This is a genomic window from Streptomyces sp. NBC_01717 (genome assembly GCF_036248255.1).
GTDB lineage: Bacteria > Actinomycetota > Actinomycetes > Streptomycetales > Streptomycetaceae > Streptomyces.
Window position 1 is genome coordinate 9,139,854 of record NZ_CP109178.1, and the last position, 111,710, is coordinate 9,251,563.

Below are 111,710 nucleotides of genomic sequence, written 5' to 3' on the forward strand. Positions count from 1 at the left end.
GGCTGCGCGAAGCCGCGGTCAGACTGAAGACGTTCGCGGACGAGCAACGTCTCGCCGTGCCCGCCCTGGCCCCCCGGATCGCGCTCAGACTCACCGAGGCACCGGTCGGCGGACCGAGCCGACTCGCCGGTGAGGGCACCATCGATCAGATCATGGATGACCTCGACCAGCTGCGGCTGCTGGACGCCGAGGCCGTCGTCCTCGACCCGTACGACGGCGACCCCCGCGAGACCTGCCACCCACAGGCGGTTTGGCAAGCACTCGACACAGTGGCCGCACACCTGTACCCACACCGCACCGGAACGGAGCCGTCATGACCACACCGGACGACCACGCCCTCCTCAGGCGGGCCATCGCGCTCGCGGCCCAGGCACGCGCGGCGGGCAACCCACCGTTCGGCTCGCTGCTGTCGGCACCGGACGGAACGGTTCTGGCGGAGGAGCACAACACGACCCTCACCGACCAGGACATCACCGCGCACCCGGAACTGAAGCTGGCGAGGTGGGCCGCAAGAGAGCTGGACACGGCCACGGCGGCGGAAACCACGATGTACACCAGCTGCCAGCCGTGCGAGATGTGCGAGGCGGTCATCCAACGGGCGGGGCTGCGGCGGGTGGTGTTCGCCCTGTCCAACGAACAGCTCCTGGACATCAGGCCGGGCAGCAGCCGGCCGCCCGTGCCGCGAAACGGCCCCGCGCTGCTCGACGAGGTGCGGGCCGTGGTCGAGGGGTACTACCGATGACCGTCCGGCATCGCGGCCGTCTCCCGGCTCCTCCTCCTGGTCGAGCTGATTGCCGGCTCCCGCAGGAGGAGGTTCGGGTGCCCGGCCGGGTCATGCCCGTGCTCGACGATCTCGGTGTCCCCGCCGTCCTGGACGTGTCGCGCAGCGTGGAGTGGGGCGCGGATGTGGCGGCTGGCCCCGGGTTCGAGGCGTTTGTTCGTCTCGGCCGTGATCCGGGGTCGGACCTCGTGCGCGAAATCGGTCACCGGCAGCAGGTGACAGCATGACGTCGGGCGACCTGCGACGCCTGGTGGTGCTGCGGCATGCCAAATCGGCCTGGCCCGACGGCGTGCCCGACCACGAGCGGCCTCTCGCCCCGCGCGGCCGTCGTGATGCTCCGGCGGCCGGCCGCTGGCTGCGTGAGGCCGGCTGCGTTCCAGACTTCGTCGTGTGCTCCACCGCCGGCCGTACCCGTCAGACGTGGGATCTCGTCTCGAACGAGGTCGACGCCACCACGCCGGTGACCCACGACGCACGCCTCTACCGGGCGAGCGCCGGGGAGTTGCTCGGTGTCGTACGGGACATCCCGGCGCGTGTACGGACGCTGATGCTGGTCGGACACAACCCCGGCGTGCAGGACCTGGTCCTGATGCTCGCCGGTGAGGCGGACGGCTGCACCCTGGAGCAGACGCGTGCGAAGTTCCCGACGTCCGCGATCGCCGTGCTGTGCCTGCCCGGCCCATGGTCGGACCTGGAGCCGGGGGCTGCCCGGCTGACCGAGATGGTCGTGCCCCGCGGCGCGAAGCCATGACGGGGTGGCGGCGGCCCAGCGGTGCGTATGAGGCTCGCCTTGACCCTCTGAACGGGCCGCTGGTCACTCGAATGGCGGCGAGCGGACGGCGACTGGCATGGCCCGGACGCCGCGAGGAAGCGGCCGGTGCGCGCCGACGCTGTTATCCGTCACGGGCGACCTGGCCTGGATCATGGTCGTTGCTCTCTGGTGGGGGCCGGTTCCGCCGTGTAACGTCGTTGTCAGATGTCGTGGTTCGCAGTTCCTGCCCGCGCCCTGGCGTGGGCGTTTTGCTGTGCAGTGCGGGACCAGGACGATCACCTCCGGGTTCGCGCGGTGCGGATCCGATATCGACTGAGAGGCACGAGCATGGCCAGCGGAACCGTCAAGTGGTTCAACTCCGAAAAGGGTTTCGGCTTCATCTCCCAGGACGGCGGCGGACCGGACGTCTTCGCGCACTACTCCAACATCAACGCAAACGGCTTCCGTGAGCTCCAGGAAGGCCAGGCCGTGACCTTCGACGTCACCCAGGGCCAGAAGGGCCCGCAGGCCGAGAACATCACGGTCGCCTGACCGGCGACTGGGCATCACACGGCTCCCGGAGCGCAGGCTCCGGGAGCCGTCTGCATCCCGTCGGGAGGCGTGGCGGGGTGCCCCGGTCGCCTGCACGCCCGCCGCAGCCGAACAGGGCTGCTGTGCGTTCTTCGACTTCACCCTGCATCTGACCCCCGAGGCCCTCCAGCTGAACGTGTGCGCGCCCGAGAGCGCCGCCGAGATGCTGGCCGGCCTGTTCGGAGTACCCGCATGACTGCCCGCGGTCTGCGTGGCCGGGATCTGATCAGCCGGTCGTGGCGGCGAAGGGGCCGCCATCGCCGAACGCGAGCCGCGCGAAGTTCTCGCCGATGCGTCGGTGTCCTGGGGCGTCAGGATGGACCTCGTCGGGCAGTGGCAGTTCGGCGTAGTCCTTCTCGCCGTAGAGATCACGGCCGTCGAGGTAGTGCAGGTTCGGGTCGTCGGCCGACCGCCGTTCGACGATCCGGGCGAGTTCGTCGCGGATGACGGTGAGTGTCAGGCGTCCGGCGGCGCGTTCGGCGGGATCGCCCGTGGCCTTGAACCGCAGGGTCCCGCCGTCGAAGTCGGGCGCGAGGGGGCCGGGGGTGTCCTCCTGGACCGGGCACAGGATGGGGGACACGACCAGCAGCGGCGTGGTCGGATGTCCCTCGCGGATGGTGTCGAGGAAGCCGTGGACTGCGGGGGTGAAGGCGCGCAGGCGCATCGCGTCGGTGTTGACGAGATTGATGCCGATCTTGAGGCTGATCAGGTCCGCGGGGGTGTCCCGCATCGCACGGGCGGTGAACGGGTCGAGCAGCGCGCTGCCGCCGAACCCCAGGTTGACCAGCTCCACTGAGCCCTGGGCCGAGGCCAGGGCCGGCCAGATGGCGGTCGGGTGGGCGGCGTTCGAGCCGTGGCTGATGGAACTGCCGTGGTGCAACCACACCCTGCGCCCGTTGTCCGGTGCCGGCTCGAGCGGCGCATCGGTGCGCAGGGCGATCAGCTCGGTGATCTCCGTGTGCGGAAGCCAGATCTCGACGTCCTTGTCACGCGCCGGCAGATCGGTGAACCGGGCGGTGCCGGCAGGCCCCTGACGCAGTTCGGCGGACTGGGTGACCATGTCGGTGATCGTGTGGACGTTCCCGCCGGTCACGGTGGCCTGGGCGGCGAGTCGGCCGTCGACCAGCAGGTCGTATACGCCGTCCGCCGGGGCCGGGAAACCTCGGTAGACCCGCTTGGTGGGCAGCGTGTCGAGTTCGATGGTGGTGGCCCGGGTGCGGAATGCCAGCCGCACGCCGGAGGGCTGGGCCTCGGCCAGGGCCAGTTGGTTGTCAGGGATCTGTCGGCGAGCCCGAGCGGGCAGGCGATGCGGCAGCAGGCCGTGCGCGGTCCGTTCCACGTCAAGGAAACCGCGCAGCATGTCCGCGGTGACAGGTGTGGTGATCCAGTCGTGCTCAGTGTTCATTGCCCCAGCCTGTTGATCAAGATTTTTCGGATTGTTGAGATGCGCCGGTGCGCGGTGCGGCAGGCCCCGTCCGGCGGTGCGGTCTCTTGCTGGTCAGGGTGTGGTCCAGTTGCGCAGCAGGGCGTCCAGGTGGTCCAGGATCCAGGTCCAGGTCTCCTGCGAGTCGACGGCGGTGTGGCTGAAGCCTCCGGCCATCTCCAGGCTGACGTAGCCGTGGAAGACGCTGCCCAGCATCCGGACCGCGTGCGTCTGGTCCGGCTCCGTGAGGTCGTAGCCGCGCAGGATCGCCCGCGTCATCTGTGCGTGCCGAACGCCGGCGCTGGCGGCCGCCGTCTCGGGGTCGAGCCTTAGACGGGCGGCGGCGTAGCGGCCGGGGTGTTCCCGGGCGTAGTCGCGGTAGGCATCCGCGAAGGCGGTCAGGGCGTCCTTGCCGGCCCGCCCGGCCAGGGCGGCGGCGACTCGGTCGGCGAGTTCCTCCAGCGCGAACAGGGCGATCCTGGTCTTGAGGTCCTCGGAGTTCTTCAGGTGCGAGTACAGACTCGCGACCTTGACGTCGAACCGCCGGGCGAGTGCCGAGACGGTCACCTGGTCGAAGCCGACCTCGTCGGCCAGTTCCGCCCCCGCCCGGGTCAGACGCTCCGTGGTCAACCCTGCTCGAACCATAACCTTCCTCCCATTCGGCGACAACCATTATGTATTTGCCTAACACCTTTAGGCAAATTAGCATGCCGCGCATGAATCCGCTGACTGAGCAAGAGATCCGTGCCGCGTTCGTGAACTGCACCAAGGGCGAGGCGAAGCGCCCGTCCGTCCCCCGCGACCTGGCCGTGCGGCCCTGGGGCGACCTGGACTTTTTCGGCTGGCGGGATCCCCAGGCCCCCGACCGTGCCTATCTCGCCGCCGAGCCGGACTGCCGACCGGTGGCGCTCGCCCTGCGCTGCCCCAGTGCCGTCTCGTGGCAGATGCGGCGCAGCATGTGCTCGATGTGCGTGACCACCCACACCGGGGGCGTCTCGCTGATGGTTGCCGCGAAGGCGGGCAGGGCCGGCCGGCAGGGCAATTCCGTGGGCGCCTACATATGCAGCGATCTCGCCTGCTCGCTCTACGTGCGGGGCAAGAAGGACGCGGGCGTCGGTGCGCGGCTCCATGAGTCGCTCACCCTGGAGGAGAAGATTCAGCGGACCGTCGTGAACCTCGCCAGGTTCATCGCCAAGGTCACCGCATGAACCATCCCGACACGCCCGTCACGCCAGGCCCGTGCACCACGACCCCTTGCGCTGCAGACGCGACCACGCGGTGACACCGCTCGCCGGTGCGTTTCGGTTCGATGGCCGTGCCGGCCGTCATGGCCGACGGGCGGCGCACGAACGGGTGGCGAAGGGTGGGGTGGGCTCGGCCCGGCGGCAATTGTGAGGCGGGGGCAGGTCGCCTTGCGGCATCGCATGGCGTCATGTGGCGTCGGATGGCGCCATCCGGTGCCATCCAGTGCCGTCGAGCGCCATTCCGTGCTCCCAAAAGTGCGTGAACGCGCATGGCGCCACAATCGCCCAGGTAGGCGCCATGATGTTTTCGCAGGTCAGAGCTATCACGTCAGTCGCCGACCCGGCGATGTCGCCTCATGGCTTGTGCGTGGAGCCATAATGGTGCCATGATGGCGTCATGGACCTCACTCCGTATGTCGACAACCTCCGCCGTGAACTCGCGGTGGCCGCCGAAGCCGGCGGCGACGAAGCCCGCGAGCTGGCGGAGAGGCTCACTGCTCCCCTGGAGTCGGCGACCCGGCTGACCATGCTCAATGTGCTCTCCGCCGCGATGGACGAGATCACCCGCGAACTCGCCCCCGGCTCGGTCGACGTACGGCTGCGCGGGCTCGACCCCGACTTCGTGGTGACACTGCCGCCCACCGACGGCGGCGCCCCGGCGGAGCCGGCCGTGCCCGTCGAACCGCTCAAGACCCCGGCCCCGGCCGACGGCGACGAGGGTGGCACCGCTCGCGTCAATCTGCGTCTGCCGGTCCACCTCAAGGTCCGTGCCGAGGAGGCCGCGAGCCGCGAGGGCCTGTCGGTCAACGCGTGGCTGGTGCGCATCGTTTCGGCCGCGGTCGACGGCGGCGCCCGGCCACGTACGACGGAGAAGACCCAGACCGTCGGACAGAGCTTCACGGGCTGGGTGCGCTAGCCGCGCCTGCGCCTGCACCGCTTCACCCATACCACGTCCCACCAGCGGGGACGTCCCAAAGGCCCAAGAGGACGGGACAGCCATGCCTTCTTTCGACACTCCCGAACCGATCTCGGTCACCGCGCACGTGGAGGCCGGTTCCATCCAGTTCACCGCGGGCGACCGCCTCGACACCGTCGTCGAGGTGCGGCCCCGCGACCCCAAGCGGGACCAGGACGTGCGGGCGGCCGACCAGACCGAGGTCACGTGCGCGGGCGGTGTGCTGACCATCAGGACGCCCAAGTCCAATCTGTTCGGCCGCACCGGCACCGTCGACGTGACGGTCGAACTGCCCACGGGCTCGCGCATCGACATGACCGGCGCCTGGGTCCAGGTGCTCGGAGAGGGCCGGCTCGGCGAGGTCCGCGTGAAGACCTCGTCCGGCGACGTCCGCCTCGACACGACCGGCCCGCTGCAGCTGGCCGCGTCGCACGGCTCGATCACCGTGGACCGGGTCGAGGGCATGGCCGAGATCAGCACCAGTTCCGGCAGCCTGCGCATCGGCGTCGTCGACGGCCCCGCGGTCCTGAAGAACTCGCACGGCACCACGACCGTGGGCGCCGCAACCGGGGAGCTGCGGGTGAGCGGCGCCAACGGCGACATCGAGATCCGGAGCGCCGAGGACTCGGTCACCGCCACCACCGCCCACGGCACCCTGCGCGTGGGCGACGTGGCCCGCGGCACCGTCCAGTTGGAGACCTCCTACGGCGCCATCGAGGTCGGTGTCCGCGAGGGCACGGCCGCCTGGCTCGACGTCAGGTCGGGCTCCGGCCAGGTGCGCAACACGCTCACCGCGTCCGAGGCCCCGGAGAAAACCGAGGACACCGTCAAGGTCCGTGCCCGCACCCGGCACGGCAACATCGACGTCCGCCGCGCCAAGGCCTGAGCTCCTCCGTACTCAGCATCACCTTCAAGTCACCAATTTCCCTTGCTAGCTCAGCCTTCGAACGGGAGGGTTCCATGCCTTCTTCTGTCATGCCCACGTCCAGGCCGGATCACGGTGACCCGTCGCCGGTCGCCGTGTCCGCCGTCGGTCTGCGTAAGTCGTACGGCGACAAGACCGTGCTCGACGGCATCGATCTGCGTATCCCGGCCGGGTCCGTGTTCGCGCTGCTCGGGCCCAACGGCGCCGGCAAGACCACCGTCGTGAAGATCCTCTCGACTCTGATCAGCGCAGACGCCGGCTCCGGCGAGATCCACGTCGGCGGCCACGACCTCGCCGCCGACCCGCAGGCGGTCCGCGCCGCGATCGGCGTCACCGGACAGTTCTCCGCTGTCGACGGGCTGATCACCGGCGAGGAGAACATGCTCCTGATGGCGGACCTGCACCACCTGTCCAAGAGCGAGGGGCGGCGCGTCGCCGCCGAACTCCTCGAGCGCTTCGACCTGGTGGAGGCGGCGAAGAAGCCCGCCTCCACCTACTCCGGCGGCATGAAGCGCCGCCTGGACATCGCGATGACGCTGGTCGGCAACCCGCGGATCATTTTCCTCGACGAGCCGACCACCGGCCTCGACCCGCGCAGCCGCCACAACATGTGGGGGATCATCCGTGAGCTGGTCTCCGACGGCGTCACGGTCTTCCTCACCACCCAGTACCTGGAGGAGGCCGACGAGCTCGCCGATCGCATCGCGGTCCTCAACAACGGCAGGATCGCCGCCGAGGGGAGCGCCGAGGAGCTGAAGCGGATCGTCCCCGGCGGGCACGTGCGACTCCGGTTCACCGACCCGACCGCGTACCAGTCCGCCGCCGCCGCGCTGCGCGAGGCCACCGGGGACGACGAGGCGCTCGCGCTGCAGATCCCCAGCGGCGGCAGCCAGCGCGAACTGCGCTCCATCCTCGACTGGCTGGACGCGGCCGGTATCGAGGCGGACGAGCTGACCGTGCACACCCCCGACCTCGACGACGTGTTCTTCGCCCTGACCGGCGGCACCGACCCACAGCCCGGCCAGTCCAGCCTGCCCAGCCAGCCCAAGGAGGCTGTCCGATGAGCTCCCTGTCCCTCACCGTGCGCGACTCGTCCACGATGCTGCGCCGCAATCTGCTGCACGCGCGGCGCTACCCGTCTCTCACCCTGAACCTGCTGCTGACGCCGATCGTCCTGCTGCTGCTGTTCGTCTACGTCTTCGGCGATGTGATGAGCGCAGGCATCGGTGGTGGCGGCGCCGACCGCTCGGAGTACATCGCCTACCTCGTGCCGGGCATCCTGCTGATGACCATTGGCGGCACCCTGGTCGGGACCGCGGTGTCCGTCTCCAACGACATGACCGAGGGCATCATCGCCCGCTTCCGCACCATGGCGATCCACCGCGGTTCCGTCCTCATCGGCCATGTCATCGGCAGCGTGCTGCAGGCGGTCATCAGCGTGGTTCTTGTCGGTGCCGTCGGTGTGGCCATCGGCTTCAGGTCCACGGATGCCACGCCCCTGGAGTGGCTCGCGGCGTTCGGCCTGCTCGCGCTGTTCGCCCTGGCGTTCACTTGGATCGCGGTCGGGATGGGCATGGTCAGCCCGAGCGCCGAGGCGGCCAGCAACAACGCGCTGCCGCTGGTCTTCCTGCCGCTCATCTCCAGCGCCTTCGTCCCGGTCGACGCGATGCCGGGGTGGTTCCAGCCGATCGCCGAGTACCAGCCGTTCACCCCGGCCATCGAGACCCTGCGCGGGCTGCTGCTCGGCACCGAGATCGGCAACAACGGGTGGATCACCATCGTCTGGTGCCTGGGGCTGGCCGTCCTCGGCTACTTCTGGTGCAAGTCGCTGTTCAACCGCGACCCGAAGTAGCGGGAGAAGGGCCGGTCAGCAGCTTGCCGGCTGCGGCCCGCAGTTCGTCCCACTCCAAGGGCGGCGTACTCCGACACCGCGTCGGCGTACGCCGCCCCGTCCGCGTCATCGACCGTCTGCCGGGCCCGCGCCGCCACGGTGCTGTCATCGCCCAGCGCCTGATGCGCGAGTTCTGAGGGGGCGCCCGAGGTGATCACGATTCCCCAGGCCGCCGTTGGTTCGTTCAAGATCCAGCGGAGTTCCCGTTGCCGAGGGACCAAGCCTCGATGTCGCGGTAGTGGATCGGTCCGCGGCTACGGCCGACGTTGCTGCCGACCAGGTGCAGACGTTCGGCAGGCCATCGCCGTCCGGTGAATCCGGCGAACCCTTCGGCGATTTCTCCTGCCGAGGATCGATCTCCTCGGCGGGCGCGGGCCAACGTCAGATGGGGGCGCAGAGGCCGATCCTCGACGGCGACCCCGCAGTCCTTGATGGCGGTACGCACATCGGCGGCGAGCATGTGCAGCTCATCGAGGTCCCCGTCGATTCCGCTCCACAGCACCCGGTCGTCGAAGGTTCCGCTGCCGCGTAGTGCCAAACAGAGTGGTTGGTGGTCCGCTGCGAGGTCGGCGAGAGGCGGCCGCAGGAGCGGGACCGTCTCGGCCGGTAGCTCCCCGAGGAACGCCAGGGTGATGTGCCAGTCTTCAATGCGGTTCCACCGCATGTGCGGGTGTGTGTCATAGGCGGGGCGCAGCTCCCGGGCCAGTTCTTCTTTCGCGTGGTCGGGCGGGGCGAGGGCGATGAACACGCGAACGGTCGCGCGCTGAGTCTGATCGTTCACACCGGACTTCGTACCGCACCCGGTAGCGGAATGCGATGGCGGGTACCGCAGGAGAGGCGCTCGCGATGCCGGGGAAGCCACTTCTGGCGGGTGGCGACAGGGCCGCGCCGCCGGAACCACAGACCAAGGAAGGGGGACGTGGCAGCTGGGAGGTGCCCCCGCGCGCACGCTCGCTGCGTCAGCCGACAGCTCACGTAGGACCTCGCGCGTCGGACGCGGGCGCTGCTACCCGTCTGACCCACACCGTCGCGTCGCGACCGACCTGACTTGAGAGTTGGGGCTTCGCCCGCATCAGACACGGGGCAGGGTCAGGAACTACCGACGCCGCGGAGAGCGACGCCCGGGCCACCTGCGCGCTCGGGTTGACCACCAGCCGAACCCCAACGATTGCCAACGCGTGAAATCTCCGGCTGTGGCGTTGCCGTCGAGGCGCCGGGCATGAAAGATCAAGAAGCCGCTGAGCTGGGTTTCCTGCTGGCCTTTCGCCCTGCGGTCTACGACGTGCGGCCGATCAAGAACCTGACGGAGCAGTGAATGACCTCGACCAGTTCGAACTTTCCCGGGCGTCCGACTCGCCGGACAGTGCTCGCTGCCGGAGCCGCGGTTGCCGGTATCGCAGCCTTCGGTACTGCCCCGGCTCGTGCCGACGCCGCTCACCGTGCGCGCGGCGCCTCGCGTGACGGGAGCGGCGTCGGCGCGTCGCTCTACTCGATCGTCGAGGGCTACAGCCGGTGGCCGATCCACCGGACCGGGACTCGGGAGGAGTCGGCTGCCCTCACGTGGCTCGAGCGCGAGTTGCGGGATCGGGGTGCGGTCACCGGCCTGTGGGGCTACAACTATCCGCACTACCAGTGGAAGGCCGAGGTCCGGGTCGGGAAGGTTCGCGTGCCGACCGTTCCGCTGTACTACGAAGGCGTCGGCCGGGTGAATGGCCGCGCGGAGTTCGTGCGGCCTGTGACGACCAGCAAGGACGGAAGCGACCCGGCGGTGCTCGCAGCGGTGGCCGAGGCCGCCCGGTCCGGAGCCGCGGTGGCGTTGCTGCCCACGACCAGTACGACCGCCGGTGGCTACCCGTCGTACGACGGGCTGGTCGGCTACAACAGCGACCCCGATGTCGAGAAGACCGGCGTCCCGACGCTGCTCGTCCCTGGACGTGTCGCGGACCGAATCCAGGAGTACGGCGCCGACGTCGACTTCACGGCGCGGACCATTCCCGCACGTTCGTTCTGCCTGACGGGTTGGTTCGGCACCCGGAAGCCGATATCCGACCCCATCGTCGTCACCACCCCCCTGAGCGGATGGTTCACCTGCGCAGCCGAGCGCGGGACCGGCATCGCGCTGGCGTTGGCACTGGCCGCCGAGCTTTCACGCGAACACCCGGTGTTCTTCCTCGGCAACACGGGCCACGAGCTGAACAACTACGGTGTCCGGGCCTATCTGGCCGACGAGTTCGATCTCGAGCCACGCGCGGTGTTCCACCTGGGTTCCGCGCTCGCCGCAGCCGCCGTCGGGCCCGACGGGCGCTTTGCATTGGTGCCCCGGGGCGCGGCAAGCAATCCGGGTTTCGACGCGGTTCCCGGGCTCGCCGCCGACCTCGCCGCCGCGAGGTTCAACCAGGCGGCCAAGTTCCCCGGTGAAGGCGCGGTGTGGAACACGGTCCTGGGGCCGTCGGCCCCGCTGCTGTCCCTGGCAGGGAACTTCCGCGAGTTCCACACCCCTGACGACCTGCCCCGGGTGACGACCTCTCCCGAGATGCTGGAGCAGGCCTACAACGCGGTGCGGGCCGCAGCGCGCGACCTGATCTCCGCCACCTGACTTCTCCCTGGGTGCCCCGGCCTGCAGCCTGACTTCAGACCCCCACCGAGATCGCTTCTCGGTGGGGCGTGCAGGGCGCCGACTTCTCGCAACACCGGAGCTCTGCCGGTTAGGAAGTGGGGGGCGGCCGGCCCGTGATGTCGACGTTTTCCTCCGCCGGGCGGGAGCCGACACAAGGCTGGTCGCGCCGCGCGGGAGCAGCGCCTCGGGTAGATCGTCCGTCGCGTCCGGCGTCCGCGACCGCTTCGGTCGCGGCCTGGACCTACTGGGCCAGGACAATCAAGACATGCGCCGATTCGTCTGGACAGGCCGACTCGGGGCGCCTACAGTCACCGCATTCGAACGGCTGAGACCGGTCGAGACCATTCGTGAGACTTCTGCCCGGTGACGGAGTCGGCGTGGGGTGCGTGTCCCCGCTCCACGCCAGCACTGGACGGTTCCAGGTGACGACCACGGGTCGGTGAATTCCGGACACCGACGACCCCATGTGGTCCGCCCCGCCGGGCAGCGAAAGGGCCCCGCCGTGTCGTCGGCGACCTACCGCACCCTGCTGCGCACTCCCGGCGCCGCAGCCTTCTTTCTGACGGCCGCCGTCGGCCGCGTCGGCATCGCGATGACCAGCCTCGGAATCGTCTGGCTGGTGCACGGTCAGACCGACTCCTATGCCGATGCCGGTCTGGTGACCGGCGGCTTCGCCGTCGCCGAGGCTCTGGCCGGGCCCCAACTCGCCCGGTTGATCGATCGCTTCGGCCAGACCCGGGTACTGCCACCCGCGCTACTCGCCCACGCCGCCTCGGTGGCCACACTGCTGACGCTGGTCGCGGACGGAAGCCCGAGCTGGCTGATGACAGCGGGCGGGGTGCTGGTCGGCGCGACCATCCCGCAGCTCAGCGCACTGTCCGCGGCCCGCTGGTCGGCGCTGCTGCGCGGCGACCGGGCGGCGGGGCTGCCCACAGCGTTCGCGCTGGAGTCGCTCAGCAACGCGCTGGGCTACCTGGCCGGCCCGGCCCTGGTCAGTACTATCGGAGCGGGCGGGTATCCGGCGCTCGGCACGGTACTTGCCGCCGTGCTGGTAGTGGTTGGCGGACTGGCCTTCGCCGCGCAGCATCGCACCGCACCACCGGTGTCCCCCTTCGCCGAACGCACTCGAGCACGCGGCTCACTGCTGCGGCCCGGATTTGCGGTGCTGGTCGGCCATAACCTCGCTATCGGCGTGTACTTCGGCGCCATGCAGGTATCGGTGACAGCCTTCGCGGTGGAACACGGCGCGCCCGACGCAGCCGCTCCGCTCTTCGCTGTGTCCAGCAGCAGCGGCCTGCTCGCCGGCTGGCTGTACGGGCTACGCCGGTGGCGCGCCGAGCCGCAGGTGCAGCTGGCGGCGGGCACGGCCGGGCTGGCTATCGGCAGCCTGTTGCTGTTCGCGGCCGGCTCACCGCTCGGGCTCGGGTTCGTGATGGTGTTGACCGGCGCGGCAGTCCCTCCCATCTTGGTGCTCTTCTCGTTGCTGGCTAAATCTGCCGTCCACCGGGCCGTCCTGACCCAGGCGTTCACCTGGCTGAACTCCGCCGGCGCGGCGGGCGCGGCCGGTGCGGCGGCAGCCTCCGGCTGGGCAGTTGACACATTCGGTGCGCCTGGCGGCTTCGTTGCCGCCACAACGGCCGCCGCCACGATGGCAGTACTGGCCGCAGCCGGTATCCGCGCACGGTACGGGCTGAAGCAGCAACTCGCCCGCCAAGAGCCGACCAGCCCGCAAGGGCAGCCGCGTGATGAGAACACCATGCCCGGGTCACGGCCGCCCACCTGATTGCCCCGACGAAGGCGACGACGCATGACCACCTGGGCCTCCAGCACCTCCTGGGCCCCGCGGTGGGTGGCAGACCATCCGGCACCCGCCTGGTGTGGAAGGCTCGCACGGCAGACGGCGTGATTCCAAAGCCGCCCACCTTGCGCGCACGCGACAGATCATGCACGTTCGCGGCGGCCGAAAATCGATTGGTCGCCCCGCATGGTGTGCCTTCCGTACGGAAGACATCCATTTCCGTGTCGGGAGTGATCGGTCGATCGGATGGTCTGTCTACGCGTTGCATAACTCGCTCTATTTGGAGCGCACTTGAGGAATTCTGACGTTGCTCCGGACGAAGGCCGGCTCCGCATCCGAGGCAACGGGCAAGGAGCGGAGTAACGATTCTCTGCCGCACCGAAATTGCAAGTGCATCTCTCTGCACTCCTCGACCTTGCAGATTCGTTCGAGATTAGCGAACGAGAGCGAGACGGAAATCAGCAATTCTCATGATCCCGTCATGAGGGGGTTGTGCCCAGGCTGGCACAGATGGGTCAATAGACACAGCTGAGCTGCACGGTAGGCCCACTCCCACGACTGGGCCGGCGACGGCGCGGCACGTTCGAACGGCCAGGCTCCGCCGACGGCGGTGTCATTCCCCCTCCCCAACCTACTCCTTGGTGCCCCGCGTCCAGGGGCAAGCATGTGAATCCGGTCGACAGCCGTCGACCCCACGGAATACGAGCTCATGCAGGGAGCACCCGGTTTCCCCTGTGTACCGCCAATTTCAATGCGGTGCACGCGTTGCTGACGAGCAACGACACATGGCTCGCCGGGCAGAGCAACACCTCGTCCAAACCATTGGTTTGCCCTCTAGGAGGTCACCATGCCCATTTCTCCGAACCAGGGATCCACGGGCGGCGGCACAACCGTCACCATCACCGGGGTCAACCTTGCTGGTGCTTCTTCCGTGAGGTTCGGAAGCAAGCCGGCCACAATCACCGCCAACACCCCGACTTCCGTGACCGTGACCTCCCCCTCGGGCAGCGGTACGGTCCCCGTCACGGTGACCACGGCCGCAGGCGCGAGCAACCCGCTCAACTTCTATTACATCGGCGCGCCGTTCAAGGCCTCGCTGAGTGCTGCTTCGGGGCCCTCGGCCGGCGGTAACACCGTCACCATCAGCGGCACCGGTCTCGCAACCGCATCGTCCGTCGCCTTCGGGGGCAACAACGCAACCCCGACCGTCACCTCCGACAGCCTGCTGAGCGTCACCGTTCCTGCCGGCAGCAGCGGCTCGGTCGGCGTGAGCGTCACCACCACGGGCGGTGCGAACAACGGGTTCTCCTACACCTACGTAGATCCACCCACGATCACCTCGCTGGCACCGACGTCAGGTTCGACCTCCGGAGGCACCGCGGTCACGATCACCGGAACCGACCTGTCCACCACCGAGTCGGTCACCTTCGACGGCGTGACCGCGCCGTTCGGGGTGATCAACAGCACCACGGTGTCAGCGGTCACACCGCCCGGCAGCGCGGGCGCGGTCGATGTCGTCGTCAGCACAACCGGCGGAAGCGCCACCGCAGCCGCCGGTTTCACCTACGTGGCGGGCGCCGGAATCTGACCGACGCTCTCTTCCCGGCACACGCCGGACGAGCAGGCGGCCCGGGCACCCGGAAGGCGCCCGGGCCGCCACCGTTCCACCAATGGCCGTATCCGTTCACCGTTGCGAAGAGGCACCATGACGACACCTGGTCTGACGAGCCTGTCTCCCAATCAAGGACCGACCGCGGGCGGCACCACGGTGACACTCACCGGGACCGACCTCGGCGACGTGACAGCTGTCCGCTTCGGCACCACAGCAACCGCGTTCACGATCGTGTCCGCCACGCAGATCACCGCCACCGCCCCTCCCGGATCCGAGGGAACCGTCCAGGTCACCGCCATCAGCCCAGGCGGCATCAGCGGAGGGCTGTCCTACTTCTACATCGCACTGCCGACCCTGACGGGCGTGTCTCCCGGTCAAGGACCCATGGCGGGCGGCACCACGGTGACACTCACCGGAACCAACTTCAGCCAAGCGACAACCGTCCGCTTCGGAACTGCAACGGCTTCGTTCTCGGCCCCGTCCGCCACGCAGATCAGCTCCACCGCCCCCTCGGCCCCTGCCGGAACCCCGGGACCGGCCCAGGTCACCGTCACCGGCCCCGGCGGAACCAGCGAAGGGCTGCCCTACTACTACGTCGCGCTGCCGACCCTGACAGCCGTGTCTCCCGGTCAAGGACCCACCACGGGCGGCACCACGGTGACACTCACCGGAACCAACCTGCTCAACGCCACCACCGTCCGTTTCGGTGCCACACCAGCTGCGTTCTCGGTCGTGTCTGCCACACAGATCAGTGCCACCGCCCCTCCCGGATCCACGGGGCTCAGCCAGATCACGGTCATCACCCCAGGCGGCACCGGGGGAGGGGTGGCCTTCCAATACGTCGCGCTACCCACCCTGACGGGGCTGTCTCCCAACCAAGGACCCACCACGGGCGGCACCACGGTGACACTCACCGGAACCAACCTCGGCGACGTGACAGCTGTCCGCTTCGGCACCACAGCAACCGCGTTCACGATCGTGTCCGCCACGCAGATCACCGCCACCGCCCCCACCGGATCGGCTGGAGCCGTCCAGGTCACCGTCACCAGCCCAGGCGGCACCAGCGCGGGACTGACCTACACCCGGACCGCGCTCCCCGGCATCTGAGCGGCCGCAGGCGCCTGCTGAGTCCCGGGTCAAGACCCCGACGGGACGGTTGAAGGACGGCGTCAGAGCAGCGGTGGCCGCGTGGCCTCCCGGCTGCGTCCCCTCCCATACGGGCACACCGCGCTCCAGGAGCAGACGACGGACGAGGCTCTCGTGCTGGTGAGTGGACATCGCGCTCAGCAGCCCGAGAGCCTCGTCGGTCAGGCACTACCGACCACCACCTGCTCGCTGGCGAACGTGAGGAAGCTCGGCCGGTACGAGCGGCATCACCTTACGGTGCGCAAGCCGCGTGGACGGTCACGAAGAGACTTGGGTGCCGGCCTCGGGCATACCGATGTGGTCGAACACCAGAACTTCGGGGACGGCGCGGTTCCGGATTACGTATGCGGCGACACGGATTCTGGGTCGGGTCATCCCGGCATTGTCAGTCATCTGTGCCTTTCATGCTAGCCGGGGCCGTATCGGCTCCAGGTTCCGCCTGCTTCGGTGACCAGCCGTGCGGCTGTCTTGTCGTGGTAACCGAGCGCCTTCGCGATGACGGGGGCCGTGGCTTGGAGGACAAGTTGGCGGATCGCGGAGGTCCTGCCGCGCTGCGGCGGGACGCCGATCTTCCGCAAGTGGACTTGGAGGCTGACCGGGTTCATCGGCTGTCCGGGCTGACGGCCGGGGAAGAGCCACCGTGGGTTCCTGCTGCTGGCACAGGGCAGGTATTGGCGGGACTGCATGTGGGCCCTCAACAGGTCGGCGACCGGCTCCGGCAGTGGGGGCGGCGGGTCTCCCAACTGGACGGTGACGGTGACCTCGTCGATGGTGAGGCGGACGTTGCGGCTGACCGGTTGCGTATAGAGGAGAACGAGCGCAGTGGCGACCCGGGCCCGCAGGGCCAAGGAGTTGTCATTGAGGACCTGGCGGAGCATCGCGTGCCGGCGGTGCTGGTGCAGCGGTTCCGATTCCTGAGTGATGGCCGCGGGCGGCAGCGTGAGGCGGGGCGTCCGGCCGGTCTTCATGCACCACCGCAGGAATGACTGGGCCGGAGGGCGGGTGGCCAGATGCTCGGTGTGCCAGGCATCGATATCGGCCTGCCGGCACTGCCCGATGGCACGTCCTCGTCTGGCGAGCGATGCGAGGAAGGCGCCAGCCTGGGTGGCTTCCTGCTTGGTGTGGTTGGTCTGGGAGCGTCCCAGCGGTCCCTTCTCCGCCTTGGTCCGCAACTACGACGCCTCGGAGTCCTGTGTCCAGGCCAGACAGTCGTGACTGGGTGTGCCGGGCTCGGCGGTCAGCGTGATGAGCTGCTGGTCGGGGTCGGCGGTGCTGGTGAGGAAGGACCAGTCGAGGGTGAGCTCGCCGGCGATCGGATGGTTCAAGGTCTTCTCACCCGGGCCCGGGACGGCGACGTCAATGCTGGCTGGTCGAAAGGCTCGCCACCATCAACGACCGGTCAGGTGAGTGCAGAGTCGGTGAGCTCCGGACGGAGGGGCGGCCGATGTGGCAGTGCGCTCGGGGTGGCGGTGCGCAGCCCGTCGAGGGCCAGTTCGAGGTAGCGGCGCCAGGCTTGCGGCTGCGTAGCGAGCAAGGGCGCTGCTGTCTGGTGGATGCCGCCGAGCAGCAACACGATGTCCGTTCCGGTGATGTCGCCGCGGATGGCGCCTTGGTCGCGTGCGCGAGCGGTGAGTGCCTCCACGGCGACGCAGAGTTCTGCGATTGCATCCCGCACCTCGGAGTGCTGCAGTGACGGGCGCCCGATCACTTCGCAGAAGGCGCGGTCGGCGGCCAGTGCCTCGACGCCGTTGGTCATGAACTCCCGTAGCGCCGCGGGCGCGTCGTCGGCGTCGAGAAGTCGGCCCGCCGAGCCGGCGAGCCGGTCCAGCAGCCGGAGCATGATCGCTGCCAATAGGTCTTCCTTGGTGGGGAAGTGCCGGAACACGGTGCCCTTTGCGAGGCCTGCGCGCTGGGCGATCTCGCCCATCGACGCTTCCAGGCCGTGTTCGGCGAAGGCTGCGGCCGCGGCGTCCAGCAGGAGGCGTCGATTGCGCACCATGTCCGCCCGCTGGCCGGGAGTGGTTGTCGCATCAGTCATCGGTGCCTCCCTCCGCTGTGTACCGTATCACAACATGACCGATGGGTCAGATTAGCTGTTACGCTCAAGGTGACCCAGCGGTCATCTTTTCTTTCATCGGCGCCTGCTGCCTGGCAAACCTGGCGGCCCGGGCTCCGAACCACCAACTCCCCGGGAGGGAAAACGTGAGCACCACCCTGGAAGGAAAAGTCGTCCTCGTCACCGGCGCGTCCTCGGGCATCGGTCGGGCCACCGCACTCGCCCTGTCGAAGTCGGGAGCCCGGGTCGCAGTCGGAGCTCGGCGGGCCGATCGACTGAAGGCCCTGACAGAGGACGCCTCCGGCGAGATGCTCCTGCTCGAGCTGGATGTCACCGACCGCCGGTCGGTGAATGATGCGATCGCGGCAACCGTTGAGCACTTCGGAGCCCTCGACGTCCTCGTGAACAATGCGGGCGTCATGCTCAGCAGTCCGATCCTCGGCGCGGACACCTCCGAGTGGACTCGTATGGTCGAGACCAACCTGCTCGGATCGATGTACATGGTCCACGCGGCTCTGCCTCACCTGCTTGAGGCCAAGGGCTCGGTGGTGCAGGTCTCCTCGACCTCGGGACGGGCGGCATCAGCCACGAGCGGCGTGTACGCGGCTACGAAGTTCGGCATCAACGCCTTCTCCGAAGCGCTGCGGCAGGAGGTCACCGCGCAGGGCGTGCGCGTCGTCGTCATCGAGCCTGGATTCGTCGCCACCGAGCTCACCAGCCACATCACGGACCCGGCCATCCAGGCCGCGGCCAAGAGCATGGCCGAGTCGATGCGAACCCTCCAGCCCGAGGACATCGCCGCCGCAGTCGTCTACGCGGTCACCCAGCCCGAACATGTCGCCGTCAACGAGATCCTGATCCGACCGACTGACCAGACCCGATGAACCCGGGGCGATCCCGCAGCCGGACCGTTTCGTGGCAGGGCTGCGGGCCGCTCCGCCGGTGACCTCGGATGCCCCCGTCCGGCCTTGGAGGCCGCGCGCCGTTCCCGTTCGCGATTGCCGCACCCCCTGACCACCCGTCGGGCACAGGCCGGTTGCGTGCTGGTCGGGACCTCGACAAACCGGGCTGCGTCGATCGGGTGTGTGGTCATGCGATGTGCGTCTGAATTGGGCGGTGTTGTGGCTGTTACCGATGGGTGTGCTGCCGGACGGGTGGCTCACGGGGCGGTGTGGCAAGGCGTGTGGGGGAGATGAAAGTGGCTTGCTGTCGGCTGTGGGGCGGGTGCGTGCATCCGGCAGCCGGTGTCAGGGGCACGCCCGGGCGCGGTGCCTGATCCATGCAACCGCGCGTTACGGAAATGTCCGCATTAAGTAACACGAACTGGTGTCGCTGTCGGCGGTGGGGGAGTTGTCGCAGGGTGTGGGTTCTCGGCCTGAGGGGCCGGGACCCGCACCGCGCAGCATGGCCCTTGACCGGGTCCTGGGCGCCTTCACCTGAGGGGACGTCAATGTCTGCTTCTCGTACCGTCCGCCGTATTGCCGCTACCGCTCTGGCGGCCGGTTCCGTCGTCGCCGTGGTGGCGATGCCTGCTTCCGCCGACAGCGACAACGGTCACGGGCACGGCCGCCACCAGTCGTACTCCACCGTTGTCCTCGGCGACATCCAGTACGACAGTCCCGGCCGTGACGACTGGTCGAACCAGTCCCTGAACAGGGAGTGGGTCGAGGTCACCAACACCGGCCGCCGCGCGGTCAATCTCCGCGGATGGTCGCTCACGGACCGGAGCGGCAACCTGTACCGGTTCGACGACCTGCGCCTGGCAGGCCGGGCCACGGTCCGTGTCCACACCGGGCGCGGCAATGACACCCGCCGGGACGTCTACCAGGACAGCCGGGACTACATCTGGAGCAACTACGCCGACAAGGCCACCCTGCGCGACGACCACGGCCGCACCGTGGACACCCACTCCTGGGGCTACCGCCGCTGACCCGACCCCACCACTGATGCTTCTGGCCCGGCGTGCCACCGCTCACACAGGGCGGTGGCACGCTGTATGTCGCGGCGCCCCTGCTGGGGGTGGCCTCCGGCTGACACTGCGTGTGGTGCGGGTGCCGGCATCAGCATGGGACACGGCTGCCTTCTCGTCCCCGGCGCCCTGGCGGTGAGCCGGGATGCGCGCCGTTCGTACGGACTGCTGACCGATGGCCTGAACAACCCCGAGGACCTCGACCTCTCCGACCGCGCCACCGCTCCGGCCGGCACGGCGTCACCCCGGCGAACATGCGCACCCGGCCATGCTGGTGAGGAACGCGATCGGCTCGCAGGGCGAGGGGGCTGCTGTTGAACAACCGGTCGCCCTGTGCGCCATCGCAGCCACCTGTGGCGGGAGGGGGTCGTCCTGGGCGTCTACGTCGTCTCCGTCCTTGGTGGGTCAGTCGGGCAGGGGTACACGGATGACTGGGTCGAAGGGGCGCTTGTTGAATCCGGAGCGCACATTGCGACAGTTGGGCGCCTTGCACATGAAGAACCCCTCGACATTCTTCCGGCTTGTGCGCTCCTTGAGCCAGGACTTCTCCAGGGATGTGAGGGGACGATGTGGTTCGTCGGAGTCGCAGGTGTAGCAAAACTTCGTGATGCTTGGCACGACACCTCCTGAGACGGGCGGGCTGGCCAGTGAGGAGCATATGGGGGCATGTTGGGCGACGGACAGCGTACAACCGGCCGTCTCCGCCGAGCAGGGGTCTGGCGGTATCGCGTCGTCGTGGAAGGCGCCTCCGTCACGCCGGAGTCGTTTCGCGCCGGTACGCGGACGGGCGTGACCCGTTGGCCCCGGTTGCGACACATACCTGGCCCGACACCTACTCATGCGGATCTGAGTAGTTGCCCTCAGGCGCGAGGTGGTTGTGGTCCTTTACTGTCCGGATCATGAGTTCGGTTCGGGATCTCACCAGTGCTTTCGCTTCAGCCTGCCGGCCGCAGGTGGCTGCCGCGCGTAGGAGGACTGGTGCGTGCTCGCTGCTCCTGGGCGCCGCTGCCGTGGCCATGTTCGGCTGCCCCTGGCTGCCGTCCGTTTTCCCGAACTGGATCCGGTACTTCCCCGTCTACCTGATCGTGCCCGTGGGTATCTGCGCGGTCGTCTCCGGCGTCGGCGCCCTGCGCGACATGAGGGGGCAGGAGGTGGCTGACCGCCGCCGCGCGCGGGCCGGGATCCTTCTCGGTTTGGTCGCTATCACCGTGCCGGTCGCTGTCGGCGTCTGGGCCTGCTGGGTGCTCAGCAACAGCTACGGATGACCAAGCGGAACAACGCTTCTCCCCGAAGTCCTGGTCCGAGTAGCCAGGCTCGGGGCGGGCTGCTCGCTGCGATGGCTGTGCATCGTCCGGTCTCGCTGGTCGCCCGCGGTCCTGGACTCGTGGGACCCGGACCGGTTCGTGGCGCCACGTACGTCCGACGTGTGTGTCGAGCTCGTTTACGACCACGCACGATGCGCTCATCCGGGCCGTTTTGGTCAATGCAGCCAATGCGCTGCGGCTCCAGGCAGGGCTGTCCGAGGGCGCACCGTTGGTTGTGTGTCGGCGATCTGAACGTGGTTCAGGTGGTGCTGTCCGGGGTTGTTTCGGGTTTCGTGTGGAGGATTTCGCGGGCTTGTTCTGCGGCGCGGGCGATGCTTTCGGAGACGAAGTCGAGGAAGCGGGCGATGTTCTCGAGGCGGGTGGCGGCGGGGGTGCCGGGGCCGAGGATGGCGACGCCCTGCCGTGAGGTTTCGACGAGTTGGGCGGTGGACCGGGCGCTGGCCATCATGGACTGGTACCAGACGTCGTCGTCGACGACGTAGCGGTCGCGGCGGCGTTCGTCGCGTTCCCGGCGGACGAGGCCCTGGCTCTCGAGGAAGGCGATCGCTTTGGAGACCGACGCCGGGCTGACCTGGAGGCGCTGGACGAGTTCGGCTGCGGTGAGGCTGCCGGTGTCGGTGAGGGTGAGGCAGGCCATCACCCGGGACATCATCGTGGGCGCGCCCGTAGCCATGATGACGTTGGTGAACACCTCTTCGTACTCGCGCACCGCTTCGGCGTCGCGTCCGTGGGGCTGCGGGGGTGCTTCCGCTTCCCGGGGCGCGGCCCGCCTGCGTCGGTGGGCGCGGCGTTCGGTGGCGCGGTGGGCCAGTTCGGCGCGGTAGGTGGTGGGGCCGCCGTTGCGCATCACCTCCCGCGTGATTGTCGAGGTCGGGCGGTCCAGGCGTCTGGCGATCTCCGCGTAGGCGAGGCCGTCGGCCAGTCCCAGCGCGATCTGCTGGCGTTCGGGCTGGGTGAGTCTGCCTCCCGGCATCACGGTCTCCTTCGTCGGGCTGCGATGTCTCCACTATAGCGTTCACCTTCAATTCATTGCAATGAGTCGTCGAATGTCGTTGCGTTAATCGGATGATTGTTGCAACGACTCTCGTCTTTCACCTGCACTGTTGGTGATTGTGCGCAACGAGCGGATTGGGGAATGCTAAAACGCAACGTAGCTTTTCCGTCATCGGAAACACAGAAGCGAAGGAGAGCACGATGTAGAAGCCGGACACCCCCGCCCCCGTCTCGGCCGTCCAGGACATCCCCGCGGGACGTATCCGGTAAAGGCCGGTGACGCCCTTCTCGAGCCCGGGGGCGACGTGATCCACTACCAGTGCGCCAACAACCTTCCGGACGCGCAGTCGCGGCCGGTGGTGACCATGTTCGCGCCGCCGGGTGCCCCGGTTCTGACCGTGGTCAGCAGCCCCTGTCGGGTGTCCGAACGTCCTGCCGGCGCTGAGACACGGTCCGATTCGGTGCACAGCTCACCCCGGTGTAACTGCGCCGCGCGGCGGGTCGTTGGTGGTGTACCGCGTGGTGCACAACCGTCCCCGCGGACACGCGATGACGGACCTGAGCGCAGCTCGCTGCATGCATGACTTCAGGCCCGGAAAGGCTTGCAGGGACGCCGTGTTGCTCCACACCGAAGTGGGTGCGGAGTAGTGCCCCCCATTCACCATTTTGGGCCGTTCGATATCCGCCTCCCGGTCGTACGCGTCCGGCCGGACCGTATACGTCCGGCCGGACCGTACGCCGTCGCTCAGCCGAACTGGCCAACCTGATAGCTGCCGGCCGGCTGCTGGTTGATGATGTTGATGCGGTTGTAGCTGTTGATGATGGCGATGAGAGACATCAGCGCGACGAGCTGGTCCTCATCGAAGTGCTTGGCGGCGTTCGCCCAGGCCTCGTCGGTCACCCCACCGGCCGCGTCAGCGATCCGGGTGCCCTGCTCGGTCAGTTCCAGCGCGGCGCGCTCGGCCTCGGTGAAGACCGTTGCCTCACGCCAGGCGGCGATCAGGTTGAGCCGCACCGAGGTCTCCCCGGCGTGCGTTGCCTCCTTGGTGTGCATGTCGGTGCAGAAGCCGCAGCCGTTGACCTGGCTGGCCCGGATCTCCACCAGATGCTGAACGGTGTCCGGCAGCGCCGAGTCCGCCAGCACTTTGCTGGCCGAGACGAGGTGCTTCAACACCTTGGCCGCGAGGGGACTGGCGTAGTAGTTGAGACGCGATTCCATGGGATCTCCTAACCCAGTTGCAGATACACAACGGTGACCGGGCAGCCCGGCAAAGTGTGACGCCAAGGGCTGTGTGATGTGGGTCTCCGTGGCCATGCCATCGCCGTACCTCCAAGTGAGGTCCCCTGCTGTGCGGCAGATGCTGATGGCCCGGTCGGTACGTGTTGAAGGTCGGCAGTGGACTCGGCGTCCCGCGACGAATCGACCACGCATTGGGACGCGCGGCAAAGATGCTCGGCTGCATGCCGTACGAGGACGGCCGGGACGACAACGCCCCGGCGGGGCCTCACCCGACCCCGACCTCTGCTACAGGCGCACCCTCACACGCACGGGCCTTCGGCATGCCGGGGGCCAGGTCCTCCTCGGCCCAGACGACCTTGCCGCCCGATACCGAGCGGGCGCCCCATCTGCGGGACAGCTGACCGACCAGGAAGAGGCCGCGGCCGTTCTCGTCGGTGGTGCGTGCGCGACGCAGCTGCGGGGAGCCGACGTCGGTGTCGAACACTTCGCAGGTCAGGACTTGATGCTGGATCAGACGCAGACCGATCAGGCCGGAGCCGTGGCGGACAGCGTTGGTGACCAGTTCGCTGATGATCAGCTTCGTGGTGTCCTCGAGACCGTCCAGGCCCCAGTCGGCCAGCTGACAGGATGCCAGGTATCGGGCGTCGCGGACTGCGGTCTCGTCACTCGGCAGCGTCCAGGAAGCGACCTTGGCCGGGCTGATCGAGCGGGTGCGGACGAGGAGCAAGGTGACGTCGTCGCACGGTGCCTGCCCCGGGATGGTCTCCGTCGCGCGGGTGCAGAGGTCCTCCAGGGACCGATCCGGTTGTGCCAGGGCGGCGCCCAGGCGATCCATTCCCACGTCGATGTCGTGCTCGCGGGACTCGATCAGGCCGTCGGTGTACAGAGCGATGAGACTTCCCTCGGGCAGTTCCACCTCCACGGCCTCGAAGGGGACCCCCAGTCCGGTGCCGAGCGGGGTTCCGGTGGGAAGATCAGGGAAGGTGATTCGGCCCTGCGGGTCGACGATCGCGGGCGGCGGGTGCCCGGCCCGCGCCATGGTGCACTTCCGGGTGACCGGGTCGTAGACGGCGTACAGACAGGTGGCGCCGACCACCGTGCGGGTCTGGTCCGGGGCGTCGGCGTCTTCCTCGGCCAGTCGCTGGACCGTGTCATCGAGGTGGGCCAGCAGTTCGTCAGGGGGCAGCTCCATGTCGGCGAGCGTGTGAACGGCGGTGCGGAGCCTGCCCATGGTCGCGGCGGCGTTGATGCCGTGTCCGACCACATCGCCGACGACGAGAGCCACCCGGGCGCCGGACAGCGGGATCACATCGAACCAGTCGCCTCCGACGCCGTGGTCCATGTCGGCGGGCAGGTAGCGTGAGGCAGCCTCGACGGCCGCGCCGCCCTTCAAACGGTGAGGGAGCAGGTTGCGTTGCAGCGCGAGGGCCGCGGTGTGTTCGCGCGCGTACTGGCGAGCGTTGTCAATCGACATCGCAGCGCGAGAGACGAGTTCTTCGGCGAGGAGCAGATCGAACTCCTGGAACGGCACCGGGTCCTCGGTGCGTACGAACAACGCCACGCCCAGCAGGGCGCGCCGCGCCCGGATGGGTACGATCATCAGGGAGTGCATGCTGTTCTCACGGATCTTCTGCGCTCGTGCCGGGTCCTCGTCGATCCACGTGCCCGGAGCGGTGTCCAGGACCGCCTCCAGGTGGGACTTCCCGCTGCGCAGGACGCCGGTGACGGGTGAGGTGGGCGTCACGGGGACCGACTCACCCCGCATCCACGCGGATTCCGGGACCCCTTGGTGGATCGAGGCCAGACCGGCACGTCGGAACGCGGGGAGGCGCCCGTCCATCGGGCCGATGCGGACCGGGGGCCCCTCGCCGAACGGGACCGACTGCTCCAGGTCGACGATGGCGTAGTCGGCGAGCAGGGGCACGGCCAGGTCGGCCAGTTCCTGGCTGGTCTGCATCACGTCCAGGGTGCTGCCGAGGCGCGTACTGGCCTCGCTGAGGATGGCGAGGCGCTCGAGCGCCTGCCGGCTCTCGGTGACATCGACGTTGATGGTGCACACCCCCAGTGCTTGGCCGTCGGCGTCCTGAAGGCAGAAGAACGAAGCCGCCATGGTGTGCTCCTGGCGTGGATTCGTAGACGGCCACGTCCGGTACTGGTGGACCTTGGTGGTGCCGCTGTGGAGTACCTGCCGCATCACTGCCTCGACTGCTTCGGCCTTGACATCGGGTCGCGCATCGGTGAATCGGCGTCCGAGCCGTCGGTCACTGGAAATGCCGTCGTGGCGCTCCATCGTGTCGTTCACCCAGGTGCAGCGCAGCTGCGAGTCACGAACGACGATGCCGATCGGTGCGCGGGTGAGCAGCGCCTCCCGCACCGATCCGTCCACTGCCTCCCTGGAGGGCGTGCCGATGTCGGTCACGGAGATGAGCCACCGGACTGTTCCGTCCTGCCCCCGCAACATCGAGATCCGCAGGTTGATGTTGAGCATGTGGCCGTCTCGGTGGCGCACCGCAGTCGTGCCCGACCAGCCATTTTGAGCACGGCACTGCTCGATGAACGCCGATATCGTCGGCGCTTCCTCGGAAAATGGCAGAACGAGTGCCGTCGAGCGGCCCACCGCGTCCCTGGCGGAGTACCCGACGAGCCGCTCGGCGGCCTGCGTCCATGCGACCACCGTCCCCTGCCCGTCGAACATCGCGACTGCCGACTCCGAGGTCTCATACGTGTTCAGTCGATCACTGAGTGTTACGTTGCCGTAGCTGATCATCGCAGTGTTGCCCTCAGGTAGGTGGGGAGAGGCGGCATGGAGGTGCAGGAAACCGGTGCGCGGACGACTGTGTCGACCGGGACCGACGGGGCGGAATGAAGGCATCAATCCGGCCCGATTTGTACCTTTTGAGTAATGGACCGGACAGTGCTCTGATTTGTGACAGGGCCGCAGCCGTGACTGATGTCAACTCGGTCATCAAGGCCGCCGTCGGGCTGCGAGGAACTGGACATGCCCGCCGTGCCGCTGTGGCCGGACGGCCACGGAGCATGGGTTGGTGAAGATCAGCAGAAACTGCTCAGCCCGCTGGCAAGGCGGTTCGGCTCTGCCGTCAGCTGAGCGCAGAGGCGGCCGAAAAGGGGGGTCTTGACCGGCAACTCGGCCGCAGCGCCACTGGGCCCCGGTTGCACAGGAGGGCTGGGATGGGCGTCCGCTGCAACGACTGGTGCGGCCCTCTGGTGAACCACCCCGTGGCTCGGGGCGACCGACGGCTGCCGGATCGCACTTCCAGCCGTACTCGGCGACTGCGTTCGGGTCATCGGCCAGCGCTGGTCATGGGCGATGACCTTCGAGACGTGCAGCGCAGACTCGAGCTGGGAGGCGAATCGGACGGCCTCGGCACGACCGAGCGGCGGCTTATTGCTGCCGGGCGAGCCACGGTAGGCGGTGCGTAGGTTGCGCCGGTCGGAGGTGGCGCGGGCGAAGGTGGCCTGGGCGACCGCGGTGGAGGAACTTCCTCACGCGATGTGCACCCGGCACAACCATCCTTGCCGCTCGGGGGTCACATCAAGTGGGAGTAAACCGCTCTCGGAGAAACAAGGGGGAAATATGGGAAGCATGCGTAATGTCGCGGCTGTCGGGGCGTTATCCACACTGATGGTGGGCGCCACGGCCGTGTTCGGCACGACCGCCTCTGCCGCGCCCAACGTCACACCGCAGCGCGTCTGCGGCGCCGCCTACAAGACCGTGAACTCGGTGCCTGTCGGCTCGCTGGGTACCGTCTATCTGACGTACAACTCGTCGAACGGCAAGAACTGCGTCGCGACCATCCGTGCCAACCCGGGCACGGCCAAGGACATGTCCACGTACATCTACGTCCCCGACACCGACGAGTGGGCGGGGGACTCCGGGATGTACACGTCGTACGCGGGGCCGGGCTACGTCTACGGCAAGGCGCACTGTGTGAGTTGGGGCGGCAACATCGCCAACGTGTACGTGTCGGTGGAAAACTCCAACTGCGCAGCGCTCAGGGAACACCGGGTAACCGAGATCCGCTGATCCGGCTCATCACCCGGCCGCAAGGTCCCGCGCCGCCGCTACCCGGATTCCGACCGCCGTACCGCTGACGGTTGCCGGGAAGGTGTCCATGAGCCGCAGGCGGGGCGGGATCTTGTAGTGGGCCGGCTCTCCCACGGCAGAGGGGACGATGTCGGCCAGGGGAGGGGCCACCGCACTCGGCCTTTGCCGGGCGCGGGCCCGGAGACGATGACCGAACAACCTCTCCAGGAACATCCCGTGCACCCATTCTGACCTTACGTACCAATAGCAACAGGCGGCCCGAGCAGACGGCTGACACCCGCGCCCTCACTCTGGGCACACCCGGTTCGTGACGCACCGTCCCGATACCCGGCCGCGGACAGTCCTCAAGCCCGGAAGTCCGACTTGCGCTCGGGTGAGGCGTCGGCGAGAGCCTTCGTCACGCCGTCGACGTCGGCGCGGAGCCCGTAGACCGGGCTGCCGGGCTGCTGGCGCCAGGAGTCATCGATGCCACCGGCATCGACGGTGTCGAAGCCGAGTTCGTCGATCAGGGCGCGGACCTTTGCCTTGGAGGTCTCGTCGTCCGAGGCGACGGGCAGCGCGATCCGCTCGCGGTGCCCGGCCGGCCGCGGCATGGCGAGGATGTCCTGGGCGAAGGTGCCGTTGAACGCCTTGACGACCGGATGGCCGAGGTTCTGCTCGGTCCAGCGGCTCTCGGTCAGGCCGTCGTCCTCGATCGCGGCGATCCGTCCGTCGCGCTCCTTGGGGTAGTAGTTGCCGGTGTCGATGACGGCGAATCCCTCGGCCGCGCCGTCGAAGAGGTCGGAGGGCAGGCCGGGGACCCTCCTGAGAGGGATGGTCACCACGACGATTTCCGCGCCGCGGGCGGCTTCGGCGGCAATGACCGGGGTGGCACCGGTTTCCTCGGCCAGGGCAGCCAAGGTCTCGGGGCCGCGGGAGTTGGCCACGGACACGTCGTGCCCGAGGGTGGTGAGGCGGCGGGTGAGATTGCCGCCGATATTGCCTGCTCCGATGATGCCGATCTTCATGAGCTGTCCTTCGAGAGTGGTCCGGTATCCGGTGTCGGCATCCAGCGTCGGTCAGACGGGGCTGCTGAGCGCGTCGAACTCGCCGTCGGTGAGGGTGATGAATGCGGACACCGGTGTGCGCCGAGGGCCGGCTGCGTAAGGCGTGTCCCAGAGCCTGTTCGGCCGATCATGCGATTACTTCATATTCCGTGCTCCGCGGACCGGGCCGGGGCAGGCCCTACAAGAAGCCGGACAGCGCCGCGGCCGACAAGGCGTACGGCAACAGCTCGTGCCGCCGCTACTCGCGGGACCGGGGCATCCGCCACACCATCCCGGAGAAGACCGACAGCCGGACCGCCCGGCTGCGCAAAAGGTCACGCGGTGGACGGCCGCCCGGCAGTGTGACGGCAGCGGTGTGGATGCCGGACAGTTGCTCCCCGCGCCCGCGGGCATGGTCCCAACATCATGTGGAGCCAGCCCAGTTGGGTGCCCTGCTCCCCGCACCCGCCGGGATGGTCCCCCTCGCTACGCGCGGGAAACCCCCAGAACCGCTGCTCCCAGCTCTCCTCGCGGCTGATCTCTGGTCGGTGAACGGGAAAAATGTTATGAATTTGTGGGTGTTGCATGAGGAGATACTTGCGGATCGGCTTCGTGAAGCGGGGTACGCCGCAAAAGAGGTGAAAGAGGCCGTCGGTGGAGTTGTCGCCATCGCGGGTCTGGTGACGCTTCAGGACGGCACCGAGTTATTTGCAAAGACCCTGCTCGGGCCGGATCGGGACATATTCCCGGTTGAATCCACCGGTCTGTCCGAACTCCACAATCTCGGCGGGGTGAACACACCGGATGTGTTGTGTGCCTCTCCGCGTCTGCTCGTACTCGAGAAGATGCAGCCGCGCCGGGACGACGAGCACTTCTGGGAACAACTCGCCTCCATGCTCGCCACCCTGCACATGTCCACCGTCTCCGACCGGTTCGGCTGGCACCGCGACGGCTGGCTGGGCCGACTGCGTCAGGACAACACCTGGGAGACGGACGGCCACACCTTTTTCGGGGAACGGCGCATCCTGCGCTGGCTCCCGGAACCGCTGGTCGAGGCCGCATTCAACCGCGAGGAGCGTCAAGCCCTGGAACGGCTGTGCGCGGCCCTGCCCGAGCTGGTTCCGCCCCAGCCCCCGTGCCTGACCCACGGCGATCTGTGGCAGGAGAATGTCGTCGCCACCAGCGACGGTGCCCCCGTGCTCATCGACCCCGCCGTGTCGTACAACTGGCCCGAAGCCGACCTCAGCATGCTGTGGTGCTCACCGCGAGCGGCCGCCTCGGAGCGTTTCTTCGCCGCGTATCAGGAGATCGCCCCTCTGCAGGACGGCTGGGAGGAACGGATGCCCCTCCTCCATCTCCGGGAACTCCTCAGCGTCATCGCCCATGACGACGACGACTGGGGCGCCGTCGAGGCCGTGCGGAAGATCATTGCGCCGTTCCGGCGGAGCTGCGTCTCCTGACGAGTCGTGTCGTATGCACGAAACCGGCGGCTGAGCGTGGGTCCCACCTCCTCCCCGCGGAGAGCGGACAGCTGGCCCTGCGCCCTGACTCAACCACGTACGCCACGCCGCGGATGTGCCGACTCTGCCACGCGGTTCTGCCCGGCGGTCTACGCGGGGACAAGGACGGTAAGCCATTCCGCTTCACGTGGCCGGTACCCGTAACGATTCCTCAGCCCCGACACGATTGCCGGGACGTGGCCGGCTCCGTAGACGATGGCCACCCGGATCGGCTCGTCGCCGCGCTCCGCGTGGATCTCGCCGAGCGCGTCGAGCAACCGCTGGTCGCGCCGATCGCTCATCGCGTGCTCCACAGGGTCGTCGGCCATCATCTCCGCCCGCAGCGTCGACGGCAGGTCCTCGACCACCAGGTCTTCATCGAGGAAGGCGCGCGGACCGCGCAGCGCGAACACCAGGCCCATCACGGGAGCCGCGACCATGAGCAGCAAGTACGTCCACCGCGGCAGTGTCTTCAGGTCCGCGATCGCCTCCGCCGCGGTCACATCCGGATTGATAACCTGCACGCCCTCGGGAAGCAGCAGCTCTTCGCGCTGCTCCTGCAGGCCGTTGCGCCGTCGGCGTGGGGCGAACCGGTAAGCAAGCGTGAGGGCACTCACTCCGACCGACTTCCCTCGGATTCCCTCGACGACTATGAGGTCGCATTCCCTGAGCCTGATGCGGACCTGGGAGTAGAACGTCGGTGAAGCCACATGCACCATCGGGAAGATCACGAATTCAAGTGGCGTCCCCGTCCGCCTCATGGTGATCACAGCAGATCGGACGGCATACCCGGTCACCTCGATGATCTGCATGATCCCCCCCGCGAACCTCGCCCGGTTTCCCTTCCACCCGTACCAGGACACGAGCCCGCCCAGAGCCGTGGTTCCCTCACGACGCAAGCTGCCGCCGGACTGCCCAGACACCGCCGCGACACCACCCGGCCGCTTCGGCGGCCAGGAACGTCTCCCTCGTCGTCCCGATCCGGCGGTGCGCAACGAGACTTGAGACAGGTTTTACGCGACGCACGCAACTGCGGCCCGCCCCGTGGCCGTCTGACAGTGAGTCGGGTCCGTCAGGGCTGTGGAGCGAGAGAGCGGGGCAGGTCGTGGGACGGCGCAAGGGTGGCATAGGGATCGCACTCGTCACGAGTGTGATGCTGGTGGGCGCGAGTGCCTGCGGCGGGGGCGGCAGTCATAAGGCGAGCGGGGACGACGCAAAGGCGTCGGACAAGCCGAGCGCGAGTGTCTCGCCGTCACCGACGAAGCCCGCGGGGCCGCCGATGCTGCTGGAGACGATCACGCCACAGACGGGAACCACGGTCGGTGTGGGTATGCCGATCTCGGTGATCTTCACGAACCCGGTGGCGGCCAAGGCGCGGGCCACGGTGGAGAAGCACATGAAGGTGAGCGCATCGCAGCCGGTGTCCGGGGCCTGGCACTGGTTCGGCGACAAGCGCGCCGACTGGCGACCGAAGACGTACTGGCCCTCCGGTACGACGGTGAAGATCGACGCCGACATGAAGGGCGTCAGCAACGGCAACGGACGTTACGGCGTGCACGGCTACACGCACACCTTCAAGATCGGTGACGACGTGCGCGCGGATGTCTCGGTGACCGGCCACACCATGAAGGTGACCCGGAACGGCAAGGTGGTGCGCACCCTGTCGATCAATGCGGGCAGCGCCCAGTATCCGACGTGGAACGGCACGATGGCCGTCATCGACAAGCAGGAGAAGGTCCACATGACCTCCTGCAGCGTCGGCATCAGCTGCGACAAGGGCAGCCCCAACTACTACGACCTGACGTTGCCCTGGGACGTCCACCTCACCCAGTCCGGCACATACGTGCACTACTCGACCGGCGACCCGAATCCGGGCAGCGGCAGCGCCCGCGGCTCGCACGGCTGCGTCCACCTGTCCCTGTCGGACGCCAAGTGGTTCTACGGCCAGGTGAAGCAGGGCGACCCGGTCACCATCACCGGCTCGCCCCGTGCCAAGGCGCCGGCCGACAACGGCTACGCCGACTTCAACCTGGGATGGGACCAGTGGCTTGCGGGCAGCGCCTCCGGGGAAGTGACGTCCGCGACGCTGTGACACGCTGCGGTGGCGGCGCCGGTCAGCACCCGATGATGTTGACCGCGAGGCCACCCTCGGGCCAGGCGTGCCCCCGGCCTGTGGCCCGCGCGGCCGACCAGGTGCGGGCTATCCGGGCGAGGCGCCGGGCCCGTACGGCATGGTGCCCAGGGCCGCGGCGTCCCGCGGCGGATGCTGATGCCTCCCCTGCAGGAGAGGCCCGTGAGTGATCCCAGCCCCCGAGTGACCCCGAGGCCGGCATCCGTCGCAGCAGGCGATGACGTTCCCGCTCCCGGGGTCGTCGGCATCGGACTCGCCGCGGTGCTGACGTTCGCGCTCGCCCAGGGCTCGTGGCAGTGGTTCGCCACGTTCATCGGGGTGACGCTCCTTGCAGTGATGATCGCCTTCCAGCGACGGGCGGAGTGGACGTCGGACATTCGCTCGGCGTACATGCGCGGCCTGGTCGCGTACGCCCTGGTCGTCGGCCTGTGTGTGGCGATCGCACTTGCACCCCTGCTGCAGCGCCGGGCCTGGCTGTTCCCGATGCCGGGCACGCGCAGCGAGTGCGAGCTGGCGGGCAGGTACGAGGCTCTCCAGGTGAAGGCCGCGCTGGGGAACCTGGCCGGCAGCGACGGTGCTGCCCTGGCGTTCGCGCAGGAGGTCCAGGCCCGCAAGGCCGTTGCCGAGTGCCTGGCGGGCACGACGACTCTGTGGCTGCCCCTGTACGGGCTGGGGGCGGCGGTGCTGGTGGGGGCAGCTGCGTGGCTCCGCGACAGGGCGCGGGCCCGAGGCCGGGCCGGGCACGGCTCCGCCAGCCGCTGAGCTCGGGGTGCGGGCCAGGGCGGCCGGTTCGTCCGATGCTGCACGGGGCCAGGTTGCTCACACTGCCCTTCACCGACTCAACGGCCCACGCCTCGGGGTGTGCCGGGGTCAGGGGAAGATGGTGGGAACAAGCCCCCCGTCAACACTCAGCGCCGCGCCGGTGGATGCCGACGCCTGGTCCGAAGCGACGTAGGTGATCAGGCTCGCTACCTCCTCCGGCCGGATCAGCCGGCCCAGCAGGGAGGTGGCCGCACGACCGTCGGCGACGAACCTGTGCTCCTGCTCGGCGCGGTCGAGGCCCGGATAGAGGTTGGCCCACATCTCCAGCACTCCGTCGCTGAGGGTGGGGCCCGGCAGCACGCAGTTCACCGTCACGCCGCTACCGGAGACCTCCTGCGCCATGCCGCGCGACACCGCGAGCTGCGCCGTCTTGGTCATGCCGTAGTGGACCATGTTCGTCGGAGTCTGGATCCCGGCCTCACTGCTGACGAACACGACCCGGCCCCAGCCCCGGGTGACCATGCGCGGTGTGTAGTGGCGCGCGAGACGCACTCCGGAGAGGACGTTGACCTGGTAGAAACGCAACCACTCCTCGTCCGGGATCTCGAACACCGGCTGCGCGGCGAAGGTTCCGGTGTTGTTCACGAGGATATCGACATCGGGCAGCTGCTCGATGAGGGCGGCGGCGCCTTCCGCAGTACCCACGTCGGCGGCGATCCCGCGCCCGCCCAAGCGGTTCGCGGCTTCGGACACCCGGTCGGCGTTCCGGCCGTTGACCACGATATCGGCGCCTGCCTCGGCCAGGGCCCGTGCCGTGGCCTCCCCGATCCCGGCGGTCGAACCGGTGACCAATGCCGTGCGTCCGCTCAGATCGATTTTCATTGGTGGAATACCTTCTTCCCTCTCGCAGGTGACGACTCGCTCCGGGTCCGGCTCATCGACGCGAGCGCGCTACTCGGATGATCGCCAGGGAAGGCGGGACCATCAGACCTGGCCCTCCCCAGCGCCGGCAGAGCGTTGCCCAGGCTGCACGTCCTGACAGGCCATCAAGTGCAACGAATGCCGGGGTAAGCCCGTAAGTACCAGAGCAACGACTGCGCAGCTTGCAAGTACGCGTGTCCCCACAGCAGCAGACCACGACCCGCCTGCCAACGCTGTCGGCCGGTACGCCGCCCGTGTCTCACCCGTGTGCACGCCGTCCGCTCAAGGGATGATCAGGAGCTTGTCCAGGGCCTGGCCCGGGATATGCAAGCGGCCTTCGTCCGATCACGTGCTCCGACCACGGTGCACTGAACAGAACGAAGAACCGCCACAGCGAACTACCGACTCCGGCCCGGCACGATGCGTGCCGGGCCGGAGGCAGATGGTGTCTTCCCGGCTTCGGCGTTACGTGACGCGGCCTCGCCGGACGAGCCCGGCCGCCACGTCCAGGATGAGGAATGCGATCAGCGTGATCCCCAGAACGGGCAGTGCCCAGCCGAGGGCGGCGACGGCCGGGATGCCGATGATCAGCACCGGCAGGGGCAGCTGCCGCCACGTACCCCGTGCCGGGGCCTTGCCGAGGACCGCGGTGCGGTCGTCACGCATGGGGCGGCGCTGCCACCACATGCGGTAACCCCACACGATGACGAACATCAGGCCGAGCGCGATCAGTGCCAGCAGAACCTGGTTGGCGAGGCCGAAGAGCAGGCCCATGTGGCCTTGGACGCCGAGCTTGCTGAGCTTGGCCAGGGCGGGATAGTCGGTCCACCGGCTCTCGGCGGTGACCTCGCCCTTGGCGGGGTCGACGGCGACCTGGTCGTAGTGCACCGGCCAGCGGTTGTCGGCCTGAGCCACGGTCCAGGCGCTCACCGCGTCCGCGGGCGGCGTCAGCTCCACCCGGCCGCCCAGCCCGGCGTCGCGGGCCACAGCGAGGACTGCGTCGAATTCGGCCGGGTCCGTCGACGCCGAGTCGTGGCCTGTGCCGTGTCCGGCGTGTCCCGCGTGCTCACCCTCGGTTGTTTCGGCCCCGCCGGGCAGTGTGGTGACCAGCTCGGCCGCGTGGCCCTTGGCTGCGTCCAGCAGCTGCCCGAAGTGGTCCCCGGCGTAGTGGGACCAGGTCAGGCCGGTGGCGCTGAGGAAGAACAGGCCGATGGCGAGCCACACGCCGGTCGCCGCGTGCCAGCTGCGAGTGCGCCGTACGCCCCGGGCAGAGCGATCGGGCAGCAGAACGCCGCGCGCCGACTTGGCGCGCTGTCCCCGGGCGCGTCCCAGCCACAGGACGAGCCCCCCTGCGACGATCACCCAGAGCCAGCTCGCGGCGACCTCCGAGTAGAGGCGGCCGGTCTCGCCGAGGTGCAGATTGCGGTGCAGGTCGTCCAGCCATGTGGTGAGAGGCGTCGAGCCGTACCAGGTCGTCAGTTCGCCCTGGACCTTGGCGGTGTAGGGGTCGACGAAGACGGTGCGCTGTTTGTCGCCCAGCTCCGGCAGCGACAGCACCACCCGCGTGGTGTCCTCCGGGCCCGGCGGGGTGATCACCGAAGCCAGCGTGCCTTCCGGGTGGGCGTCCCGGGCCGCCGCGATTTGTTCCGTGAGCGGGCGCGGCCCGTTGCCGACCTGCTCCACCCGGAGCTGCTCGCCGTAGACGAGCTGGTCGAGCTGAGGGGTGAAGGTGTAGGCCAGCCCGGTCAGCGCGGCCACGAGCAGGAAGGGGGCGACGAATACCCCGGCGTAGAAGTGCAGCCGGACGAGCAGGGCTCGTACGCCCCTCCACGAAGGACCTGGCTGCGAGGGGCCGGTTTCCGCGGCGGGCGACGGCTCGGTGGGGCCGACGGTTTCCGCCACGGCCATTACGGCCTCCTCGCGGTCGTCTCTCGGTGCTTGTTCCTGTGTTGAAGACATGCGTGCATCCCCAATCGGCACCCGGCGCGCAGGGGCGCGGGCGCCCACGAAATAGACGATTCGGTCCGCCTCAAAGGCGGTACGGCGTGACACGGCTGCCGCAGCCGAAGCGCCCGAAGGCGCCGGGCAGGCGGTGCGTGCGGGCACGCCGGACTGCGCCCGTCACCGCGACGGAGCGGGACGGACGGTCAGGAGCAGATCGTCGGCTTCGGTGGGCCCCGCCGCGTGACGCTGTGCCCCAGGGCCGGCTGATGGGGCAGGCGCGAGGGGATGTGGAAGGACGCGGGGCTTGCGGGGACGGGGGGTGTACTGACGGCGACGTGGACGCGCCAGGCCCGATGCAGGGGAGCGAAGACGAACAGGGCCAGGGAGCGGGCGAGTTGGAAAGCCGCGGCCTCGCCGCGCCAAAGCCACAGCCCGCTCAGCACTGCGGCGAGGGCGTGGGCGGAGGCCATGCCGGTGGACCAGCCACCCATGGCTGCGGAGGTCATGGGCATCGCATCCATGGCCTGATGACCGACAGTCATCCCGCCGGTACTGGTGGGGGCGGCGGCGAAGGCCTGGGCAAGGCTGAACCAGCCGTGCAGGGCGAACTGGGCCACTACCGTGGCGCCTGTCACCGCTGGGGCACCGCGCTCGCCGCGTCCGGCCACCCACCAGGCTCCGGCGGTCGTGGCGGCGAACGCATACCCCACTGCCCAACCCGGCACCGTTCGTGACATCAGGGCGTGGCCAAGACCCGTCGCCGCCACACACACGGCCGCGAACACCGCGGCACGCGCGAGGCGGAAGGTGGGCCCGGACGTCATGAGCAGCAATGGTGCCATTCATGACCTGGATAGGGACAGTGCGCCGAGGCGCCCCTCACCATGACCGACAAGGGCCCCGACACCGTCACCGACGTGGTCGTCACCCTCGACGGGCTCCAGCGCCTGCGCGTACCGGATGCTGTTCCCGCACCCGAGGCCACGACCCGCGCCCAACTGCGTCGGCAAGCAGGCTCCCTGGCTGCCGGAAGTCACGCACCTTCAACGTGTCCTGAGTGAGTTCATCGGCCGCTCGGGGGTCGGAGCTGAGGTGGGCCACATGGCGCCGGACGTCGCGGTGCAGGGAGCGTACGAACTGGCGGCCTCGGTGACTGTGGCTGTGGAGTGCGGGATTCGCCGGGCGCACCGGCCACGGTGGAGGTCGTCGCGCTCATGTCCGAGCTGTACGCCGAGGGACAAACCGATCCGACGGAGGGCGGCGCAGCCCCACCGAGGTGACGGCCGTGGCGGCCTGTCAGGTGCGGCTCGGTGTCGGCTCGGAGAATGGCGCTGCCGCGCGGCGGGGGAGCAGCAGCGGGGTTGCCAACAGGAGCACGCCGGCCAGGCCGATGGCTGTGCGCGGGCCGAGCAGCACGCCGAGCACGCCCCAGACGGCTGTCAGGAGCGCGGTCGTGGCCTTGGTCGTCACCGCCCAGGCGGACAGTGTGCGGGTGATCCGGTCGGTCGCGGTGCGTTCGAGGCGGTAGGTGGCGTAGACGGGGTTGAAGACCCCGCAGCAGAAGATGAGTCCGAGCTCGATGCCCATCACCAGCAGCAGCCCTCCGGTGCCCGGCCCCAGAAAGGCGAGGCCGATGGGCCAGAGCGCGCGCAGCGCCCCGGTCACGATCAGGACCCGGTGCTGCCCGAACCGGGTGACGAGAGGCCGGGCCAGCCGCGATCCGAGCAGCCCGCCGATCGAGGGCGCGGCGAAGGCGAGGCCGTACTGCCACGGTGCGAACCCGAGTTGGCCGAGCATCAGGACGGCCAGCAGTGGCTCGGCGGCCATCACCAGGCCGTTGAACAGGGCAGTGTTGAAGAACAGCGGTCGCAGTGTCGTGTCGGCGAGGAGGTACCGCCAGCCGTCGAGCAGGTCCCCGGCCCGCATGCGCGCGGCCTCCCGGCGCTCGGGTCGCTGCTCGTGCCCGCCGGTCGCCCGGATGCCCAGGGCCGAGAGCAGGTAGCTGACCGCGTCGGCGACCACCGTCGCCACCGGACCGAGGAGCCCGATCGCCGCGCCGCCCAGCGGTGGTCCGATGATCGTGGTCGTCCAGGCCGTGGACTCGAACCGCGCGTTGGCGACGAGGAGGTCCTTGGCCGGCAGCAGCGTCTTCAAGTACGCGCCGGAGGCGGCGCGGAAGGTGATGTCGGCCGCCGCGACGACGACCGAGACCAGCAGGAGCTGAAGGAACGTGAGGACACCGAGCGCGAACGCGGCGGGGATCGTCAGCAGCGCCGCGAACCGCACCAGGTCCATCGCGATCAGTACCGGCCGCTTGCGGCGGAACTCCACCCACGGGCCGAGCGGCACCGCCACGGCCGCGCCCACCGCAGCCCCCACGGAGGAGAGCGCGGCGACCTCGGCCGGTCCGGCGTGCAGCACCCGGATGGCGATCAGCGGGAACGCACCGAAGGCGAGCCACGTGCCGAGCGCGCTGGTCCCGTACGCTCCCCAGAGCCACCCGAACCGCCGCCCCAGCTGTTGTCCGAGCAGATCTCCCAGCCGGTGCCCGCTCCTCATGCCCGACGCCCCTCGCCACTCACCCTGCACAACCGATCCGCGATCGGAAGCATCAAAGCGAGCATCACAACCAGGAATCAAACAACCGCAGAGCCATCGGCCACAACCAACGGTTGTGTCCATAGGGTGTCTGCATGGATCTCGACACCGTCCGGACGTTCGTCGCCGCCGCCGACGCGGGGCAGTTCCAGGAGGCCGCCGCCGAGCTGGCAGTCACCCAGCAGGCCGTCTCCAAGCGCATCGCCGCGCTGGAGCGCACCCTCGGCGTGCGGCTGTTCACGCGCACCGCGCGCGGCGCCGAGCTGACCATCGACGGGCAGGCGTTCCTTCCCCACGCGCGCGAGCTGCTGCGCGTCGCCGAGCGCGCGGTCGCGTCCGTGCGCACCGGCCGCCGTCCGCTGCGAGTCGACGTGATCGCCTCGCGCGGCGCGGCGGCGGGGCTGCTGCGCGGCTTCCACCGCGCGCACCCCGAGATCGACCTGGACGTGGTGATGCTGTTCGACATCGAGACGGCCGTCGCCGCCATTCGGTCCGGTGCGATCGACGCGTCCTTCCGTGCCGTCGCCGTGCCCGGCCGGCCCCTTCCCGAGGACATCGAGTCCGTCCGGGTGCTCGACGAGCCGCTCCAGCTCCTCACCGGTCCCGCCCACGCGCTGACGGCCGCCCGGTCGGTGCCCCTCGCTCAGCTTGCCGGGCACCGGATCTGGATGCCCGGCATCGTCCCCGGTACCGAGTGGGCCGCCTACTACGACGACCTCGTCGCCGAGTTCGGCCTCACGATCGAGGCGACCGGCCCCAACTTCGGCTCCGACGCGCTCCTCGACACCATCGCCGACACCCCGGCCCTGGCCACCTTCATGGGCGGGCACACCCGCCTCGTCTGGCCCGCCGGCCACGGGCTGCGCCGTATCCCGGTGACCGATCCGACGCCCGTCTACCCGCACTCGCTCCTCTGGCACCGCGACAACCCCCACCCGGCGCTGGCCACCCTCCGCGCCTACCTCGCCGCCACCGCGGCCGGCCACGACGCCGCCGGGACCTGGGCGCCGAGCTGGGTGATTCCGCGCTGAACGCCGCCGCGTCTTCGAGCATCGTGGCCGGATCGACGGACGGGGACTCGGGGGCAGGCGTGGCCATTGGCACACTCCGGCTCTCCCCTTGAGTACGCCTCACCCAAACAACACCCTCGCTCTTGACCGGCAGCAGAGGTCGGTGCCTCTGTCCACTGAGCCGCCGAGCGAGCTATCCCCGCCGTCCGGGCTCGGCAATGGACTGCCGGCCCGTGATACGGCGCCCACTGGCCACCGGTCTCCCGCAGCCTGCCGAACTCGGGCAGGACAAACCCCGTCAAGTCTCTCGGGAGGACCGTTCACGCCGAGTGATGAACAGGGCGTTGATGGTGGGGACGCGTCGGAGGCAGTTGCGGCTCCTGCTTTGATCGCTGCCCAGAGTTCGGTGGTGATCGACCCCGAGGACGGGCCGGACGGCCCCTGCCCCAACTGCCGGCCTCGTTGCCTGCCCTGGCCCGCGGCGCGCTTCATCACGTCCTCGGCGACGGATCCGAGCTGGCCCAGGGCTGGGTAGACAGCACCGCCGCAACCCAATGGCGCCAAAGTGTGCAGCTGATCCTTCGTACGCTCGACCAGCGGCGATCACTCACCGTGGCAACACCACAAAAGTCGGGCCAAAACCCGAGTTTCGACAGCACTGTGCTTGCCTCGGGCCGACTGAGACACGGTGTCGTCGCTCCTCCGGATCGTTCGCCGCAGCGCGCGTCTTGCCGATCACCCCAGACCGGCACAGCCCGAAAGAGACGGCCTAGAGTGGCGAAATGCCTCTGCCTGCCGACCGCACCGCCCTGGACCTGCTCGACGCGCACCTCGAGGCGCTCTGGGACGGAACAGACCTCCCGCTCCCGCAGGGGCCGGTCTGCCTTGCAGCGGAAGGAGGGGGCGAGCTCGCCCGCTGGGCCCTCGACCAGCTCCTACGTATCCCCTGCGAACCGAAGGACACCTTCGTCCGCCAAGTCGGCGGCCTGGTGGCGGAGTTCCGCTCCCGTCGCTGTCCCTGGAACGCGGCGGCGCTGCGGCTGCTCGACGACACGTACACCTTCGTGGCTACCGGCCCCCGGCTGCACGAGCACTGGGCGCACGACGTCCACGCCGTGCTGCACCGGTCGGTCCCTGACCCCAGGGGCTGGGTCCGACTGGACTATGACCGCACCAACGCCGCCCGCCACACAGTGCCTGCGTACCCCTTCGACCCCCCGAGCGCATCAGAGTTCCCCGACCACCTGTACGCCCTGGAAGCGGAGGCGGCAGTCGCCGCGCTCGCCATCATGGCCGAGGAATGGCAGTCGGAGCCCGCCCCCGTCCGCTCCCGCCCGGACCGGGACGCCGTGCTGGCGGATGCCCGAACCCTGCTCGACCGGTACGGGCCCACCGCGCGCTACTGGACCAACGCGACAGCCGCCGCCTCTGACCCGGCCCCGGACTTCCTCGCAGCAGGCCTCCAGGGCACCAAATCCCATGGCTTCGTCACCTCCGAGTACCTCAACGGCGTTGACCTCTTCGAGGACCTGGGCCTGATCGCGGTGACCGACAACGAGGTGGGCGTCTTCTGGTCGTTCGGGGCGTACTGACAACGTTCGACTCGACCAGGCGTCAGAAACGATGTCCGGCAACTGCAGGTGCCGCATGGCACCGTCTCCACTGCCGATCTGCTCTCTCGGGCGTGGGGTGACCGACAGGGATGTGGAGGGTGTTGAGGGCCTTGAGGGAACCGGGTAGCGAGGTATCGTCCGGCAGCCTGAGCGGTTGCTGATCACGCAGGCGCTCGGCACCGATTCGCCGGGTGCTGGCTGGACTCCAGAGCGTGGTGGTGACCATCGGTGCGTGCGTCGCCCCCACCGAGATCGGGCCGTTGCCTGACCACATCCGGGTTGAACAGTTCATTTCGCAGGAGCTGATTCTGCCCGAGTGCGATCTGGTCGTCTCGCACGGCGGCTCCGGCAGCCTCATGGGAGCGTTCGCCCGCGGTTTGCCCTCGGTCCTGCTCCCCCTCGGCGCGGACCAGCCGACAACGCGCAGCGGAGGCTTCCACGCAACTCGCGCTCTGGCGCCCGACGGTGGGTATCGTCCCACAGCTCAGTGACGCTGGCGGTGATGCGGGCGATGCCCGGTTCCGTCTCCGAGGGCCGTTGGACCGGCTGTGATGGGCGGGTCGGGTTCCGGAGAGTTGTGATTGAGAGGGTCGAGGCCGGGCCTGGGGCCCCGGGCACTACGTGTTGTCCTCGGCATCCGTCGACTTCGGTAGCAGGCTGTGCATCATCGCGCAGTCGTGCTGGCCCTCCAGGCTCTTGATGGCTCGGGTGACGGCGTCGGCCAGCGCGCCGGAGGCGTCTCGGAGGAGTTGCCGTGCCTTGTCGGTGAGCGTCACCTGGATGCCCCGCCGGTCGCCGCAGGCGGTGCTGCGGGTGATCAGTCCGGCGTGCTGGAGGCAGGCGACCTGGTAGGTGAGTCGGGTCTTGGGGCGGCCGAGGCGTTCGGCGATCTGCGTCATGCGCAGGCCGGTGGCGGGCCCGTCGGCCAGGAGGCATAGCACGAGGAACTCGTCGTGGGAGACCCCGAGCGACTCCTTCACGCGGGAGCGCAGTTGCTGCTCGATCGCGCCGGCCGCGGCCAGCAGCCCCATCCAGGCCCGGAGTTCGGGCGGCAGCAAGGCGGACCCGCCGGTCGCGTCATGTCCGGGCAGGTCGGCGGGGACGGGGACAATTGCCATGATTCCAGTGTACCTGTTGTTCAAATTTGGAGTATCGGCTAGCCCCCAGTCATCCAAATTTGGACGACTGGGGGGCGTCGCGCCCCGCCTCCGGTCCGTTCACCTCAGGCATCCCATCAGGAGGACCGCATGTCCAGTGCAGTCGAAACCGGCACCTGGCAGCTCGACCCCGCCCGTTCCACTGTCGGTGTCCGACACAAGACGATGTGGGGCATGGTCACCGTGAAGGGCAACTTCACCGGTCTCGCGGGTGGGGGTGAGGTCGGCCCCGACGGTTCCGCGAGCGGTTCGATCACCTTGGACGCCACCTCCCTGGACACCAAGAACGCCAAGCGCGACACGCACCTGCGATCCGCCGACTTCTTCGACGCGGACCGGCACCCCGAGCTCACCTTCGCCGTGGGCAGCGCGACTACCGGGGACGACAAGACGGTCCAGGTCGCCGGTCAGCTGACCGCGCGGGGCATCAGCCGTCCACAGGCCTTCACCGCTCACCTCACCGAGGCGAGCGCCGACGCAGTCACGCTCACGGCGGAGTTCACCGTGGACCGGGAGCAGTTCAGCATGGGATGGAACCAGCTGGGCATGATCCGCGGCCGCACCACCGTCACCGCATCCCTCCGCTTTGTCCGCGCGACATCCTGAGAGAGTCCCGCCTGGCCGAGGCAATGCTGTCGGCGTATCAAGTCAGCCGCCAGGTTGGCGTGGCGAGGATGCGCGCGGACGCGGCCGCCCGTCGGCCATGGGTGCGATTCACCCCGGTGACGGTGCCGCTCCCGCTGCACCCCAAGCCTGCGGAGCACTCCCGCGGTCCGGCGTCGCCGGGACGTGGGCAGGACGCGCCCGCAATCGGCGAGAGCGGCGGGGGTGGCATCAAGACCTGCCGGAACCGGTACGTCAACTTTGAGCACGCGCTGGGCCGTTCGCAGAGGCCGACATCGTTCCGCACGTGGCCTACGCGCTGGTGACCGTCGCCGTCGTCAGGGGTCTGGAACCTGGCCCGCCCCATCACACCGGCGGGATCCGCACGGGAGTAGGGGAGTGCGGCGCCGCGCTCCGGCACAACCTGTGCTCATGACCGACGAGCACGCGGAAGGGGCTCGGGCAACTTCGAGCAGTCCCTGATCCGCCAGGCCTGGGCCGGCCTCGAGGTGTGCGGCTGCTTCACCGAGCCTCCTCCGAGCGTCGCCGGTTCCCTAACCGCGCCAGGCCCCAGGGGGGCGAGGGTCTTGGGGTGATCCGCTCGGGTTAAAGAGCCTGGTGGGGCCGTGTCGGCACGCGCCCCGATCACACCGGGCGCGAGGATGCGGGGCATGCCGTCAGCCTCATGCGCCACCACCGCAGTGCTGCAGGCGCTGGCGTCCGCAGGTGAGCCGTCACAGTTGCTGCCAGCTCGTGAACAGATGGCCTTCACCCTCGGCTTCCACATCATCATCGTGCCGTTCGGTGTGGCCTTCACCTTCCTGATGCTCCTCGCCAACCATCGAGGACTGCGCCGCGGCGACAAGCAGGCCATGCTCCTGGCACGCCGCTGGTCGAAGGTTGCCGCAGTGCTGTTCGCGGTGGGAGCCGTGTCCGGCACCGTACTCACCTTCGAACTGGGCATCCTGTGGCCCGGACTGATGGGGCGGTACGGCGCCGCCTTCGGGTTCCCGTTCGCCATCGAGGGAATCTTCTTCTTCCTCGAAGCGATCTTCATGTCCTTCTACATCTACGGATGGGACCGGCTGTCGCCTTGGGCACACTTCTGGACCGGTGTCCCGGTGGTGATCTCCAGCCTCGGCGGTGCCTCGGCCGTGGTGGCTGCCAACGCCTGGATGAACCAGCCCGGCGGCATCACCATGCGTGCGGGCCGCATCGTCGACGTCAGCCCGGCCAAGGTGTTCTTCAACGGCGCGTTCTGGTTCGAGACGATCCACATGCTGCTGGCGGCCTACATCGTCGCCGGCTTCGTCGTGGCCGGGGTGTACGCGGCGGGGATGCTCAAAGGAAGACAGGACGCCTACCACCGCACCGGCTTCCTCATCGGCTTCGTCGTGGCCGCCGTCACCGTACCCGTGCAGATCTTCGTCGGGGACCTGGTCGCCCGTCAGGTATTCCACTCCGAACCGGCGAAGTTCGCCGCCATCGAACTGCTTCCCGACTCCGGCGATCACGTCCCCGAAACACTCGGTGGTGTCCTGATCGACGGGAAGGTCCGCTACGGGCTGCCGATCCCGGACATGGCATCGCTGCTGGCCGGGTTCCGCCCCAGCACCCATATCGACGGGCTCGACGCAATCCCCGCACCGGTGCGCCCCAGCGACGCGGGCGTGAGCATCGTGCACTTGGCGTTCGACATCATGGTGGGCGCCTCCATGGTTCTGCTGGCCCTGTCCGTATGGTTCGCCTGGCTGTGGTGGCGCCACCGCCGCGTCCCCACCAACGTCTGGTTCCTGCGGTGCGCCGCGCTGTCGGGCGTGGTAGCGCTGGTCTCCCTGGAAAGCGGCTGGGTGGTCACCGAAGTCGGACGGCAGCCGTGGACCGTGGTCGGACTGCTGCTGACACGGGACGCCGTCACCACCCACGGCAACCTGTGGCCCTTCTTCGGCGCGACCGTGATCATCTACGCCACCGTTGGTACAGGTGCCCTGCTGGTTCTGCGTGCCTTGCGCCGGCGATGGGCGGCTCAGGGCGACGACGACGTCCAGGTCCCCTACGGACCCGAAGTCCCTGTTGTCTCCGCCGCGAGCCCGGAAAGCCGAACGCCATGACCGATGCGATCGGCGTCATCCTGTTCGTTGGAGTCATCGCCTACGCCGTCTTCGGTGGTGCCGACTTCGGCGCCGGGTTCTGGGATCTGACCGCGGGCGGAGCCGAACGGGGCAGCGCCCCCCGCTCGCTCATCGACCGGTCCATCGGCCCGGTCTGGGAAGCGAACCACACCTGGCTCATCTATTGCCTGGTAGTGCTGTGGACGGGTTTTCCGCCCGCCTTCGCCGCCATCACCACGACGTTGTACATCCCGCTCGGCCTCGCGGCACTCGGCATCGTCCTGCGCGGGTCCGGCTTCGCCTTCCGCAAAGTGACACTGCGCACCGCGCAGCAGCGTCTCACCGGGGTCATCTTCGCGGTCTCCTCGGTGCTGACGCCGTTCTGCTTCGGCGGCATCGCAGGGGCCGTCGCCTCCGGCCGCGTCCCCAGTGCCGGCGGCGGCGCCCCACTGTCCAGCTGGCTCAACCCCACCGGTGTTCTGGGAGGTGTCCTGGCGGTCGTCGTATGCGCCTACCTCGCTGCCGTTTTCCTCTCCTCGGCTGCCACGCATCCGTATCCGGATGAGGCTCTGCACCTGTACTTCCGGCGGAGGGCACTGGCGGCAGGTATCGCGGTGGGCATCGTCTGACTGGCAGGCGTCTTCGTCCTGCATGTGGACGCACCGCGTCTGTTCCACCAACTCAGTACCCGCGGACTGGCTCTGCTGGTCGTGTCCGCCGCAGCCGGACTCGCAGCCCTGGCCACGCTCAAGGCCCGTCGGGCGCGCCTGTCGCGGTCGTTGGCGTCGCTGGCCGTGGCCACGGTGATCGCCGGATGGGGCGTCGCCCAGTATCCGTACCTCCTGGGCACCCACCTGTCCTTGACCCAGGCCGCGGCTCCCGACTCGACCTTGTGGGTGCTGGTCGCTGTGGCCTGCACTGCGGCCGTGCTGATCGCTCCCTCCCTGGCCGCCCTGTACGTGCTTCACGAACGGGACCGGCTGACTTCCTCCGCCTGACCTCTACACGCGCCGTGCCCGGACACTCCAGCAGCCACGACCGCTTCGCCGAAAACTGCCGGCTCACGCGGCCATGAAGTGGTTCTGGGACGCCTACGCACCCCGCGTGGCCGACCGCAGCAGTCCGCTGGCCTCCCCGCAGCGCTGGACGGGCTGCCGGCGAACGCTTCCAGCTCAGAAGCGCGTTGATGGAGAGGCCCGTCATCGGCGAGGGCGGTGTGGCCGACGTCAGCAGCACCACGATTTCGAAGGGCATCGTGGTGCGACTGGAACCGGCCGGCACGCAGGTCTGAGGGGCTCACACAAAAATCGCCGGCTGCGTCTGTGCCGCGCCCGGAAGGTAGGACGAGCTCAGGCCGCGGTGGTGGGCTGGTCGGGTGCGGGTGTGTGCTCGGCCCAGATGGTCTTGCCGTGGTGGTTGTGGCGGGTTCCCCAGCGTTCGGCGAGTTGAGCGACGATGAACAGTCCGCGTCCGTTTTCGTCGAGGGTGCGGGCCCGGCGCAGGTGTGGTGAAGTACTGCTGCCGTCGGCGACCTCGCAGACCAGGCTCCCGGCGTGGTTGATCAGGCGCAGCTGGATGGGGGGTTGGGCGTGGCGGATGGCGTTGGTGACCAGTTCGCTGACGATGAGTTCGGTGGTTGGGGCGGCATCCGTCAGGCCCCAGGCGGTCAGTTTTTCCGCGATGTGGGTGCGGGCGTGGGAGACGGCGGCCGGGTCGGCCGGCAGGTCCCAGGTGGCGACGGAGCGGGTGTCCAGAGCGTGGGTGCGGACGGCGAGGACAGCGGCCTGGTCGTGGTGAGCGTGGAGCAGGGCGTCGAGGGCGGCTCGGCAGGTGGCGTCCAGGCAGGACTGAGGCTGGGCGAGTGCACTGAGCAGCTCCTCGCCGCCGGGTTCATGGGCGCCGTTGCCGGTGTTGGTGTACAGCAGGAGCAGGCTGCCCTCGGGCAGGTCTATCTCGGTGGCTTCGAAGGGCAGGTCTGTCTGTCCCAGGGGTGGGCCTTCGGGCAGGTCGATGACTGTGACCGTGCCGTCGGGTGCGATGAGGGCGGGTGAGGGGCTTCCGGCGCCGGCGAGTGTGCAGCGGCAGGACGCGGGATCGTAGACCGCGTACAGGCATTGGGCGCTGACGGTGCCGGTGGGCCGGGTGTCGTGACCGGGACGGTTGTCGGGGCGGAGACGGGCCAGGACATCGTCGAGGTGGGTGAGCAGTTCCTCGGGCTGCAGGTCGATGTCGGCCAGGGTGCGTACCGCGGTGCGGAGTTCGGAGGCGGTGGCGTCAGCGCCCGGCCCGGATACGGCGCCGGCGACCAGTCCGACCCGGGTGCCGGACAACGGGATGGCGTCGAGCCAATGGGCACGCGTGCCGAGCCGGCCGGACCCGGTCCGGTAGTAGCCGGCCAGCTCCACCACCGCCGGTTGCGGCAACGCTTCGGGAAGGACGCCGCGTGGTGAGGCCGGAACCGCACGCGGTGTGCCGGGGGCGCTGCCGGGCTGCGTGCCGGGCGGGCAGGGCAGGCTGGGCGGGTTTCGCGTGGCGGTGGCGGGCGTGTGCAGCAGACGCGGCCGCGCCCAGCAGATGACGAGGCCGAAGGCGAAGGACAGCGCGACCGCGGTGATGACGACCGCCCGACCGCCTTCCGATACCCCGTGGATGGCGAAGCCGTAGATGGCGACGGTGACAGCCAGCGTGGAGCCTCCGATGATCAGGGAACGCCGCAGAGGCAGAAAGGCGGCGGCCGCGACGGGGACGAGCACGGAGAACCCCGACCAGCGGACAAGACCGCCTGCGGAATCCTGGAGCTGCACGGCGCACGACGCACCGACGTAGGCGATGAGCAGCGCACACAGCCCCTCGTTCAGTCGAGTGACGGTCATCATTGTCATTCGCCTTTCCATGGATGGTGTGTCGCGCCGGGAACATCCGGCGCGTCACGGCGTGGCCTGCGCGGGGTGGGGGCGCTGGGGGGGAGTCCGGACCCTGGCCGGTGTCCGGCGCGGAGGTGCGCTGGATGGCCACCAGGGCGAGGTCGTCCTGCAGGCGTCCGCCGGTGTGGGTGTCCACGTCGTGGTTGATGTGCCGCAGCAGGCTGTGCGGGCATTCCCAAGGCCAGGTGGAGGCCCGCTCGAGGATCGGATAGAAGCCGCCGGTGATGTTGCGGGCTTCGATGACGCCGTCGGTGTAGAGCAGCAGGGTGTCTGCAGGGCTGAACTCGAAGGTGTCGACGTTGTAGGTGCCGGGAGATGTGCTCGCCAGCCCAAGGGGTGGTGCGGGATGAGGTATGGGCAGGGCGGCCACCTTGCCGCGGTGGTCCCTCAGGGGTGAGGGGTGCCCGCAGCTGATGACCTGGACGAGAGGAGCCTCGTCGGGGATTTCTACCAGGAGCGCGGTGATGAAGCGTTCGCTGCTCTCGGGGTCGCTGTCGGTGAGCTGCGCCAAGTGCCTGCGCACGCTGCTCTCCAGGGCGGCGGTCAGTTCAGGAAGGGTGGCGTGCTGGTAAGCGGCCTCGCGGAAGGCGCCGAGAAGGGCGGAGGCGTCCTCCACGGCGGGCAGGCCCTTGCCACGGACATCGCCGATGAGGAACCGGGTCGTCCGGCCGGTCCGGGCGACGGCGTACAGGTCGCCGCCCACCTGGGCGTGCGCCGCGGCCGCCCGGTACGTACAGGCGACGCGCAGCGGACCCAGCTGCCGGGGCAGGGGGCGCAGCACGACCCGCTGGGCCACCTCGGCCACCGCGCGTACCTGGGTCAGTTCCCTCAGGTCACGGTCGTGCAGCGCCCGGGCGACGACGACGAAACCCGACACCACCAGCAGGGCGCCGATGTGGATCGGCAGGAGTGGCGAATGCAGCAGGCCGTCATGGCGGTCGATGACAAACATTGCCGCGCTCGCGGCCAGGGCGGTACCCGCGATGAAACGGGAGCCGGCGAACGCCGCCGTGGAGGTGGGCGCAGCGACCAGAAGAGGGGACAGATGGATGGTCATAGGGGCGAAGGTGGCGCACAGAGTGATGGCTGTGATCAGCGCCACCGGGACCGCAGCCTGAGTGAGGATGCCGCCCGCCGGCAGGCGGCACGGGAGGTGCCACAGATGCCACCCGCGGCCGCCGTCGGTACCCACCTGAGTGGCTGGACGCCCCGGCCTGCGGGTGCCGGTGCCGACACGGGGGAGTGGGAGAGCGGATCGGGTCATGAGGAGCTGCCTCAAGGGAGAGAGGATGCAGAAGCAATCCCTTTGAGCATCCGCCCCGACGACGTCGGGCACATCGGTGCCGACCCGCACTGCGTATCCGTAGGACCCTGCACCTGCACCGCAGGTATTTCCGTCCGCGGCTGCGCCATCCCCGCGCACCTTCCTGCGGGTTTCCCGCACATGCGCCGACAGCGGCTGCCTGACCGTCACAGCGGATCTACCGTTGCAGCTATGGATGCCCCCAGCTCCCCCCCGTCCCGGCAAGGGCCCCCGGGGACCACCGTCGTACTGGCCGACGATCATCTGGTGGTCCGGGCCGGAATGCGGTTGTTGCTGGCCCAGGACCCGGCCTTCCGGATTGTCGCCGAGAGCGCCACAGTCCCTGACACCCTCGATGCCGTTCGCCGGACCCGTCCGCGGGTGCTGGTCCTGGACCTGACCATGGCCGGCCAGTCGAGTCTGCCCATGATTCCCGAGCTGCTCACCGTTTCACCCGGCACGCGGATCCTGGTCCTCACGATGCAGGAGGATCCGGCGTTCGCCCGGGAGGCGCTGCGCACCGGCGCGGCCGGTTACCTGCTCAAGGAGGCAGCCGCCGAGGAGCTGAGGGCCGCCGTACACCAGGTCGCCGGCGGTGCGACGTACGTCCAGCCGGTGCTGGGAGCCAGGCTCGCCGTCGAGGCGCCGGGCCCGGTGGACCAGGAGTCGCTGACCCCACGCGAGGCCGAGGTCCTGTCGCTGCTGGCGCTGGGCCACACCAATCAGGAGATCGCACAGCGTCTTTATGTCTCGGTCCGGACGGTGGAAACCCATCGTGCCCGGATCCGGGACAAGCTCGGCAAGGACACCCGGGCAGAGCTCATCGCCGCGGCCCGCGAGCGTGGCCTGGTGACATGAGGGGACTGCGCCGGTCCCGATGGGGCCTTGCCCTGCAGGTAGCGGGAACCTGTCTGCTCGCGGCCGCGGCGGCCCTGGAGATCACCGACCAGCCGCTGCCCTCCGAGCTGGCCCTGTCCCTGGCCGCGGCCACCCCGTATCTGGCGGCAGCGCCGCTGTACACCGCGGGACGCCGGACCTGGATGGTCGTGGCCGGCGCCATCGCGCTCATGCTCGCCGTGGCCAGCCTGGTCCGCATCACTGAGCAACCGCTGCTGAACGCCCTCCACGTGCTCCCGCTTCTCCTGGTCGCGTACACGGCCTCCACCATCCGCAGCGCAACCCACCGTGACCGGGGCCTGCAACGTGAACGTGTCCGAGCCCGCCATGACGGCGCAGAGCGCGAACGCCGCCGCTGGGCCCGTGAACTGCACGACGACACCCTCCAGGAACTCGGCGCCGTGCAGGTGGTGCTCTCCGCCGCGGCCGCCGACGGCCGCTCCGAGGCCATGCGCAGCGCCATCGAGCAGGCACGCTCGCTGGTGGGTAACCAGATCACCTCGCTGCGCCACCTGATCACGGATCTGCGTCCTTTGGTCCTGGACGAACTGGGACTGCGCGCGGCCCTGGAGGCGCTGTGCCGACGCACCTCGGAGACCTTCGGTATCCGCGTCGATCTCCGGATCGATCCGCAGGACACCGGCATCAGCGACCGGCTGACCTCAGAAGCACAGGCCCACGTGTACCGCATCGTGCAGGAGGCCCTGACCAACGCGGTGAAACACGCCCAACCCACTCGGATCACTGTCGGTATGGAGGCGGGCCGCCATGTGATGACGCTGACCGTTACCGACGACGGGCACGGAATGTCCCAGCCACCGGACTCCAGACGCTGGCCGACCCTGCGCGCGGCCACACCCCCGGCCTCCACCGTGCGGGGAGTGGGGCTCTCCGCCATGCACGAGCGCGCAGACCTCATCGACGCCCGGCTCACGCTCCGCAGCGTTCCTGGGAAGGGCACCACCATCATCCTGAGAGTGCCCCTTGCCCCTCGGCGCGAAGGTCACGCACAGCCTTCAGGCGGAGATCTTGGCACGGAGTAGCGCCTCCGGCGGTCAGGTGGAGAGGCAACCCCACCCTGTCCTTCGAGCCGAACTGCCGCCCATTGCCCTGGTCAGAAGTCATCCGCTGTCAGGCGGATGTTCAGCCCGGGCACCGTGGGCCCGGACCGGTACCACCCCGCTGAGGGCGGGGAGCTGCGTCATTTGACCAGACGTGAGAGCCCGGCCAGGAGGCATTGAGCCCTCACAAGAGTACCTACGTCAGGCATCGGTCAGCCCGAACGATCCACCTTCTCCAGTACCTCGGCGATGTTGGCCCGGTACGTCCGCAGCGCCTGCAGCCCGGCGGCGTAGCGGTCGCGATGCCGTGCGATGTCCGCGGCCTGCTTCTGCGCCCGTACGGCGTGCCAGAGCTCGGCCATGGTGGCGGCGCTTGCAGGTGACGTCCGCGACGGCGATGGCCCGCTCCCGCTGCGTATGCCGGGTGTTGCCGTCGCTGTCCCGCTGCCAGGCGTCGTCCGTGTATGCCGCGACGGGGTCGCGATAGCGGGTGAATCCCTCGGCCCCGGCCCCAGCGACTCGTCCACGTACACCGAGCACGCCAAGCGACAGAAAGCTCGATCAGGTGACACCTACTGACCAAAGTCACAGCTCTGCGGGCGACTTCGAGGTCTCAGGGGCTACGTCGTCAAGGACGGCGAGACGATCTACCTGCACTTCGGCTCCACGGACGGCCTCGTGGAGAGCATGCCGAACGCTGTCGCTGAAGTCGAACGAAGCCAAGGGAGTGATGACACACCCATCATGACAGGTCAGAGGGTGATTTCGTAGGACGAACGGCACAGGTCAGCGGGCTTGTTCGGCCTTCTCCGGGACACCCAGAATCTCCGTTATGAATCTCTCGGGGAAAGTCGATCAGGACGACATCGTGCGGGCGCGGAATGTACTGCTCGCGTCGGGACGCCGCACTCCACGTGAGGAAGTCGACGCCTACCGGGTGCTAGCCCAGGTCAGCCCCGTCTCCTACCTGCCGCGCTTGGTCAAAGCCCTGCAACGCCTGAGTTACGACACCAGCGCGGGCGAACGGCATGCAGCCTGTCTCGCATTGCGCGAGGAGGCGGTGGCTGCGGCGCGGGCCATCGATCCGGCCGAACCTGCTCGTGGGGATCTTCTGTACGAGGCACTCGACTCGTGCCAGAGAGAGCTGTACACCCTGGGCCGACGCGCCGAAGGGCTCGCCATGCGCGCCGAGATGCTCGCCATCGGCCGCGCGCAGGCCGAACTGTCCCGAGACCCTGCGGTAAAGGGGCTGCGTGACTGGGCTGCCGGTCTCTCCGAGGAAGGCCGCTGTGCCGAGGCTGCCGATGCCCTCACCGAGTGGGTGGCGGCGATCCTGCCCGACGGGCCCGGTAGTGGGGGTCTCGCCTGGTCACTCCTGGAGTGGATCGCCGCTCTCGATGACGCCGGCCGGTCCGGCGAAGCACTCGCCGCGTTCGAGACTCTCGTCAGCATGCAAGCGGTTGAGGCCGCGAACGACCGTGGCCCGATGGCCTGCCATCTCTACTCACTGATCGGGTATGCACAGATGCTCGACACCTGCGGCCGAGGCGAGCAGGCGGCCGCCGTACGGCAAGAGGCACTTGCCTTGCTGACGGGGTTGGCCGCCACGGGTGAGCGCAAGTCCTGGAGTGGCTATCAGGCGTCCTACTGGGCGGTTCTGCTGTCCTTCTCCGGCGCAGACAGCGAGCGGCCGACGTCCGGTGGACCGCGTCCGCCTTCGGGGGCGACGCCCATGCAGTGGTCCCCCGATGCCAAGCGGCGCTACTTCGACAGCCGTATCGCTCTGCGGGAAAGAGTGGACACCCTTGCTCCGCGAGCCACCGAAGATCCGGACCTGCACCTGGCCGAACTGGTCCGACTGCACCGGGTCCTGACCGTCCGCTCCGCTGTCTACTGGGAGCACCGGACCCATTTGTTCGCGGATCGAGTGCGCCCCCTGTTCGATGACGGAGTGAGCCTGGCCCGCCGGCTGTCCCAGCACCACCCGGCAGACGGAACCCCGACACTGGCCAAGATCCTGATAGACCGATCGACGTTCCACACCGCCGCCGGCGAGTTCGGGCCCGCCCTCGATGACTTCTGTCAAGCCCTGAGCTACCTGGGGGAGGCCGACTGACGCGAGTCAGCCGACGTCCGCATCAGGACTCGTGCGAACGAGCAGCTCGCGCCAGGTTGAGGAAGACACAGTCCACAACGTGCCATAGCCGGGACTACCAGTACGGGCGCAGAGGAGCGTCCCCGGCGGCGCTCGGGCAGGAAGAAAGCTGGACTGCTTCCGGGCGGTGATCGATTCCTCGCGCGTCCGCGCGGGCCGGGCTCGGCCCAAAAGCGGGCCCAGCCCGGCCGACCGCGCACGTCCGGACAGCAAGCACCACATCATCGTCGACGGGCAGGACATCCCGCTCGCGGTATCCGCACCGCCGACAGCCGGGCCCGCTTCCCCCGGGGCAGCTCCCGGTGCGTCGGCCGGGGGGCAGCGGTCTGCGCTGCGTTGTCACCGCTCCAGCGCACGACTCCCGAGGCCGCTCGTAACGACGGTGCGCATGGGAACACCACGGAAGGTCTGGATGAGGACGACTGCGGCACCGGCGGTCACACACTGGTCGGCGAGGTTGAAGATCCCTGACTCGCCGATCTGGATGAAGTCCAGCACGGCGCCACGACCGAATCCGGGGGTGCGGAATATGCGGTCGGCGAGGTTGCCGCCGGCGCCCGCGGAGATCAGTCCGAGGCCGACCGCCCAGCCGGTGGACCGGATGGAGGGGGCGACCCGGGCGATGAGGATGAGCACGACGATAGCCAGGAGCGTGAAGACCAGGGTTGCGCGGGGCGCGAAGGAACCGGCCGCTCCGGAGTTTCGGAAAGCGGTGAAGGTCACCGCACCGCCCAGCAGGTGCCTGGGTTCATGGCCCTCGACGACAACCGCGGCGATCGCCTTCGTGATCTGGTCCACGGCGAATCCTGCCGCCGCAATCTTCCAAAGCAGATACATCCGCTGCACCGCCCACCTCCTGATCGCCGGCTCCTCCACCGAGCGTACGTCGCTGACGATCAGCAGCTACGAGCCGTGATCGACGTGATGTAGTTGTAGCCGATCACCGGCTTGCAGCTCTTGCGCAGGTCGGTAGTGGCCCGCCGGGCCAGAGATGGAGTCCCAGGCCGTGCATGGTTGCCTCCGTGCGGCTCGAGCGTGCAGGTATGGGTCCGGGTCTCGATCCCTGGACTCGGGGTCTGAGCCGGAGAAGGTTCAGATGGCGTCGAGTCGGGCGAACTCTTCCGGGGTCAGGATCAGGTCGGCTGCTGCTGCTGAGTCGACCGCAGTCGCGGGGCGGCTGGAGCCGGGAATCGGGATTACGACGGGCGAGGTCGCCAGCATCCAGGCGAGGCAGACTCGTTGGGGGCTGACGCCATATGTCTGCGCCACGGTGGTGAAGGGCAGGTACTTGAGGCCCAGACGACGGGCGTTGGAGATCCCGCCGAGCGGACTCCAGGGCAGGAAGGCGATACCCAGTTCGGTGCAGAGATCCAGTTCCGGACGGCTGGAGGGAAAAGCGGGAGAATACTGATTCTGGACACTGGCCAGTCGGCCACCGAGGATCTTGTGGGCGAGCCGGATCTGATCCGGATTCGCGTTGGAGATCCCAGCCATCCGGATCTTTCCTGCGTCGAGCAAGTCGGCCAGGGCTCCGATGGAGTCGGCGTAGGGCACCTGGGGATCAGGGCGGTGGAACTGGTAGAGACCAATCGCCTCCACGCCCAGCCGAGTCAGAGACAGCTCGCAGGCACGCTTGATGTGCTCGGGCGAACCGTTGACCGTCCAGGTGCCGTCACCTGGCCGCAAGTGACCGCCCTTGGTAGCCACCAGCACCTCAGAACCGGCGCTGTGCGTGGAGAGGGCCTTGGCGATGAGGGTTTCGTTGTGCCCGACCTCATCGGCGCCGACGTGGTAAGCGTCAGCGGTGTCGACGAGAGTCACACCGGCGTCCAGCGCGGCATGGATGGTGGCGATGGAGCGAGCTTGATCAGGCCTGCCTTCGATCGACATCGGCATTCCCCCCAGCCCAATGGCGCTGACCTGGACAGAGCCGATACGGCGAGTCTGCATGGTGACGTAAGCCTTTCCTGGAACCTGGAACCTGGTGCCGCACGCTGCTGCCGCGGCGCGCGCTCTCAGCAGCGTGCCCCCGGCTCACAATTTGCGTCCAATAGAAGAAAACGAAGCCATTCAGCGTCTAGGCTTCTGAATCATGGAACTGAGACACCTGGAGTATTTCGTCGCAGTCGCCGAGGAGCGCCACTTCACCCGCGCCGCCGAGCGGCTGCTCGTCTCCCAGTCCGGCCTGTCGGCATCGGTCCGCTCCCTGGAGAAGGAGCTGGGCGCCCGGCTCTTCCTGCGCAACACCCGCAACGTTGAACTGACCGACGCCGGGCGTGCTCTGCTGGCCGAGGCGCACCGCACCCTGGCGGGTGTGCGCGCAGCGAGGGAGGCTGTGGACGCCGTACAAGGACTGCTGCGCGGCACCCTGGCTGTCGGCAGTGAGCAGTGCATGCTCAGCGCCGTGGACGTTCCCGCGCTGCTGGCCCGTTTTCGCAGCCTCCACCCCGGCGTGGAGATCCAGCTCCGGCAGGCGGGCTCGCAGACTCTGGCCGACGACGTCGCCGCTGGCCGGCTGGACCTCGCATTCGTCGCGCTGTGCGGGAAACCGCTGCAGGGCATGAGCCTGCTGCCGCTGGCAGACGAGCCGATGGTCCTGATGTGCCACCCCGAGCACCGGCTCGCAGCCCGCGAACAGGTCGAATGGGAGGAGCTGAACGGCGAGGCGTTCGTGGACTTCACTCCTGACTGGGGAGCTCGCGCTCTGGCTGACCGGGCCTTCGGCGAGGCCGGGGTGAAGCGGCAGGTGTCCCTGGAGGTGAACGACGTACACAGCCTCATCGACATGGTGGGGCACAGCCTGGGCATCGCCCTGGTACCCGAGCCCATCGCCCACAAGCCACAGGCGGCTTCCCTGCGTTGCCTGCGCCTGCCGGCCGCGACCACCCCGGTCTGGCGTGCCTCGATCGCCGTACCCGAACCGGATCGAACAGGGCCCGCCGCACGCCGATTGATCGACCTCGTGCCGGGAATCTGAAGGCTGCCGCACAGGCGTGGCCTACCGGGCAGCGGTTCGCCGATCGCACCCGGCAGAAGCGCGCCCGCATCGACGCCCTCCTTACCGAGGGCTACAGCCGGTGCGGAACCGCGCGAGCACTGAGCAGTTCGTCGACGGCGGACTGCGCGCCACCTGACAGGACTGCCCTGTCCGACGGGCCGGGAGCGATCGCCGGAGGTGGGCTCCTCACAACGGCCCGGTACCGTACCTTGCCCTGTCGTCGGCTGTCAGTTTTGCGAATCGCGGCTTTTGTCGACGATGTCGAGGACGGCCATCATGCCCATGTCCTCGTGGTTGAGGATGTGGCAGTGCAGGACGGTCTTGCCGGTGAAGTCGATGAAGTGGATGCGGAAGACGATCTCTCCACGCGCGGGCACGTTCACTGTGTCGTACCAGCCGTGGGAGGGGTCGTGGGTTTTCCCATCGGTGCTCATCAGCTGGAAGTCGTTGGTGTGGATGTGGAAGCTGTGGTCCTCGTTCGTGTCGTTGCGGACGCTCCACTCCTCGACGGTGCCGAAAGTGGAGGTGAAGTCGATCCGGTCCGGGTCGTACATCCGGCCGTTGATGAAGAACTTCGTGCCCGCTTTGTTTTCCGTGTAGACCACGGTCTTGCGGGCAGCGATCGTTGCGTGGCTCAGGTCTTCGTGTGAGGCGAAGCTGGTGGGGATGGTGGCCTGGGTCATGGACGGTCCGTCGGTGACGACGGTCGCGAGGACCGCTTGGGGGAACTGGTTTCCCGCGGTACCGGTGTTGTAGGGGAGGGTTTCCAGCCGGGTCGTGCCCGGGTTGCCGCCCTGGACGAGGACGTCGAAGCGGGCGCCGGCGGCGATGATCAGCGTGTCCTGGGCATAGACCTTACGGACGGGAATGCCGTCCTGGGCGATCACATGGAAGCGGGCGCCCGGGAGGTGAAGCTTGTAGTAGATGTTGGCGCCGATGTTGGCCAGCCGCCACAGCTGTGTCTCTCCCGGCCGGATGCGAATGATGGGGTTCTTCTGGCCGTTGACCGTGCGGTTGGTGGGTGCGCCGATGCTCAGGGGATGGGTCTTGATCGAGTCGCCCTGGATCTGGAAGTCCTTGAGCGCGAGCGTGTGCTCGGTGATGTGGCGCAATGACGGGGGCAGGTAGTGCTGGAGTCCGTCGACGATGATGATGCCGGACTCGCCGCCTGCGACCTGGGGGGCGGACATCATGTCGGCGTGTGAGTGGTACCAGTAGGTGCCGGTGGGCTGGTTGAGCGGCATTCGGTACGAGTAGTGGTACGAGTGGTTGTACTTGATGGCGATGAAGATGTCGTCGGCAGGCGCGCGCGGTGAGACGTGGAGGCCGTGCGTGTGCAGGTTGGTGTCCTCGTTGATGCGGTTGGTCATCGTGAGGTCGATGCGGTCGCCGGGTCGTGCGCGCAAGGTGGGCGGCATGTACGCCCCGTTGTAGGTTGTTGCGTACAACTGATGGTCGCCGACCTGGACCTTGCGTCGTTCCACGACAAGGGTGGCCTTGAGGGTGCCGTTGCGGCTGACGAGTTCCGGGGGGTCCTGCAGTCGGGGGGCCAGGCCCGCAGGTGTGGCGCCGTCCTGCGCTGCGGGCTGGTGCGTGGCGTGGGAGTGTCCCGTCGGTGCACAACCCGAGCCACCGGCCAGCGAGGCGGCGGCGAAGACCACGCCGACAACCAGCGAGGGCAGCGAGAAGTGGGTATTGAGCCGGGTCACATCTCTCCCCAGGGAAGTGTGTGGCCGGGCAAGACCTGCGCCCGGCCACGAAGTCACGACGACGGCCAACAGCCCGTCAGCTGGATCGTAGAGATGCGCATGTCAGGAGCAGCACGGCCACGCGGCGAGGGCGGCGGCATCCGCTCGGTCGGCCGTACACCGAGCAACCAATTGAGGCGGACGCGAGACGGTCTTGGCGCGGCCACTTGGAACATCCGTGTCATGACGTGCTTGAACCTTCGCCACCCTTGCGGCAGCCTCGGTTCCACAGAGCGGTGGCCCTGGGGTGCCGGGGGCTGTCCTGGGGGAAAGCCCCAGTTCGAGTTGTCGACCAGGGGCGTGGTTGAGGGTGGGCCAGGTTCTGCTCGTACTCGTTGACGAGGTCGTCGAGCAGATGAGCTCGGTGGACGCGACCAACAACGCTGAACTCGGCAGCTCTCCACCCGGCGCCGTGCCATGGTGCCGTCGGAGACACCGGGGCAAATGCTGACGACACCTCATTGCTTGGGCGGGAGACGGCTGGGTCGGGGCGCGCCGTGACTGGCACGTCGGCCCGATGGCCCGCACTCACCGACGAACAGACCGCCGCCGACGCTTCCCATGACGGCGACCAGGTCGCCCTCCGAGCGGGCGCCGGAGCCGGGCCTCGACGGTCCCACCGAGGCATTGACGGCAGCCGGTGGCCGTAGATCGCCCATCCGGTCACAGCTCGAGCGCAGTCGCCCGGTTCACGGGTCCGTAAGTGGACGCACCCCCGCCTCTCGGCGGGGGAGCAGCGGGGGAGTGTTGGTGACGAGTTGGACAAGGTGTTCGGCGAGGTCGGCGTCGAGGGGGGAGCCGGTCATGAGTCGTCGGTAGAGGATGGTGCCGGCCCAAATGTCCTGAACGAGGTCGGTGTCGAGGTCTTGGGGCAGGTCGCCGCGTCGGATTCCGCGGTGCAGTGCTGCGGCGATGTTCTCGCGTTTCCGGGAGAGGAAAGCCTCCCGGAAACGAGCCATGAGTTCGGGGTGGGGGAGAAGGCCGCCGGCGAGTGCGGGCAGCGAGGCGGCCATGTCCTCGTTCGCGTAGTTGTCGATGGTCATGTCGACGGCGTGGCGCAGTTCGGCGTGGGTGTCGCCTTGATCGGGGATCTCCTCGGCGCGGAAGATCTCGGCGAGCGCGTCGGCGACGAGTGCCTCCTTGCTGGGCCACCAGCGGTAGATGGTCGATTTGCCGACGCCCGCGGCCGCCGCGACGGCTTCGATGGTCAGTGCCGGGTATCCCTGTCCCGACAGGACATCCCGTGTCGCGTCGAGGATCTTTGAAACAGAACGCGGCCCACCGGCCACCGAACCTGAGGAGAAGACGAGTCCCATGTTCGGAACGATACGTATCGTTTCGTTCATGCGTCAAGGCGTGCTATCGTCGCGTTCATCAATGAAACGATACGTATCGTTTCGGTCTGTCTCTTCCCGAAGGACGTGGCATGAAGGGTTACACCGTCCCCCTGTCTCCCCGTGGCATCGCGAACCTGGCGCCCGCCCCGCCGTGGCACTACGCGGGCACCGTGGTGGGTGTGGAGTTCTTCACCGACCCGGCCGCCGCCGCAGCGACTCTGCCCGAGGGTCTGACCCCCGACCCGGACTCCGCCGGCCGCGGCGTCGCGATGTTCATCGACTGGCAGTACTCCTCCACGGGCCTGGAGTACCTGGACCCTGCACGCTCGCAGTACCGGGAGTTCCTCGTCACCTTGGACGCCCACTACAACGGCGCCCCAGTGGCCTGGTGCCCCTACATCTACGTGGACAACGACTCCGCCATGGCCCGCGGCTGGGTCCAGGGTTTTCCCAAGAAGCTCGGTGCCGTCCACCAGACCCGCGTCTACTCCGTCGGCGGGCCCGGCACTCCTGTTCTCGGCCCTGGCGGGCAGTTCGGCGCCACCGCCTCCGCCGCCGGACAGCGCATTGCCGAAGCCAGGATCACCCTCGAGCAGCCGGTCCCTGACCCTGCCGCCCTGATGAACCGCCCCGTGGTCAACCTCCGCCACTTCCCCCGCCTGGCCGCTGGGCAACACGACAAGCCCGCCGTCCACGAACTGGTCATGTCCGTGCTGGACGACGCCGCCGTCAGCGACGCCTGGGCCGGCACCGCCGACCTCGCCTTCCTCCCCGCCCACGGCGAAGAACTGGCCGACCTGCCTGTCCAGCGCACCGGCATGGGATTCCACTTCGACCTCGCCTACACGGTCACGGACCTCAAGACCCTCACCGACCACAGCAATGAGGACCTGTCCCGTCTGTGACGGTGGCGGAAGACGGCGGCGCCTTGTCAGTTCCGGTGTGCGGGGGTGTGGTGCCCGCAGCTGCACGGCACAGGACGGCGTCGACGCGATGAGGGTCCCCCTCCTGCGAACGAAGCCGAGCGTGGGGAGTCGGTAATCGATGACAACGCCGCAGATGTGTGTGCCACACCGGCGTCTCCGCCGTGATCGACCGGACAGATCCAAATCACCCCCACACACCACGAGGGCCCCGTCATCAGCCACCACCCCGGAGGCCCCTCCTCCAGGACGAACCATCCCCAACCCAGCCGTGCACCCGATGCCCGGGGGCACGCCCACAGGTCCTTCATCTCAGGAGTCGACGTGCCCATCTATACCTGCACCACCGCCCAGGGAACGCTGAGGGCCGGTGCCAAGGGCGACCTGGCCGCCGAGATCACCAGGATCCACGCGGAGATCAATCACGTCTCGCCCACGTACGTCAACGTGCTCTTCTCCGAACTGCCTCAGGACAGCGTCTACGTCGGCGGGGAACCAGGGGCGCCGCTCCTGATCAGCGGCTGGGCGCGCCGCGGCCACCCGCAGGAGGAGACGACCCGCTTGGCACTCGAGCTGTCGGCGGCGGTGTCCCGCATCACCGGGATACCCGAGCACCGCATCCTGGTGGTGATCCAGGACAGTCCCGCGCGTTCCGCTGTCGAGGCCGGCCGGGTCCTGCCCGACCCGGGTCAGGAGAAGGAATGGCTGAGCCGGTACGAGGCGTAATGCCGGGGCCGGGGCTACGGCCCGTGGTTCTCTGAACAGAGCTCCCTCGGGAGCCATCTGGGAACCCACCTCGGCATCTTGCACCCAGTCGGTTCCCGTGCATACGGAGCTCACGCCTTGGTGTGGCTCTCGCGCAGGGCGACCCATGTCTTCGTGATCATTGGAATCTGCGCGCTCGCGTGCGTCATGCGCTCGATCGGCGGCCTTCCCGCCGATGGCCTGGGCCCTGGGAGCGGCGTGCCTGCGCGCCAAGCGTGCTGCGACCGTCGTGGTCGATCTGTCCGGACCCGGCGCGGAACCGACAGGGAGCACCCCAGCGCGAAGCCACTTGAGTTCGCCGACGCGTCGTGTTTTCGGAGCCCCTGGCCAGTCCGCTAGCGTGCTTGAGTGTGCTCGCGTCGCGCCGCGGTGTCGGTGCCGTCCCACTGGTAGCGATCTGTGCCGGGAAGGCCCAGGAACTGCAAGACGCGTTCGACGAACTCGTCCCGCAGTTGCGCGAGTGTCTCCGGCACGTTGTAGTACGTGGGGATCATGGGGTACACGGTGGCTCCGGCCTCTGTGATAGCGACCATGTTGCGCAGGTGGATGAGGTTCAGAGGGGCTTCCCGCAGGCAGAGGACGAGTTTGCGCCGTTGCTTCAACATCACGTCCGCGGCTCGCTCGATGAGGCTCTCGGTCTGGCCGTGAGCGATGCGTCCGAGTACGCCGGCCGCGCATGGCAAGATGATCATTGCGTCGCTCGGGTAGCTGCCGCTGGTCACTGGTCCGGACATGTCGGCCGGATCCAGGAAGCGTACTTTCGGCGATGTCGCCTCCAGGGCCTGGACCACCGAGTCCGGATCTTCACTGGTCTGGAATTCGAAGGCCACTAGTTTGCGCCCGTTGGCCGACACCAGAAGATTGATATGGCCGACCCGGTCGTCCTGCTGAAGTGCGGCAAGCAACGCCTTGGCCACACCGGTGCCGCCCGCTCCCGTGACAGCAACTGTCACATTCTGCTGGGTCACGACTGTACCTTTCTCGACGCATCGGGTCGGCAATCGCACTGTCTCGTGCCCAACAAGTGATGGCTCGACGCGTGAGGTTGAGGACCGTTTCCCGCTTCGGTCCGACACGCATGCTGATCGGTACCTCGCCATGCGATCGTCAAATCCCATGGATCACTCGACCAGCGGCTTCTTACGATTCTCATTCACCCAGGCGGCGTCCACCGCTCAGCGAGGTATCAAAAATATCCGAACCGGCTGGGCGTGTACCGGCGTGTTCTACGTCCCACCTGCATGAGACACGAGCACCGCTCCTTCCTCGGTGAAGGTTGTGGACAGGCATCTGAACTTCCTTTGATGCGGCTCCAATTGCGCCGTCTGAGAACGAGCCCGTGCGGGAGATCCACCCGGCTCCCGCGCCTCAACCGACCGGGCTGGTCCGACGCCGCCCCCTGACCGCCAAGATGTGAACGATCAGGGGGCGAGCCGTGGACGGCGCCGTCTGGTTTTCCGTTGTGTCTGTTCTGGGACTCTGTCCGACGGCGGTCCAGCCCGTTGTGACGGGAGGTTGAGGGTCCCGACGAGCCTGACAACCGATCATGCTGGTTGTATGGCGGGCCACCTGGCGGTTGCACCCCAGAGGTCTATGGCACCGCAGTCAGCTCGATGCGGCAGAACCGGTGTCGCCTGCCAACTCGGACTCGGCGGCCAGGACCTTGGCGCGCACCGCTGCCGGGAAGACACCGTCGAATGTCGCGGGAGGGACGCGTCCGCCACCCACCGCCGGGAGCAGGGCGTCGTGCACGACGACGGCTCCCCAGCCGTTGTGCAGTTCCTCCTCTAGGAAGCACGGGTACCACGGCATGATCGGTCCGTGCCACTGCTCTTGACGGAGTGACGGATGCACCCTGGTGGCAAGCGCCCACAGGAGATCCGAGTCATTCGACGGATCCACGTCGTCGTCGAGGACATAGACGACGGGGGAGAGTCGGCCAACCCGGGTGCCGTTCAGTACTTCACCGATGCGGTGCACGAATCGCGCGGTGTCCATACCCGGCAACAAGTCGCGCCAGTTCTGCGGGACCGTGATCACCGTCCAGAAGCAGGCGGCGCCGAGAGGTAGCCAGGCCGTCGTGATCGGCAGACCAGCCTCCTGCAAGACCGCGACGACCTCTGCTGAGATGCCCGCAGCCGGAGCGACGTGCGAGTCGTCCACAGGCCGTCCGGCGGCGGCCAGCGGCCAGATGGGGCCGTCCCGGTACGTGATCGCTTCGATGCTGAAGAGCGGTTGCGGCGACGTCTCGGGCAGTGCCCAGCCGTGGAACTCCGCGAACGGGCCCTCCACGGCATCACGCGTTGCGGACAGGTGCCCCTCGATGACGACCTCGGCGGAGGCAGGCACCTCCAGATCGTTGGTCTCGCACTTCACCACGTCGACCGCCTTGCCCAGCACCGCCCCGAGAAACGCGCCCTCGTCGACCTCGGTCGGAACGGTCATCCCACCGACGATGGGTACGCCTGGGTCGCCTCCCTGAACGAGGGCGTAGGGCATCGGCTCGCCGATGGCCTCCCACTCACGCCAGATCATGCCGAGATGCTGACTCGGCAGCACCAGTCCGGTCATGTGCCGCTCGTCGACCATCATGATGCGAGAAATTGACCAGTTCGTCCACCGGCCGTCCGGTGTCTTGGCGACGATCACACCCCACGTGTTGACGTAGGGGCCGCCGTCGCTCTGGTGAACGAACGGGATCGGGAATCGGTCGAGACGCGCCTCTTCACCCATCAGGATGTTCTGCTTGCAGGGTGCCGAGTCGGCTGTCACACGCCGCGGCGGGAGCAGTTGCTTGGTTCCTGCCTGCCTGAGATGTTCGACCAGCTCGGCAGTGGTCGTCGTGTACGGCAGGCCGAGAGAGAGGGAGACCCGCGCCAGCGGATACCCGGGAACGCTCGACAGGGCGCCCGGGGCTCCGATCATGCGGAACCCCTCATCGACTCCGCTGAGGTGTTCGAAGAACGGGGCGGGCCGGCCGTTCTCGGTGGACCGCCGTGTGACAGCTGACGCTTCCAGATTCGGATCGATCACGCGCGAGATGCGCTGAACATCTCCCAGCGCTTCGAGCGCGGAGATGTAGGACCGGAGGTCATTGATTTCGGTCATCAGTTCCTTACGCCTTTCAATTCGGATGGGCGAGGCATTCCGTCCCATCGCTGCGTCGATGGCACCTGGATGTCCAGCTGATCCAGCACTCGGACAACCACATGCTCAACGAGCTCGTCGATAGTTTTTGGGCGGCTATAGAAAGCCGGCATAGGCGGAACGATCCTCGCTCCCATGCGGGAGAGCGCCAGCATGTTCTCGAGATGGATTTCGCTGAGCGGGGTCTCCCTCGGCACGAGTACCAGGGGGCGCCGCTCTTTCAACGTGACGTCGGCGGCGCGGGGAATGAGACCATCGGCGTATCCGGCTCGAATTCCGGCGAGTGTCTTCATGCTGCACGGTGCGATAATCATTCCGTCTGTCTGAAATGACCCTGACGAAATCGCCGCACCCTGATCATTCCAGGCATAGGACACGTCTGCCAGGTCGGTAACTTTGCGAACCGATAGGTTGGTCTCCAGGTGGATTGTTGCTTTGGCCCATTGAGACAGAACGAGATGCGTTTCCACGTCCGGCTGGTTCTGTAGCCGGCGAAGCAGCTCGACACCGAAGACGGCGCCGGTTGCTCCGGTCATCCCCAAGGTCACCCGTCGCGGCATGGGAACCACCTTCCGTACACGGTAAGTCCGTACACGGATCAATGTAGAAGGTGAGGGTTCCGAATGCAAATAGTCCGTGTACCGACTGACAGTGCACGGATGTACCCTGGGCCTATGACTACCGGAGCGCGATACGAGGGCTTGCTGGCTGACGGCATGGCCCACCAGCTACGACGTGCCTCGCAGGCGGTGAACGCATCGTGGCAACTTCGCAGCAGTGACCTCACGCCTCCGCAGTTCGCAGTGGTTCAAGTCCTGGATGAGCGCGGAAGCCTCGACCAGAAGACTCTCGGCGCCCTCGCCGCAGTCGACCGGTCGACGCTCACCCCCCTCCTCGACCGACTCGTGGCCCGTGGCCTGATCACCAAGACCATGGATGTCCACAACCGCCGTCGGCAACTGATCGCTCTGACTCCTGCCGGGCATGAACGAGCAGCCCTGGGCCGCCAGCAGGCACAGGAAACCAGCCGTTGGATCGAAGAACTGCTCGGGCCTGAGCGACTCGCGACCCTGACTCTGCTGCTCAAGGAACTCGGGGACGCGGGCCGCGACCAGTAGTCGGAGAGCGATCGCGCGCGAGCAATTCTGTGCGCCGAGCCATCACCTGCTGTGCCCATCTACACCGAACGCCCCAACGACGCCACCACGCAGCGCGACTGGTGTCCGCTGTGGGGTTCGTGGGGTTTGCCCGGCTGCTGCGAAGACTTGTAGCCGCTCCTCCAGCATCGGTCCCCGCCGACGGCGGGGCGCAGGCACTCGTGGCGGCGTGCCGGACGGCGGCCTGCCCGGCTTCGGACAGGACCTGGTGTTCACCCACGCGACGGTCGCGAGGCCGGGACAGCATCGAGCCCGGGCCCCGAACTGTCACTTCGCCCACCAGTTTTCGACGGCCCCCGACACCCTGGGGTCGCGGCCGCTGCCCGGTCCTGGCCCTTCGTCAGCGCGGACACCGCGAGCAACCGCACAGGCTCATGCGCGTTCCGCGACCAGGACCGTGCTTCCCTCGCCAGATCACTAACGCCGTGAAGCGTGACAGCAACGGACCGTTGACCGGCATCACCATCCCGTAGCCGGAGAGCTGCACCAGACCGCCGGGCCGCAGCTGCGCGGCGATCACGTCGACATCCGACCGCGTCAGCTCCGCTTCGACCCCGAAACTGGTGACGAAGGTACGTTCGCCACCGCCGTCGACCAGGGCCACGGTGAAGCCGGTGTCGCCGTCCGTACGGGCGGGCAGCAGCGTTCCGATCTGTTCGGCGGCGAGCGCCTCGCGTATGAGGTCGCCGTACGGCCCCGTGCCGTGCAGCCCGGCGAAGACCGCTTCCGCGCCGAGGTGGCGGGCCGCGACCAGGGTGTTGAAACCGCCGCCCGCAGTCAGTTCCGTACGCGTGCCGATGACGTCGCCGCCGCGTTCGGGCAGTGCGGGAACCTCGATCACCAGATCGGCGATGACATTCCCTGCGAGGATGAGACGGCCGCTCATTGTCCGGCCTCCTGAAGAGCGGGGAAGGCGGGTTCGTTCCCGGTGCCTGCCGCGGTGCTGGTACGTCGGCCGAACAGCGCGTACACCACCGCGCCGACGGCCATCGAGATCGCCCAGCCCAATCCGTTCACACCGAACCAGGTGTCGGAGAGCGAGCCCGCGAACCAGACGTCGGTGTCGCTCGTCGACGCCTTGGTGAAGAGCAGACCGGCCACGATGGCGGCGGCCCAGCCGAGGACGGCGGGAAGGTGGAAGCCGCCCAGGGGCCGTGTGTAGTATCAGAGCACTGGAAGTAAAAACGTGTGTTCACTGCTGGGCATCGACGCCGGTTGATGAAGTAGGGGCCACGCGCGTATACGCGGTATCGGACGATCCGCCACTTCTTCACATCGAAGGAGTGTGCAGTGAACGTCCGTCGCAATGGAGCTGTCGAGAATGTCGGCGCCCCGACCGCGGCCTCTCGGGCGCCGCAATCCCTGCGCGAAGTGGGGGTAGCCCTCGCAGGGCTATCAGCGGTGTTTCTGTTCGAGATGCTGGACAACTCGATCCTCAACGTCGCATTGCCGACCATCGGCCGCGAGCTGTCGGCGTCGACGACTGCTCTGCAGTGGGTCACGGGCGTGTATGCCGTCGTGTTCGGCGGGCTGATGCTGGCCCTCGGCGCGCTGGCTGACCGGGTTGGCCGCCGCAAGGTCATGCTGGTCGGGCTGGTGCTGCTGGGTGTGGCAAGTCTGGCAACCGCGTTCGTCACCACGGCGGAGCAGCTCATCGCGATCCGCGCGGCGATGGGCGTTGCGGCCGCGATGACGACGCCGGGCTCCCTCGCCTTGGCGTTCCGCCTGTTCGACGAAGACGGGCTCCGCGTCCGTGCGACGACGCTGATCTCGACCGTGGGCCTGGTCGGACTCGGGATCGGGCCCACGGTAGGTGGCTTCGTGCTCGCATTCGCTCCGTGGCAGGTGCTGCTGCTGGTGAACGTGCCGATCGCTGCACTCGCGTTCATCGGCATTCGACGCGGTATCCCCGCTGACAAGGCGGACGAGCTGCACCGCGACCCTATCGATGGCGCGGGTGCCCTGCTCGGCACGGCCACGATCGTGCTCGCGCTGGTCGCACCGACGCTGTTCGTCCACACGGGCACCGCATCGCCTCTCCCGTGGCTGACGACGGCAGCGGCCATCGTGATGGCAGTGCTGTTCGTCGTCCGCGAGAGGTCTGCCCGCTATCCGCTGCTCGATCTCAAACTCGTCGCTCGCCCACTCGTGTCGAGCGGCCTGGCGTTCAAGGCCGCCGCAGGCCTTGCGACCGCCGGCCTCGGCTACCTCGTGACCCTCCAGCTCCAGCTCGATTGGGGCTGGACGCCCGCCGAAGCGGCTATGGGAATGTTGCCGCAGGTCGTCGTGCTCATCGCTGGCGGTGCTCTCATCGGTCCGCTGGTCATGCGCGTCGGTCTCGACAAGGCCGCCTGGCTCAGCGCCGGTGCTGTCGTGTGCGGGCTCGCCGTCTACGGGCTGCTGGGCCGCTTCGGGTACGTGTGGATCGCCCTCGCGCTCGTGCTCGTCGCCGCCGGTATGCGCGTCGTAGGTGTCGTCGCAGGGACCAACGTGATGCGCGGCCTCCCTACCAACCGCACCACCATCGGAGCGGCGCTGGTGGACACCGCCAGCGAAGTCACCACCGGAGTCGGCATCGCTGTCAGCGGGACCATCCTCGCAGCGCTCTTCACTGGCGATCTCGCCACATCGAGCTGGAGCACTTACCAGACCACGGAGTTCCGCGAGGCGGTCACCTGGGCCGGCCTCACGCTCACGGTCCTGGCTGCGGCGCTGGTGGGATGGGGCATCATCCGTGCCCGTTGCGACGCGGGCAGCACGACGCGATCGCCCGCGGCCGATGCGGACGTCGAGTAGGCGCAAGGAACGAGCTTCTGCCGAGATCCGCGAGCCGCCTCCCGGCTCGACCTTGTCCTTCGGGACTTCACTCCCGATCCCACGGCGATCGACACCTGCTGGTGCGGCGACATCACATACATTCCGACCGCAGAGGGCTGGCTCTACCTGGCCACCGTCATCGTCATCGCCTCCCGCCGCAACGACGGCGCCCCCGGTGACTTCATCGGAGACCTACCCGTCAGTTCCTTCATCCACCCTGTCGGGCTGCCCATTACACCTCCACCATCGAGGTGTTGCGACGACCGGTTGAATCCGCCCAATACACCATCCAGCAATTCGCGGCTCTGGCAACCGAGTTCGGCGTTCTTCTCTCAGTCGGCCGCACCGGCCAGTGCTGGGACAACGCCCTCGTCGAGTCCTTCTTCGCGACGATCAAACACGAACTACTCGACACAAAACCCCGCCGAGCCGGGCCCCGGCCCGAATCGCGATCTTCGACTTCATCGAGAGCTGGTACAACTTGCACCGACTGCACAGCAGCCTCGGCTACCGCAGCCCCGCCGACTACGAGACCGCACTCGCGGCCTGACCACCACACCAAGTGTGTCCGTCAAAGCGGAACAAGTTCACGACCGTGAGTGATGATCCGTGGGTTCTTGTGGGTGGTGTTCGGCACCGTGATATCGGTGCCTCAGCTTGTTCTTTACCTTGGGCGGAGCTTCAGTGACACCGGTAGATTCTTCGCGGTGACTTTGATGGAGACGCAGGGGCTCGTGTCGATGACCGACGGGGCGCAGTTGCGCTGGATGGCGCTGGGGGACACGACTCGGCAGCCGGCTGTGATCCTGCTCCACGGCGGTCCGGGTCTGCCGGACTATCTGGGCGATGTTGCCCCCATGATCGCGGACCTCGCGCCTGTGTACCGGTACGACCAGCGTGGCACGGGCCAGTCCCCGTGGCGTGGCCCCCATTCCTTCGCCCGGCATGTCGACGATCTCGCTGAATTGCTCGCCGCATGGGACGTGCCCGGTGCAGTGCTGATCGGGCATTCCTACGGCACCGATCTGGCGAGCCGGTTCTGCCTGAGGCACTCTCACCGGGTTGCCGCAATCCTGCTGATGTGCGGGCCATTCGTCGGTGATTGGCGTACTGGGGACCGAGCGGAGCGCGGCCGCCGCATGTCCGCAGCGCAGCAGGAGCGGCTCCGCGAGCTGGAGGAGCTACCGGATCGCACGGAGGAACAGGAAGTCGAGCTACTCACGCTGGCCTGGTTCACCGACCACGCCGACACCGAACGCGGGTGGCACTGGGCAGCCCAGAGTGCCCGGCGGCGTCGCCCGGTCAACTGGTCCATGAACGGCGAACTCGGCAAGGAAGGACGCGCGGATCCGCTCGATGGACACCTTGCCGATCTCCGTGCGCGCCTGCCCGCGCGGGCGGAGCTCCTCGGTGGGGTCGACGATCCCCGTCCTGTGTCGGCGCTTGAAGAACTCGCGCTCCGGCTCGCTATTCCGCTTACCCGGATCGAGGGCGCAGGGCACGAGCCCTGGTTGGAGCAGCCCGACGCTGTGCGTACGCACCTTCGGCGGTTCGTGCAAGGCGCCGTGGGCGCATAGGGCTTCGACGGGGTCGCTGGCTGCTTGGTCGTGAACTCGTCCACCAGGGGCTTCACCCTTCCGTCAGACCAACAGCGCAACCACGATGGCAAGTTGGCAAATCCTCACTGTCGGTTCGGGTGCGGGTGGCCGACCCGCCGGGCCGTGGTGCGGAAGTCGACGGACGGGTTCGGGCGCCTTGGCGTGCTCTGAGAATCACCGGTGCTTGAAGTCCTCGATGGCCGCCCGGACCGTCGCCCCCAACGCGTCGCTTCCGGCGTGCCCTGAGTTCTCGATGATGTGGAGCCGCGCGTCCGGCCAGACCTTCGCCAGCTCCCACGCGGTCTGTACCGGGCTGCCCATGTCGTGTCGGCCGTGGACCAGCACCGCCGGGATCCCGGCCAGCTTGTGGGCGTTCCTCAGTAGTTGGTCCTCCTCCAGCCATGCGCCGTTGCTGAAGATGTGGGCGCAGATCCGTACGAACGCGATCTGCGATTCGACCTCCCGGTCGCTGTACATGCCGGGTACGCCGTTGGGCTCGTTCGAGATGACCGCGTCCTCCCAGGCGAGCCAGCCGAGAGCGGCCTTCTCCCGAATCGCCCGGTCAGGGTTCTCCATCAGCCGTGCGTAAGCGGCCAGCAGGTCGCCCTCGCGCTCGTCCTCGGGAACGCCGTCGCGGAACCTGTCCCACGCCTCGGGGTGGAACCGCCCGGCACCCCGGTAGAGCCAGTCGGTCTCGGTGCGGCGGGTCATCGTCACTGCTGGGATGACCATCTCGCTGACCCGCTCGGGATGCTGTTGCGCATAGGCCAGGACGAGCGTCGCGCCCCAGGAGGCTCCGTACAGCAACCACTTCTCGATGCCGAGGTGCTCGCGCAGCTGTTCCATGTCGTCGATCAGGTGCTGCGTGGTGTTCAGGCTCATGTCGGCCGCCGGGTCGCTGGCGTGCGGGGTGCTACGACCGCAGTTCCGCTGGTCGAAGCGGACGACACGGTAGCGCTCAGGGTCCCAAGCCCGCGGGGGCCGCTGCGGTGTGCCCGCCCCCGGGCCGCCGTGGACACTGAGGGCAGGCTTGCCTTCTGGGTTGCCGATCTGTTCGTAGTAGACGCGATTGCCGTCTCCGGCGTCGAGAAAACCGACGTCATAGGGATCGGTCGGAGGATAGAGATCAACCATGACCGTAGATCCTACGGAGTGATCGTGGCGGAGCCCCTTGGTTTTTTCAGCAAACTGCCCTTCTGGCATGGGCGTTGAGCAGGCAGACGGGCGGAGCCCCCGGAGGTGGGTCTTCGCACCTGTGCCCACCGGAGGGTTCGTGCGCCTTCCCGTCCGTCCGGGCTGACAATAGACAGGACGAACAGGCAGTTCACCGCAGAGCCGTCTGGCCGCCTGCTGTGGGCCTCTCTTGCTCTCCCCGAAGCCGTCCACGATATCCATGCGGCTCGCGAGCACGGCATCGGCGACCTCTCGTCAAAGCCGGCATCGCGTGCTGGGCCGACGAGGGCCACCAGGGCGCCGGAGGCACGGTCCGTGTCCCTACCGTGGCCAGTGGAAGAAGCCTTCCGACGCGCAGCAGGCGGTCAACCGGTCGTACGCGAAAATCCGAGCACTCTTGAACAGGCATCGCCGTCCGCAGCCTCGCGGTTCCTCCGCAAGGTTCGCTGCTCGACGACCCGGATTGCGGCCCTCGTTCAGGCTGTCCTCTGCCCGCACCTGGCCTGCACAGACTGAGAATGAAAACGCTCAGTGACACTTTCTCTGTCAAGTTCAGCGTGCTGAACTGTCGTGTTCTCTCCAGCGGCCGGCCATTCGACGGGCGCTGGACCGGTTGACGGATGTTGACGGAGTCGGCGGGCGACGGCATGATGACCGACTGCGTGGCCTACGCCGAACCTCCCGCGACCGTCCCCAGCACGGTCTCCCCTCGGAGGCAAAGGGACCAGTGTCTCAGGTCGTTGTCGCAGCCCGATCGCCTCGGGCGAGGTTGCTGGGGAGCCGTCGCTCAAGGCGTGGAAGGCCGCGATGACAGCCGGTAGGAACTTCAAGCGCCAGGTGCGTGCCCGCGCCGCCAAGACCGGCGAGTCCTACACGTCCGCCCTCCGGCACTTCCGTCCGACTCCATCAGGAGACGTCATGTCGGAAGCAAGGAATCCCAAGAGCGTGTGGCTCGCAGTAGCGCAGACCCCCGTACGCGATGACCCCCGAGACGCTGAAGCGCTGCGTGAGAGCGGCCGTGAGGTCCGTGCTCTGATGCGCGAGGCCAGTACTCGGGGAGCGAGGATCGTGCACTTTCCGGAAGGCGCGATCTGTTCTCCCAACAAGCTTGTCATGTCCGTCGACGGCCCGGACGTGGTCGGCCCGGCGGACTGGGATCGGTGCCAGTGGCCGGTGCTCCATTCGGAGTTGGCCGCGATCGCCGAGTTGGCCCGCGATTTGCGGCTGTGGACGGTGATTGCCTCGGCGCACCGCTTGACCGAGGCGAACCGCCCGCACAACAGCCTCTACGTAATTTCCGATCGTGGCGCGGTCGTCACGCGTTACGACGAGCGCCTGCTGTCGAAGACGAAGGTCTCGTACATGTATTCGCCGGGCATCTCACCGGTGACCTTCGACGTCGACGGTGTGCGCTTCGGCTGCCTGCTCGGCATGGAGATCCACTACCCGGAGTTGTTCGCCGAATACGAGAAGCTGAATGTCGACTGCGTCCTGTTCTCGACGACCGGCGTCTCCCCGGGTGCTGTCGCCGCGCAAGCCCAAGGCCATGCCGCGGTCAACAGCTACTGGGTCAGCTTCTCGGTGCCCACACAGCACAGCGCCACCGCACCGTCCGGAGTCATCGCGCCCAATGGCGACTGGCTTGAGCGGTGCGCCACGGACGGCTCGCCATCCGTAGCCGTCGTGAACCTTGACGACAGTTCCGAGGCGGCCGCCGAATCAGTGACCTACGCGCGTCCCTGGCGTCGTGAGTCGCGCGCGGGCGTCTACGCCGAACACCAGGTGACCGACCCGCGCAGCGAAGACCGAACTGCGGCCTTCTAGCGCAGAAGCAGAATCCGAGGGTTCGCGGGTTCGGGATGGCTCCCGCGCCGCGAACACCTCGGATTCTGAGTTGTTGGGGTAACCGGATCATTGTCGGCGGCCGGTCCCCGCATCAGTCACGGGTTCTGGAGGGGCGCACCGTATCGAATCGTCATTACAGCAAGTACCGAATTGACGGCTCTGGCGATGGTGTCCCAGGAGTCAGTCATCAAAGCCCGGACACTACTCGATACCTGCTGAACCCACCGTCGAATTGCGGACGTTCGCTATGGCGGCGACCGACACCACAGTGCCTCAACTCAGCCGCCCGACAGGCGAGCAGGACACGCCTACGGAGGAGTCGGAAGCCGACGCGGCCGAGCATCTGCCGTTTGAGCGTCTTGATCCACAGGCTGATGCCCGCCACCACGTCTTCGCCGACCAGCGGTCAGGTGGGTAGTGCCGCCGTGAGGTCGACCTCGATCAGCTGCCCGGGAAAGCCGAGCTGCTCGATGCCGAGCAGTGTGCTCGCGGTGGTGAACGCGGGCCCGACGGCCGAACGGGTGAGGCGTTGCCAGGCGGCGCCCAGGATCGCGGCATTGCCGCTGACCACATAGATCACCGAACGGACGACCTGATCGGGCCGGGCACCCACCGTACTGAGGGCGGCGAGGGCATTGGCTGCTACCTGGTCGATCTGCGCATCGAGGTCGCCCGGACCCACCAGCGTGCCGGAGCGGCCGAGAGGGCACTGTCCGGCCAGGAAAGCCGTCCGGCCCGCTTCCACCACTGTGATGTGGTGACAGCCGGGCGTCGGATGGAGCTGATCGGGATTGATTCGAGTGATCTCCGTGGTCATGCGGGCGAGTCTGGCGATTCGGCCGACGGAGTGCACTGGGTATTCGTCCGGTCCACGATCCGGACACAGCGCGCTTCCGAAGTGCGGGCTGCACCACATCGTCCAGTACGACGACGGGAATGGTGTCGTCATCGCCGCCTTGACTCGCGGTTCCTGGGAATGTGAGTGATGTGTGGTCGCGCAGTGGCTGGCTGCGGGAGCGTCAGCCCAGCGCCAGCCGGGGTATCTCCCGTCCGGGGGAGCGGTCCATCACCATCAGCAGGCCGGCCTCGCGAGTCCTGGCGTAGGCGGCCTCGTCTATGACGCCCAGTTGGAACCAGACCGCTTTGGCGCCGATCGCCACAGCCTGGTCGGCGACGCCTCCGGCGAGGGCGGAGTTGACGAACACGTCCACGACATCAACCTGGAAGGGGATCTCCGCAAGGGAAGCGTAGCCCTGCTCACCGTGCACCGTCTCGGCCTTTGGGTGCACGGGCACTACTCTCTTGCCGATGCGCTGCAGCTTCTCGGCCACGCGGTAAGCGGCCCGTTCGGGGTTGTCGGACAGGCCCACCACGGCCCAGGTGTCTCCTGCAGTGGTGAGAATCTTCCTGATCGTCGCGTCATCGCCATAGATCGTCATGCCCAGCACCGCCGCGCGGTGGTGAGTTCCGCACCAGTCATGGGGAGCGTCAGGTCTGTGGACTTCGTCAGTCGCATGAGTAGACGTTATCCAGTTTGAATACTGTATGCAATAGTGCAGGCGTGGGCTCCCGTCGCGCGGGCAGCTGGAGCGACCCGGATGCGGTGGCCGAGCAGTGCAGTTCGATGCGCTCAGCTGCTTCGCCGGAGCCAGAGCGTTCCAGGGGCGGTCGTTGCCGATCGGCCCGGAGGGCGGCTACGGCTTCGCTTTGGCGTGAGGTTCTGCCGCGGCATCGAGATCGCGGGCGCGGGCGGCGACCGACGGCGTCAATCGGTGGGCCAGCAGGTCCAGGGCCTCCGTGACCTCGATGAGGATGTCCGGGTCGGGGGCGGTGCCGTCGGGGCCGGACAGGGCCGTGGTAAGGGCGTCGTCGATGGTGGCAGCGCGGACCTCGGCGACCCGGGCGGAGGGCTTCGCAGTGGGGTGGATGAGTCGGCGACGCCGGTCGGCCGGGTCGGGCTCCGTGTTGACCGAGCCCGCCTGCTCCAACCGGGCAACGGCGGTGGAGACCTGACTCTGCGGCAGGCCTGTCCGCGCGGCGATTTCGCCGACCGTTGTCCCGGGGTGGGTGACGAGGTCGCCGAGGACGACGACCACCGAGCGGATCGATCCCTGCGAATCCGACGTCGGCCGGGGCATCGCCTGTTCGCCGATCTTCATGAGGGTGCGTCCCAGGAGGAACAGTTCGACTCCGTTCATGACCGCAAGGGTACATCGAAATGGATGCATCTATATTGATGTATCTATTTCGATGAGTTACTGTCGCGGTGTCAGTCGGAGATGCCGACGACAGTCGGCAAGGGGGACCCGTCATGACCACGACCGCCGCCACCATCCGCACCCTCTCCGTCCCGGGCGCAACCCTCCACTTCCAGGTCGAGGGCATCGGCCCCGTCCTCCTTCTGTCCCAGAGCGGCGAGGGTGATGCGGACCGCACGGTCGACCTTGTCCCGTACCTGGTCGACACCTTCACGGTCGTCACCTACGACCGCCGCGGCCTGTCGCGCAGCACTCTCGACGACCCCGCCCGGCCCGTCGCCATGGCCGACCACGCGGACGACGTCGCCCGGTTGCTCGCCGAGGTCACCGATGGGCCGGCGCTGATGGCCGGGTTCAGCATGGGCGCCGCGATCGGCCTCCAGACCGTGGCCCGCCACCCGGGCATGTTGAGCACACTGATCGCACACGAGCCCGTGATGCCGAACCTGCTGCCCGAGGCAGACCGTGCGGAGCACGTGGCCGAGCTGTCGGCCATCCAGGACGCATACGCGGCCGGTGGCCTGACGGCGGCGTTCCCGGCGATCGCCCGGCACCTCGGCATCGACCCGGCGCACGACGAGACCGAGGAGGGCCTCACCCCTCAGCCGCTCACGCTCCGCCGACAGGCCAACTTCGGGTTCTTCATCGGAACGGAGTTCACGGCCGTCACCACGGACGGCCTCGATCCGGCGGAGCCGGTGCGGGCTGCAGCGCGGACCGGAACGCGGATCATCCCGGCGACGGGCCGGACGACCCGGCCGGTGGTACACACCTATCGCTGCGCGCTGGCACTGGCGGCGCGACTGGGCGCGGAGTCGGTCGAGTTTCCGGGCGGCCACAACGGGAACACCGCGTTCCCCCGGGCGACGGCACAGGTGCTGAAGTCCGTGCTCGGGTGGTGACCTCCTCCAGCGGCACACGCAGAGCCCCAGCGTGTTTTTCCTTGGGCCTGTATGGACGGAGGTCCTCGCGGACAAGCCGGGCAGGCAGTAACTCCGGTTGAACAGGAGGCAGGTGCTGCCTCACTGACGATGCGGCCGCGAGGCTGCCGCCGAACTGGTCAGCCGTTCTACGCTGCCGCTGTTCTTGGGCTGCAAGTCGGTGAAGCAGGCCGGGAAGCAGATATGGATTTCTTCGTAGTGTCCGTACGCGACAGTGCGCCGCAAGTACGCCACTGATCAGTGGGTTTCTCCTATCGTCCCGCTCGGGTACGCGATCCGAGAGGTCGCGGTGACGGGCACCGGGGCGCAGGGCGGCGCCGATGCCGTGGCGGTGTCGAGCGGTCTGGCTCACCGAGAGGCCCACATGGATCAGATGAGGCTCGCGAACGGGTGTGGTTGACGGTGCCGACCGCCTTCGCGCGAAAATGCAGCAGGGCCTGGTCTATCTCTGAAGGTCCACGGGCCGGCGGTGGGCCGGTGTCCCGCCCTCCTGATCGGGGTAGCCGTGCGGGCAGCCGACGCCCGCCGATGCCCTACCGGAAAAGGAGCACGCCCATGCGCCTCTACGCCCAGACCCCGGCACGTCGGAGCCGCCAGGTCCTCGCAGACCTGAGCGCGGCGGCCCTGATCTACGCCGCGGTGAAGCTGGCCTTGGCCGTGCACGACGCGATCGGGCGACTGGCCTATCCGGGCCGAAAGGCGGAAAGTGCCGGCAACAGCCTCTCCGACGGACTCGTCGACGCGGGCGACGCCGCCTCGAAGGTGCCGTTTGTCGGAGGCCAGTTGAAGAAGCCGCTCAGGTCCGCCGCCGAGGCCGGCACCGGGCTGGCCGACGCAGGTCGTTCGCTCCAGGACACGGTGGGCCATGTGGCGACGCTGACCACGGTCGCCCTGATCGTCATCCCGGTGGTGTTCGTGCTGCTGCTGTGGCTGCCCCTGCGCCTGCGCTGGATCCGCCGCAGCGCCGTCACCCGGCGCCTCGCGGCCGATCCGGGTGGCGCCGACATCCTCGCGCTGCGCGTCCTCACCGGCTCGCAGCGCGAACTCGCCGCGCTGCCCACGCCACCCGGCGGCCTCGCAGAGGCTTGGCGGCGCGGCGACAAACAGGTCATCGCCGACCTGGCGGCGATCGGCCTGCGGCAAGCGGGTCTACGCCCCTGACGGGTGAATGCGGGGTTTGGTGGCAGTGGTTGGGCGTCAGCGCGGACGCTTCTACTGCCCGCGGTAACTTCCGGACCTGGGCGAAGATCACCTCGCACGTCTACGCCATCTTTCAGCGTGGCCCCGGCGCGGTGAAAGATGGCGCTGCTGGAACGGGCGTGCAGCCGGCTGGGCCCCTACACCTGACTATTCGTCTCCTCCTCATCACTGCGACGGAATCCTGATACCGGAGGCGACGGTGGACAGCAGGGCCGACCATGTGGACACAACACCGGCAGGACCGTCTGCCGTCGAGGCCGGAGTGCTGGGGGAACAGTCGCTGATCGCGCTGCGGCCGCCGGCCGTGCGCCGCCTGCTGGCATTGCGATGGCAGCACCGTCCGACACGGGGCCATGTGCGCCTTGTGGTCGAGTGTCTGGGGGTGTCGGAGCGGACGGTGTGGCGGTGGCTGTCGGACGCCTCCCGCTCCGAAGATGCTGCGGCTCGCCCTGGCGCACACAGTTCGGAGCGTTTTGAGATCACCGGGCCGGTCCGGGTGCTCCTGGCGTACAGGCACGGGAACGCCTCCGCGATCCACCGCCAGCTCGTCGCTCGAGCTCGGGCCGCGGCGTTTCGGCTGGATTGCTGGCTGTGGGTTTCCCGGGGTGGGGATGGGTACTGCGGGCTGGTCAGTTGATGGTCCGGTCGCGCAGTTGACGGGCGATGCGGGCAACGTCCAGTGTCCCGGCGGCGGTGCGACCTGTTCCGGACTCGGGCTCACCCGAACGCGTGTACGTGTCGGCGGGGCATCGGTAGCCGGGCGTGCTGAGGTGATGTGGGCGGCGGGAACCGGGCCGGGATCGGTCGGCTCGCCGTCCGTCTGTTCCTTGTCGAGATGGGAGCGTTCATGTACGGCGCGCTCAGACCAGATGCCGAGCTGGGTCTGGAGACGTTTGCTGTGCGGCATCCCGTGAATCTCCCCGAGCCTCGCTGACCCTGTGGTCAGGGGGCTCTTCCTCGTCATATTGGGGCTGGTGGCCGTATTGCTGTCGTCACGCACGCGCGAGCGTGAGCAGACCTACACAGAGTGGGCGCCTTCAGGCCTGAGGGGCCCTCCTGAACGCCACACGTACGCATGCTCAGTTCCCGCCGAACCCACGGATACACCCAGGTGGCGCACGGACCGAACCGCGAGTTCCCCCTGAACAGGCTTCGGTTTCCCTGAAACCCCGGGGCTCCCCGGCTTCCAGAAGTTGCGGACGGTCGTGTCCCGCCGTGCTTATCGGCGTTGCCGTCTTCCTCGACGAGCTTGCGCTCGCCAACCCACCTGCGAGCGCACCCTGCCACGCCGGCCGCGAGCAGCGCAGACAGGGCCCTTCTTCCCTCCCCCAATGGTCATGGGCAGGTCATGGCATGGGCTGACAGGGCGAACTGCAAAAGCTCCCGGTCAGGCCTCCGTCGGGAAGCTGAGGCCGTGGCTACCGTCGGATTATTCCCCACCTCTACCTACCGGGATGGACATGAACAAGGCTCAGCTCGTCGAAGCGATTGCTGACAAGCTCGGTGGGCGGCAGCAGGCTGCCCACGCGGTCGATGCGGTCCTCGACGCCATGGTCCGCGCAGTTGTCGCGGGCGAACGGGTGTCGGTCGCCGGAATCGGCAGCTTCGAAAGGCTTGACCGGACCACTCGTTACGCATGCAAGCCGCAGGCAGGCGAGCGCGCGCCCGCCAAGAAGCGCGCCGATTGATATCCGGCGACGCCTAGATGTAGTCGTCCACCGAGTTGCTACTGAACTTGATTGGGTGATCACGGGTTCGGTTGACGTGACGCCTCCCGCCCGCCTGATCTTTCAGCTACGAGTCGGTTGCGGGCGCTCGATGCGGTCGAGGTCGCCGGTGAGCAGGTCGCGGTGACTGATGGTGAAGTCTCCGTTGGGCAGAGTCTGCCCGCGGCCGTAGTGCCGGCCGACGACGGCGGTGGGGAGGTAGGCGCGCAGGCGGTGGCGCATGTCCCCGGGGTACACGACGGGCGCGCCCCAGTCGGAGGGGGCTTCGTCGGTGGAGAACAGGACCCAGTGGTCCACGGGCACGGTGGCGTCGAGGTCCGGCGCCTTACCGGTGTGGCTGTCCAGGGCAGGCACAGTCAGCCGGTCGGGGTCGAGGGGCGGATACCACAGCACGTGTCAGCGGGCCGGGCGCCAACTCCCGTTCCGGCCAAATGATCTGGGCCTCGCTGAGTCGCGGTCGACCTGGCGAGCCCTTCGACAGCACCCCGTCATCGCCCTGCTCGCACCAGGTCCTGCGCCACCGCTCCACCGACCGCTCGCTCACCCGCAGCGCGGCAGCGATCTCCCCGTTCTTTTGCCCGTCCTCGAAGCGCTCCACGGCCTGCATCCGTAACCGCTCCCGCGTGTCCCTCTCAGCATCGGGGCTTCTCGCCGCCGCGGCCTGAACTCAACGCGCCGAACCCATGCGGTCATAGCTGTGGTCGAGTGGGGACGAAGAGGCGCTGGATTGGTGGTCCTGGTGTCGGATGGAACTCAACGTCGCGCGTGGCGGATCTTCAACCGCCCGAACTCCATGGTCCCGGAGATCCGGATCCTGGGCCCGCCGGGGCGGGAGCGCCGCCGGGTCTTGTGAGCGAGTCCTTCCACCCGGTGCGCAGATCCTCGACGTCGACGATGGCGTCGCGAGGCGCCGTGATCTTCGCCCTGCCGGTGCCGAGTTGCAACTCGATGTCGACTACCGAATGCTCGAAGACCGCCCGGGACAGGTCCAGATGCACCCTTCCCAATGCGGACTCGACCTTTAGGCTCCGAGGTACCCGCCATATGCCGCGCTGTCGGATCCGTCCGCCGGCAGCGGCAATCGTGGACGTGGCGCCCGCATTCTCCGCCGGGAGCGAGGCCGGAGCCGACACGAGCTCGCTGTGCGTGTTGGCGGTGAGCGCCTGGTCGAGGGGAAGGGCTGGGCCGGCACGTGGCCTCGCGCAGCGGCGCACGTGGACTCGGGGCCGCGTGAACCGGTCGGCGTGCCGCCTGGACCGGCTCGGGAACCGTTGCCCCGGATCCTGCGTGACGTCTTGTGTTGCCGGCCGGTGGTGAGGGGACCGAATGAGAGCTCGGACGATGGTGAGCGTGGCGGTATCGGCCTGTGTGGCGCTGGTGGTGTGCGCGTGCGGTCCGGAGAAGTCGAAGGAGGACACGGACGCGAAGCCTTCGCAGCCGTCCGCGTCTACGCGGTCCGAGGAGCCGTCGGCCACGCCGTCCGTGTCTGCTCGACCCGAGAAGCCGTCGGCCGAGCCAACCGGCGACCAGCCCGCGCCCAGGACGAAGGAGGGTGCGATCCAGCGGTACGAGCAATACCTCCACGCCCTGGGCCGTGAGGACATCGACACGGTCTGCGAAGTGGCCGGGCCCGCCGCGAAGAAGGCGCAGGACGAGGGGCTCGGCCCGTGCACGTCGACGTACGCCGTCGTGGTCCAGATGATCTCGCCCGTGCAGAAGAAGGCTCTGCAGACCGCGACCGTCGATCCGCAGCGCATCGCCGTACGCACGCCCTACAAGATCGAGATGCCTGTCGAAGCGGTCAGGGCTTCGGCAACCTTCTCCGAAAGCGACCTCGGCAGCTACACCCTGGAGTACCTCAAGAACGATTGGTACATCACCGACTGAACCCGACGCGCCGTACGCGGAGCCACCCGACGGACGGCTCCGCGCGCACGCCATCCGGTGGCCGGTCGACCGGCGCCCGCTGACGACCTTCAGCGCCGGGCTGTGACGGTGACTCCCGAACTCATCGACATTGATCAAGCGGCGGGGCTACGCGGTGGCTTCCGAAGCCGTCGACAAATGACTCCCGTTCTCGGGCTCTGGTCCACTTCGTGTGGTCGCGTACACAGGGTGACTGTTGATCTCCGCCTAATGGTGGTTCTAGTGGTCGTAGGCGGCCAGTGCGCGCATGACTGGCTGGCTACGCATGAACCTGGCTCCCCTCATCAGGCCCCTTGGAATCGATCATCTAGGCTGGCGCGGTGACTGATGAGCAGGAGCGGGTGCAGCCGTCGGGAGTGTGGGCCACGGCGGTGGGGGTGGCCAGGGTGCGGGCGCTGGAGACCGAGCGGGAGAACGCGCTGTTCCGCGACCCACTGGCACAGGCCTTCGCCACCGCCGGCGGCCTGTGGCCCTCCTCGCCGCCGCCCGATGACGAGGCCGCGCGACGCCGCCGGTTGGCCGTGTCGTTCTCCATCGTCATCAGGACGAAATTCCTCGACGATCTGTTGCAGCAGGCCTCCGCGTCCGGTGTCCAGCAGGTCGTGCTGCTCGGCGCCGGCATGGACAGCCGGGCCTTCCGGATGGACTGGCCCGAGGGCACCCGGTTGTTCGAGGTCGACACCGCCGCGCCACTGGACTTCAAGGCTTCGGTGCTGCGCCAGGAGCGGGCCGTCGCACGCTGCGAGCGGATCACCGTCGCGGTGGATCTGCGTGAGGACTGGCCAGGCGCGCTGGCCGCCGCAGGGCACGACCCGGCCGTGCCGACCGCGTGGATCGCCGAAGGACTACTGATCTATCTGCCCGAGGACGCGGTGGAGTTGCTGTTGGCCCGGATCAGCACGCAGTCGGCGGCAGGCAGTCGGATGGGGCTGACATTGGGCTCGCGCGGCGTGATCGAGCGCTTCGGCGCGGACGCCGCGCAGGGATCGGCGGCGTCCATGTGGGTCTCGGAGATGCCCGACGACCCGGTGGGCTGGCTGGTCGGGCACGGCTGGGAGGCCGACAGCCACACCCTGCGCGAGCGCGCTGCCGCCTACGGCCGCCCGATCAGCACCCCGCCGCAGCGCGAGGAGCGGCCCGGCGGACTGATCTCGGCGGTCCGCCGGTAGAGCGCCTCCCGGTTCCCTAGATGACCGATTCCAAAGGGGCCTGATGAGTGGAGCCAGGTTCATGCGCGGCCAGCTAGTCATGCGCGAGCGGAAATCGTTGTTTCGACAGGAGATCTGGCGGTCCAGGCCGACGTCGGCCACCTAGCCTCCGCCGCCGGACTGGTGCCCGTGCCCCGGGACTCCGGGCGCCGGACCGGGCATCTGCACCGGCCCAAGCGCTACAGCCGCCGCCTGCGCCGAGTGTTCTATCTGTCTGTCCGCACAAACCAGCATCATCCGCGACGGCCCCAACCGAGATTTCTACCTCAAGAAGCGCGGCGAGGCATGCAAGAACGCCCAGGCTGCCATCGCCTTGGCCCCGCCAGCGTGCTATGGGCCCTCCTGCGCGACCACCGTGTCTCCACCCCCGCTCCACCGCTCGCACAGGTGGCGCGACCGCTGTCTGAAGCTCAGTCGCCGCCGGAGGCGGCAACCGCCTGCATCAGTCCTTCCAGTCCGGGCTGGTGCGGTGTGCTGAGGTGACCGCTTCGGCGCGGTGAGGGCGGTGTGGTCCCTGGTTGGCTGGTTCAGGCGGAGTTGTGGGGGCACCACTCGCTCAAACCGGGCAAAGTGTGCACTCTGATTGCACATTCAAGCATCACTCGGCGGCAAGGCCGGGTGCCGTCATTGCTGGGCCCGCGGCTGCTGCTGATGCGACTCGTTGGGGGGGGGCGTCGGGGCTGGGGGCGGCATGTCCTGGTGCACGGCGTCAAGAATCTGCTCGCGGCGCTGCTGGCCCGGGAGAGCCGTCGTATGTGTCTGTGGCCACCGCATTGCTCATGGTCAATGCTGAAACGGTGTATCGCATCTGTGATGCGAGGTGTTCGGGCGCACCCGGGTAAGCCGAAGGAGAGCCTGGGCAAGCCGCCCTTTGCGACGACTTGCACTTCAGTTTCTGCGTGCTGCTGTCCATCGCCAAGGGCCGACACGTCCTTCGAGGCCCTGGAGCCGTCGGCTCCAAGGCCTTCGCCACGTGTGACACGGGCCGGGCATTGATGCGGTCGATGAACTGTCCGAACGTTTCCTCAAGGTCGGACTCCGAGGCCAGAGTCCACGCCCACCCTGCACGCCAGTGAGTGTTCCTCAGCTTGACGGGTGGGGCCAGTGCGCCAGGCCACCGGTCGAGGGAGCGTGTCGGGTCGCCTCCTGTGGCGAGGGGTGGATCTCGTAAGCCTCACGCAGGCCGCTGATGTCGAAGACCCTGACTATCCGGCCAGAGGCGGACGCGATCCGTAGTGAGCCATCGTGTTCACGGATGCGTTTCGTGACCGCCACGACCACGCCCAGCCCCATCGAGTCCAGGAAGGAAACGAAGCTCAGATCAAGGACGAAGTGGCGGTGTCCCTCGTCGACGAGCTTGATCACTGCTTCACGGACCAGGGGGGAGGTGTGGGCGTCCACATCGCCGTCGATCTCAACAACCGTCCAGCCGTTCACCACGTCGTAGCTGACGGCCATGCGCTCGTTGCGGATAACGTTCGTTCGCATCATCATCCTTCTCACGTCTCCGGGCGGCGGGGGATCCGCCAGCATGGCGTCGCACGTGGGACTGGATTCGTCCGCGCGGCCGACGTACCAGAACCGCGTGGCCCGAGCGAGAGTCGGTATGGTCGACGAGTGACCGTGACGGTGCAGGCCGCGCCGACGGCACAGCGCCACACGACGTGCGCTCCGCCGCACCCACCGTCGACGATCAAATTCCGCAGATCGCCGTCCTTGTGAACACTCATGTTCGTCACCGCTTCTTGGTCAGCCACTCGGCCAGGACCGCGGCCTGGCTGTGGTCCAAGTCCTTGGTGGCGGTCAACAGCATGAGCTTGTCATGCGTTGCCACCTCACGCAGATGCTCGACCGCCTGGCGGTGCCCGGCATCGCGTGGTTCGGCCAGGTAGCGGCGACGGAACTCGGTGCTCATGGCTGTACCACCTGCGCAGTTCGCTCGACGGGGCGACATGACGCAGCCACTGGTCCAGGTGCGCGTCCTCCTTGCGCATGCCGCGGGGCCAGATCCGGTCGACGAGTACCCGCTTGCCGTCCTTGGGCGCGGTCTCCTCGTAGACTCGGCGATAGGTGATCTGTTCGGCCATGACGGCACCCTTCAGATCGATCGGCCGCCCCGGCCCGGGACCGGCGGACAGCGGGGACGGCCCCGGTGGGAGTGGATGTGTTCGGCTCGCCCAATTTTATCGCCGGATGGGTGGGCCGGCCGGAGACCCGCTGCGGGCTGAGGGCGCCGGCGCCCTCAGCCCGCAGGAGAGGAGAACGCCGTTGCACGACACCGGCCCTGCCACCCCGGACGGGCAGCACTTCCCGGCCGCGACCGCACCCCGGATGCGTGACGTGAGCAGGCTGGACACCGCCGTGGCCTCCTGCCGGGCCTGCCCGCGCCTGGTGGCCTGGCGAGAAGAGGTCGCCCTGGTCAAGCGCCGGGCATACAGGGAGTGGGAGTACTGGGCGAGGCCGGTGCCCGGCTTCGGACCGCCGGACGCGGTGCTGGCCATCGTCGGCCTGGCACCGGCCGCACACGGCGGCAACCGCACCGGGCGGATCTTCACCGGCGACCCGTCCGGCGATGTCCTGTACGCCGTCCTGTATGACCTCGGCCTGGCCTCCCAGCCGACCGCCACCCACCGCGGTGACGGCATGGAACTGTACGGGGTGCGGATCACAATGCCGGTGCACTGCGCACCGCCCGATAACCGACCCACCACCACCGAGCGCGACACCTGCCGCCCGTGGCTCGTTCGCGAACTGGCACTTTTGCGACCGACGTTGCGGGCTGTCGTGGTGCTCGGCGGCTTTGCCTGGCAGGCGCTGCTCCCCGTGCTGTCGGGTGCAGGCTGGCAGGTGCCTCGCCCCCGCCCGGCCTTTGGCCACGGCGCCGAAGTCCTCCTCACCGACGTTGGCGGTGAACGGCGGGTGCACTTGGTCGGCGGATTCCACCCCAGCCAGCGCAACATGTCGACCCGGACCCTGACCCCCGCCATGCTCCGCGACGTGCTGCAACGGGCCGCTATGCTCGCAGGGCTGCCACATGAGCCGCATCACCCGCAGGCTCCCACGCCCCCCTGAGAAGCGGCCAGCGGATTGCACCTTTCCGGACCGCCCTGCGCCCTCTCGCAGTCTCGGGGCCGGAGCGGCCCAGGTGGGTGGCGATCTGAACGCCCGGCTGCCGCGCACGTCCGCGAAGTACACGGAATCGCATCGGGCTCGACGCCTTATCCGAGGACTTTCACGGACCCCAGGTAGCCCTTCTCCACCACGGTGGCGTCGCCTGCGATCCCGCGCCATCCGGCACCGGAATGGATGCGGCAACGGCGTGAACAGGTCCGACGTCAGGAACTGTGAGGGCATGTCGAAGAGTGCTCTGGCTCCGACGGGTGGCGGCTGAGGAGTCGCGCGGTCGACGCCATGTCGGACCGGCGCGACCGTGGGCAGACACAGTCGTTCATCACCACCGACCGTGTTGCTGCCCTGACGTCATTCGGCCTCGCCTGCCGCGCGGCCGCACCGGAGCAGGAGTGCTCGGGGGCAGCATGGGAAGCGGGCCCGCCCGGGCGCCCTCGCACGTCGACCCTGTACCGCACCCTTGCCGCATACGACGAAGCCGTCGCCACGACAGCCGACCACTGATCAAATCCGGTCCCGCGGCCGCTGACTTCATCGGCCGCACGGGGTGCGGTCGGGCCGCCGCAACCCTAAGGGCGGCGGTGTGTTTCACCGGGCCGGTCGGCCGCGGGTGCGCTGGGTTCCCGCGGCGGAGAGTTGTCGGGGCCGGTCCAGGATGCGAGGAACCGGAGGCTTTCCTGTGCGGCGGATCCCGGCACGGCGGTCATGACCATGAGCTGCTGGTCGGGATCGGTGGCGCAGCCGAGGATCTCCCAGTCGAGGGTCAGCTCTCCGGCGACGGGGTGGTTGAGTTTCTTGGTGCCGCATGTCTTGTGTGCGACGTCGTGGGCGGCCCACCACTGCCGGAAATCGGGGTCACGTACGGAGAGCTCGCCGACCAGTGTGGCGAGACGGGGATCGTCCGGGTATTGAAGGGCGTCCATTCTGAGGTAGGCCACACAGGTGCGGGCTGTTGTTTCCCAGTCCGCGAAGAGTCCACGCACATGCGGGTCGACGAAAGCCAGTCTGAGATAATTTCGCTCCCCTGGTGGCAAGGCAGAAAAATCAGTGATGAGAGAAGCCGCGAGTGAATTCCAGGCCAGGATGTCCATGTGCCGCCCCAGGACCAGGGCGGGCGAGTCCGTGAGCTGGTCCAGCAGCCGCTGCAGCTGCGGACGGACTCGCTGGGCGGGTCGACGCTGCGGGCGCCCCCTGCGCTTGGCTCCGTGCAGGCCCTTCACGTAGGCGGTCTGGTCCTCGTCGAGGTGCAGAGCGCGGGCCAGGGCGCTCAGGACCGGTTCGGATGCCTGGAGCCGGCCTTGCTCGACGCGGGTGTAGTAGTCCGTGCTGATGGCAGCCAGGTGTGCCACTTCCTCGCGGCGCAGGCCGGGGACCCGGCGGGCGGCTCCGGACTGGGGAAGACCTACTTGGGCGGGGGCCAGTTCGGCCCGCCGCGCCTTGAGGAATTCCCCGAGCTCGTTGCGCTGTGCGTCTGCAGTAGCCATGTCCCCAGTGTGGCAGGCGGTACGCCTCCTGCGAGGGGGAGGAATATTTCCCAGGAACGCCCTTTCCTAGGAAATAGCTCTCTCTTGTTGCCCTCCATGCGGCGTGTGATCGTGATGGAAATGCCTCCCCAAGAGGCGTCGCAGACACAAACCATCACGGAAATTTGCCGATATCAAGAAGGGCATGAAAATGAAGCCGATCAGTGTGGAATTCCAGAGCAACGGCATCACGCTTGCCGGAAACCTGTTCTTCCCCGAGGACCATGTGGAAGGTGACCGGCGGCCGGCGGTGCTCATCGCGCACCCCTTCGGCGGTGTGAAGGAGCAGACGGCCGGACTGTACGCGCAGAAGCTCGCCGCACAGGGCTTCGTCACGCTCGCCTTCGACGCCGCCTGCCAAGGCGAGAGTGCGGGAGAGCCGCGGTTCCTGGAGAACCCGTTCGCCCGTGCGGAAGACATCAAGAGCGCGGCAACCTTCCTGACCACCCGCGATGAGGTCGACCCGCAGCGCATCGGCGCGCTCGGCATCTGCGCCGCGGGAGGCTACGTTCCCTTCGCGGCGACGACCGACCACCGCATCAAGGCGGTGGCGACCGTCAGCGCGGCGGACATCGGCGCCCTGTTCCGCGAGGGGCTGGGCGGCGGCCAGGACGAGCAGGTCCTGCGGGACATGCTCGACGCCGCGGCCCAGGCCCGTACCGCGGAAGCCACGGACGGCACCTTCCAGCTGGGGCCGGTCGTCCCGGAGACCCAGGAAGAGGCCCGCGGCTGGCCGACCCTCTACCAGGAGGGCCACAACTACTACCGCACCCCGCGCGCGCAGCACCCGAACTCTCCCAACCGGTACCTGCTCCGCAGCGTCGACCAGATCGCCCAGTACTCGTCGTACGACCTGATCGACCTGATCTCCCCGCGCCCCCTGCTGATGATCGCCGGCACCGTGGCGGACACGGCGTACTTCAGCCGTGAGGCGATCGAAAGGGCCCGTGAGCCCAAGGAGCTGTTCTGGATCGACGGTGCCACGCACATCGACCTCTACGACAAGGACGAATACGTGCCGACCGCGGTCGCGAAGCTGACCGGGTTCTTCAAGGAGAGCCTGGCCGCTGCCTGACCTGGGGCCCGGGCTGGCTGCCCGCAGGTGAATCCGGCCCGGCCTCAGAGGCCGGGCCGGTGCCAGCCGGTTGCGGGGTCGGACGTGAGAGCGGCGGACTGCTGTGGCCGGTCGGTGTGCACCGGGAGCCTGGGGCCGCCGTTGTAACCGGTCAGAGCGGTTTCCAGCTCCTCGACGAGGGCGGGCGACAGACGGCGGTCGCCGCAGTCGCCTGCATGGCCAGGTGCGCGCCTCGCCAGCGCCGACGCAGCCGACGATCATGGCTGACGATGACGGCGGCACAGGCACGTCAAGACCCGCCGTCGGGCCATTGAACGGTCTGTGCCCGGGGCGGAAGAGCCGGCGGCTTTCGCGGACGATGAGTCCCTGTGCTTCGAGCGCGGTCTTGTAGGTGTCTGTCAGGGAGTGGCCTCTGCGCCATAGCCAGTCGCTGTGCATGACGAGCGCGGCAGCGGCTCGGGTGAGGAGGGGGTCTGCTGGTCCTGGGAGGTGGCCTGGCACGATTCGGCCGCCGTCCAGCCGGATGGTCGGGGTCTTGAGGAGGTCGATCAGTTCCGCTCCCGCGAGGGACAGTTCGCCTGGTGCGACGGGGTGGCCGGCCGCTTCGCCCAGGACGACGATCAGCGGGCCTGTGGCGTGGTCATGGAAGGGCTCGCGTTCAATGCGTCGGCGCTCGCGACGGCGAGCGGTGCCGATCGGTGCGGTGGAGATCGCGGTGCTGGTGGCAAGTCTTCTCCACCGCGGCAGACAGGTTCTGCAGCTGGTGCCACCCGTCGGCGACCTCGAGGGAGCGGGAGGTGCCCCTATCTGTTTGGTCAAGGTGGTGCGGGCTGCTGTTGGGTGAGGATGAGGGCATGACGACTTGGTTCCGCACCTACTACGAGGACGAAGATCTGTGGCTGTATTTCGAGGCTGATGACGAGGGCTGGGCGGCGCGTCACGTTGAGGTCCAGAGGAAGGACTCACGGCCGGTGACGGCTGCCTCTTTGGAAGAGGTGCTGCACTTGCGTGATCATGCCGATCTCGCGGCGATGGGTCGCTATGAACGGCAGTACGGAGTCCTGGCCGAGGCTGTGCTCGACGGCTGGCAGGACCAGCCGCAGGCAGCCGAGATCTCCGCGGAGGAGTTTGAGCGCCTGTGGGTCGAGGCCAGGCGAGTTCTTGGTGCTTCAGGCTGATCCGGCGAGCTGAGGTTCGTGGAATGTTCCGTCGCGGAGCATCGCGAACAGGACATCGGCCCGGCGTCTGGCGAGGCGGAGCAGGGCCTGGGTGTGGTGCTTCCCCTGGGCGATCTTCCTGCCGTAGTAGGCCCGCGATGCAGGGTCGCCCAGGGCCACGAACGCGGAGAGGAAGAAGGCCCGTTTGAGCAGCTTGTTTCCCCTCCGGGAGGGCTGTTCGCCGCGGATCGACGACCCGGAACTGCGGGGCGCCGGGGCGAGACCCGCAAAGGCGGCGAGATGGCCGGCGGTCGGGAAGGTGCTGCCATCACCGGCCTCGATCAGGATGCGGGCTCCGGTCCTGACGCCGACTCCCGGCATGGATGTCAGGGCCTTGGAAAGACATCTCACGGTGCCAACGCGTCAAGCGGTGGCCGTGCGCAGTGGCGTGAAGGCGCGTTGCTCGTTGAAGAGCGTTTGGTGTTGTAGGCAGTGGTAGAGCATCCCCAGCATGCGGTTGAACAGGTTGCGTTGGGCGGCTGCGTGCCAGTCACCGCGTTTGCGGCGGCGTCGGTAGTGGCCCCATCCGGTTGCGTGTGAAGACGCTGACACCTCTGCCGGCTCTGCCCAGGCGAGCGGCGCAGGGTGGACATCGTCAACAAGGACGCGGCGCACGGCGTCTGAGCTGAGCCGCACAAGGTATGCGTGGAGGCGCTCGCGCAGGTGGGGCGGGAGTGGGCCGGTGGCGTGCCAGTGGGCGAGCAGTTCGGCGTAGATGCCGATGGCGCGCCACTGCGGCTACCACGGCCATCAGTAGATGAGCCAGGCCGCATCGTAGAGGTGGTCGCCGTACCGTGCGTTGCCCCAGTCCAGCACGGCGGTGACGGTGCCGTCGGCAGCAAGGACGGACCTCGCTCATCTCCTCAGGTGTCACACCTGATTCAAGTTCACGCGCTCCCTGGCAGACGGCAGTTGGGGTACCTGACGAAGCTCTACTAGTAACTCGTAATTTAGGAATTATTATTGACACGCGCCGGTAACCGCTGCAAGATCCTGGAAACCGACCGCAGGCGCGCGGGCGTTGACTGGTCCGAAGGCCGACGGCCGCACCCTCCACGAGGGAGCGGTACCTCAGACACACGACCAGGACGGGTCGGCACGCCTGATCGAAGGATCCGATGTGAAACGACATCTCACCGTCCTCCTCGCCCTCCTGACCGGCTTGCTGGTCGTGGCAGCACCCGCCCACGCCGGGCCGGCGGCCGGCACTGTCGCCGTCACGGCGCCAGCACCTCAGCAGGTGCTGAGCCCGACGCCGTACATGGGCTGGAACACCTACTACGCGCTGGGTGGCGATCCGACCGAGGCCGAGGTCAAGTCAGTAGCGGACTTCCTGGTCAGCAGCGGTCTGCGCGACGCCGGCTACCAGTACGTCTGGATCGACGGCAATTGGGCGGCGCCGACCCCACGCAGCTCGGCCGGCGACCTGGTGGCCAACCCCGACCAATTTCCGAACGGGCTGAAGCCGCTGGTCGACTACATCCACGCCAAGGGCCTGAAGGCCGGCATCTACACCGACGCCGGCCCGTACATCCCGGGCAAGTGCGGACTCGGCAGTCACGGTTACTACCAGCGCGACGCGGACCAGTTCGCTGCCTGGGAGTTCGACGCGGTCAAGGTGGACTACCTCTGCGGGATCGCCGCGGACCTCGACCCGAAGACCGTCTACACCGAGTTCGCGCAGGCGCTGCGGAACAACGCCAGCGGGCGCCCCATGATCTTCAACCTCTGCAACCCGGTGACCTCCCCGGACTGGGGCAACTACCCGGATGAGCAGCAGTCGACGTACTCCTGGACCTACGCGCCGGCGATCGCGCAGTCCTGGCGGACGTACACGGATGTGGGTTTCGTCGGCGAGATCAAGTTCAAGGACGTGCTGCGGAACTACGACGCGAACGCGCGGCACCCCGAGGCCGCCGGGCCGGGGCACTTCAACGACCCGGACTACCTCGGACCTGAGCTGGGGATGACCGACGAGGAGTTCCGTACCCAGATGACGCTCTGGTCGGTGGCGGCCGCGCCGCTGCTGATCGGCAGCGACGTCCGTAAGCTCAGCCAGACCTCGCTCGGCATTCTCGCGGACCCCGATGTACTCGCGATCAACCAGGACACCGCCGGCATCCAGGCCGTCCGCGTCGGCCCCGCCGGTACGACGGAGACCTGGGTGAAGCGGCTGGCCAACGGTGACCGTGCCGTGATGCTGCTGAACCGGGGCGACAGCCCAACGACCCTGACCACGAAGGCGTCGTCGGTCGGGCTGTCCGGGGATCGGTTCACCCTGAAGAACGCCTGGACCAACCAGGTCACCGAGAGCGCCGGCACCATCAGTGCCGCTGTCCCGGCCCACGGCGCGGCCCTGTTCCGGGTCGGCCCGGCCACGGGCAAGCCCGGTGTTCCGCACGTCGTCGCCGGCCTGCCGCAGGTGACGCAGGTCGGTGGCGACGCGGTGCCGGCCGGGGCCGCCCCGCTGGTCGCCGGCGGCGACCAGGCCCGGGTCGAGGTCACCGTCCGCAACGACGGTGCGCAGCCGGTGTTCACGCCGCAGGTTGAGCTGACGGTGCCCGCCGACTGGACGGCCCGTCCGCTCGGCAAGGCGCCGAAGCTGCTGCGTTCCAACCATTCCGCGACCTTCGCCTTCACGGTGACCCTGCCGGTCACCGCCGCGCCGGGCAGCACTGCGCTGACCGGCAAGACGTCGTACAAGGTGATCGGCAAGGGACGCCTGCGGCAGGAGACGGCCACGGCGGTAATTGTCGCACCGGCAGCGCCGGACGGCGACGTCGTACTGTCGCACCACAAGTGGATCAGCGCCACCAGCGGGTGGATGAGCCCGACGGTCGACCTGAGCGTCGGTGGCTCGTCACCGATCAGCATGCTCGGCCAGGTCCACCCGACCGGTATCGGGGTCGCCTCACCCTCCGCGGTCCGCTACTACCTCGGCGACAAGTGCAGCCGGCTGACCGCGACCGTCGGCATCGACGACGCGGTGCGCAACGTCGGCCCGGACGGCGGCACGTCGACCTTCCAGGTGATCGGTGACGGCCGGGTGCTGTTCGACAGCGGTGTGCTGACTCGCGACGACACCCGCCAGGCCGACATCGATCTGACTGGCGTCCGCGTGCTCGACCTGGTGGTCGGCGACGGCGGCGACGGCGGCTACAACGACCGCGCCGACTGGGCCGGTCTGAACGCCACCTGCTGATTCGGCTCGGCCGCACCCAGGTGACACCTCACCTGGGTGCGGCCGATTCGCCAAGACTTTGAGACGCCGTGGCGCGGTTACGCGCCACGGCGTCGTGATGTTGGGCCGGCCCGCATGGGAGTGGACGGTGTCAGGCGCGCCGCAGCACAACGAGTTCGGATTCCCTCGATGACTATGCGTACTACCTCGACCCGTCCGGGCACTTGGTGGGCCTCGAACTGGACAGTGGTGCGGTGCGCTGGCGCGGCCGGGTGCCGCTGCCGAAGAGCCCGGTGCAGGGCGGGATCGCTCCCGAGCTCGTGAGTTACGGCCACGACCTCGTCGGCCAGGTCGGCGGCGAGCTCTTCAGGATCAAGCCCCAGCTGCCTCAAGGAGGTTGACGGTCGGGATGCAGCGAGGGCTCTGGCCGGGAACCCGCAGCCCGACGGGCCGGCTGTGGCGGTGTGTTCGCTGGATGATGACCCGCATTTGTGGGATCTCGATGTGCGTTCCACGACCGCACGCCGCCACCACCGTGGCCCGCAGACTGGCAGAATCATCTGCCTTCTTGTGGCCGGCTACCCAGTGTGTTCCACCTGACGGGGCTGCACCTTCAGGACGTTCTCGCCCTGTAGCGCCAGAGCCGGGTGTGTAGGCGGCCAACGCGGGGCGCCTACACCCACTGGTCTATGCCCTCACGCCCAGCGCATCCTGTTCCGTGCTGCTCCGGCCGCCGTCCACGACGTCCACGCGAATCTGTCGATCGCGAACGTGGATTTCGATGAGTTCGCTTTCGGCCCTGCCCTCGATGACTTCTGCCAAGCCCTGAGCTACCTGGGGGAGGCCAACTAACGCGAGTCAGCCGACGTCCGCATCAGGACTCCCCGACCGAGACGGCGGGGAACGCATCTGCCTGATCACCACGGTCACCGAGCCGGACTCTGCGGCCGCCGCCGAACTGGCCTCCGCCTACCACTCCGGAGATGGGAGGAGGAAACTGCAAACGCCAGCTGAAGACCGTCCTACGCGGCCCGGGGAAGGTCCTGCGGTCCAAGAGTCCGGACCTGGTCCACCAGGAGATCTGGGCCTACCTGCCGGTCCACTACGCGATCAACTCCCTGATCTGCCAGGCCGCGACCGGAGCCGACAAAGACCCCCGGACCGCATCAGCTTCCTCAGGACCCAGCCGCCTGCTGATCCAGGCCCGACCACACGCAGAGCTCGACGACGTCGCGTTCGTGGCGCGGCAGCCGAGCCAACGCCCGGTGGATTTCCGACATGCGACGCTCGTCGTCGACCAGGACGGCGACGCGGTCCGCGTGGTCGCCCACCGGCTCGGCATGCGAGACGAGCCGGCGCAGCAACGCCTCGGCCCGCCTCAGCCGCCGCCTGGTGTTCGACAGCAGGCGGTCGGCGATGCCCAGCAGCCACGGCAGGGCCGAGTCTCGGTCCAACACCGTCTCCGATCGCCGACGCCAGGCGTGCAAGAACACGGTCGACGTGAGGTCTTCAGCTTCGGACCAGTCGGCCGTGCGCCGGAACAGGTGGTTGTAGACGGTCTTCCCATCCCATGACGGTCGAACATCCGACCGAACGCCTCCCGGTCGCCGTCGACGGCCCTCGCCCACAGCTCTCGGTCAGATATCCCTCCGGCCGGTACGGCGGGACCAGCATCGTTCAGTTCCATGCTCTATACGTGTCCGGCAACCGGCCGAAGGTTCCCGCTGAGCCAGCTCCGCTTTGACGGACGGATCTGGCCCTGCTGTGAAGACACGTCTTCAGTCGATATGTCATCACTCGAGTCCATTTGCATGCTTCGCCTGTCCCCTGGCGGTGTCGGGCGGTGCGGCCTCTTGTGAGGTCGTATTGCCGATACCGTTGGGTGTCTACGGCGTCAAATAGCGGGCGCCGAAATCTGGAGGCACCACCATGCTGATTGCTCAGCGTCCTTCGTTGACCGAAGAGGTTGTCGACGAGTTCCGCTCCCGGTTCGTCATTGAGCCGTTGGAGCCGGGCTTCGGTTACACCCTCGGTAACTCTCTCCGTCGTACGCTCCTGTCCTCGATCCCGGGTGCTGCGGTTACCAGCGTCCGTGTCGACGGTGTCCTGCACGAGTTCACCACGGTGCCGGGCGTCAAGGAGGACGTCACCGACCTCATCCTCAACATCAAGCAGCTGGATCTCTCCTCGGAGCACGACGAGCCGGTCGTGATGTACCTGCGCAAGCAGGGTCCCGGTCTGGTGACCGCTGCTGACATCGCCCCGCCGGCCGGTGTCGAGGTCCACAACCCGGACCTGGTCCTGGCCACGCTGAACAGCAAGGGCAAGCTGGAGATGGAGCTGACCGTCGAGCGCGGTCGCGGCTACGTCTCCGCCGTCCAGAACAAGCAGGCGGGCCAGGAGATCGGCCGTATCCCGGTCGACTCCATCTACTCGCCGGTGCTCAAGGTCACGTACAAGGTCGAGGCGACCCGTGTCGAGCAGCGCACCGACTTCGACAAGCTGATCGTCGACGTCGAGACCAAGCAGGCCATGCGTCCCCGTGACGCCATGGCGTCGGCCGGTAAGACCCTGGTCGAGCTGTTCGGTCTGGCGCGCGAGCTCAACATCGATGCCGAGGGCATCGACATGGGCCCGTCCCCGACGGACACCGCTCTCGCTGCCGATCTGGCGCTGCCGATCGAGGAGCTCGAGCTCACGGTCCGTTCGTACAACTGCCTCAAGCGCGAGGGTGTCCACACAGTCGGTGAGCTCGTCGCCCGCTCCGAGGCCGACCTGCTCGACATCCGCAACTTCGGTGCGAAGTCGATCGACGAGGTCAAGGCGAAGCTGGCCGGCATGGGCATGGGCCTCAAGGACAGCCCGCCCGGATTCGACCCGACCGCCGCTGCCGACGCCTTCGGCGCCGACGACGACGCCGACGCGGGCTTCGTCGAGACCGAACAGTACTGAACGCTGCGCCAGGTCGCGCGGAGCCGGGGGGCGCCTCCCGGACCGCACGGCCAGTCAGGCAAACGGCCACATTACGGCAGCTCAGATGCCCTGCCAGTCATATCCGTTGTTGTGCGGCGACCACTACGGGGGTGTCGAGCCGGCGATCGGGTCGATGGTCGGGCTCGCGCGTTTCTCGTTTCGCGGGTCGTTTTTGTGCGCAGTGTGTGTTCTGAGCTGAGGTTTTCTCAGTTGTAGTGGTTCGTGCTTGGTGCTGATGGTGCTGCGAGTAATTGTCAATTCCTGTGGATCGGTGCTGCCGCCTGGTTATGCGCTGAGGTGTTCGTGGAGCATCTGCCAGGTTCCGGCGTTGTTGACGAGCACGTTGGTGCCGCGGCCGCTTCCTGATCGCGGCTGGCTGTCGATGGTTCCGGTCCAGGTGAACCGGTAGCGGCATATCGCGTGGTCATCGCTGTGGGCGATCCACTCCAGGTCGTCGATCTGGTAGATCTCGTCGCGGATGGTGGCGAAGGTCTTGGCGATGGCGGAGAGGATGGCTTCGCGGCCGCGATGCGATCCGTCGGAGAACCAGTAGACGGCATCGGGAGCGATCAGCGGGACGAGCTGGGTGATGTCGTGGCTGTTGGTGGCCTGCTCGTAGGCGCGGATGAACTCGGTGAGCGGGGCAGTGGGTTGGGGCATGGACTGGTCCTTTTCTCCCTTTCGCGGCGCGACAAGTGGCAGGGGCTGTCAGGCCGCCGCAGCGCGTCAGTGGGCTCAAGAATCGAGCACGGCGGCGACGGCCTCGATCTCGACGAGTTGGTCCTTGTAGCCGAGCACGGTGACGCCCATCGAGGTGCTGGGGACGTCATGGTCAGCGAACGAGTCCCGGACTGCTTCCCAGGCAGCCACCAGGTCCTCTCGCCGGGCCGACGCGACGAGAACCCTTGTACTGATGACGTCCTGGAGCGACGCACCTGAGCTAGCGAGGGCGGCCTGCATGTTCTCGATGGCCTTCATTGCCTGACCCGCGTAGTCACCGATCGCTGCCGTGGAGCCGTCATCGTTCAACGGACACGCCCCGGCGAGGAAGATCAGGCGTGACTCGGCGGGGGCCGTAGCCGCGTAGGCATACTCGGCGACGTCGGACAGGAAGGCAGAGCGGATCAACGTGATGGCACGAGCCATAGTCGGCTGGTCCTTTTCCATCGGGTGCTGAGCTCGGACATCCTGCCAACGCCCGTTGGTTCCCGCCTTCCCTTTTCGTAGCCGTCCCCACGCGCAGCGCCGTCACTTCTGCTCGACAATCACGAGCCGAGTGATGACCAACTGACTCCGGAACCCGTCGACAAACGCTGTTCCCAGAGATCGACGAAGCCAACCTGACTGCTGCGCGAACCCACGGCATCGTCGCCGCGCTGACCAACGCTGACGTGATGACCTTCGCGGACAAGGCGTATCAAGGCGCCGGCGGTTCCGTGCGTATCCCGTTCAGGCGGCACCGCTCCCGGCCGAAGCTGTCGCGCCGGCAGAAGGCCGTGAACAAGGCCCACGCCCGGATCGGCTGCCGCGGCGAACGCGCCGTCGCCACCCTCAAGACCTGGAAAATCCTGACCAAGCTGCGCTGCAGCCCGTCCCGGACGACCGCAATGGTCCAGGCCGTCCTCGTTCTCCACCACGTCGAAAACTCGGCCTACCAAGGATGAGAAAAGTCGAGCGGTACGTGAAGGACCAGATCAAGAAGCCCCGCCCCGACCTCGCCGCGCGCCTGGAGACCGAGGTCAAGAGGCGGTGGCAGCCGCAGATCCGGGCGAAGGCCAGGGAGAAGGCAGCGAGCACAGGCGGCATCGTCATCGACACCCGGGCCCGGCTCGGCTACGTCGCGCCGATCGGGTCGACGGATGAGGACCGGGTCCGGCACCTGACCGTCGCCCTGCCGCCGCGACACGCCGCCCGCCTCTTCGAGGCCCAGGAGCAGGGCGCCAACGACGACCGCCTGAGGGAGATCGCCGCCGAAGCCCTCAAGGAGACCTACTTCCAGGACGGCGGCCGCCGCGCCGGCTCCCTGGAAGAGGTCCACTTCACGGACATCGAGCACCTGAGTTCGACCTGTAGAAGCCGCACCCCGAACAGCCCGCGAGCCCGGATATGACTGATTCCCAATCGTGTTCGGCAAGCCGCTGGCGAGGCAGGGGGGCTCTTGGGGGCAGCCGCCTCAGCGTTTGAGCGGCCTGCGGAGCGACGCTGCAGGGGACCGTAGGATGTGCGTGTGGCTCGATTTGACGAGGTCAAAGGGGTCAAGGCGATGTTCTGCCGCCCTGGAGGTTGCGTAGTCGAAGGCCCGTCAGTTCCAGCAGCTCGGGCTCATTGTTGGGCACCCGGTGCGAGAGCACGGTTCCCCGACGTGAGGGGGGGACCGGGGTCGTATGCGGTCACACGACCAGGATCACGTCTCGGCACACGTAGCTGACCGTCGCCGAATAGACCTCCAGTGTCCACCGTCCGGCCTCGGCGCGGGCCTCGGCGCGGAAGGTCCCGTCGCCGCACGGCCGCATCTCCTCGTCCCACACGCACGTGCCGTTCTCGGTGAGGCGCCGCACTCGTAAACGCATCGTGGCCTCGGCGTTCGTTGCCCAGATCTCGAACGGCTCGCCGGCGACGGCGACATCGGGCAGTTCCACGCCGACTGGGTACTCGGAACTCAGCGCTTGGGCGAGCGGAACGTCGTCACAGATGCGCTGGAGCTGCTCGATGGCCTTGTTCGCGTTCATGAGATCCGCGTGCCTGCTGTCCAGCCACAGCGGCTGGCCCGTGCTCGACCACTCGGGCGGGGTCTGCGCGAGGATCGACACCGTGCCGTCACCGCGGATAGGCATGTACCGGTCATTGAGCTCGGTGGACTCCGAGAAGTCGGAGTGGAACCTCGGCTTGCTCCCCGAGGGGAAGGAGATCGCCTGATCGGTGCGGTGCTTGTCGCCCCCGAAGGCGAACAGGGCGTAGCGATTGTGCCCGTACAGAGCGTCGTTCTTCTGGATGGCGTTGTCGATGTGATCGACGCCGAGCTCCACCGCCCCCGGGCCAGCCGAATCGGGTGGTCCCGGGCCGCCCGGCGGCCCCCAGATCCCCGGCCCGGCTAGCCTCATGGCGCCGAACGCCATCCGCGTGTTGCCGAGCCGGACCCTGTCGGGCGCGTCCGGACTTGCGCGCCGCATCCGGTCGCCGCGATCCTTGGTCGACAGCGGTCAGCCCCTGCGGGTCGAGCGGGACAGGCGGAACGCCGAGATGAGGAAGAAGATCCCTCCGAGCGTGGCGTAGCCGGCGAGGGTGGTCAGCGAAGGGTCATGCTGTGAGGCGCCTCGGAAGAAGGATGCGCCGGCCAGCACCGAGATGCCGCCGCTGACGATCATGGCCCACTGGCCGCCCATCGGCCGGCGCGCGACGCCCACGAGGAGCTGGACCAGGCCGGAGACGACCGCCCACGCGCCCCAGACGCGTAGCACATCGGCGACGCCCGAGGCGCTGGCGACCGCGACGCCGACGGCGGCGAGCGAGCTGATGGCCATGTTGGCGTACAGGCCCTTGACCGGCCCGGCGGCGCGCGCCGACCTGGCGTCGACGACGGCCGCGGCCACGTCGAAGGCGGGATAGAGGAACAGCAGCAGCTTGGCCCCGGTGGTGAGGTCGGAGCCGGACACCAGCAGGAGCACCGCCCACGCGGCGGCGAAGACGAAGCGGATGACGTACAGCCGGCGCAGCGCGGGCGCGGCGCTGACGTGCTCGGCGGAGGCGACGGATGCCATGGGGTTCTCCAGTGAGTGCGGGGAGAGGTACGGGGTTGGCTACGGGCGGCTGTCTCGGAGAGAGAGAACGATCTCTCTTGTTTGTAGCCTGGCACACCCTATTCGTTAAAACAAGAGAGAACGTTCTACATCAGATATAGAGAGATCGTTCTATCCGCTATGATGAGCGACATGACACAGACGGAAGCCGGCACCGGAAAGAGAGTCTCCGAGGCCCGAGAGCGGCTCCTGGGTACCGCCGGGCAGCTCTTCTACACCGAGGGCATTCACACGGTGGGCGTCGACCGCCTGGTCGCCGAGGCGAAGGTCACCAACGCCACCTTCTACCGCCACTTCCGCAGCAAAGAAGACCTGGCCGTCGCCTACATCGGAAGCGTCGACCAGGCGATCCGCACCCAGATCGGCGCCCTGATGGCCGCGGACGCGCCGACCGACGGCATCCTGCGAGGTATCGGTGCGTCCCTGGTCGAGCAGATCCGCTCGCCCGGCTACCGCGGATGCGCCTTCCTCAACGCGGCGGCAGAATTCCCCGCCCCCGGCCATCCGGTCCACCGGGCCGTCGTGCAGCACCGCGAGTGGTTCCTGCAGACGATCACCGGACTGTTCGCCGAGATCACGGACGCGTCCGCCGATTACGCCGGGCGGCACTTCGTCATGCTCCGCGACGGCGCGATGAGCGCCGGCTACCTCGGCGACCCCGTCCTGGCCGGCGAGACCCTGCTGCGTGGCATCGAAGGACTCCTGCGGGTCCACGCCGCCCGCGGGCTCGACGAGGGCGCCGACCCCGCCCCCAACCAGGCGCCTTCGGCGGCCACGACGGTCCCCGACATCGAGTGCTCTCCGCCCAGCGCGTAGCGGTCGGGGCGCGACCGGCCGTGTTCAGCGCCGAGTGGGCCGAGGCGCGGTCAGCTGCCGGAGTGGAAGGCGCGCGAGAGTCGCAGGGAAAAGCCGGCGCTCAAGGCGCATTGGTCCTCTGGCCGCGACTTTCGTCTCTACCAGGGGCCCGTTTCGTCGGTACCTCGGGGCGGCCAACGACCGACCGGCTCATGGGACGAGTCCATCCGGAAGCCGACCGACCTTATCAGCCGCACTGAAGCCCTTCCCGGCACCGTGCCGCACATGACGCTCCAGTTCGCCGCCGGACTTGAGATGCACTACCTTCCTGGCAGCCCGTCATCCCGGACGCGTCCAACGACGTCGCGGCCGCCCTCGCCTCCCGTCTTCCGCGACGGCCAGGGCTGCCTGGTGCTGTCCGGTGTCGTCCGGCCAGGCCGCCTACACGATCAGACCGCCGGGCCGTCCGCAGTGAGGGCATCGCCTTCCGTCCCACTACGTACGGGACCCTCGTGAGCTCGAGCGGCTCCCCCGCCAGCGGCACCGTGTACAGCGATGTTCTGTACGTGCCCTGCACGTAGTGAGAAATTGGAGGGCCTGGTGGTCGTCGAATTGGTCCTCGGCCTCAGGCCTTCCACTCGCCGTCGAGTCGAGAGGATCGACCGTGCCCCCCGACCACGACATGCTGTGGCGTCGTTGCGCTCATCTGGGCCGTGTTCTGCTGCCGTTGGTAGACCAGGAGCCATGGCGGCAGGCTCGTCGCCACGAGAACCTGCAGGCCTGGGGCATCGACACGACGGCAGGCGAGCGACTGATCGAGCTCTTTGCGGCTCTGGCGACCCATGCTGTTGCAGTCGACACTTCATTGTCCGCCGCAGAATTAGATGATCTGTCCCTCAAAGCCGTGGCCGACGCGGCGACCGGCAAGCGCGACTACGAACTGCTCGCCGGGCTCCCGAAGACCTTCGCCGACGATCGTGACGGACACGCCGTCAACGTCTTCCGCCTGCACATATACAGGGGCGGCCAGTCCAGCCATCGACTCACCCAGCTGAGCACGGAACTGCGGCATGCACTGCTCGTCCTCGCCGAACGCGCGCCGATTCCTCCGGGCCGAGAACGGGAACCTCCTCGACGCCGCTCCAGGTGTCGTCCAGCAACAGGTTCGCGGCAACCGCGGCGACATCCCGGACGGCACAGGTCGGCATCACGCGGTCACCGGAGACGGGTGAGGTGAACATGTGCTGGTTCCTGATGAGTTCGGCCTGGCGAAGCAGGTTGTCCATGATGGAGGGCATGGTCAGCGCCCGGTAGGCGACGCCCGTCGCGGCCAGTAGGTCGTCCATGGCGAGCGACGCGGTGACATGACCGGCCCGGCCCGCCATCGGGGTCCCCCGGCCGAGGGCCGAGATGCCGACGACCCGCCGTACGCCGGCCGCGCCCAGGGCCTCGGCGGCGGGCCGGGTGAAACCCGAGAAGGCGGCGTCGAGACTCTCGGTCCTGCCGTCCGGGGGGACCAGCCAGAAGACGGATTCCGCCCCGCTGAAGGCCTTGGCCACCACGTCGGGATCCCCGTGCGAGCCCTCGACGATCTCGGCCCGACGTCGCACCTCGGCGGGGAGGCGGGAGGCGTCGCGCACGATCACGCGGACCGGCGCTCCGGCCGCCAGGACACGACCGAGGGTCTGGCTGCCGATCTGGCCGGTGGGGGTGGTGATGACGATCAAGGGAATGGGCAAGCGCACTGAACCGCTTCCCTGCCCGCTCATCCCCCAGGTAGGACCAGATGTTGTTGTCGAGCATGATTCTCACGCTGCCGTCCTTTCCCTCGGACTCCTGCCCACACTGGCCACCCCCGGGTCAGCACGCATAAGAAGGATCCTTCTCACGTTGGTAGTTCGGCGCACCATTTTTCGTCCCTGGCCGTGGACACCCTGCTCTGCCTGACCGCAGCACACACGGTGGTCGACAGCCAAGATCTCTCCCCTTCGGCCGCTTCCGCCGGCCGCCGCGGCGGGAACGGGCCGATGCCCCAGACAGCGCCCTGCAAGTGTCCACGCAGCCGCTGGACACCTCTGCCTGCATACGCCATGTCGCGCATCGAGCACCGGCATCGACCGGCTCTTATGGAGTCGACGTGTCCAACCCGGCGGTGAACTCCTGCGGGACAGGGCTCTGGACAGCCACCTTCGGACTCATTCCGCCTGGCCCAACCGGGGCCGGCACAAGGGTGGGTGAAGGAACTCAGCCGCCGGCGGGGTCGGGCGCGGTTACGGGCGCTGCTTTGCCGGTCGAGTCGGTTCGGGCGTTGCGGGGGCCCGCGGTGCGCCGTCTGCTGGCTCTGCGCCGGTGGGGGAGCTCACTACCGGGCATGTGAGGTCGGCGGCGGATGCGTTGGGTGTGCGAGAGCGCGCGGTGTGGCGGTGGCTGTCCGCCGCCGTGAAGGACGGAGCTGCGGCGGCGGCGCCTGGTGAGCGGGTCCGCTACTACGGGAGGTTCACGGTTACTCCGGAGGTCCGTGCCCTGCTCGGCTTGTGGAGGGGGAACGTTGCTGCGGTCCATCGTGAGCTGACGGCGCGTGCGGCGAGGGGTGAGGGCGATCCGCCGCCGTCGATTCCGACGTTGCATCGTGCGATTCGGCGTGATCTGACGGCGGGGGAGCGGGCGAGGCTGGCCGGTGGTGAGCGTGAGGCCCGGAAGCATGATGTGTTCCTGGCCCGTCCTAGGGGCTGGCGGAATCAGGTGTGGGAGGCCGATCACGTCCAGGCCCCGGTCCTCGTCGATGTCGAGGGCACCGTGCGCATGCGTGGATCACGTGGTTCGTGGACTGCGCGTGGAACCCGGTGATGGGCGTGGTGGTCACCCCGGGCCATCCGTCACGGGAATCGGTCCTGGCCGCGCTGCGCGCGGCGGTGGTGCGGGAGGAGCCGTTCGGGCCGCAGGGTGGGTTGCCGGAGAAGGTACGTGTGGACTGCGCTCAGGGGCCCGGCTCGGTCGTGGGGAACATCGTTGCAGCCGTTGGCAAGGACCTTCATCGTCCTGGGCCGCTGCAGCTTCAGCGCTTCCGTGCCGTGCGTGGGCCTACGTCCGCTGCGTGACCCGGACGCGATCGAGCTCGACGAAGACGGCGCGGGGGAGTAGAGCCCTCAACCAGGTCAGGCCGATCAGCCTTGTAGGGAGCGTGTCCATTCCTGCGCCTGTCGGGGCCGGGCCGTCTATCGCGAACGCCTCAGCTCCACGTCCCGCAGCGGCCCTGAGTCGCATCAGTCGAGGGCGTGGCTGCGGCCGGTCTGCAGGATCTCGTCGGAGAGCTCGGGCTCGACGTGGCATACGGCGCGGGCGAGCATCAGCGCGCCGACCATTTCGCTGAGCAGGCGGATGGCCCTGTGGCGGGCCTCGGCCGGGTCGAGCTCGTGGCCCTTGTCCTCGGCTTCGCGCAGGAACTCGGCGGCGAAGCCGGTGAGGTAACCCTCGACGCCTTCGGCGTACGCGCTCTGCACGGCTTCGCTGTGCCGTCCGGCGTCGGTGACCAGGGAGGCGGAGGGACAGCCGCCGTCCGGGTCGTCACGGTGCGCGGTGGACAGATACCCGGCCACGACCCGCTCCAGCGGAGAGCCTGCCTGGCCCGGACCGTCCTCGATCGTCCGGGCCAGGCCCCCGAGCGAGGCGGCGTAGGAGGCGCCGCACACCTCCACGGCCAGGTCGTTCTTGGAGGCGAAGTGGTTGTAGAAGCCGCCGTGGGTGAGTCCGGCTTCCTTCATCAACTCGGCGATGCCGACCGCGTCGATGCCCTGCGAGCGAAACATGCGGCTCGCCGCTTCGAGGATGTTCTGCCGGTTGCGGGCCTTGTCCTCCTTGGTGATCCGCGGCATGGCCGTCCTCTCGCGTCGCTCTCGATTTGACATTTTTAATGATGTCTCTCATCATAGCAGGAGAGTTTCAATGATGCCCATCATCAATAGTTCGTGGAAGGGGAGCGTCATGCGCGCCATCGCCTACGACCAGCACGGAGAAGCCGGGCAGGTACTACGCCCGAGCGAGCAGCCGGCCCCTGCTGCGCCCGCGGCCGGGCAGGTGCAGGTGCGGGTGCTGTCCCGGCCGATCCACCCCGGCGACCTGGCGGGAGTGGAGGGCCTTCCGGGTGGGCTGCGGCAGCGGTTCGCCACGCCACGGATTCCCGGCGTGGAGGGAATGGGCGTCATCGAGACCGTCGGCGAGGGTGTGCAGGATCTGCGGCCCGGTCAGCGGGTGGCGTTCTTCCCGGTGCCGGGCGCGTGGAGCGAACTCGTCACGGCGCCGACCGATCTTGTGGTGCCGGTGCCCGAGGACCTCAGCGACGAGACCGCGGCTTCGATGCTGGTCAACCCGCTGACCCTGCTCTCCTTGCTGCGGGCGGTCGAGGACGCCCAGCACGGCCAGGCCGGTCCGGTGGTGCAGACGGCCGCCGGTTCGTCGGTGGGAAAGCTGGTCAGCGCCGCAGCACTCAAGCACGGCATCGAGCTGGTCAACCTGGTACGCAGCGCCACGGGGGCGCAGACCTTGCGGCAGCGCTTCCCCGGACTGCCGACCATCTCGACGGCCGACGCGGACTGGCGCACTCAGGTCCAGGACGCGACCGGCGGCCGGGGTGCCCGGGTCGTACTGGACGCGGTGGGCGGATTCCTGACCGGTGAGCTGGCCGGGCTGCTCGCCGACGGCGGCACGCTGATCACCTACGGACAGCTCGGTTCCGGCAGTACGCCGCTGGAGTCGCTCGCGCTGACCGAGCGGGCCCTGACCGTGCGGGGCGTGTCCATCGGCCGGTGGATGGCCGCCCGCACGAGCGAGGAACGGGCCGAGGACGTCGCCTTCGCCGCCCGTCTGGCCGCGACCGCCCCGGAACTCTTCGAGGTCGCCGCCGGCTACGACCTCGCCGACTTCGCGAAGGCCATCGACCATGTCCGCCGCCCCGGCAAGAGCGGAACCGTCCTGCTCACCAGCCCCCCACCCTGAACCCCACGAAGGGCACCGCCATGAAGATCGGAACCCTCGGCGCCGGAACCGTCGCCCAGGCCATCGCCCGCCACGCCGTGGCCCACGGCCACCAGGTCGTACTGAGCAACAGCCGCGGCCCCGCCTCCCTGGCCGGCCTCGCCGACGAACTCGGACCGCTCGCCCACGCCTGCACCCCAAAGGAAGCCGCCGCGGCGGAACTCGTCGTGCTCGCAGTCGGCTGGCCCCAGATCCCGGACGCGGTAGCCGGCCTGCCACCCTTCGACGGGCGCATCGTCATCGACGCCACCAACCAGTTCGTCTCCCCGCCCCCGCCCATGATGATCGCCGACCTGGGCGAGCTGACCGGCAGCGAACACGTCGCCTCACTGCTGCCCGGAGCCCGCGTCGTCAAGGCGTTCAGCACCCTCTACGGCCAGTACATCGCCGCCGACCCGCGCCACCAGGCCGGACGCCAGGTGCTGTTCCTCGCCGGTGACGACGCCGACGCCAAGACCACCGTCAAGGACCTCACCGCCGCCTTCGGCTTCGCCCCCGTCGACCTCGGCTCCTTGCGCGAGGGCGGACGCCTCATGCAGCTCGGCGGCCCACTCTCCGGCCTCCACGCCCTCAAACAGGACTGAGCCGGGCCCTCGCCCATTCCTCGCTCTCCTCCTCATCCACCCCCCTCAGTACTCATCCACCCCCCTCAGTACAAGGAAGTTGCTCATGACCACCACCCAGCCCCTGCTGCAGCCCGTCCGCCTCGGCGCGCTGGAGCTCCCCAACAGTGTCGTCATGGCCCCCATGACCCGCGCCCGCGCTCAGAACGCCGAGCTGGCCCCCACCGACCTGCACGCGACCTACTACGCACAGCGCGCCGGCGCCGGCCTGATCGTCACCGAGGGAACCTGGGTCAGCCCCGACGCGATCGGCTTCATCCACGCGCCCGGCATCTACAGCGACACGCAGACCGCCGGCTGGGTGAAGGTCACCGAAGCCGTCCACGAGGCCGGCGGGCGGATCGTCTCCCAGTTCGGCCACCTCGGCGCGGCCTCCCACCCCGACCACCTCGGCGGCCGCCTGCCCGCCGGACCCTCGGCCATCAACCCCGGCGAGAAGTCCTTCACCCCCTCCGGCCCGAAGGACACCGTCACCCCGCGCGCCTACACCGCCGCTGAGATCGCCGCCACCATCGCCGACTACCGCCATGCGGCCGAGAACGCCCGCCGCGCCGGCTTCGACGGCGTGGAACTCCACGCCCAGCAGTCCCACTTGATCCCGCAGTTCCTCAACCCACGTCTCAACCAGCGCACCGACGCCTACGGAGGCAGCAGCGAGAAGCGGGCCCAGTTCCTCCTCGACATCCTCGACGCCGTCGGTGACGTGTGGGGCAGCGACCGCATCAGCGTGAAGATGTCCCCGGGCTGGGCCAACGGAACCACGTTCACCGCGGACGAGGAGACACTCGCCGACTACGACCAGCTGTTCAAGAAGCTCAGCGACAGCAACCTGGCCTACCTGCACCTCCTGGGCACCCCCGGCACCATCGAGGAGCGCATCGCCCTCTTTTCCCGGTACCGCGCCCACTACCAGGGCAACATCGTCGCCAACCTCGGCTTCACCCAGGCCCTCGGCAACGAGATCCTCGACCACGGGATCGTCAACGCGGTCTCCTTCGCCGAGCCTTTCATCGCCAACCCCGACCTGGTCGAGCGCTTCGCGCAGGGCCACCCGCTGGCCGACGGCGACCGGGGCACCTACTACGCCGGTCGCAGCGAGGGCTACACCGACTACCCCGCCTTCACCGCCAACTGAGCAACTACGTCTTCCTGCGCCTTTGACGGTTGATCGGAGGCCCGCCGCGCCCGCTCCTGGCCACAGCGAGGAAGCGGCGCGGCGGACCTCGGACGCGCCGGCTGGAGGTGACTTGTGCACCCTGGCTCAAATCCGTGCGCACGGACCTGTTCGGTCCGGTCGACGAGACGGTTGGCGAGCACCTGCGGGGCGGCCGCCGGATCCACGATCCCGGACAGGACCACCAGGGCCTGCTCAACGGCTGGAAGGGCTACAGCCCTTTGGCCATCGCGGAGTTGCTCCCACAGGTAGGCCACCGGAGCTAGAGCCACCTGCAACCGAAGATCGTCGGGTCGGCCTGGCGCTGCCTTCAGCCACGATGAGGTGCACGAAGGGTGCTGTCGCTGCCTGTACCGTTTCGGCCGGACGAAGCCGGGCGACGTGCAGAGCCGCGTGCTTCTGCCGGATGGAGATGGCGCGGGCACCGGAGTCCTTGGGCATGCCCGAGGCCAGGGTCACCCACCCGCCCTTATCGAGCGGCGCGTTGATGTCCAACTGTTCGTAGCCCGGAGTCACGTTGGCCGTGTCGGTGGGTTAGGGCCGCTGCTCGCGGCAGTCCTCTTCGTTGCACTCGAGAGTGGTGAGGGTCTGGTCGGCCTGCTCGCTGGTCAGGGGAGGTTCGGGCAGTTCGTGGGCGCCCTGGGTGCGGAAGGCGTCGAGCATCAGGTGGAGGTGGCGGCGCCAGGCCTGGGGGGCGATGGTGCGTGTGGCCTGGATGATTCCGGCCTGGGACCAGATCACGAAGGCGATGTCCTGCGCGGTGACGTCGCCGCGCAGGATGCCCTGTTCCTGGGCGTTGCGCATGATCTGGGTGCAGATTTCCTTGGCGCGGTCGTGCATCTCGCGGCCGGCCGCGTGAAGGGGCAGCCGTGCCGAGACCAGGTCGTTGAAGGCGCGGTCGCAGGCCTGCAGCTGGCAGAGTTTCTCCATGTAGCGGCAGAACCCCTCCCAGGCGTCGTCCATGACCGCGGCCTCTTCCGCGGCGATGAGCAGTTCCGTGTACTTCACGTTGAAAAGCGTTTCGACCAGGGCGAGCCGGGTGGGGAAGTGGCGGTAGAGCGTGCCGATCGCGACGCCGGCCTCGCGGGCGACGCCCTCCAGGGACGCCCCGAGGCCCTGCTCGGAGAAGGCGGTGCGGGCGGCGGCCACGATCGCGTCCCTGTTGCGCTGTGCGTCACGGCGCAGTGGTTTCGCCGGGGGCTCGCTCAGGGACGGGGCGTGGTGGTGGCTCATGGCTCGACAGTAACATGAGGCACCCCTCCAATTGGATTGTTTTCATGTTTCCGATCGCAATCCCGTGCCTCCGACGTGCTGTGATGATGCTCACTGCAAACATGAGGCACTCCTCGGGTACGGTGGCGGAGTCGAACGTGAGGCACCCCTCCGGATGACCTTGAAGTCAGCCGACTGACCCGGGATTTCCGGATCTCGGTTCACATGGAAGCGGCGCCCGCCGGATCGGCGAAGCCGCGGCAGTTTTGTAAGGGAAATGACCATGAGCAGCATGACGAAGCGCCTCTCGATCGCACTCGCCTCCACGGCACTGGCCGGCGGAGCGCTTCTCGGAGCCGGCGGCTCGGCGTCGGCAGCCACGACTTCGGTGCCCGTGCAGCACACGCAGCACGTGTCCGCCCCCTCCGTGACCGGCAGCGAACGAGTCGGCCGCTACGCGGAACACGAGGCCGAGGCGGCGTCGTGGCACGGTGTCAGTGCCGCTCGTTGGTACGAGGACCAGGTCGACGAGGCGGCGTCGTGGCACGGTGTCAGTGCCGCTCGTTGGTACGAGGACCAGGTCGACGAGGCGGCGTCGTGGCACGGTGTCAGTGCCGCCCGCTGGTACGAGGACCAGGTCGAGTGGTCCCTGAACCACAGCTGACGCGGCCCGGACCGCCCCACTCCGGAACGGCGGCACCTGCCCGGACAGCAGCACGGCCGCACCCCCGGCCGACCGGGATCCCGGATCGCGCCCCCACGGCGCTCCGCACCCGCATCGGGAAGACCACCGCACGCAGGACGAAGGCACTCCGGCCCCCAGCGCCCGCCAATGCCGACCACGGCCAGGCCTGCGCCCGCGCATGAACCCCACCGGCCGCATCCCCGGCCGACCGCTTCCCCGCACACCGTGACACCCGGCCGGACCAGGCAGGTCCTCTCCACACCGGGACGGTCACCCGCGACGCGAACACCACGCCACGCCCGGTTCCTTTCCGCCGCGATGGTCGTGAACTTCGTGATCGTGCCGCTGGTCGTCGCCGCGATATTCACGTTCCTCCCCGCCGACCAGACCGTCCGGCTCGGTGTCCTGCTGGTGCTGCTGTGCCCGACCGGACTCCGCGTTTCCGAGTACGCCCTCGGTACCGGCAACTTCGGCACTGGCTGGGGCGCCGGCGCCGACCTGGACGAGTCCCGCCGGATGTTCGACATTCGCCGAGGCCGGCGGCAACTTCATCGACACCGCCGACAACTACCAGCTCGGCGAGTCAGAGCAGATCCTCTCCAAGTTCATCGCTGCCGACCGTGACCACTTCGTCGTCGCCAGCAAGTTCAGCGTCGCCTCGACGCCGCAGGTGGACATCTCCAAGACCGGCAACAGCCGCAAGAACATGATCCACTCGGTGGACGCGAGCCTGAAGCGCCTCGGCACCGACTACATCGACCTGTACTGGGTCCACTTCCCCGACGACCTGACGCCGATCGAGGAAATCCTGCGCGGCATCGACGACCTGGTCAGCTCCGGCAAGATCCTCCACGCCGCCCTGTCCAACTTCCCCGCCTGGCGCGTCTCCCGCGCCGTCACCCTCGCCGACCTGAAGAACTGGGCACCGGTCGCCGGCATCCAGATCGAGTACAGCCTCGTGGAACGCACCGCCGACCGCGAACTGCTGCCGATGGCCGAGAGCCTCGGGCTCGGTGCCGCTCTGTGGTCCCCGCTCGGCGGCGGCCTGCTCACCGGCAAGTACCGCGGCAGCGACCAGGGCCGCCTCAGCGACCTGAAGACCCTGGTCCACACCGAGTCCGACGATCAGAAGACCGCGGTCGTCGACACCGTCCTGGACATCGCCAAGGAGACCGGAGCCACCCCCGCCCAGGTCTCCGTGGCCTGGGTCCGCGAACGCGGCGCCCGCGCCACCACCCCGTACATCCCGATCATCGGCCCCCGCAACACCCGCCAGCTCGACGACTACATCGGCGCCCTGGACGTGCAGCTCACCGACGAGCAGTACACCCGTCTGACCGAGGTCAGCGCCATCCCGCTCGGCGTCCCCTAAGGCGTCAATGCCGGCGTCCACGATCGCATCCTCGGCGGCGACGCCTCCCTGGTCAACCAGCCCCCGGTTCCTCTCGCCTGAGCCCTTCGCCCGCGGCTTCACCGTTTGGCAGCGCGGAAACTGCGACGTGAGACGTCAACGATGCCGTCACCCCACGTCGGCCCTCTGGTCGGCAGGATGACCTCCAATTGCAGGTCGTCCTGGCGGCCATCACGAGAATCCGGCCGTTACGGGCGAGCCGCAGCGCAGAATGCGCGGCGATGCCACAACCGTGGCCCGCAGACCATTACGCGGGATCAGTTTCCCACAAGGCCAGATCGGCGAGCTGGTCAAGAACGGGGTCCGTCAGGGACGGTTACGGACACGAGCACGACTCCTCGAAGATCATCCGACCTAGAGAACCGGAAGATCATCAGATGTCGTGCTCGCTTGGCAACCCATCCCGACGCGACACGAAACGGACGCCCTCAAGTCCGAACAACGCCGAGGCCGTGACAGACCCCGGCAAGGCCCTACGACGTGCGCGCCGCCGCGAGTGACGACGCCACGTTCGCCGCAGTTGAGCAGGTCCGGCAGCGCATGCGACCGAGCAGCGCAAGTGCTGGCTACGGAGTTACGTCCTTGGCGAGACAGGTGGTCCCGTCGGCGCCGACGAATGACACTGACTGGTATCCCTCGCTCTGGTAGAGGCCGATGTTCCGCTGACTGTCGGCGCCCGTGAACAGCACGATGCGGCGGCAATTCGGCTCGACAGCGGCTTCGGCGGTACGCAGCAGCCAGCGACCCAGGCCCTCACCCCTCAGGTCGGGTACGACGCCGAGTCGACCCACGTGCCAGTCGGTGTCGATGCAGCGCGCCCGCACCATGCCCAGGAGCCGGCCGTCCCGCCACAGACCCGTGGTATGCCAGGCCGCCAGCCACTCACGCACCTGCTCCGGTGACTCGTGCAGGGCTGGGACGGCCAAGGTGTCGTTGGCGAGGGCCTCGTCCACCCAGCAGCACCGCTGCAGCACGGTGACCTCGGGCGCATCCTCAGGGATCAATCGCCTCACGTAGGACCCCGGCAACGGACCGGGCAGCGCCCCGGCCCGCACCCGCTCGCGCATCGGCCGTAGGGCGTGGGCAACCCGGACCAACTCGTCCAGGACGCCGACGGCCGCCCCGTCGAGAGCAGCATTCGGGCGGATCCGCCCATTCTCGACCGCATCACTGATACGGATCGCGACCGTGGAGGCCAACGGCACCAGACGCAGCGTGGTCACCACCTGCTTGGAGTGCTGCACCGACCGCGTACCCGCCGAGGTGTTGCCGTAGCTGACGAAGCCGATGGGCTTCCAGGCCCACTCGCGGCCGAGGTAGTCGAGCGCGTTCTTCAACGTTGCAGGCATGCCGTAGTTGTACTCGGGCGTCACCACGATGAAGCCGTCCGCCGCCTCCACGATCGCGCTCCACCGTCGCGTGTGCTCGTGCCCGTAGACACCCGATGACGGATGCTCCTCTTCATCGAGGAACGGCAGATCGAGGTCGCCGAGGGCTACCGGCACGAGCTCGACGCCCAGTTCCACGGCACGAGGCGTGATCGTCTCGACCAACCACTTCCCGACCACCGGGCCGAAGGCTCCGGGGCGGGTGCTGCATACCAGCACAACGACACGTATCATTTTCGTTGACATGGAAACGAAATTAGCTGATAAATTAGTTACATGTCAACGAAGTCGTCGACCGCGACCGTGCACTGGCTCAACCCGGGCGAGGAGCGAGCGTGGCGAGCCTTCCGCCGCATGATGATCGCCGTTCAGGCAGGCACGGCGCATGATCTGACCATGATCGGACTCTCCGAGCCCGACTACGAGGTGCTGAGCACGCTGTCGGAAAGGCCCGACCACACCAGCACCCTGCACGAGCAGGCCGCCAAGATGAGCTGGTCACGCAGCCGTCTCTCCCGGCACGCCACCCGAATGGAAGCGCGCGGCCTCGTACGGCGTACACCCGACCCAGCCGACGGCAGAGGCTGCTTCCTGGTTCTCACCGAGCACGGCCTGGACACACTCAAGCACG

Annotated in this window: 105 protein-coding genes and 15 pseudogenes (2 of these 120 cut by a window edge); 67 read left to right on the forward strand and 53 right to left on the reverse strand. The window is 68.2% G+C overall.

Annotated features, from left to right (window positions below; translation table 11 throughout):
- The 5 genes from OHB49_RS41280 to OHB49_RS41300 form a co-directional block, all read left to right on the forward strand.
- Positions 1-317 carry the end of an LLM class flavin-dependent oxidoreductase gene (locus tag OHB49_RS41280; RefSeq protein WP_329166138.1) on the forward strand. The gene continues 547 nt to the left of window position 1, outside the view, so the window shows 317 of its 864 coding nt (coding positions 548-864); the start codon falls outside the window, past its left edge; the stop codon is at positions 315-317.
- Entirely contained in the window at positions 314-742 is a 429-nt protein-coding gene (locus OHB49_RS41285) for a nucleoside deaminase (protein WP_030976270.1), read from the forward strand. Before OHB49_RS41280 ends, OHB49_RS41285 begins: the two co-directional genes overlap by 4 nt.
- Before the next feature lie 77 nt (positions 743-819).
- Complete coding sequence (locus OHB49_RS41290) at positions 820-1,008, forward strand: hypothetical protein (protein ID WP_030976272.1); 189 nt, start codon at positions 820-822, stop codon at positions 1,006-1,008.
- Positions 1,005-1,532, forward strand: a complete 528-nt coding sequence (locus OHB49_RS41295; protein ID WP_030976274.1) for a SixA phosphatase family protein — start codon at positions 1,005-1,007, stop codon at positions 1,530-1,532. The genes OHB49_RS41290 and OHB49_RS41295 overlap by 4 nt, the downstream gene beginning before the upstream one ends.
- A 348-nt stretch (positions 1,533-1,880) precedes the next feature.
- On the forward strand, positions 1,881-2,084 hold the full coding sequence (locus tag OHB49_RS41300) for a cold-shock protein (RefSeq protein ID WP_030932662.1): 204 nt from the start codon (positions 1,881-1,883) through the stop codon (positions 2,082-2,084).
- 265 nt (positions 2,085-2,349) lie between these two features.
- Here OHB49_RS41300 and OHB49_RS41305 read toward each other — a convergent pair whose 3' ends face one another.
- A complete protein-coding gene (locus tag OHB49_RS41305; protein ID WP_329166140.1) occupies positions 2,350-3,528 on the reverse strand; it encodes a GDSL-type esterase/lipase family protein in 1,179 nt (392 codons plus the stop codon).
- Between the two features lie 93 nt (positions 3,529-3,621).
- On the reverse strand, positions 3,622-4,191 hold the full coding sequence (locus tag OHB49_RS41310) for a TetR/AcrR family transcriptional regulator (protein ID WP_329166142.1): 570 nt from the start codon (positions 4,189-4,191) through the stop codon (positions 3,622-3,624).
- Positions 4,192-4,262: 71 nt separating this feature from the next.
- Here OHB49_RS41310 and OHB49_RS41315 point away from each other — a divergent pair, with 71 nt between their 5' ends.
- The 6 genes from OHB49_RS41315 to OHB49_RS41340 all read left to right on the forward strand — a co-directional run bounded on the left by OHB49_RS41315 (position 4,263) and on the right by OHB49_RS41340 (position 8,698).
- A complete protein-coding gene (locus OHB49_RS41315) occupies positions 4,263-4,754 on the forward strand; it encodes an FBP domain-containing protein (RefSeq protein ID WP_329166144.1) in 492 nt (163 codons plus the stop codon).
- A gap of 433 nt (positions 4,755-5,187) precedes the next feature.
- Positions 5,188-5,706 carry a hypothetical protein gene (locus OHB49_RS41320; RefSeq protein ID WP_030976282.1) on the forward strand — a complete coding sequence of 173 codons (519 nt, stop codon included), beginning with the start codon at positions 5,188-5,190 and terminating at the stop codon, positions 5,704-5,706.
- A gap of 82 nt (positions 5,707-5,788) precedes the next feature.
- Positions 5,789-6,631, forward strand: coding sequence for a DUF4097 family beta strand repeat-containing protein (locus tag OHB49_RS41325; protein ID WP_329166145.1), 843 nt, complete (start codon positions 5,789-5,791; stop codon positions 6,629-6,631).
- Between the two features lie 89 nt (positions 6,632-6,720).
- Positions 6,721-7,734, forward strand: a complete 1,014-nt coding sequence (locus OHB49_RS41330; protein WP_443079695.1) for an ATP-binding cassette domain-containing protein — start codon at positions 6,721-6,723, stop codon at positions 7,732-7,734.
- A complete protein-coding gene (locus tag OHB49_RS41335) occupies positions 7,731-8,522 on the forward strand; it encodes an ABC transporter permease (RefSeq protein WP_329166147.1) in 792 nt (263 codons plus the stop codon). The genes OHB49_RS41330 and OHB49_RS41335 overlap by 4 nt, the downstream gene beginning before the upstream one ends.
- A 23-nt stretch (positions 8,523-8,545) precedes the next feature.
- Positions 8,546-8,698, forward strand: coding sequence for a hypothetical protein (locus OHB49_RS41340; RefSeq protein WP_329166148.1), 153 nt, complete (start codon positions 8,546-8,548; stop codon positions 8,696-8,698).
- Positions 8,699-8,745: 47 nt separating this feature from the next.
- On the opposite strand, the gene thpR is transcribed toward OHB49_RS41340, so the two are convergent.
- Positions 8,746-9,342, reverse strand: coding sequence for an RNA 2',3'-cyclic phosphodiesterase (gene thpR / locus OHB49_RS41345; RefSeq protein ID WP_030976287.1), 597 nt, complete (start codon positions 9,340-9,342; stop codon positions 8,746-8,748).
- A 534-nt stretch (positions 9,343-9,876) separates the two neighbouring features.
- Here thpR and OHB49_RS41350 point away from each other — a divergent pair.
- The 4 genes from OHB49_RS41350 to OHB49_RS41370 all read left to right on the forward strand — a co-directional run bounded on the left by OHB49_RS41350 (position 9,877) and on the right by OHB49_RS41370 (position 15,695).
- A complete protein-coding gene (locus OHB49_RS41350) occupies positions 9,877-11,157 on the forward strand; it encodes a hypothetical protein (protein WP_329166150.1) in 1,281 nt (426 codons plus the stop codon).
- 523 nt (positions 11,158-11,680) lie between these two features.
- A complete protein-coding gene (locus OHB49_RS41360) occupies positions 11,681-12,961 on the forward strand; it encodes an MFS transporter (protein ID WP_329166151.1) in 1,281 nt (426 codons plus the stop codon).
- Positions 12,962-13,823: 862 nt separating this feature from the next.
- A complete protein-coding gene (locus OHB49_RS41365) occupies positions 13,824-14,564 on the forward strand; it encodes an IPT/TIG domain-containing protein (RefSeq protein ID WP_329166153.1) in 741 nt (246 codons plus the stop codon).
- Positions 14,565-14,681: 117 nt separating this feature from the next.
- Positions 14,682-15,695 (forward strand): IPT/TIG domain-containing protein, encoded by a 1,014-nt coding sequence (locus tag OHB49_RS41370; RefSeq protein WP_329166155.1) that lies wholly within the window; start codon positions 14,682-14,684, stop codon positions 15,693-15,695.
- 446 nt (positions 15,696-16,141) lie between these two features.
- On the opposite strand, the gene OHB49_RS41380 is transcribed toward OHB49_RS41370, so the two are convergent.
- From OHB49_RS41380 to OHB49_RS41390, 3 genes are read right to left on the reverse strand one after another with little or no spacing between them, the layout of a single operon-like run.
- The gene (locus OHB49_RS41380) at positions 16,142-16,906 is read right to left on the reverse strand and encodes a hypothetical protein (RefSeq protein ID WP_329166157.1); all 765 of its coding nucleotides are present in this window, start codon (positions 16,904-16,906) and stop codon (positions 16,142-16,144) included.
- Entirely contained in the window at positions 16,907-17,095 is a 189-nt protein-coding gene (locus OHB49_RS41385) for an MmyB family transcriptional regulator (RefSeq protein WP_443079696.1), read from the reverse strand.
- A gap of 38 nt (positions 17,096-17,133) precedes the next feature.
- The gene (locus tag OHB49_RS41390; RefSeq protein WP_329166159.1) at positions 17,134-17,772 is read right to left on the reverse strand and encodes a TetR/AcrR family transcriptional regulator; all 639 of its coding nucleotides are present in this window, start codon (positions 17,770-17,772) and stop codon (positions 17,134-17,136) included.
- 164 nt (positions 17,773-17,936) lie between these two features.
- On the opposite strand from OHB49_RS41390, the gene OHB49_RS41395 reads away from it, so the two are divergent.
- Positions 17,937-18,674 (forward strand): SDR family NAD(P)-dependent oxidoreductase, encoded by a 738-nt coding sequence (locus OHB49_RS41395; RefSeq protein ID WP_329166161.1) that lies wholly within the window; start codon positions 17,937-17,939, stop codon positions 18,672-18,674.
- Positions 18,675-19,240: 566 nt separating this feature from the next.
- Positions 19,241-19,720: a lamin tail domain-containing protein gene (locus tag OHB49_RS41400; protein ID WP_030976295.1), complete on the forward strand. Its 480-nt coding sequence runs from the start codon at positions 19,241-19,243 to the stop codon at positions 19,718-19,720.
- 444 nt (positions 19,721-20,164) lie between these two features.
- On the opposite strand, the gene OHB49_RS41405 is transcribed toward OHB49_RS41400, so the two are convergent.
- Positions 20,165-20,377: a hypothetical protein gene (locus tag OHB49_RS41405; RefSeq protein ID WP_329166163.1), complete on the reverse strand. Its 213-nt coding sequence runs from the start codon at positions 20,375-20,377 to the stop codon at positions 20,165-20,167.
- A 281-nt stretch (positions 20,378-20,658) separates the two neighbouring features.
- Between OHB49_RS41405 and OHB49_RS41410 the strand changes: the two genes are divergently transcribed.
- Positions 20,659-21,024: a hypothetical protein gene (locus tag OHB49_RS41410; RefSeq protein ID WP_329166164.1), complete on the forward strand. Its 366-nt coding sequence runs from the start codon at positions 20,659-20,661 to the stop codon at positions 21,022-21,024.
- Positions 21,025-21,322: 298 nt separating this feature from the next.
- Here OHB49_RS41410 and OHB49_RS41415 read toward each other — a convergent pair whose 3' ends face one another.
- The 3 genes from OHB49_RS41415 to OHB49_RS41425 all read right to left on the reverse strand — a co-directional run bounded on the left by OHB49_RS41415 (position 21,323) and on the right by OHB49_RS41425 (position 26,084).
- The gene (locus tag OHB49_RS41415) at positions 21,323-22,057 is read right to left on the reverse strand and encodes a GbsR/MarR family transcriptional regulator (RefSeq protein ID WP_030976301.1); all 735 of its coding nucleotides are present in this window, start codon (positions 22,055-22,057) and stop codon (positions 21,323-21,325) included.
- A 765-nt stretch (positions 22,058-22,822) separates the two neighbouring features.
- Entirely contained in the window at positions 22,823-23,296 is a 474-nt protein-coding gene (locus OHB49_RS41420; RefSeq protein WP_329166165.1) for a carboxymuconolactone decarboxylase family protein, read from the reverse strand.
- Between the two features lie 286 nt (positions 23,297-23,582).
- Complete coding sequence (locus tag OHB49_RS41425; RefSeq protein WP_329166166.1) at positions 23,583-26,084, reverse strand: SpoIIE family protein phosphatase; 2,502 nt, start codon at positions 26,082-26,084, stop codon at positions 23,583-23,585.
- A gap of 828 nt (positions 26,085-26,912) precedes the next feature.
- Here OHB49_RS41425 and OHB49_RS41430 point away from each other — a divergent pair.
- The gene (locus tag OHB49_RS41430; protein ID WP_329166167.1) at positions 26,913-27,362 is read left to right on the forward strand and encodes a spore-associated protein; all 450 of its coding nucleotides are present in this window, start codon (positions 26,913-26,915) and stop codon (positions 27,360-27,362) included.
- Between the two features lie 9 nt (positions 27,363-27,371).
- Here the strand turns inward: OHB49_RS41430 and OHB49_RS41435 are convergent, their stop codons facing one another.
- Complete coding sequence (locus OHB49_RS41435) at positions 27,372-27,533, reverse strand: hypothetical protein (RefSeq protein ID WP_329166169.1); 162 nt, start codon at positions 27,531-27,533, stop codon at positions 27,372-27,374.
- A gap of 194 nt (positions 27,534-27,727) precedes the next feature.
- Positions 27,728-28,390 (reverse strand): NADPH-dependent F420 reductase, encoded by a 663-nt coding sequence (locus OHB49_RS41440; protein ID WP_329166170.1) that lies wholly within the window; start codon positions 28,388-28,390, stop codon positions 27,728-27,730.
- Between the two features lie 596 nt (positions 28,391-28,986).
- Between OHB49_RS41440 and OHB49_RS41445 the strand changes: the two genes are divergently transcribed.
- The gene (locus OHB49_RS41445) at positions 28,987-29,868 is read left to right on the forward strand and encodes a fructosamine kinase family protein (protein ID WP_329166171.1); all 882 of its coding nucleotides are present in this window, start codon (positions 28,987-28,989) and stop codon (positions 29,866-29,868) included.
- Between the two features lie 149 nt (positions 29,869-30,017).
- Here the strand turns inward: OHB49_RS41445 and OHB49_RS41450 are convergent, their stop codons facing one another.
- Positions 30,018-30,719 (reverse strand): hypothetical protein, encoded by a 702-nt coding sequence (locus OHB49_RS41450; RefSeq protein ID WP_329166172.1) that lies wholly within the window; start codon positions 30,717-30,719, stop codon positions 30,018-30,020.
- Positions 30,720-31,060: 341 nt separating this feature from the next.
- Here OHB49_RS41450 and OHB49_RS41455 point away from each other — a divergent pair, with 341 nt between their 5' ends.
- Positions 31,061-31,999: a L,D-transpeptidase gene (locus tag OHB49_RS41455; protein ID WP_052190206.1), complete on the forward strand. Its 939-nt coding sequence runs from the start codon at positions 31,061-31,063 to the stop codon at positions 31,997-31,999.
- Positions 32,000-32,200: 201 nt separating this feature from the next.
- Positions 32,201-32,800 carry a hypothetical protein gene (locus OHB49_RS41460; RefSeq protein ID WP_329166173.1) on the forward strand — a complete coding sequence of 200 codons (600 nt, stop codon included), beginning with the start codon at positions 32,201-32,203 and terminating at the stop codon, positions 32,798-32,800.
- Between the two features lie 108 nt (positions 32,801-32,908).
- On the opposite strand, the gene OHB49_RS41465 is transcribed toward OHB49_RS41460, so the two are convergent.
- The 3 genes from OHB49_RS41465 to OHB49_RS41475 form a co-directional block, all read right to left on the reverse strand.
- Positions 32,909-33,682 (reverse strand): SDR family NAD(P)-dependent oxidoreductase, encoded by a 774-nt coding sequence (locus tag OHB49_RS41465; protein WP_329166175.1) that lies wholly within the window; start codon positions 33,680-33,682, stop codon positions 32,909-32,911.
- A gap of 504 nt (positions 33,683-34,186) precedes the next feature.
- Positions 34,187-35,680 carry a PepSY-associated TM helix domain-containing protein gene (locus OHB49_RS41470; protein ID WP_329166177.1) on the reverse strand — a complete coding sequence of 498 codons (1,494 nt, stop codon included), beginning with the start codon at positions 35,678-35,680 and terminating at the stop codon, positions 34,187-34,189.
- A 188-nt stretch (positions 35,681-35,868) separates the two neighbouring features.
- Entirely contained in the window at positions 35,869-36,489 is a 621-nt protein-coding gene (locus OHB49_RS41475; protein ID WP_329166179.1) for a hypothetical protein, read from the reverse strand.
- Between the two features lie 60 nt (positions 36,490-36,549).
- Between OHB49_RS41475 and OHB49_RS41480 the strand changes: the two genes are divergently transcribed.
- A complete protein-coding gene (locus tag OHB49_RS41480) occupies positions 36,550-36,726 on the forward strand; it encodes a hypothetical protein (RefSeq protein ID WP_329166839.1) in 177 nt (58 codons plus the stop codon).
- Positions 36,727-36,961: 235 nt separating this feature from the next.
- Here the strand turns inward: OHB49_RS41480 and OHB49_RS41490 are convergent, their stop codons facing one another.
- Positions 36,962-38,224: an MFS transporter gene (locus OHB49_RS41490; RefSeq protein WP_329166180.1), complete on the reverse strand. Its 1,263-nt coding sequence runs from the start codon at positions 38,222-38,224 to the stop codon at positions 36,962-36,964.
- 134 nt (positions 38,225-38,358) lie between these two features.
- Between OHB49_RS41490 and OHB49_RS41495 the strand changes: the two genes are divergently transcribed.
- The 3 genes from OHB49_RS41495 to OHB49_RS41505 all read left to right on the forward strand — a co-directional run bounded on the left by OHB49_RS41495 (position 38,359) and on the right by OHB49_RS41505 (position 41,377).
- Positions 38,359-39,294 (forward strand): LysR family transcriptional regulator, encoded by a 936-nt coding sequence (locus OHB49_RS41495; protein WP_329166181.1) that lies wholly within the window; start codon positions 38,359-38,361, stop codon positions 39,292-39,294.
- 761 nt (positions 39,295-40,055) lie between these two features.
- A complete protein-coding gene (locus tag OHB49_RS41500) occupies positions 40,056-40,865 on the forward strand; it encodes a hypothetical protein (RefSeq protein WP_329166182.1) in 810 nt (269 codons plus the stop codon).
- A 233-nt stretch (positions 40,866-41,098) separates the two neighbouring features.
- Entirely contained in the window at positions 41,099-41,377 is a 279-nt protein-coding gene (locus tag OHB49_RS41505) for a glycosyltransferase (RefSeq protein WP_329166183.1), read from the forward strand.
- Between the two features lie 126 nt (positions 41,378-41,503).
- On the opposite strand, the gene OHB49_RS41510 is transcribed toward OHB49_RS41505, so the two are convergent.
- Positions 41,504-42,004: a MarR family winged helix-turn-helix transcriptional regulator gene (locus OHB49_RS41510; protein ID WP_329166184.1), complete on the reverse strand. Its 501-nt coding sequence runs from the start codon at positions 42,002-42,004 to the stop codon at positions 41,504-41,506.
- A gap of 129 nt (positions 42,005-42,133) precedes the next feature.
- On the opposite strand from OHB49_RS41510, the gene OHB49_RS41515 reads away from it, so the two are divergent.
- The 3 genes and pseudogenes from OHB49_RS41515 (at position 42,134) to OHB49_RS41525 (ending at position 45,755) form a co-directional block, all read left to right on the forward strand.
- Positions 42,134-42,649 (forward strand): YceI family protein, encoded by a 516-nt coding sequence (locus OHB49_RS41515; protein WP_329166186.1) that lies wholly within the window; start codon positions 42,134-42,136, stop codon positions 42,647-42,649.
- Between the two features lie 668 nt (positions 42,650-43,317).
- Positions 43,318-44,757: a cytochrome ubiquinol oxidase subunit I gene (locus OHB49_RS41520; RefSeq protein WP_329166188.1), complete on the forward strand. Its 1,440-nt coding sequence runs from the start codon at positions 43,318-43,320 to the stop codon at positions 44,755-44,757.
- A pseudogene (locus tag OHB49_RS41525) lies at positions 44,754-45,755 on the forward strand (cytochrome d ubiquinol oxidase subunit II). The gene OHB49_RS41520 and the pseudogene OHB49_RS41525 overlap by 4 nt, the downstream one beginning before the upstream one ends.
- Positions 45,756-46,106: 351 nt before the next feature.
- Here the strand turns inward: OHB49_RS41525 and OHB49_RS41530 are convergent.
- Positions 46,107-47,639: an ATP-binding SpoIIE family protein phosphatase gene (locus OHB49_RS41530; protein WP_329166189.1), complete on the reverse strand. Its 1,533-nt coding sequence runs from the start codon at positions 47,637-47,639 to the stop codon at positions 46,107-46,109.
- A 178-nt stretch (positions 47,640-47,817) separates the two neighbouring features.
- Positions 47,818-49,248 (reverse strand): annotated as a pseudogene (locus OHB49_RS41535) (PP2C family protein-serine/threonine phosphatase); the annotation flags it as partial.
- On the opposite strand from OHB49_RS41535, the gene OHB49_RS41540 reads away from it, so the two are divergent.
- Both OHB49_RS41540 and OHB49_RS41545 read left to right on the forward strand, forming a co-directional pair.
- Complete coding sequence (locus tag OHB49_RS41540; RefSeq protein ID WP_052190202.1) at positions 49,177-49,842, forward strand: response regulator; 666 nt, start codon at positions 49,177-49,179, stop codon at positions 49,840-49,842. The pseudogene OHB49_RS41535 and the gene OHB49_RS41540 overlap by 72 nt on opposite strands.
- Entirely contained in the window at positions 49,839-50,924 is a 1,086-nt protein-coding gene (locus tag OHB49_RS41545) for a sensor histidine kinase (protein WP_329166190.1), read from the forward strand. The genes OHB49_RS41540 and OHB49_RS41545 overlap by 4 nt, the downstream gene beginning before the upstream one ends.
- 230 nt (positions 50,925-51,154) lie before the next feature.
- Here the strand turns inward: OHB49_RS41545 and OHB49_RS41550 are convergent, their stop codons facing one another.
- Positions 51,155-51,304: a hypothetical protein gene (locus OHB49_RS41550; protein ID WP_329166191.1), complete on the reverse strand. Its 150-nt coding sequence runs from the start codon at positions 51,302-51,304 to the stop codon at positions 51,155-51,157.
- Between the two features lie 470 nt (positions 51,305-51,774).
- On the opposite strand from OHB49_RS41550, the gene OHB49_RS41555 reads away from it, so the two are divergent.
- Positions 51,775-53,058, forward strand: coding sequence for a hypothetical protein (locus tag OHB49_RS41555; protein WP_329166192.1), 1,284 nt, complete (start codon positions 51,775-51,777; stop codon positions 53,056-53,058).
- A gap of 378 nt (positions 53,059-53,436) precedes the next feature.
- Here OHB49_RS41555 and OHB49_RS41565 read toward each other — a convergent pair whose 3' ends face one another.
- The gene (locus OHB49_RS41565) at positions 53,437-53,934 is read right to left on the reverse strand and encodes a signal peptidase II (RefSeq protein ID WP_329166802.1); all 498 of its coding nucleotides are present in this window, start codon (positions 53,932-53,934) and stop codon (positions 53,437-53,439) included.
- Between the two features lie 255 nt (positions 53,935-54,189).
- Positions 54,190-55,047 carry an aldo/keto reductase gene (locus OHB49_RS41570; protein WP_329166193.1) on the reverse strand — a complete coding sequence of 286 codons (858 nt, stop codon included), beginning with the start codon at positions 55,045-55,047 and terminating at the stop codon, positions 54,190-54,192.
- A 142-nt stretch (positions 55,048-55,189) separates the two neighbouring features.
- On the opposite strand from OHB49_RS41570, the gene OHB49_RS41575 reads away from it, so the two are divergent.
- A complete protein-coding gene (locus OHB49_RS41575) occupies positions 55,190-56,074 on the forward strand; it encodes a LysR family transcriptional regulator (protein WP_329166194.1) in 885 nt (294 codons plus the stop codon).
- A 248-nt stretch (positions 56,075-56,322) separates the two neighbouring features.
- Here the strand turns inward: OHB49_RS41575 and OHB49_RS41580 are convergent, their stop codons facing one another.
- Positions 56,323-57,804: a multicopper oxidase family protein gene (locus OHB49_RS41580; RefSeq protein ID WP_329166196.1), complete on the reverse strand. Its 1,482-nt coding sequence runs from the start codon at positions 57,802-57,804 to the stop codon at positions 56,323-56,325.
- Between the two features lie 728 nt (positions 57,805-58,532).
- The gene (locus tag OHB49_RS41585) at positions 58,533-59,159 is read right to left on the reverse strand and encodes a TetR/AcrR family transcriptional regulator (RefSeq protein WP_329166197.1); all 627 of its coding nucleotides are present in this window, start codon (positions 59,157-59,159) and stop codon (positions 58,533-58,535) included.
- Positions 59,160-59,269: 110 nt separating this feature from the next.
- On the opposite strand from OHB49_RS41585, the gene OHB49_RS41590 reads away from it, so the two are divergent.
- Both OHB49_RS41590 and OHB49_RS41595 read left to right on the forward strand, forming a co-directional pair.
- The gene (locus OHB49_RS41590) at positions 59,270-60,085 is read left to right on the forward strand and encodes an acetoacetate decarboxylase family protein (protein WP_329166198.1); all 816 of its coding nucleotides are present in this window, start codon (positions 59,270-59,272) and stop codon (positions 60,083-60,085) included.
- Between the two features lie 342 nt (positions 60,086-60,427).
- On the forward strand, positions 60,428-60,829 hold the full coding sequence (locus tag OHB49_RS41595) for a tautomerase family protein (RefSeq protein WP_329166199.1): 402 nt from the start codon (positions 60,428-60,430) through the stop codon (positions 60,827-60,829).
- 374 nt (positions 60,830-61,203) lie between these two features.
- Here OHB49_RS41595 and OHB49_RS41600 read toward each other — a convergent pair whose 3' ends face one another.
- The 3 genes from OHB49_RS41600 to OHB49_RS41610 form a co-directional block, all read right to left on the reverse strand.
- Positions 61,204-61,836 (reverse strand): UbiX family flavin prenyltransferase, encoded by a 633-nt coding sequence (locus OHB49_RS41600; protein WP_329166200.1) that lies wholly within the window; start codon positions 61,834-61,836, stop codon positions 61,204-61,206.
- Positions 61,837-62,473: 637 nt separating this feature from the next.
- Complete coding sequence (locus tag OHB49_RS41605) at positions 62,474-63,976, reverse strand: UbiD family decarboxylase (RefSeq protein ID WP_329166202.1); 1,503 nt, start codon at positions 63,974-63,976, stop codon at positions 62,474-62,476.
- Positions 63,976-64,575 carry a non-oxidative hydroxyarylic acid decarboxylases subunit B gene (locus tag OHB49_RS41610; protein WP_329166204.1) on the reverse strand — a complete coding sequence of 200 codons (600 nt, stop codon included), beginning with the start codon at positions 64,573-64,575 and terminating at the stop codon, positions 63,976-63,978. Before OHB49_RS41610 ends, OHB49_RS41605 begins: the two co-directional genes overlap by 1 nt.
- Positions 64,576-64,689: 114 nt before the next feature.
- Between OHB49_RS41610 and OHB49_RS41615 the strand changes: the two genes are divergently transcribed.
- Positions 64,690-65,133: a MarR family winged helix-turn-helix transcriptional regulator gene (locus OHB49_RS41615; protein ID WP_329166206.1), complete on the forward strand. Its 444-nt coding sequence runs from the start codon at positions 64,690-64,692 to the stop codon at positions 65,131-65,133.
- Between the two features lie 379 nt (positions 65,134-65,512).
- Here the strand turns inward: OHB49_RS41615 and OHB49_RS41620 are convergent, their stop codons facing one another.
- Together OHB49_RS41620 and OHB49_RS41625 are read right to left on the reverse strand one after the other, a co-directional pair.
- Positions 65,513-66,058 (reverse strand): PfkB family carbohydrate kinase, encoded by a 546-nt coding sequence (locus OHB49_RS41620; RefSeq protein WP_329166207.1) that lies wholly within the window; start codon positions 66,056-66,058, stop codon positions 65,513-65,515.
- Positions 66,055-66,273, reverse strand: coding sequence for a hypothetical protein (locus OHB49_RS41625; RefSeq protein ID WP_329166208.1), 219 nt, complete (start codon positions 66,271-66,273; stop codon positions 66,055-66,057). The genes OHB49_RS41620 and OHB49_RS41625 overlap by 4 nt, the downstream gene beginning before the upstream one ends.
- Before the next feature lie 189 nt (positions 66,274-66,462).
- On the opposite strand from OHB49_RS41625, the gene OHB49_RS41630 reads away from it, so the two are divergent.
- The 3 genes and pseudogenes from OHB49_RS41630 (at position 66,463) to OHB49_RS41645 (ending at position 69,566) form a co-directional block, all read left to right on the forward strand.
- Positions 66,463-67,968, forward strand: a complete 1,506-nt coding sequence (locus OHB49_RS41630) for an MFS transporter (RefSeq protein ID WP_329166209.1) — start codon at positions 66,463-66,465, stop codon at positions 67,966-67,968.
- A 368-nt stretch (positions 67,969-68,336) separates the two neighbouring features.
- Positions 68,337-68,539, forward strand: a pseudogene (locus tag OHB49_RS41640) (integrase core domain-containing protein); the annotation flags it as partial.
- Positions 68,540-68,612: 73 nt separating this feature from the next.
- Positions 68,613-69,566: an alpha/beta fold hydrolase gene (locus OHB49_RS41645; protein WP_329166210.1), complete on the forward strand. Its 954-nt coding sequence runs from the start codon at positions 68,613-68,615 to the stop codon at positions 69,564-69,566.
- A 195-nt stretch (positions 69,567-69,761) separates the two neighbouring features.
- On the opposite strand, the gene pip is transcribed toward OHB49_RS41645, so the two are convergent.
- Positions 69,762-70,721 carry a prolyl aminopeptidase gene (pip, locus tag OHB49_RS41650; RefSeq protein WP_030980151.1) on the reverse strand — a complete coding sequence of 320 codons (960 nt, stop codon included), beginning with the start codon at positions 70,719-70,721 and terminating at the stop codon, positions 69,762-69,764.
- Positions 70,722-70,901: 180 nt separating this feature from the next.
- Between pip and OHB49_RS41655 the strand changes: the two are divergent.
- Positions 70,902-71,276, forward strand: a pseudogene (locus OHB49_RS41655) (transposase family protein); the annotation flags it as partial.
- Between the two features lie 402 nt (positions 71,277-71,678).
- Entirely contained in the window at positions 71,679-72,584 is a 906-nt protein-coding gene (locus OHB49_RS41660; RefSeq protein ID WP_329166804.1) for a carbon-nitrogen hydrolase family protein, read from the forward strand.
- Positions 72,585-73,011: 427 nt separating this feature from the next.
- Here the strand turns inward: OHB49_RS41660 and OHB49_RS41665 are convergent, their stop codons facing one another.
- From OHB49_RS41665 to OHB49_RS41675, 3 genes are all read right to left on the reverse strand, one after another.
- Positions 73,012-73,422 (reverse strand): RidA family protein, encoded by a 411-nt coding sequence (locus OHB49_RS41665; RefSeq protein WP_329166212.1) that lies wholly within the window; start codon positions 73,420-73,422, stop codon positions 73,012-73,014.
- A gap of 202 nt (positions 73,423-73,624) precedes the next feature.
- Complete coding sequence (locus OHB49_RS41670) at positions 73,625-74,038, reverse strand: CoA-binding protein (RefSeq protein WP_329166805.1); 414 nt, start codon at positions 74,036-74,038, stop codon at positions 73,625-73,627.
- Between the two features lie 261 nt (positions 74,039-74,299).
- Positions 74,300-74,803 (reverse strand): MarR family winged helix-turn-helix transcriptional regulator, encoded by a 504-nt coding sequence (locus OHB49_RS41675; RefSeq protein ID WP_329166214.1) that lies wholly within the window; start codon positions 74,801-74,803, stop codon positions 74,300-74,302.
- Between the two features lie 113 nt (positions 74,804-74,916).
- Between OHB49_RS41675 and OHB49_RS41680 the strand changes: the two genes are divergently transcribed.
- The 3 genes and pseudogenes from OHB49_RS41680 to OHB49_RS41695 form a co-directional block, all read left to right on the forward strand.
- Positions 74,917-75,765 carry an alpha/beta fold hydrolase gene (locus OHB49_RS41680; protein WP_329166216.1) on the forward strand — a complete coding sequence of 283 codons (849 nt, stop codon included), beginning with the start codon at positions 74,917-74,919 and terminating at the stop codon, positions 75,763-75,765.
- A gap of 594 nt (positions 75,766-76,359) precedes the next feature.
- Positions 76,360-76,965 (forward strand): hypothetical protein, encoded by a 606-nt coding sequence (locus tag OHB49_RS41685; protein ID WP_329166218.1) that lies wholly within the window; start codon positions 76,360-76,362, stop codon positions 76,963-76,965.
- A 1,499-nt stretch (positions 76,966-78,464) separates the two neighbouring features.
- Positions 78,465-78,680 (forward strand): annotated as a pseudogene (locus tag OHB49_RS41695) (HU family DNA-binding protein); the annotation flags it as partial.
- Between the two features lie 114 nt (positions 78,681-78,794).
- Here the strand turns inward: OHB49_RS41695 and OHB49_RS41700 are convergent.
- From OHB49_RS41700 to OHB49_RS41710, 3 genes and pseudogenes are all read right to left on the reverse strand, one after another.
- On the reverse strand, positions 78,795-79,124 hold the full coding sequence (locus tag OHB49_RS41700) for a hypothetical protein (protein WP_329166220.1): 330 nt from the start codon (positions 79,122-79,124) through the stop codon (positions 78,795-78,797).
- 4 nt (positions 79,125-79,128) lie between these two features.
- Positions 79,129-79,371, reverse strand: a pseudogene (locus OHB49_RS41705) (helix-turn-helix domain-containing protein); the annotation flags it as partial.
- 113 nt (positions 79,372-79,484) lie between these two features.
- Positions 79,485-79,903, reverse strand: a pseudogene (locus tag OHB49_RS41710) (hypothetical protein); the annotation flags it as partial.
- A 178-nt stretch (positions 79,904-80,081) separates the two neighbouring features.
- Between OHB49_RS41710 and OHB49_RS41715 the strand changes: the two are divergent.
- From OHB49_RS41715 to OHB49_RS41725, 3 genes are all read left to right on the forward strand, one after another.
- The gene (locus OHB49_RS41715) at positions 80,082-80,618 is read left to right on the forward strand and encodes a hypothetical protein (RefSeq protein WP_329166221.1); all 537 of its coding nucleotides are present in this window, start codon (positions 80,082-80,084) and stop codon (positions 80,616-80,618) included.
- 395 nt (positions 80,619-81,013) lie between these two features.
- Positions 81,014-81,826, forward strand: coding sequence for a class I SAM-dependent methyltransferase (locus OHB49_RS41720; RefSeq protein WP_329166806.1), 813 nt, complete (start codon positions 81,014-81,016; stop codon positions 81,824-81,826).
- 93 nt (positions 81,827-81,919) lie between these two features.
- Positions 81,920-82,348, forward strand: coding sequence for a transposase (locus OHB49_RS41725; protein WP_443079698.1), 429 nt, complete (start codon positions 81,920-81,922; stop codon positions 82,346-82,348).
- Positions 82,349-82,948: 600 nt separating this feature from the next.
- On the opposite strand, the gene OHB49_RS41730 is transcribed toward OHB49_RS41725, so the two are convergent.
- Complete coding sequence (locus OHB49_RS41730) at positions 82,949-83,353, reverse strand: STAS domain-containing protein (RefSeq protein ID WP_329166223.1); 405 nt, start codon at positions 83,351-83,353, stop codon at positions 82,949-82,951.
- A 247-nt stretch (positions 83,354-83,600) separates the two neighbouring features.
- Positions 83,601-83,952: pseudogene (locus tag OHB49_RS41735) on the reverse strand (DUF488 domain-containing protein).
- Between the two features lie 244 nt (positions 83,953-84,196).
- Between OHB49_RS41735 and OHB49_RS41740 the strand changes: the two are divergent.
- Positions 84,197-84,937 (forward strand): uracil-DNA glycosylase, encoded by a 741-nt coding sequence (locus OHB49_RS41740; protein ID WP_329166807.1) that lies wholly within the window; start codon positions 84,197-84,199, stop codon positions 84,935-84,937.
- 339 nt (positions 84,938-85,276) lie between these two features.
- The gene (locus OHB49_RS41745; protein ID WP_329166224.1) at positions 85,277-85,498 is read left to right on the forward strand and encodes a hypothetical protein; all 222 of its coding nucleotides are present in this window, start codon (positions 85,277-85,279) and stop codon (positions 85,496-85,498) included.
- 65 nt (positions 85,499-85,563) lie between these two features.
- On the opposite strand, the gene OHB49_RS41750 is transcribed toward OHB49_RS41745, so the two are convergent.
- Positions 85,564-86,478 carry a helix-turn-helix domain-containing protein gene (locus OHB49_RS41750; RefSeq protein ID WP_329166225.1) on the reverse strand — a complete coding sequence of 305 codons (915 nt, stop codon included), beginning with the start codon at positions 86,476-86,478 and terminating at the stop codon, positions 85,564-85,566.
- Between the two features lie 190 nt (positions 86,479-86,668).
- On the opposite strand from OHB49_RS41750, the gene OHB49_RS41755 reads away from it, so the two are divergent.
- Positions 86,669-87,592, forward strand: a complete 924-nt coding sequence (locus tag OHB49_RS41755) for an alpha/beta hydrolase (protein ID WP_329166227.1) — start codon at positions 86,669-86,671, stop codon at positions 87,590-87,592.
- 854 nt (positions 87,593-88,446) lie between these two features.
- Entirely contained in the window at positions 88,447-88,770 is a 324-nt protein-coding gene (locus tag OHB49_RS41760) for a hypothetical protein (protein ID WP_329166228.1), read from the forward strand.
- Here OHB49_RS41760 and OHB49_RS41765 read toward each other — a convergent pair.
- The 3 pseudogenes from OHB49_RS41765 to OHB49_RS45990 form a co-directional block, all read right to left on the reverse strand.
- Positions 88,762-89,151: pseudogene (locus OHB49_RS41765) on the reverse strand (transposase); the annotation flags it as partial. The gene OHB49_RS41760 and the pseudogene OHB49_RS41765 overlap by 9 nt on opposite strands.
- Positions 89,152-89,172: 21 nt before the next feature.
- Positions 89,173-89,391 (reverse strand): annotated as a pseudogene (locus tag OHB49_RS41770) (IS110 family transposase); the annotation flags it as partial.
- Positions 89,392-89,559: 168 nt separating this feature from the next.
- Positions 89,560-89,643, reverse strand: a pseudogene (locus tag OHB49_RS45990) (phosphotransferase); the annotation flags it as partial.
- Between the two features lie 286 nt (positions 89,644-89,929).
- Here OHB49_RS45990 and OHB49_RS41775 point away from each other — a divergent pair.
- The 3 genes from OHB49_RS41775 to OHB49_RS45995 all read left to right on the forward strand — a co-directional run bounded on the left by OHB49_RS41775 (position 89,930) and on the right by OHB49_RS45995 (position 92,842).
- Positions 89,930-92,011 (forward strand): NPCBM/NEW2 domain-containing protein, encoded by a 2,082-nt coding sequence (locus OHB49_RS41775; RefSeq protein WP_329166229.1) that lies wholly within the window; start codon positions 89,930-89,932, stop codon positions 92,009-92,011.
- A 203-nt stretch (positions 92,012-92,214) separates the two neighbouring features.
- The gene (locus tag OHB49_RS41780; protein ID WP_329166230.1) at positions 92,215-92,391 is read left to right on the forward strand and encodes a hypothetical protein; all 177 of its coding nucleotides are present in this window, start codon (positions 92,215-92,217) and stop codon (positions 92,389-92,391) included.
- 310 nt (positions 92,392-92,701) lie between these two features.
- Positions 92,702-92,842 carry a DUF6924 domain-containing protein gene (locus OHB49_RS45995; protein WP_443079699.1) on the forward strand — a complete coding sequence of 47 codons (141 nt, stop codon included), beginning with the start codon at positions 92,702-92,704 and terminating at the stop codon, positions 92,840-92,842.
- Between the two features lie 326 nt (positions 92,843-93,168).
- Here OHB49_RS45995 and OHB49_RS41790 read toward each other — a convergent pair.
- Positions 93,169-93,677: pseudogene (locus OHB49_RS41790) on the reverse strand (RNA polymerase sigma factor); the annotation flags it as partial.
- A 242-nt stretch (positions 93,678-93,919) separates the two neighbouring features.
- Between OHB49_RS41790 and OHB49_RS41795 the strand changes: the two are divergent.
- Positions 93,920-94,942 (forward strand): DNA-directed RNA polymerase subunit alpha, encoded by a 1,023-nt coding sequence (locus OHB49_RS41795; protein ID WP_329166231.1) that lies wholly within the window; start codon positions 93,920-93,922, stop codon positions 94,940-94,942.
- A 306-nt stretch (positions 94,943-95,248) separates the two neighbouring features.
- On the opposite strand, the gene OHB49_RS41800 is transcribed toward OHB49_RS41795, so the two are convergent.
- Positions 95,249-95,623: a YybH family protein gene (locus OHB49_RS41800; protein WP_329166232.1), complete on the reverse strand. Its 375-nt coding sequence runs from the start codon at positions 95,621-95,623 to the stop codon at positions 95,249-95,251.
- Between the two features lie 75 nt (positions 95,624-95,698).
- Positions 95,699-96,109 (reverse strand): RidA family protein, encoded by a 411-nt coding sequence (locus OHB49_RS41805; RefSeq protein ID WP_329166233.1) that lies wholly within the window; start codon positions 96,107-96,109, stop codon positions 95,699-95,701.
- A gap of 191 nt (positions 96,110-96,300) precedes the next feature.
- Here OHB49_RS41805 and OHB49_RS41810 point away from each other — a divergent pair.
- A pseudogene (locus tag OHB49_RS41810) lies at positions 96,301-96,627 on the forward strand (transposase family protein); the annotation flags it as partial.
- A complete protein-coding gene (gene tpg / locus OHB49_RS41815; protein ID WP_329166808.1) occupies positions 96,522-97,073 on the forward strand; it encodes a telomere-protecting terminal protein Tpg in 552 nt (183 codons plus the stop codon). The pseudogene OHB49_RS41810 and the gene tpg, both read left to right, overlap by 106 nt.
- A gap of 280 nt (positions 97,074-97,353) precedes the next feature.
- Here the strand turns inward: tpg and OHB49_RS41820 are convergent, their stop codons facing one another.
- Positions 97,354-98,133 (reverse strand): hypothetical protein, encoded by a 780-nt coding sequence (locus OHB49_RS41820; RefSeq protein ID WP_329166235.1) that lies wholly within the window; start codon positions 98,131-98,133, stop codon positions 97,354-97,356.
- Between the two features lie 30 nt (positions 98,134-98,163).
- Positions 98,164-98,721, reverse strand: coding sequence for a hypothetical protein (locus tag OHB49_RS41825; protein ID WP_329166236.1), 558 nt, complete (start codon positions 98,719-98,721; stop codon positions 98,164-98,166).
- Positions 98,722-98,883: 162 nt separating this feature from the next.
- Between OHB49_RS41825 and OHB49_RS41830 the strand changes: the two genes are divergently transcribed.
- A complete protein-coding gene (locus OHB49_RS41830) occupies positions 98,884-99,576 on the forward strand; it encodes a TetR/AcrR family transcriptional regulator (protein ID WP_329166237.1) in 693 nt (230 codons plus the stop codon).
- Positions 99,577-100,435: 859 nt separating this feature from the next.
- On the opposite strand, the gene OHB49_RS41835 is transcribed toward OHB49_RS41830, so the two are convergent.
- Entirely contained in the window at positions 100,436-100,627 is a 192-nt protein-coding gene (locus tag OHB49_RS41835) for a hypothetical protein (protein WP_329166238.1), read from the reverse strand.
- Positions 100,628-100,658: 31 nt separating this feature from the next.
- Positions 100,659-101,282: pseudogene (locus tag OHB49_RS41840) on the reverse strand (NAD(P)H-binding protein); the annotation flags it as partial.
- Between the two features lie 1,291 nt (positions 101,283-102,573).
- Here OHB49_RS41840 and OHB49_RS41845 point away from each other — a divergent pair.
- A complete protein-coding gene (locus OHB49_RS41845) occupies positions 102,574-102,696 on the forward strand; it encodes a hypothetical protein (protein ID WP_329166239.1) in 123 nt (40 codons plus the stop codon).
- A gap of 122 nt (positions 102,697-102,818) precedes the next feature.
- Here the strand turns inward: OHB49_RS41845 and OHB49_RS41850 are convergent, their stop codons facing one another.
- A complete protein-coding gene (locus tag OHB49_RS41850) occupies positions 102,819-103,427 on the reverse strand; it encodes a TetR family transcriptional regulator (protein ID WP_329166241.1) in 609 nt (202 codons plus the stop codon).
- 109 nt (positions 103,428-103,536) lie between these two features.
- Between OHB49_RS41850 and OHB49_RS41855 the strand changes: the two genes are divergently transcribed.
- The 4 genes from OHB49_RS41855 to OHB49_RS41870 all read left to right on the forward strand — a co-directional run bounded on the left by OHB49_RS41855 (position 103,537) and on the right by OHB49_RS41870 (position 106,649).
- Positions 103,537-104,547 carry an alcohol dehydrogenase catalytic domain-containing protein gene (locus tag OHB49_RS41855; protein WP_329166243.1) on the forward strand — a complete coding sequence of 337 codons (1,011 nt, stop codon included), beginning with the start codon at positions 103,537-103,539 and terminating at the stop codon, positions 104,545-104,547.
- 20 nt (positions 104,548-104,567) lie between these two features.
- The gene (locus tag OHB49_RS41860) at positions 104,568-105,170 is read left to right on the forward strand and encodes an NADPH-dependent F420 reductase (RefSeq protein ID WP_443079625.1); all 603 of its coding nucleotides are present in this window, start codon (positions 104,568-104,570) and stop codon (positions 105,168-105,170) included.
- An 85-nt stretch (positions 105,171-105,255) separates the two neighbouring features.
- A complete protein-coding gene (locus OHB49_RS41865; protein ID WP_329166245.1) occupies positions 105,256-106,344 on the forward strand; it encodes an alkene reductase in 1,089 nt (362 codons plus the stop codon).
- 134 nt (positions 106,345-106,478) lie between these two features.
- Complete coding sequence (locus tag OHB49_RS41870) at positions 106,479-106,649, forward strand: hypothetical protein (RefSeq protein WP_329166246.1); 171 nt, start codon at positions 106,479-106,481, stop codon at positions 106,647-106,649.
- A gap of 268 nt (positions 106,650-106,917) precedes the next feature.
- Here the strand turns inward: OHB49_RS41870 and OHB49_RS41875 are convergent, their stop codons facing one another.
- Positions 106,918-107,616 (reverse strand): TetR/AcrR family transcriptional regulator, encoded by a 699-nt coding sequence (locus tag OHB49_RS41875; RefSeq protein WP_329166247.1) that lies wholly within the window; start codon positions 107,614-107,616, stop codon positions 106,918-106,920.
- 262 nt (positions 107,617-107,878) lie between these two features.
- Here OHB49_RS41875 and OHB49_RS41880 point away from each other — a divergent pair, with 262 nt between their 5' ends.
- From OHB49_RS41880 to OHB49_RS41890, 3 genes and pseudogenes are all read left to right on the forward strand, one after another.
- Positions 107,879-108,259 carry a hypothetical protein gene (locus OHB49_RS41880; RefSeq protein ID WP_329166248.1) on the forward strand — a complete coding sequence of 127 codons (381 nt, stop codon included), beginning with the start codon at positions 107,879-107,881 and terminating at the stop codon, positions 108,257-108,259.
- 312 nt (positions 108,260-108,571) lie between these two features.
- Positions 108,572-108,706 (forward strand): annotated as a pseudogene (locus tag OHB49_RS41885) (arsenic resistance protein); the annotation flags it as partial.
- The gene (locus OHB49_RS41890; protein WP_329166249.1) at positions 108,681-109,652 is read left to right on the forward strand and encodes an aldo/keto reductase; all 972 of its coding nucleotides are present in this window, start codon (positions 108,681-108,683) and stop codon (positions 109,650-109,652) included. The pseudogene OHB49_RS41885 and the gene OHB49_RS41890, both read left to right, overlap by 26 nt.
- Positions 109,653-110,257: 605 nt before the next feature.
- Here OHB49_RS41890 and OHB49_RS41895 read toward each other — a convergent pair.
- Positions 110,258-111,325: a bifunctional NAD(P)H-dependent oxidoreductase/GNAT family N-acetyltransferase gene (locus tag OHB49_RS41895; protein ID WP_030980809.1), complete on the reverse strand. Its 1,068-nt coding sequence runs from the start codon at positions 111,323-111,325 to the stop codon at positions 110,258-110,260.
- 30 nt (positions 111,326-111,355) lie between these two features.
- Between OHB49_RS41895 and OHB49_RS41900 the strand changes: the two genes are divergently transcribed.
- Positions 111,356-111,710, forward strand: the 5' portion of a protein-coding gene (locus OHB49_RS41900; RefSeq protein WP_030980808.1) for a MarR family winged helix-turn-helix transcriptional regulator. It continues 113 nt past the right edge of the window; only the first 355 of its 468 coding nucleotides appear in the window; it begins with the start codon at positions 111,356-111,358; the stop codon falls past the right edge of the window.

Excerpts from the sequence above, each read along its gene's own strand:
- OHB49_RS41285 (WP_030976270.1), top strand. The coding sequence starts at position 314 with ATGACCACACCGGACGACCACGCCCTCCTCAGGCGGGCCATCGCGCTC.
- OHB49_RS41295 (WP_030976274.1), top strand. The coding sequence starts at position 1,005 with ATGACGTCGGGCGACCTGCGACGCCTGGTGGTGCTGCGGCATGCCAAA.
- OHB49_RS41300 (WP_030932662.1), top strand. The coding sequence starts at position 1,881 with ATGGCCAGCGGAACCGTCAAGTGGTTCAACTCCGAAAAGGGTTTCGGC.
- OHB49_RS41305 (WP_329166140.1), bottom strand. The coding sequence starts at position 3,528 with ATGAACACTGAGCACGACTGGATCACCACACCTGTCACCGCGGACATG.
- OHB49_RS41310 (WP_329166142.1), bottom strand. The coding sequence starts at position 4,191 with ATGGTTCGAGCAGGGTTGACCACGGAGCGTCTGACCCGGGCGGGGGCG.
- OHB49_RS41315 (WP_329166144.1), top strand. The coding sequence starts at position 4,263 with ATGAATCCGCTGACTGAGCAAGAGATCCGTGCCGCGTTCGTGAACTGC.
- OHB49_RS41320 (WP_030976282.1), top strand. The coding sequence starts at position 5,188 with ATGGACCTCACTCCGTATGTCGACAACCTCCGCCGTGAACTCGCGGTG.
- OHB49_RS41325 (WP_329166145.1), top strand. The coding sequence starts at position 5,789 with ATGCCTTCTTTCGACACTCCCGAACCGATCTCGGTCACCGCGCACGTG.
- OHB49_RS41330 (WP_443079695.1), top strand. The coding sequence starts at position 6,721 with ATGCCCACGTCCAGGCCGGATCACGGTGACCCGTCGCCGGTCGCCGTG.
- OHB49_RS41335 (WP_329166147.1), top strand. The coding sequence starts at position 7,731 with ATGAGCTCCCTGTCCCTCACCGTGCGCGACTCGTCCACGATGCTGCGC.
- OHB49_RS41350 (WP_329166150.1), top strand. The coding sequence starts at position 9,877 with ATGACCTCGACCAGTTCGAACTTTCCCGGGCGTCCGACTCGCCGGACA.
- OHB49_RS41365 (WP_329166153.1), top strand. The coding sequence starts at position 13,824 with ATGCCCATTTCTCCGAACCAGGGATCCACGGGCGGCGGCACAACCGTC.
- OHB49_RS41370 (WP_329166155.1), top strand. The coding sequence starts at position 14,682 with ATGACGACACCTGGTCTGACGAGCCTGTCTCCCAATCAAGGACCGACC.
- OHB49_RS41390 (WP_329166159.1), bottom strand. The coding sequence starts at position 17,772 with ATGACTGATGCGACAACCACTCCCGGCCAGCGGGCGGACATGGTGCGC.
- OHB49_RS41400 (WP_030976295.1), top strand. The coding sequence starts at position 19,241 with ATGTCTGCTTCTCGTACCGTCCGCCGTATTGCCGCTACCGCTCTGGCG.
- OHB49_RS41410 (WP_329166164.1), top strand. The coding sequence starts at position 20,659 with ATGAGTTCGGTTCGGGATCTCACCAGTGCTTTCGCTTCAGCCTGCCGG.
- OHB49_RS41415 (WP_030976301.1), bottom strand. The coding sequence starts at position 22,057 with ATGCCGGGAGGCAGACTCACCCAGCCCGAACGCCAGCAGATCGCGCTG.
- OHB49_RS41420 (WP_329166165.1), bottom strand. The coding sequence starts at position 23,296 with ATGGAATCGCGTCTCAACTACTACGCCAGTCCCCTCGCGGCCAAGGTG.
- OHB49_RS41425 (WP_329166166.1), bottom strand. The coding sequence starts at position 26,084 with ATGATCAGCTACGGCAACGTAACACTCAGTGATCGACTGAACACGTAT.
- OHB49_RS41430 (WP_329166167.1), top strand. The coding sequence starts at position 26,913 with ATGGGAAGCATGCGTAATGTCGCGGCTGTCGGGGCGTTATCCACACTG.
- OHB49_RS41440 (WP_329166170.1), bottom strand. The coding sequence starts at position 28,390 with ATGAAGATCGGCATCATCGGAGCAGGCAATATCGGCGGCAATCTCACC.
- OHB49_RS41450 (WP_329166172.1), bottom strand. The coding sequence starts at position 30,719 with ATGCAGATCATCGAGGTGACCGGGTATGCCGTCCGATCTGCTGTGATC.
- OHB49_RS41455 (WP_052190206.1), top strand. The coding sequence starts at position 31,061 with ATGCTGGTGGGCGCGAGTGCCTGCGGCGGGGGCGGCAGTCATAAGGCG.
- OHB49_RS41465 (WP_329166175.1), bottom strand. The coding sequence starts at position 33,682 with ATGAAAATCGATCTGAGCGGACGCACGGCATTGGTCACCGGTTCGACC.
- OHB49_RS41470 (WP_329166177.1), bottom strand. The coding sequence starts at position 35,680 with ATGTCTTCAACACAGGAACAAGCACCGAGAGACGACCGCGAGGAGGCC.
- OHB49_RS41475 (WP_329166179.1), bottom strand. The coding sequence starts at position 36,489 with ATGACGTCCGGGCCCACCTTCCGCCTCGCGCGTGCCGCGGTGTTCGCG.
- OHB49_RS41480 (WP_329166839.1), top strand. The coding sequence starts at position 36,550 with ATGACCGACAAGGGCCCCGACACCGTCACCGACGTGGTCGTCACCCTC.
- OHB49_RS41490 (WP_329166180.1), bottom strand. The coding sequence starts at position 38,224 with ATGAGGAGCGGGCACCGGCTGGGAGATCTGCTCGGACAACAGCTGGGG.
- OHB49_RS41495 (WP_329166181.1), top strand. The coding sequence starts at position 38,359 with ATGGATCTCGACACCGTCCGGACGTTCGTCGCCGCCGCCGACGCGGGG.
- OHB49_RS41500 (WP_329166182.1), top strand. The coding sequence starts at position 40,056 with ATGCCTCTGCCTGCCGACCGCACCGCCCTGGACCTGCTCGACGCGCAC.
- OHB49_RS41510 (WP_329166184.1), bottom strand. The coding sequence starts at position 42,004 with ATGGCAATTGTCCCCGTCCCCGCCGACCTGCCCGGACATGACGCGACC.
- OHB49_RS41515 (WP_329166186.1), top strand. The coding sequence starts at position 42,134 with ATGTCCAGTGCAGTCGAAACCGGCACCTGGCAGCTCGACCCCGCCCGT.
- OHB49_RS41520 (WP_329166188.1), top strand. The coding sequence starts at position 43,318 with ATGCCGTCAGCCTCATGCGCCACCACCGCAGTGCTGCAGGCGCTGGCG.
- OHB49_RS41530 (WP_329166189.1), bottom strand. The coding sequence starts at position 47,639 with ATGACAATGATGACCGTCACTCGACTGAACGAGGGGCTGTGTGCGCTG.
- OHB49_RS41540 (WP_052190202.1), top strand. The coding sequence starts at position 49,177 with ATGGATGCCCCCAGCTCCCCCCCGTCCCGGCAAGGGCCCCCGGGGACC.
- OHB49_RS41545 (WP_329166190.1), top strand. The coding sequence starts at position 49,839 with ATGAGGGGACTGCGCCGGTCCCGATGGGGCCTTGCCCTGCAGGTAGCG.
- OHB49_RS41550 (WP_329166191.1), bottom strand. The coding sequence starts at position 51,304 with ATGGCCGAGCTCTGGCACGCCGTACGGGCGCAGAAGCAGGCCGCGGAC.
- OHB49_RS41555 (WP_329166192.1), top strand. The coding sequence starts at position 51,775 with ATGAATCTCTCGGGGAAAGTCGATCAGGACGACATCGTGCGGGCGCGG.
- OHB49_RS41565 (WP_329166802.1), bottom strand. The coding sequence starts at position 53,934 with ATGTATCTGCTTTGGAAGATTGCGGCGGCAGGATTCGCCGTGGACCAG.
- OHB49_RS41570 (WP_329166193.1), bottom strand. The coding sequence starts at position 55,047 with ATGCAGACTCGCCGTATCGGCTCTGTCCAGGTCAGCGCCATTGGGCTG.
- OHB49_RS41575 (WP_329166194.1), top strand. The coding sequence starts at position 55,190 with ATGGAACTGAGACACCTGGAGTATTTCGTCGCAGTCGCCGAGGAGCGC.
- OHB49_RS41585 (WP_329166197.1), bottom strand. The coding sequence starts at position 59,159 with ATGGGACTCGTCTTCTCCTCAGGTTCGGTGGCCGGTGGGCCGCGTTCT.
- OHB49_RS41590 (WP_329166198.1), top strand. The coding sequence starts at position 59,270 with ATGAAGGGTTACACCGTCCCCCTGTCTCCCCGTGGCATCGCGAACCTG.
- OHB49_RS41605 (WP_329166202.1), bottom strand. The coding sequence starts at position 63,976 with ATGACCGAAATCAATGACCTCCGGTCCTACATCTCCGCGCTCGAAGCG.
- OHB49_RS41610 (WP_329166204.1), bottom strand. The coding sequence starts at position 64,575 with ATGCCGCGACGGGTGACCTTGGGGATGACCGGAGCAACCGGCGCCGTC.
- OHB49_RS41615 (WP_329166206.1), top strand. The coding sequence starts at position 64,690 with ATGACTACCGGAGCGCGATACGAGGGCTTGCTGGCTGACGGCATGGCC.
- OHB49_RS41620 (WP_329166207.1), bottom strand. The coding sequence starts at position 66,058 with ATGAGCGGCCGTCTCATCCTCGCAGGGAATGTCATCGCCGATCTGGTG.
- pip (WP_030980151.1), bottom strand. The coding sequence starts at position 70,721 with ATGGTTGATCTCTATCCTCCGACCGATCCCTATGACGTCGGTTTTCTC.
- OHB49_RS41660 (WP_329166804.1), top strand. The coding sequence starts at position 71,679 with ATGTCGGAAGCAAGGAATCCCAAGAGCGTGTGGCTCGCAGTAGCGCAG.
- OHB49_RS41665 (WP_329166212.1), bottom strand. The coding sequence starts at position 73,422 with ATGACCACGGAGATCACTCGAATCAATCCCGATCAGCTCCATCCGACG.
- OHB49_RS41675 (WP_329166214.1), bottom strand. The coding sequence starts at position 74,803 with ATGAACGGAGTCGAACTGTTCCTCCTGGGACGCACCCTCATGAAGATC.
- OHB49_RS41680 (WP_329166216.1), top strand. The coding sequence starts at position 74,917 with ATGACCACGACCGCCGCCACCATCCGCACCCTCTCCGTCCCGGGCGCA.
- OHB49_RS41685 (WP_329166218.1), top strand. The coding sequence starts at position 76,360 with ATGCGCCTCTACGCCCAGACCCCGGCACGTCGGAGCCGCCAGGTCCTC.
- OHB49_RS41730 (WP_329166223.1), bottom strand. The coding sequence starts at position 83,353 with ATGCGAACGAACGTTATCCGCAACGAGCGCATGGCCGTCAGCTACGAC.
- OHB49_RS41740 (WP_329166807.1), top strand. The coding sequence starts at position 84,197 with ATGCGTGACGTGAGCAGGCTGGACACCGCCGTGGCCTCCTGCCGGGCC.
- OHB49_RS41745 (WP_329166224.1), top strand. The coding sequence starts at position 85,277 with ATGTCGGACCGGCGCGACCGTGGGCAGACACAGTCGTTCATCACCACC.
- OHB49_RS41750 (WP_329166225.1), bottom strand. The coding sequence starts at position 86,478 with ATGGCTACTGCAGACGCACAGCGCAACGAGCTCGGGGAATTCCTCAAG.
- OHB49_RS41755 (WP_329166227.1), top strand. The coding sequence starts at position 86,669 with ATGAAGCCGATCAGTGTGGAATTCCAGAGCAACGGCATCACGCTTGCC.
- OHB49_RS41760 (WP_329166228.1), top strand. The coding sequence starts at position 88,447 with ATGACGACTTGGTTCCGCACCTACTACGAGGACGAAGATCTGTGGCTG.
- OHB49_RS41795 (WP_329166231.1), top strand. The coding sequence starts at position 93,920 with ATGCTGATTGCTCAGCGTCCTTCGTTGACCGAAGAGGTTGTCGACGAG.
- OHB49_RS41800 (WP_329166232.1), bottom strand. The coding sequence starts at position 95,623 with ATGCCCCAACCCACTGCCCCGCTCACCGAGTTCATCCGCGCCTACGAG.
- OHB49_RS41805 (WP_329166233.1), bottom strand. The coding sequence starts at position 96,109 with ATGGCTCGTGCCATCACGTTGATCCGCTCTGCCTTCCTGTCCGACGTC.
- OHB49_RS41820 (WP_329166235.1), bottom strand. The coding sequence starts at position 98,133 with ATGCGGCGCGCAAGTCCGGACGCGCCCGACAGGGTCCGGCTCGGCAAC.
- OHB49_RS41825 (WP_329166236.1), bottom strand. The coding sequence starts at position 98,721 with ATGGCATCCGTCGCCTCCGCCGAGCACGTCAGCGCCGCGCCCGCGCTG.
- OHB49_RS41830 (WP_329166237.1), top strand. The coding sequence starts at position 98,884 with ATGAGCGACATGACACAGACGGAAGCCGGCACCGGAAAGAGAGTCTCC.
- OHB49_RS41835 (WP_329166238.1), bottom strand. The coding sequence starts at position 100,627 with ATGCCGCAGTTCCGTGCTCAGCTGGGTGAGTCGATGGCTGGACTGGCC.
- OHB49_RS41850 (WP_329166241.1), bottom strand. The coding sequence starts at position 103,427 with ATGCCGCGGATCACCAAGGAGGACAAGGCCCGCAACCGGCAGAACATC.
- OHB49_RS41855 (WP_329166243.1), top strand. The coding sequence starts at position 103,537 with ATGCGCGCCATCGCCTACGACCAGCACGGAGAAGCCGGGCAGGTACTA.
- OHB49_RS41860 (WP_443079625.1), top strand. The coding sequence starts at position 104,568 with ATGAAGATCGGAACCCTCGGCGCCGGAACCGTCGCCCAGGCCATCGCC.
- OHB49_RS41865 (WP_329166245.1), top strand. The coding sequence starts at position 105,256 with ATGACCACCACCCAGCCCCTGCTGCAGCCCGTCCGCCTCGGCGCGCTG.
- OHB49_RS41875 (WP_329166247.1), bottom strand. The coding sequence starts at position 107,616 with ATGAGCCACCACCACGCCCCGTCCCTGAGCGAGCCCCCGGCGAAACCA.
- OHB49_RS41880 (WP_329166248.1), top strand. The coding sequence starts at position 107,879 with ATGAGCAGCATGACGAAGCGCCTCTCGATCGCACTCGCCTCCACGGCA.
- OHB49_RS41895 (WP_030980809.1), bottom strand. The coding sequence starts at position 111,325 with ATGTCAACGAAAATGATACGTGTCGTTGTGCTGGTATGCAGCACCCGC.